The organism is Luteibacter sp. UNCMF331Sha3.1, from assembly GCF_900109915.1.
Taxonomy (GTDB): domain Bacteria; phylum Pseudomonadota; class Gammaproteobacteria; order Xanthomonadales; family Rhodanobacteraceae; genus Luteibacter.
Window position 1 is genome coordinate 48,443 of record NZ_FOBU01000002.1, and the last position, 115,343, is coordinate 163,785.

Consider the following 115,343-nt stretch of genomic DNA (forward strand, 5'->3'; position numbering starts at 1 on the left):
TCCCGCGAAGCGGGCACTCTCGCGATGACATGCATCCCGAAGGGTGGGAGCCAGCCTGCTGGCGAAACCAGCTCACAGCACCGCGTAATACACCGCCCCGTCCCGCACCACCGTCAACAACAACTGCCTCACCCCCAACGACCCCTTCGTCGGCAGGCTCTTCACCCCCGCCACCCGCTGCTGCGCCACCGCCACGACGATATCGCCGTCTTCGAGCCCGGCCGACGCCGCCCGCGAGCCGCGCTTCACCCCGCTCAGCGCCACGCCGTACAAGCCCTGCGCCTTCTGCTCCGGCGTCAGATCGCTCAGCGTCACCCCCGCGAGCCGCGCATCCACCTTCGCGCCATCCACCGTGGCGATGGCGACCGCGGCGATCGTGGCCTCGACATCCCGCGATGCCCCATCACGCTTCACCCCGAGCTTCACCTTCGCGCCCAACGGCAGCAGACCCTCCGCATTGCGGACATCCTGCGCCCCGCGCACCGGCTTGCCATCCACGGCCGTCAGCACATCGCCCGTCTGCAGCCCCGCGCCATCCGCCGGCGAGCCCTCGTTCACGCGCGTCACCACCGCGCCGACGCTGTCCTTCAACCCCAGTGCCTGCGCGATACGCGGCGTGATGTCCTGCACCTCCACGCCGAGATTCCCGCGCCGCACCTTTCCATACGCCAGCAACTGCTTCATCACGCCCGTGGCCAGATCGGTCGGAATGGCGAACCCGATACCCACGTTGCCGCCCGACGGCGTGAAGATCATCGAGTTGATACCCACCAGCTCGCCGCGCAGGTTCACCAGCGCGCCGCCGGAGTTACCGGGATTGATCGACGCATCCGTCTGGATGAAATTCTGGAAGCCCTTGCCGAGCCCCGAACGCCCCAGCGCCGACACCATGCCCGACGTGGCCGTCTGCCCCAGACCGAACGGATCGCCCACCGCCACCACGAAATCGCCCACGCGCAGCTGCGTGGAATCCGCCACCGGCAGCGCCTGCAGGCGCTCCGCCGGAATCTGCAGCAACGCCACGTCCGTATCCGGATCGCTGCCGATCAGCTTCGCTTTCAGATCGCGCCCATCCTGCAGCGTGACCGTGATATCGTCCGCGCCCCCCACGACATGGTGGTTGGTCAGCACGTAGCCCTTGGCCGCGTCGACGACCACGCCCGAACCCAGGCTCTGCTCCACGCGCTCGCGCGGCACGCCCTGGTTTCCGAAGAGCTGGCGGAACAACGGGTCGTCGAAATACGGATCGCGTGCCCGCACGCGCGTCTTCGTCGAGATGTTGACCACCGCCGGCGTCACCTTCGCCAGCATCGGTGCCAGCGAGGGCAGGGGCTGGCCGTCGACGGATGCGGGCAGCGACGCGAATGCCGGTGTCGCGAGGCACAGGGCAAGCGCGACGCCGAGCGCCGCGAAAGGGGTTCGCCGGTAAGTGCTGGCGGGCATGGAAAAGCTCCTTGAGTGGTGTGATCCGGACGCCATTCGACCACGCCACCGCCCCCCAGTTTCAACCCTTGAGACTTGCGTCTCAGACACTTTACATCGACCCCTCCCGGGCTTAAGGTACACACCGGCCGCAACCACAACATCTTGTGTTCCTTCGTTCGCTATTTACCAAGTGCTGGTGCTGCGGATACTCAGGTTCATGCTTCAACCCATCGTCGGCAAAGCGTTTTCCGGCAGGCGAAGGGAGATCAGGGATGGTCGACGTGGCTTCGTGGGGGAGGCCGTCGACGGGTTGCGCCGACGCATACCAATAAAAGGCCCGACAAGGGCCGATTTTCGAGGACGACACTTCAATGAGCACAGCACGTGCGCAAGCCATCGGGCTTGAGACCGCCGCGATTCCGCTTCAGCCCGCCTCGTACGACATCTGGGACAAGAAGTACCGCCTGAAGGCCAAGTCGGGCGAGCCCGTTGATGCCTCCGTCGACGGCACCTACGAGCGTGTCGCGCGTGCGCTGAGCGCGGTGGAAGCCACCGACGAGCTGCGCACCCACTGGTTCGAGCGTTTCCTCTGGGCCCTGCGCCGCGGTGCGATCCCCGCTGGCCGCATCACGTCCAACGCTGGCGCGCTGGCGCACAAGCCGGCCACCTCGACCATCAACTGCACCGTGTCGGGCACCATCCACGACTCGATGGACGACATCCTCGAGAAGGTGCACGAGGCGGGCCTCACGCTGAAGGCCGGTTGCGGCATCGGCTATGAATTCTCCACGCTGCGTCCGCGCGGCGCGTACGTGTCCGGCGCCGGTGCCCACACCTCGGGCCCGCTGTCGTTCATGGATATCTACGACAAGATGTGCTTCACCGTCTCGTCGGCCGGCGGCCGTCGCGGCGCGCAGATGGGCACGTTCGACATCAGCCACCCCGATGCCAAGGAATTCATCCGCGCCAAGCGCGAAGACGGTCGCCTGCGCCAGTTCAACCTGTCGCTGCTGATTACCGACGGCTTCATGGACGCCGTGGAAAACGACCAGGACTGGCCCACCGTCTTCCCCGTGCACGTGAAAGAGCAGGGCGAGATCGACCTCAACGACACCAGCAAGGTCGTGTGGCGCGAGTGGCCCACCCGCGAGAACTACGTCACCCGCGACGACGGCCTGGTGGCCTGCAAGATCTACGGCCACATCCGCGCCCGCCATCTGTGGGACATGATCATGGTCTCGACGTACGACTACGCCGAGCCGGGCTTCATCCTCATCGACCGCGTCAACGAGATGAACAACAACTGGTGGTGCGAGCACATCCGCGCCACCAACCCCTGCGGCGAGCAGCCGCTGCCGCCGTACGGCTCGTGCCTGCTGGGCTCGGTGAACCTCACCACCTTCGTGCGCGACCCGTTCGGCCCGAAGGCCCGTTTCGACTGGGAGGAATACCGCGAGGTCGTGCGCGTGTTCACCCGCATGCTCGATAACGTGGTCGAGATCAACGGCCTGCCGCTGCCGCAGCAGCGCGAAGAGATCCTCTCCAAGCGCCGCCACGGCATGGGCTTCCTCGGCCTGGGCTCCACGCTCACCATGCTGAAGATGCGCTACGGCTCGTCCGACGCCGTGGGCTTCACCGAAGAAGTCTCCCGCGAGATGGCGGTGGCCGGCTGGGAAGTGGCCCTCGAACTCGCGAAGGAAAAGGGCCCGGCGCCCGTCCTGGCACGCGACTACGAAGTGACCGGCGACATGCTGCGCAAGCGCCCGGAGATGGTGAAGGACGGCTGGAAGATCGGCCAGACCATCAAGGGCAGCATGCTGCACGCGAAGTACTCGCGTTACATGCAGCGCGTGGCCGAGGTCGCTCCCGAGCTGGTCGCGCAGCTGGCCGAAACCGGCGCGCGCTTCACGCACCACTCGTCGATCGCGCCCACCGGCACCATCTCCTTGAGCCTCGCCAACAATGCCTCCAACGGCATCGAGCCGAGCTTCGCGCACCACTACTCGCGCAACGTCATCCGCGAAGGCAAGAAGTCGAAGGAAAAGATCGAGGTCTACAGCTACGAGCTGCTGGCCTACCGCGCCCTGATCAACGGCGACGCCATGCCGTACTCCGATGACCCGAAGGCCCGCCTGCCGGATTACTTCGTGGCGGCCGACGACATCAGCCCCAAGGAGCACGTCGACATCCAGGCGGCATCGCAGAAGTGGATCGACAGCTCCATCTCCAAGACGGCCAACGTCCCCACCGACTACCCGTACGAAGACTTCAAGGACATCTATTTCTACGCGTACAAGCAGGGTCTGAAGGGATGCACCACGTTCCGTTTCAACCCCGCCGCGTTCCAGGGTGTGCTGGTCAAGGAAACGGATCTCGAGAACACCCTCTATCGCTTCGAATTGGAAGACGGTAGCGTTGTCGAACTGAAGGGTAACGAAGAAGTGGAATACGACGGTGAAATGCACACCGCCGCGAACCTTTTCGATGCCCTGAAGGAAGGCTACTACGGCAAGTTCTGACCCCGCGGAGAGGGAAAAAAGTATGTCGATCGAAAACCAGGTCGTCGAGGGTGAGCTGCCCTTGGACGACGCCAAAGACAGCGACACCACCCCGGTAGCGGAGACGGAAGTCGCCGCGGAAACGCCGGCGCCGGTCGTCGCGAAGAAGGTCGTCAAGCGTAAGCCGGTTGCCCGCAAGGTGATCGACACCACGCCGGCACCGACCAGCGATACGGCAGCGGACTACGACACCAACGACCTCGAGCCCGACTTCGTGTCCGGCCCGGAAGCCAAGGCCAAGCCCGCTCGCAAGGCTCCGGTGAAGAAGGCCGCGAAGAGCGCCGGCTCCGCCGAGTCCACCGAGACCACGGCCGTCGCCGCCCCGGCAGCGAAGAAGGCTGCCAAGCGCGCACCGGCGAAGAAGGCCGCCGTGGCCGAAGCCGCGCCGAAGAAGGCGGCTGGCAAGAAGGCTGCCGCGAAGAAGGCCGCGCCGAAGAAGGCCGCTGGCAAGAAGGCTGCCGCGAAGAAGGCTGCGCCGAAGAAGGCTGCCGCCAAGAAGGCGGCACCGAAGAAGACCGCTGCGAAGAAGGCCGTCAAGAAGGCTGCCGTGAAGAAGACGGCCGCCAAGAAGGCCGTGAAGAAGACGGCCGTCAAGAAGGCCGCCGTCAAGAAGGCACCGGCGAAGAAGTCGGCAGCCAAGAAGGGCGCGGTCAAGAAGTCGGCCGGCCGCAAGGCAGCCGTCAAGAAGGTAGCGCGCAAGGCCGCCGGTCGCGTCGCGAAGAAGGCCGCACCGGCCCGCAAGTCGACGAAGAAGGCCGCCGGCAAGGTCGCTCGCAAGAGCACCGGCCGCGCCGCGGTAAAGAAGGCGGTCCGCAAGGCCGCCGGCAAGACGACCGCCCGCAAGGCTGTCGGTAAGAAAGTCGCCAAGGCGACGAAGAGGTCCACTGCCAGCAAGACCGGCCGCACGTCCGCTCGCAAGAGCCCGGGTCGTGGCCGTCGTAAGTAAGTAGCACCCATCCGGCCCGGCGTACGCGCCGGGCCGGATATCCAAGAGAGAAGACCATGGCGATCAAGATCGAAAAGAAGATCAAGGGCTACAACGTCGTTAAGCCCGAGGACAAGGCCGCACCGGCTCCCGCACCCGTCGCGGTGAAGGAAGTCGCGCCCGTCGCCGAAGTCATCCAGATGCACGAGAGCCTCGAGCGTCCGGAAACCCTCGTCGGCAACACGTACAAGATCAAGTCGCCGCTCTTCGAGCACGCGCTGTACGTGACCATCAACGACATCGTCCTGAACGCCGGCACCCAGCACGAACAGCGCCGCCCCTTCGAGCTCTTCATCAACTCGAAGAACATGGACCACTTCCAGTGGATCGTGGCGCTCACCCGAATCCTGTCCGCCGTCTTCCGCAAGGGTGGCGACGTGACGTTCATCGTCGAAGAGCTCAAGGCCGTCTTCGACCCGCGCGGCGGCTACTTCAAGGCCGGCGGCGTGTACATGCCCAGCATCGTCGCGGAAATCGGCGGCGTGATCGAACAGCACATGAAGTCGATCGGCCTGATCCACGATCCGGAAATGAGCGACGCGACCCGTCAGCTCATCGCCGAAAAGCGCGCGGCCTACGAAAACCAGTCGAAGCCGGCAGCCCAGGCCGCCGCGCCGGCCGCTTCCCCGGTGGCAGCCAGCCCTGCTGGCGATAGCCCGTCCGCCGATAGCCACACCAACGCCTCAGGCTTCCCCGCCGGCGCCACCCTCTGCGCGAAGTGCAACACGCAGGCCCTGGTGCTGATGGATGGGTGCCAGACTTGTTTGAATTGTGGGTATTCGAAGTGCGGGTGAGCTCGCTTGCCGCGAACGATGCATAAAAAGCGGTGTGGGGATGTCCATAAGGTGCTATTCGCGGCCCCATAAGTGCTAGTGCCGCCCCCATAAAGCGCTCGGAGCAAGACGGTCTCCAGGGCAGACCCTGCATTCGACTACTCGCTCGATAAAACCCTGATGCAAAACTGCTACGGATGAACTCGCGCGCTCTGGGAGAGCGGCACCCGGAGATATGCGTGCAGATCGTGGAGGAGCTGTCCAAGGGCGAACCGCTAAGGGCTTAGGCGTTGCGCGGTGGTTCAGGTGCCCCAATCTGCGCAACCTGATCGAGCACTATGGGTGGGAGAGCCACTGCCCGCTCTAGTGCAGGCGGAAGTGCACGTATCTCTTCGAAATTCTTGACCACCGCGTCCGCATCGGACCTCGCGTCAGCCCGGATCATGGCAGGATGTCTGAGATAGGCCATCCACGCTCTATCGAAAGCGGCACGAGGACCTTCATCGAGATAGAGTGCGTTCCGCATCCACCACTCCCTGATGTCGTTTCCTGTTCGCCTGTGCTCTTCGTCGGAGCCGTAAAGGTTGCGAAACATCATGAATGCCATACGGTACGCGTCTTGGTGTACCTCAAGCCTCTTCTCAAGCGCGGCAGATCGCATGGAGTGGTGGGCGCGTAGCGATTCAGTAAGTTCGGCGAGTCCGCGCTGATTCGTGTCCCGGATATCCTCAACGATCTTGGTCAGATCACCGAGGTCTTCCTTAGACGCTCGGTTCTTACCTTTTTCCGTCGTGTATCCCCGAAGGAAGCCGCCGGCTAGGCCACCAAGGAAAGATAGGGCCGCGATCGCAAGCGCATATGCGAGGTTCATGACTGCTTCTATGCCCCCATCTTGAATAAGATCCGCATCTGCTTTCGAGCTTGGGTCGTTGCTTCGATCATTGAACGGAAGAGCAATGCGCACACTACCTTAGTTGCCTGAATTTATGTCTTCTTCTGCGTAGTTGCCCGCGACGAATGCTCGAGTCTTGGGCGTATTCGCGACTAGGCGAGTGTGCACGTATGCGAGCTTCTGCATCGCTTATCACCGAACTCCCTTAGATTATCCAAGCGCTCGGTGATCGTAGATGGCATAGCGGTGTGCTGGGGGAACTCTTCGACACCAAAAATAGCCATAGTGAGTCCGTCCTCAGGGGTGTCCATGATCTCCACCACGCCATCGCACACCGCTGTCACTCTTCGATCTGAAGTGGGTACCCAACGCGTTATTGCGTGCCCTCGCGGCGCGGTCGCTTGAGCGCATCCGATCATTTAACGAGCGCGCTGTAGCTCGTTCCCACACTCGTTGGCCTTGCTGCCGATTATTGCGCCAAAGCACACCCAGTTCTGTATATCGGCGGGGCTGCATGATCCATGAGGAGCTATCCCGTATTGCCTCATGACGATTACAGCGGGATAGCATTCTCGCGTCGCTACGGAAACTATGAAGGATGAGGGCACGATCGACAAACACCTTGACGATGCCCCTTAGTCGGTATCCTCTAGGGCATTGATCTAGGGCGAGAGGAACGATTGTTTCTCGTTCAAGCTCTCGCGGTCCCTGCGCTATCGGAGCTGGTGCTAAGCTTTCCGACTGAACTAACTTTAACGTGGACCTTCCGGACGATTGATCGACATATATGGACACTGTCTCGGCAAAGACGCGATCGAAGATGATGTCAGGCATCAAAGGCTCGAACACAAAGCCCGAGTTAAAGGTGCGTCGATACCTTCACGGGCTAGGATTTCGCTACAAGCTCCATGTCCGGAAATTGCCTGGTAGTCCCGACCTCGTCCTTCCGCGATGGAATGCAGTAGTTCAAGTCCACGGATGCTTCTGGCACGGTCATCATGAATGTCCCTTCGCGACCACGCCGGCCACAAGGGAGGATTTCTGGGTGAAGAAGATCAATGACAACGCCAGAAGGGATGCGCGGACAAACGCTGAGCTGAGGTCCCTTGGCTGGCGTGTTGGGGTGATCTGGGAGTGCGCGCTAAGAAAGACGGAAGCCGTATCGCTGCACGCACTGGCTAAGTTCATTGAATCCGATCAATCCGACATAGATATTGGTATGGGTGGCATTCGGACACATCCATTACACAGTACAAATCCAGATGGGGGTTGAGGTTTTCAAGCACTCATACTTCTCTAGTGCGCTCCAACGCCGGGTGATTGGCGAGGATTTCGATAAGTTACGTACAAATGCCAGCCTATCAGGATCGGCGATATGAAGCGCCCGTGTCATACGAATCCCTCTTCGAGGCCGCGTCGGAACGCTTCTTCTAGTTTCTTGAGGCGGAAGGCTTTCGGCGCGAACGTTCCCGTCAGTGCTGCCCACTCAACGACTTCCTTCTCCCCGTCAGTGAGCTGATCCTCCACGTCGTTCCAATCGCGGAGTCGCCGCCACGTACCATCGCTCCAAAGTTGTTGGGCGCGTTCTCGCCAAGAAATCCGACTTCCTGCCTGTCGATCTCCGTCCGATACTACGTTCGCAAGGAATGCGTCCGAAAGACGTATGCTGCTTTCCTTTATGCGAATCCAGCACGCCTCACGCTTCACCCATTCCGTCACAAGACGGTTGCGTACAAGTTCTTCGGGAATCTCCATCAACAGGGGGAGGACCTGCTGCGCGACGCGTGTGGCCTCAGCCATAAAGTATTTGGGCGCCCGCTGAAGCTTCCAGATTTCTCCATAGTTCGGTTGAACGTCAAGGTCACGCATCCGATCGCTCATGATTGCCAACGTATAGGTAGTCAATGGGCGGACAATTGAGCCCGGATACCACGTTTGCGCCGGGATGGCGGCGTCAACAGATCGGGTCAAAATTGCGCGACAAGCCAGCCGCTGGAAATAGTCGGTGTCAAATCGCGCAGGATCGTTTGCCCAGGCCTGAATCACGTATTTGCCGAACGCAGCAATGTTCTTCTGCGCGCCCGAACTAACCACGTTGGGCAGGCCGTCGAACGTCGATTCATACCGAGCGACGTCTGTCTTTGTCAGGACCTGCTTTTTAGGGTTTAGCACCTGCCAGAACTTTCCCGCGACACCCTTTTTTCTCTTGAGCTCAACCTTGTAACCTCCGGCTGTTCTCTCAAAATACCAATACGTGTTTCCTTCGCCTAGAGCTCCGGGTGGAGCCAATGTCTGACGGGAAATCGATTCAAGTCTTTTGAAATAGGGGTGCCCGGCGAAAAGATCAGATGCAGACACCGCATTTTGAGCATTCGCATAGCGCGCGATGTTGTGCACCGCATCTTCGAATCCGTCTTCCTGCAATCGCGAGAGCTTCATCTGAACCCTGACTTTCGATAGGTCAGCTCCCGCCTTACTCGCCCAGTATAGGGATGCCGTTGTCTGTCCCCCGTTGACGATCTGCAGTCCTTGGGCCTTCACGATCTCCGTGTATCCCGAGCTTGTAGTGCTTACCTCAAGATCCGAGACGGTGACGGTCAACCCATTGTTGAATGCAAAGAACATGCCCGGCTCGGTGCGAATGGTGTCTCGTATTCCCTTGTTTACCTTTCGATTATCGCCTAGAAACGCACGTACGTTCTGCTCAAGTATACGACCGCCAAAACTGTCGTAGAGCGAGGCAAGGATCTTTCCTGGCATAATGCATAGGTAGGACTCGTACTGTGACGCTTCATCGAGCCCCGCGGCCAAAGCGGGAATGCCCTCACCGTAGTCGCCAATGAAATCAATCGCGATCTCTTCCCGGCCTCGAGCGGACGCGTCCATTCGCGCCAAGCGCGCGATATCCCAAAGATGGGCCTCGACCGAAAGCGGCCCCAGCGCCATTTCCGGAATCTTTCCAATTGAACCGCCTAGCGGCCGATCTGATATGAGATAGATGCATGCCTTCGTCATTTCACCACTTGTGGCGAATGAAAAGATCTCTCTGCAGACTGCGTGAGCATCGTGGCTCTCGTCCCAGGAAGACGCGAGCGAATCGTGCACGCTACCGATAAGGAAACGGAATGCGGCTTGAACGGTACGCCTTGCTTCTTCCGTAAGGATGGGATCAGGGTCATCGGACCCGGAAAATATTGAAACGATGAGGTTGAGCACGCCGTCGCTGGGAGAAAACCCGTAAGCGTCGAGCTGAACAACCCAGCCTTGCGAAGTTCGCCCGATTAACCTGCAGATATTGTACTCAGTAAATTCTTCTCCTGCCTCGAGAGTCGCGCAAGCGCGATCCACAAATCGAGTTGCGGTATAGCCCAAGCCAGCAGCTTGCTCCGCGTCAATTTCGCTGAGTAGTGAGTGTCTGTAGAACGTTACTTCTTCGTCCATGGGCATAGGCCATCCCTCTGATTCAGATTTGAAAAATAAAGCTTGACGGTGCAGCGAAACCGCCAAGTTGGCACAGGTCGAGCGTGTAGCGTGCGCCGGTAATGGCGGGTGCGACGAGAGCTCGCGAGATTCTGGGGAACAGCTCGTTGACTTCATATGCCTGCTCACCAGTCACGACGTAGCTATACTCATCGTATGCCTTGTGCCGAACGTAGCCACGCTTCAGTAGTGCGGTCTCTAATACATCTTCCTGGTGCGCACTCGAATGCCTGGCTACGGCAAGAAGGCGATCGCAAATCTGATTGAGCGAAAAGCCGTCCCCTGCCGTCGCGTGGACAAGCTCGACTACCAGCAGGAAGAGGGGCAGGTGAGCGGAATCGAGCTGATGAAGCGATGAGATCTGAACCTCGTGCTTTGATCCTGCTGATCTTGTTTTGACCTCAACGATCTTGTCCGCAAGTGCAAAATCTTGAGGGTGTTCGTCCGGTGCCACCCACGCAGGCAGGGCGGTCTCAATGCCCAGAGAAGCAATCAGCCTCTCTAGAACGTGTAGCTCTCCCATCAGGCCCCTGATTTCGTGCCCTTCCATAATTGACGTCCTTGCCTTGCTCATCAAGGAATGCCAGTGATCCATCCGGCGGAACACTCGTCTCGTCGCAGCCGCGGCCGTCGGCTCTTGCGATGAATAGTGAATGACATCGCGGCAAAGTGTTAAGAATACCTCGCGGTCTTCTGCTGTCCGAAGAAAGATTCGTACCTCGGAGGTATCTGCGTCAGCCTCAGTCTCTAAGGCGATCCCTCGAAGGTTCGGGAGCCTCGCGGGAACTGACTCGGTGACGACGTCCCGCAGGAGAAGACCTGGAGCGCCATCACTCCTTCGCACCCAATAAAGATCGAGGGCGTGCTGTTCGTCTATGCGGCGTCCGACTAATCGTTCCCCGTTTCTACCGATCTCTGACCATGGGTCATCAATCGCCATACACTTCATCCTCGTCATCGGTCTCCTCGTCTAGTGCCCCATACAGTTCGCGATACGCGATCACGTTTGCCGTGTAGGAAACCAGCTTCTCCTTTGCACCCGCACTTAGTCCCGGAAAACTCAGACCATACGCCGCATGAACGCCCCTGTCCTCGTGCGGTTCACTCTGTGTGTGCGTTTGGAGGACGTGAAGCATCAGCAGTGGCCGTGTCCGATGACTCCGATATACGTGGTCGGGAATGTTCTTTGTGCTCCCGCCATGAGAGGCGATCGCCGCGGCCTGTTCTTGGTCACTTAGGCCAATGCGTTCAATGCCGCGTGATGCGACTCGCCTCTTGGTTCCAGAGACCAAGAGCGCGTTGTCAAAGCGCCCCGAACTGCTCGGCTTTACCGCGCGAGTCTGCTTTCCGATCTCAAGCCCGTGGATTTGAGTGGTTTTGGCGTCTGTGTCCGAGCTTGAGACCAGCACCACATCCCAGCCATCGAAGCTCCGTTCACGAATAAACGTAGACAAAGGGGCAGCCTGAACGTCCAGCTGGCCGGGGTGAGTTCCGAACGAGGAGACGAAATCCAGAATCAGATCGGAACTCACGCCGCTGAAAAGGTGGTTTGGTAGCCGTCCCTTTCCAACTTTTGTGTGCGATGCATCGGTAGAGAGCAGCATCTTTGCGACCAAGTCCTCGACCGCGGAAATGTTTCTCGTCCTCGCAGCCTCGGACGCGATCAGAACCGATGTCTCGACTAGTTTGCCGGACAGTGAAATCGCGCGGACTATTTGCTCCGCGTTGCGCATCTTGTCACGGGCGGTTACAAGGAGTGTCCCTGGATGGCTTCGTACTGCTAAGCCGAAATCCATTGGAGTGAGCCCATTGAGCTCCATCCTGCGAATCTCGTCACGTAGCTCCTCAGTGGCGTCAGCAATAAAGCCGTACCAATCGCTGGCCTCGGGACGAAGAAACAGTCTGCAAAGGTCCCGATACCCGTCCCTGTATCCGAACCAGCGACCCATCTGTAGCAGTGTGTCGTACATCTGCGTGTTGCGCAGGAAATAGCTAACGGTTAGCCCCTCTAGGGTGAATCCGCGCGACAATGAGTTTCCGCCAACTGCGATGACGTTCAGGCCAGTGTCGGCGTACTTACCGTAGTCAAGCTTTCCGGAGTTCCTTGACGCATTAACCTCTACCACGGACATTCCCGCCGCAGCGCGATGGAGCATCGCTTGGATCTCTTCCCAACTCTCCTTGCCGGCAGAATAGTGCTTAGTCCAAGTGGTGTGCAGTGCGCCAAGTATTGGATCGCGAAGTGCCATATCAACCGGTAAGGCATGCCGGTTTTCAATTGCCAACTGCATTGCCATTAGATGTTGCGATATGGCACGAGCGACATCCCCTTGAATCTTCGTGAATCGCGAGACGTTCACGAGCATCGAGTGGTGTCTGTTCCCTTGTCCCCGAAGAGTGCGAATCGCTTTCGACAAGACGAAGCAGTCAACTGCCTCGGCCAGACTGGGATGAAGCTTGTCGACAACCCAATCTATCTTGTGCGTCACCGGAAGCCACTCGTCGGTCTCCGTTAGATCAACGGTAAGACCATCTTCGTCAGACAGAAAGAACTCGCGCGCTCCGACATAATTGGAGGGAGGCTCCAACCCGACGATGAAGTCGCGGGGAAAAAGATCTTTCCCTTGCCCCTCATTTTCCACGTCGGGATCGATGAATATGTTTGCGAATGGCGTGGCTGTGTAGCCAATATATGCATTGCGGGTCGAGAGACTGAGCAGCTCTCTGATGAGTCGATTGATCGTTCGCGGCGCCTCTGGATCCTTTGATGTATCAACCGAAGCGTTGTCTGCTTCGTCATCGATGACGAGCATGGGTAAGGTGAGGCCGCCCTTTGACGCGCTAGTGCCACGTATCCAATCGATTAAATTGTTAAGAATCGATGGATTCTTCTTTATGACGAGGATGACGGGTTCGAGGTTGTTTTGTAGAGGATTTCCCAAGCTCTCGGCCCTTGCTCGGCTGAAGTCATGCGCCCGGCTCGTATATGCGGTTGCCGTAAAGCCAGGGTTTATTTCGCCGACGCCTACTCGATCGACGTTCGTCTGTCGACTGAGGATCTGATCACTGTCGCGCCCGACAAAGCCGTAATCGACTCGCTCCTGTGTTTGTGAGCGAAGATTACTATGCACACCCGCAATCAAGATGATTACGCGGTAACCGACGTCTGAAGCTTTATTGATCACGCCTAGGTAGTTGGCGGTCTTTCCGCTCTGAACATGGCCAACAGCTAAGCCACGCCGCGACCAACTGCCCTCTGTACTCGGATCACCCGCAAGGTCGACGATGGTATCCGTAACTGCCGCTACAGCATTTACCACGTGTTCGCTCATGCCGCCTGCTATCAGAAAGTCACGATAGCGGCGCCAATAGCGAAAGTTGATCTCATGCGCTCGAGCTTTGAGCCACGGCTTGTGCCCGCTTGCTTGAATGGTGTGTGCCGGGCCAAGCACAACCTCGAATTCGCGTTCGATCTGCTTGGCGGCCTCCACGATTTCTGAATCTGTGGGTTTGGTAGGCAGAAACGGAAGCGCCGCTAGATCACGAACCACCTTGATTATCTCGTCAGGCGTCTGCGCAGCCCTTTGAGCCATGGCCATTCGCGCGAGACCTAGCAACTGTTCGGTTGACATACGGGTTCCCTATTCCTCAATCTTGCGCATAGTTGCAAGGACGGCGCGTGCGGATGGCTGACTGGCAAACACCGGGGTTGCCAGGATGGTTTCTGCTATGGCGCTTGGGAGAGTTTGTTTGCCTGGCGCCATCGCCTCGACGAAAGCTGCCAGAAGCAGCCTAAGCTCGCCTTCTTCCACTTGCTGCTGATGAACCGACTTCGGTGTCGAGGCGATATCGGAGAACAGCGTCTCGAGGGGAAGTGTGGCTTCGATGGCGAGCAGAATCGATGCCACGTCTTTTCGGCTCCCCACGGCATCTTGGAGTGCGGCTATCATCGGATGATCCCGGCGAATCTCGTATCTAACCGAGCCGCGCTCTTCAACTCGTACCCATAGAGACAGCCCTGTGCCTGATCCATGTCGACTGCCTCGATACGTATAGGGCCTGCGGGCGGCCTCAGTCATTCGCTGGACGAGCGGCCGAAGCCTCGCTCGTATCGCAGTGGGAATGTTGATGCGCGATTTCCTGACATCGATGCTCCATTCCGAATCTAGCGATGTCGGTACATCAACGCGCACGCGCAATAGCTTCGTCAGTTCGGAGCGGCGAGAAAGTCCCAGCCAATTACCTCCGGACACCAAACGCCGGGCGCGGTAAATGTACAGACCCTGTGTTTCGACGAGGGTGGCACCGAGCTCAAGCGCGGCCATCTGGGCGGTAGAAAGATTCTGGTGATGCGGAAGCGTAAAGCCTTGTACTGCGATCTCGCCCTTGCCCATCCTAAGGAGCTCAACCTCATGAGCATCGGCAAACGGAGTACATGCTTGAGCAAAAGGGTCAGCCGCCTCGAGCTCCGCACCATTAATGCGCAAGGTTAGCTTTGCTTTTGGATCGTCGTGTTCAGGCGCCAAGAATCTGTGGAATGTCAGTGCCAGATGAGCCCGTGCTCTGCCGAACAGCTCATTGAACGCGGCGTACTTATGATCGGGTTCATCACCAAGGGCGTCTAGGCGATCTAGCTTTTGCCAGAGGACTAGTGTCCCCGAGGGGCCAATACTGTCGACGAGCGGGAGGTGTTGAATCTCCCCCTCGTCTAGAACCTCCAAGACCCATTCGTCCTCGCTTATTACGAGATCGAGGTCCCAGCAACGTGCCTCGAGGGCGCCGCCTGCCCGAGACACAACGGTCAGTCTCCTACATTGACTGAATGATGCCGTCTTCATACCTAGGCCGAATCGGCCTAGGTCGCCGGCATCCCTAATGTCCCGGGGACTGCGACTTCCGTGTTGCATCGCACGGGTAAGCTCGTCGGAATTCATGCCTCGACCGTTATCCAGCACCGCCAGATAAGGTCCATTGCCGGGCGAAATATCGTTGACGATGTCAATCGACGACGCGGAGGCTGAGATGGAGTTGTCCACGATATCGGCGAGTGCGCTCTCGAACGAGTAGCCGATATCTCGCATCGACTCTAGAAGTCGCGCGGCACTCGGCCGCAACGTCAGCTTTCCTTGGCTGTCTTTAAGCACGCTTGTAGTCCCTATCCCCATGTACCGCGTTGAGCAGCACGGTCCAAGGAATATGATCGGTCCGGACGGTGCTCTAATGGCCTTGCGAAATATACTTAAGTCTGGGGGCGCGATCAAAGATATGTCGATCGCTTCATAATCCCCAGTGCCCCGCCAAGCAAGCCTCGCGACGTCAAATAAATGGCGCTGATCACGTCCGGGCGCTTTGGTATCGCAATCGCGCCGCGGAAGGAAACGTGGGCATTGAACGTCCGTTCCCGTTGCGCACCGTGCAGCGCGAGAGCTGGGCCGTCGTTGACAATTTCTCGCCAGGTGAGATCCTGGGATTCTATAATTCGGCCGTTCAGAAGCTCAATTGACTATGCACATCCCTGTCGTCGACATTTTTGCCGGCCCTGGCGGCCTCGGTGAGGGCTTTTCTGCGTACGCTCCCGGCGCAGAGGCTGGCTCACGGCCATTTCGTATCGCCATTTCTGCTGAGATGGAGGTAAACGCCGCCAAAACGCTTCGACTTCGTGCTTTCTTCAGGCGTTTTGCTCCGGGGCACGCACCTAGGAGCTACTACGACTATGTGGCGGGGCGAAGGGAGCTCCCGTGGACGGAAGCGACGAAATCAGATTGGGAGGAGGCGGGGCGGGAAGCTCGACAGTTGACACTAGGCGTCCGCGACGACGATCTCTATCTGCATGGTCGTATTCGTGAGGTCGCAAAGCACGAGCGGCCTTGGGTCTTGATTGGTGGCCCACCATGCCAAGCCTATTCTCTGGTCGGTCGCGCACGCAACGCAGGCACAGCTGGATACAGGGCTGAAGACGATCACCGTCATTTCCTATACACGCATTACTTGAAGATCGTGCGCGAATTCCGTCCCGCTGCTTTCGTCATGGAGAACGTCAAAGGCATTCTTTCGTCGAAGGTAGGTGGTAGTCTGATGTTTCCACGCATTCTTGACGACCTTCATATGCCTGGAGGAGCGAAAGGTCCGAGGTATCGGATCGTTCCGATGGTGGTGCCGAGTTCCCGCGCTAAGGAACCAAGCTTCTTGCTAAGGGCAGAGGAGCTCGGTGTTCCGCAGGCCAGACATCGAGTTGTGCTCCTTGGAATTCGCGATGATTTAGACGCATCCGGACTTAGATACCTTCGAACCAGCGAGGCTCGTTTTGGTGTTCTAGACGCAATTGGTGGTCTGCCTCGCCTTCGCAGTGGGACGACCGATGTGGACATCAGCTCGTGGTCGGACTTCGCGTACGCCTTGCTTTCCGGGACGGGCGGGATGGTCAAGGATCACAAGGTTTCGGAGCGACTTTACAGTCTTGCTGCAAGGGTGAAGCGAGCCGATCCCGGAAGGGGGGGGCGGTGGATGCCGAAGTCCGCCGGCTGTGATGTAGTTCCTAGCCATCTCAGCAAGTGGATTGTCGACGGGAAGCTTGATGGAATCCTTAATCACGAAGTTCGCGATCACATGTCGGCGGACATGGCGCGGTACGCGTTCGCGGCCGCTTTTGGAGAGATTCATAAGCGATCTCCGCGCGGCGCGGAAGAGTTCCCAGGCGCACTCCACCCACTCCACGCAAACTGGAGTAGCGGAAAATTTGTTGATCGTTTCAAAGTTCAGATCGGAAGCAAGCCTAGCTCGACAGTAACCAGTCATTTATCAAAAGATGGCCATTACTTCATCCACCCTGATGCCAGCCAGATGCGTAGTCTGTCTGTGCGAGAGGCTGCGCGACTCCAAACGTTTCCGGATAACTACTTTTTTGAAGGATCAAGAGGCGCTCAGTATCGTCAAGTTGGGAACGCAGTTCCGCCGTGGATGGCTACGCAAATTGCAGATGTCGTCTACTCCGTCTTGAAGAATTAGGCTCGACCCGGTATCGAAGATCGCGCATATGGAGCCATGTTGGAGCCGGATTTCGACGGCTGCGAACATTCAATGCAGCAAGCTAAAGTTTTGTCGGTGGCCCCAAGCTCAAGGCGCAAGTTGCGTCGCGCTCGTCGTGCTCGTCGCGGCCGAACGCGCGAATTCAGTGCGGTCTATTGGCTGGGGACGGTGAGGCTGAGCTCATCATCAGGACTACAGACAAGGTGGCCGCATTTTGCTACGGTCCGATTGTTGTTCTCCACCTCATGCGTGGAGCGCAGCGGCCGCGCGTCGGCAAAAGCGCGAGCCAGGAGCGTTGCAGCGCCCCTGACCCGCTAACCACAACCAACTGTTCTGGAGTCGATAGTGGCTACCCACGATCATACGGCACCCGCTCGCCCGCCGAATCCCCCCGGCGACACCCCACCCGGTTACCGGGCTGTCTGCATCCGTCGCAGACGCGGTTGATCGACCGGGCGTCAGCGCTTTTTTCTGAGGTTTTTCTCGGCCGTGTGACCCGGCGCGTGCTCTCGCGGGCCGCTTCCACGAGCTGACGCCTCTCCACGTCGTCAATCAAGCTGTCCGGCGCCCGGTCACGGGCAGCCGGTGAACCGCGAGTCCTATGGTCCGCGGCACGTCGCTGTGTGGGCGTGCCGCGTCAGGACGGCGGTGATTTCTTCCAGGGAGGTTTCTTATGTCTTTACCCGGTCGTTCGTCGACGCTTCGTGCCGTCTATCCGCTTGATCCCGAGGCCACCACACACGATCTGTTGAACGGCGCGGTGGAGTGGCTCGGTTACGCGCGCACCCTTAGCGAATTCCTTGCCGACCTCATCCACGAGTCCGATGCCGTTGAGTGCGGGCGTGTGGCGTTGTCGCTTGAAGCGATCGCTTCGCTTGTGCAGATCGGTGCGCAGTGCACTGCGCAGGCGCATGCGCGGATGACGTGGGAGAGGGCAGAGAAGAACTGAGGCAATTTTTCAGAATTGTCCTATGTACCGCAACCTAATTTTGCGGTGAACTACACATCGAAGTTTCCATTACGGAAGCTTCGACGCGAGCTGTGGACGTCCGGACGCCGCCTTTTGATCGCGCCCGCTGTTCCGCCAACCAGAGAAGTTGCATCAACGCTGCGCTATCGAGTGCGGTGTCAGGAGAGTTTTGCTTATGGATTGGAAGATCAAGACGGCCCTTGCGCTCACGCTGCTCGCGGCAGCAGCTATCGGTGGGTGTTTCCTCGCTGGCTACCTCACGCTCACCTTGCTACGAGTTTCACTACCGCTGAGCTGGAACACCTGGCTGCTTTACTGGCAGGCGATAGAGCACCCGCAGGTAGCGCCGTACGCGTGGCGGATCAAGCTGGCCGGAGGCATCGGATTCGGTGCCGCTATCTTCGGCTGGCTCGCCTTCGTCGTGCCCATGCTGCGAAAGCCCGCGCGCTCTCTGCACGGCGAGGCTCGCTTCGCGACCGTGGCCGAGGTCGCTAAGGCGGGACTGTTCAACAATCGTTCTGACGGTATTGTCGTAGGCAAGCTGGCTGGGCGATTCATCCGTCTTGTCGGGCAGCAGTTCGCCTTACTTGCCGCGCCGACCCGTTCAGGCAAAGGCGTGTCGAATGTGACGCCTAACCTGATGCTTTACGGCGAGTCTGTGGTTGTCCTGGACATCAAGCAGGAAAACCATGCTCAGACCAGTGGGTGCAGGCTGGCGATGGGGCAGGATGTCTACATGTTCAACCCGTTCGCAGAAGACCGGCGGACCCACCGCTGGAACCCGTTGAGCTACGTTACAGATGACAAGGACTTCCGTATTTCGGATGTGATGTCGATCGGCGAGTCGCTCTATCCCGATACGACACCCGACAACAAGTTCTGGGTCAGCCAGGCACGCAACGCCTTCGTTGCCTTCGCGTTGTATCTGTTCGAGAAGCGCGACAAGGAACGAAATGACTTTGCGCCAATTATCAGTACTCCGACGCTCGGTCATGTGTTTCGCCTTTCGAGCGGCACGGGTGGCGACCTGAAAGGCACACTGCGCGACCTCTCGCGCCACGACCACCTAGGTTCCGACGCAAGGCAGGCTTTCGCGAATCTCACGTCGCAGGAAGGACCTACCTTCTCGTCGATCATGGGCATGTTCCGCGAGCCCCTGAACGCCTTCCTGAACCCGGTTCTCGACGCCGCGACCAGCGGCGACGACTTCCTGCTCACGGATGTACGCCGGAAGAAGATGACTGTTTACGTATGCGTTCTGCCTAACAAGCTGGCGGAGAGCCGGGTCATCCTCAACCTGTTCTTCAGTCAATTGATCAAGGTCAATACAAAGGAAATGCCATCCAAGGAAAACGGGCTCAAGCATCAGTGCCTTCTTCTCATGGACGAGTTCACGTCGATCGGAAAGATCGACATCCTCGCGGACTCAGTAGCCTATATCGCCGGCTATAACCTTCGCTTGCTAACGATCATCCAGAGCCTTTCACAGCTCGATGCGGTCTATGGTCAAGACGTGGCGCGCTCCTTCGTAACCAATCACGCACTGCAAATCATCTTCACGCCACGGGAGCAGCGCGACGCCAACGAGTACTCCGAGATGCTCGGGCATTCGACCGTTCGAACTGAATCGCTGTCGAGGGGGCGCGACGTCAGTAAGAGCTACAGCGACCAGCGTCGCGCCTTGATGCTTCCCCAAGAACTTAAGGCAATGAGCCCGGAGAAAGAAATCATCATGTTTGAAGGGATCGGGCGGCCCGTGATGTGCAAGAAAATCAGGTATTACAAGGACCGGAAGTTGAAGAAGCTGGTCAGGCCACCCGCAGAGGTTCCGCGGATGAAGCTTTGAAGATGTTCAGCGCTGAGCGGCTGAGCGGCTGAGCGGCTGAGCCGTTATCCATCTACCAGACAGCGTGTTGTGATCGGAGCTGGCGCCGAACGCAGAGCGACCCACCGAATTAAGGAGGCGTGCACATGAAGAGAAAGGCGCTGACAAGCCAATGTCCGGCGAACGGCTTTGTCGGATTCAAGACAGCCTCCGTAGCCATAGCGTTGGTCGTTGGCTTGGCCGTTGATGTCGCCGCCCCGCTGTACGGCCGCGATGTAGTGGCCGAGGGTCGACGCCTCGGGTTGCGCCCGACCTATAAGGGTTGCCTTGATGCATCAGGGGGCGTCATACCCGACATGCGGGACTGCATCAGCGAGGAGATGGGCTACCAGGATGAGCGACTTAATCGTGTTTACAAACAAGTGATGGCGAAGCTCGATCCAACAGCTAAGAGGGCATTGCGAGATGAAGAGCGTGCGTGGATTCTCCAGCGCGACATCGATTGTGATCCCGGTCCTGAGCCTGGGCAGGGCATGGAGCTGGATGCGTATGGATGCGCGGTCAGATCAACGGCATCACGGGCTCGTGAGCTAGAACAGATGCTGCAGAAGTAGAAAACGTCACCGAAGGAGATCGATTAGATGGAAGCTGGAAGGGGTTGGACTATCGGTCAGACATCGCGCCGATATGAAGCAGGCGGTCGAGGGGCGGGAACCATCTCGACCGGAAAGGGCGATAAGGGCGGTGTGTCGTATGGACAGTATCAGTTGTCCAGCAAGGCGAAGACAGTAGACGAGTATTTGAAGTGGTCAAAGTACCGCGACGAGTTCGCCGGGTTGGAAGTCAATAGCCCTGCGTTCAAGCAGAAGTGGAAGGAACTGGCCTCAGTTGACTCTGGTTTCGGTGTAGATCAGCACGAGTTCATCAAAGCCCATCATTACGCGCCACAGATGCGGGCGCTCGCGGGCCAAAGCATTGACCTCACTACACGTGGCCCAGCCGTGCAAGATGCGATCTGGAGTACCTCGGTTCAATACCGCGGTCTGACGCAATCGGTTTTCAAAAATGGACTTACAGAAAAATTCGGTCCTAATTTCAAGCTGTCGGACCTGAGCGATCAACAGATTGTCGAGGCAGTGCAAGATTACAAAGCCGCTCACGTGGAATCAAATTTCAGAGGCTCTCCCGAAAACTGGGAGGGGATACGAAACCGCATTCGCGACGAAAGGCGAGACCTCGTTGAATTTGCCAGAACTGGTGTGCACCCCTCCCTGACTGAGGACTCTCCTGAGATTGCACGGTCCTCGAACACTCTGAAGCTCGGAATGCGTGGGGATCGCGTCTCGAAGTTGCAGAGCTCGCTTCGGGACCTAGGGTACTTGGGATCTGACGGGAATCAACTCGTGTCCGATGGCCATTTCGGGCCGAACACGCGAGATGCTGTCCAAGCGTTCCAGCGATCGTCCGGGCTCACGGCAGATGGTCAGGTTGGGGCGAAGACGATGTCGGCTCTGGAGGACAAGATCGAGGCAGCGAAGAGTCTCGATGTTGACGGCATGGCTCACGAAACACCTTCACAGAATCACGAGCCATCGAGGGCTCCCATCGACTTGACCGATCCCCGTCACCCCGACCATACCCTTTCTAGCAGCATCCGGGCTGGCGTCGTCGAGCTGCATGAGAGGGAGCAAATTTTGCTGTCCAGCGACCAAGTGGACAGAGTAACGGCTGCGTTGACTGCTGAGGTAAAGGGGGCTGGCCTGACGCACGTGGACGAGATTCGGTTCGGCAGGCTGCCTACGGGCGAGCTACATCCCTCGATTCATGCTTATCAGGTGCTCGACGGACGGTTGGATCATCCATACACCATGCGGGCCTCGGTTTATGGTCCGGATGCGGTCAACGTTCCGGTCGAGACGTCCCAGGAAAAGCTGCAGCAGGTAAATCAGCAGATTGATAACCAGCAGCAGATGGACTTGCAGGTTCAACAGGGTATGCAGCAGCAACAGAGCTCGCCGGAGCCTTCGATCGGCGGCTCCTGATGTTGTGAGGCGCCAAGAGTCGCCGCTGTATCAGTTCGCTCAGCGGCGACCGCTTGGTCTCAGGCAACGGATTGCTCGGACTTTGCCCCGCCGCTCTCGATCAATCAACGCGGAGAAGTCCGGCCGGTCTATCGTTCGTAATGCACTCAAGTTGCCCGAGCGCAGACCTGCTCGGGTACCAGAGAGACGCGGTCGCGCCACGCCTCGCGTAGTTGACGTACACCTGTTGATAGAGCGTCGTGATGTCACCGAAGATGTTCTTGTATCGAATGCGAATCAAGACGCCTTTCTGGATGGTGTTGGCAGTCTTCACTGGCCATATGACGCGATCGCTGTGTTCTTGGACCGACGCCAGAAGATCTTGCAGTGACTCGTTTTCTCGGGCCTTCGTTTCGTCGGGCGACGTACCTAGGGTAACGTCCGCATCGTACGGACAGAAGTCGGCAGGAATGTCTGGGTGAACCGTCCCGACAAGATCGTCAAGCGACAGCACGGGATAAGTGAATGAGTTAGTGGCCTCAATCGTTATTCCGCGCGTACTGATCCTCTGAAAGATGTTGCTCTTCTTTACTCGAAAGGGCTTCAGGGCGTCGATGCGCGACGACGTGCCTGGCGCGATCGTATCTACCGTCAAGCCTATGGCCGGGAGATCTGAATCTGCTTTCAGCGCGACGGAGAGAAACGGCCTCGAGCTGTCTTCGAGCCAGCGTGTGAAGCGGGCCCCCGTAATAGCGACCTTCGTCGGATGCGTCGCCTTTAGATACGCATCCTGAACCGTCGATGCGTTGAAGTAGCAATGAATCTCGATTTTTGCGTTGCCGGCCTGATTGCCAGCAGTAGGGCTGCAATTGCCAGATGTTGACTGATCAGCGCTTACGATTGGGGAGGCAAGGATCAATGCTGCGAAGATCATGCGATTCATGGCTAACGTCCAATGTTTATGGTGCCGCCGTTCATCGTCTCGATAACGGGACTATTCCTGCCACTCGTCTTTTGGATCACCCGTGCCTGCGGTGGGAAAAAATAGGCAGAAAGTACGTCAAATACGTGCTTGCGACAGTCGTTTCCCTCCTTCGCAGCATCCAGGACCTGGTGTGCGAGGACGCCATCGTGCGCTTCTGATTCGTACCCAATCTTTCCGTCCACGCCTGCCTTGGCGAGTTTGCGGAAGAGCCTGCTGAGCGAAACCTCGACCTCGGCAGAGCCTTTGAAAGACGAGCTTGAGCCGCCGGTAGCTACTTTCGTGCAAATGTAGTCGGCCTCAGCGTTGATGTAGCCTAGTGCTTGCTCTGGCCTTTGTCTCTGGGCGCTGGCGTGGGCGGCCACGCCGGCCACTATGAGGGCGACAAAAGCTTTCACTGCGACGTGCATATGTTCATCCTTGTGTGGCGCGTGCACTCACCTGTTGCCCGCTCGATCGCCGATGGCGATACGACTAGAGATCGGCTACACGGAGAAGATCTTTAGCCCAACGCTGATGCGTCGGTCGAGTGGAAGGCCGTTGACGGGTGGCTCGGCCGACTCATTTGGCGCTCCGCCAATGCCTTGCCGGTGGTGATCGAGCGGGTAGGATTCATCGGTACCGTGGCGCGATGACGCCCCGCCTCCCAGCCTCCTCCCTGAGCTCAGTAAACGCCGCAGCAGCCCTCTCATAAGACCCAACATCCTGCAACGTCGGCACCGTCACGTCCTCACCGTTGTCGAGCCCAACCAGCGCCGCATCCACAAGCTGCTCCGCCGTAATGAACGACTCATCCGGAAACACCGAATCGTCGGCACCCGCTGCCGTCAGAAATTCCGTGCGCACCGGCCCCGGCAGCACGCACTGCACACGCAGGTTCGTCCCGGCCGCTTCCAGCTGCAACGACCGCGTGAAGTTGAGCACAAACGCCTTCGAAGCGCTGTAGGCCGCGCCATTCTTCAGCGCGCGGAACGCGCTGATGGAGGCGATGTTGACGATGGTGCCGCCGCCGCGTGCTTCGAACGCCTGCACGGCGGCGAGCGTCAGGCGCGCCAGTGCGAGCACGTTGACGTTGATGAGGTTCGAGAGCGCGTCCGCGGACGTCGTGGCGAGAGAACCGATCGTTCCGATACCGGCGTTGTTGACCAGGAAACCGATAGTGGTGTCGTTCGCGATGCTCGCCTCGACTGCGAGGCATCCTTCGGTGGTGGTGAGGTCCGCCGTCAGGGTGCCCACCTCGACGCCGTAGTCGCGTGTGAGCTGAGCGGCAAGCGTTTCGAGGCGGTCGGCGCGTCGGGCGACCAGCATCAGTGCGTGGCCCCGTTTCGCGAGGCGGTCGGCGTAGACGGCGCCGATGCCGGAGGAGGCGCCGGTGATCAGGGCGGTGGTGCGGGATGTCATGGACGGTTCCGGATGGGGGCGCGACGTTCAGTCTAGTGGCCGATGTCGGACGATACTTTTACGCCCATGTCGCATGTCGGCCGTTTCGGCGCACGGCTATGTCGCCCATCGACACTCATCACCCCTCAATAGGCAGGCGGCGCCGCCCCGACGATGCAGCAACTCGCTGCACGCCTCACCGTCGCCCCGGCGCACGCCGGGGCCCACCGCCCCGGTTACCGGCCGTGACGACAGCGCCGCATCGATGTGCGCGACGGTGCACCGCGAAGATCCGATGCCGCGCTCGGCGGAAACCGATTGCATCGCCGTGGATCCCGGTTTGCACCGGGATGACGGTGAGGGTGCCCCGGTATCGCTCGGTATGCGGCAACGCAAGTTGCTCTCGGGGTGCACAGGATGAAGAATGGCGCCGACGCACTTCGTACTCAGGCCGGAGACGTACGCCATGACCATCGTCATCACCGCTTTCGAACGCTCGCCCGACGGCGGCAAGGGACTGGCCCGCGACACGCGCGTGCGCTGGGCGCTGGAAGAGGCCGGCCTGCCTTACGAGGTGCGCCTCGTCTCGTTCACGGCGATGAAAGAGCCCGAGCATCTTTGCGTGCACCCGTTCGGACAGATCCCCACCTTCGAGGAAGACAACCTCGCGCTGTTCGAAACCGGCGCCATCGTGCTCCACATCGCACAGCACTACGGCGGCCTGCTGCCCGAGGAAGACACGGATCAGGCGCGAGCCATCATGTGGATGTTCGCCGCGCTCAACACCGTGGAGCCACCCATCCTCGACGTGTTCGTGGCCAAGGTGCTCGAGGGCGACAAGCCGTGGGCGGAAGAGCGCATGGTGCTCGTGAAGGATCGCGTGCGCGCACGTTTCCGCCAGCTGGCGGCATGTCTCGGCGACGACGAATGGCTCGATGGCGATTTCAGCGCAGGCGACCTGATGATGGTCTCGGTGTTGCTGCGCGCACGGCCGTCGGGCCTGCTGGATGAATTCCCGACGCTGGCGGCATACGTCGCCCGCGGCGAGGCAAGGCCGGCCTACCAGCGCGCGTTCGAAGCTCAGCTAAAGGTCAACACACGCGTGTAGTAGCACAAGCGTGCGCGACGGCTTCTCGCCGAACCTGCGAGCTGTCGCGCAAGGCCGCACACGGAGTCGAAAAGCCATCGCGCCCAGGTACGCTCCGCAAGCATGTGTCTCTCGTCATCTTCGTTGCGCATGGCACCCCGTGCTATATCCATCGAATGACCACGGAGACCGTGTAGTGAGCATCCATCCGACCCTGGCGACCCTCGCCGCACTTGCGCTCGGCGCGCTGCCACTCACCGCTCTCGCCACCGATGACCTCGATGGACGCTACGACGTCGGCGGCCGGTCCATCCACCTGAAGTGCGAAGGCACGGGGGCCCCGGTGGTCGTGATCGATGCGGGACTGGGCACGGCTCCCGCGGGCGATCCGGGTTGGCTCGGCATCGCCGGTAAGATCGCGCCCGTCACGCGGGTTTGCCTTTACGACCGTGCGGGCCTCGGCGGTAGCGATCCCGCGCCATCGCGACCGCGCACGAGCAAGGATGCGGCGACCGACCTGCACGCCGCGCTGAAAGCGGCGCACGTGGACGGGCCTTACCTTCTGGTGGGCCATTCCATCGGCGGTCTGCATGCGCAGGTCTTCGCCAGCCTCTATCCCGACGACACGGCCGGTCTGGTCCTCGTCTCGTCCACGCACCCGGATCAGTCGAAGGCGTGGCTCGCGGCACTTGGCCCGGCCAAGGCAGGCGAAGAGAAGGCCGCGACCGAAGCCCGCACCTTCATCGGCACCGTGCAGACCAATCCGGCGAAGAACGAAGAAGGGCTCGACATCGTGCAAAGCGCCGCGCAGGCGAGGCAGCTGCACACGCTGGGCGCGAAGCCCGTCATCGTCGCCACGCACAGCCCGCGCTTCCGCATGGTGCCGGGTCTGTCGGAGCCGATGTCGATCAAGCTCGAAGGCGAGACGCAACGCCTGCAGAAGCAGTTCCTCTCGCTGTCCACCAACGCGCATCAGAACATCGCGGCCACGGCAGGGCACGGGCTACCGCATGAGGATCCGGCGTTCGTCGTGGCGAATATCCTGCAGGGTGTCGCGGCGGTGCGGGGCATCGCGGCGCCGGCGGAACCGAAGGCGACGAGTGGCGCCAGCACCCCGCGCCCGTCCTACGACGCATGCCTCCAGCAAGCGAACACCACCGCTGACATGGTCGGCTGCGCCAACGACGAATACGCCTTCCAGGACAAGCGCCTCAACGACGTCTACAAGAAACTGATGTCCACGCTGCCCGAGGCGGAGAAGACCACGCTCCGTGCCGAAGAGCGCCAGTGGGTCGATGGCAAGACGCGCCGCTGCAAGCCCCCGCGCGACGGCGGCACCCTGGCGGTGGTCGAGGCCTCGGGCTGTGCCGTCGAGGAAACCGCGAAGCGCGCGGCGGTGCTGGAAAAGAGGCTGCCCAAGGCATCGCAGTAAACGAACCAGCGCATTTCCCGCAGTCCCGATCGCCCTCTCAGGGTGCAGGTCGCTTCGGTGGTTACAGCGCAAATCCGGCAATTCTCGCGTCCCGCCCCGCCCACGGCAGCCATCACCTGACGGAGGCATTTCGACGTGAGAATATGCCGACATGGCTCACACTCCAGCACCCCGGCTTTCGCCCACACGCGAATCCCGGCGCCTCCGGGCGCTGAGGGATTACGCCATCCTCGATACGCCGCAAGAGGCCGTGTTCGACGACATCGTCCAGCTGGCCAGCCTCTTTTGCGAGACACCGATCGCCCTCGTGAGCCTGGTCGACGCGGGGCGGCAGTGGTTCAAGGCGGAGGTCGGGCTGGGGACGCGGGAGACGCCGCTCGAAGCCTCCATCTGCGCGCACGCGATCCTGGAGCAGGATCTCCTGGTGGTGCCCGATACGCTGGGTGACCCGCGCTTTCGCGAGAACCCTCTGGTGGCGGGTGAGCCCGGGTTGCGCTTCTACGCCGGCGCGTTGCTGAAAAGCCCGGACGGCATGCCGGTGGGCACCGTCTGCGTGCTCGACACCCGGCCGCGCGAGCTCACGCCTGCCCAGCTCGACGGCCTGCGCCGGCTGGCTCGTCAGGTGATGAACCAGCTGGAACTACGCCGCATCGTGCGCGATGCCCAGCGCACCGAAGGTCGTCTCATCGGCCTGATCGCTGCCGCCGGTCACGACGTCAAGGCGCCGCTGCGTAGCGCGAATTACGCACTGGAGCGCATCGAGCGCGTGTTCCCCGACGCAGTCGACCTCTGCGCCAAGGGCACCCGCGCGCTCGCCACCGTCGATCGCCAGCTGACGCAGCTGCTGGCGGTGGCGTCCACGGGTGCGCAGATCGATCCCACGGTGACGACGGACCTGGGCGACGTGTTCCTCGTGCTGTCCAGCCAGTGGACGGCCGACGCGCGCCGGCGCGGCATCTCGCTGTCGTTGCCGCCGGTGCTTCTCAAGGTGCGCGGCCCGGACGCCCTCATCGAGACCCTGCTCGGCAACCTGCTGTCCAACGCCATGAAGAACACACCGGGCGGTGGCAGGGTGGACGTCACGGCGAAAGAGGACGCCGACCAGATCGCCATCACCGTCGCCGACAACGGCGTCGGCATCGCGGCCGATCGGCAGGGCGCGATCTTCGACGCGTTCCGGCAGGTGGATCCGGAAGCCGAAGGCCTGGGCCTCGGCCTCTGGATCGTCGGCCAGATCGCCGCCTCGCTGCAGGCCACCGTGCAGGTCGAGTCGGAGCAGGGGAAGGGCAGCCGGTTTACGGTTCGGCTGCCGAAGGCGGATCGCTCGCAACGCGTTGCGTGACGTGCCGGCGTCCCGGCGTCAGAAGGCCATCACCACCCGCGCCGACACGCTCTGTGCCTGATCGCGCTGACCCTTCTGGTAGTCGTAGCCGAAGGTCATCGACGTGCGCTCCGACAGCGTCGCGTCCACGCCCACGTTCAGCACGGCGCGGTAGCGCGACAGGCCGATGCCGGTCAACGGCTGCCACTGCTGCATGCCGACGAAGCTGGCATCGAACACGTCCCCGTGCGAGGCGAGGGTGCGCTGGAACTGCGCGCTGGCGTTGAGCGCGACGGCACGTCCCCCGTCGAGGTTCCACCGATGCGTCGCGCGGAGGCCCAAGCCGGCCTGCCAGCGATCCACGGTCTGTGCCTTGCTGCGCAGGCCGAAGCCACCCGCGCCACGCTCGGCGAAGCCGTTACGGTCGATGCTCGCGTATTCGGCGCTGAAGAAGGGCGTGACGCGGCTGCCCCCGAGATCGAGACGCAGGCCGGTCTCGCCATAGGCGACGTTGTAGTTGCCGCTGTAGCGGGTGGCTACGCCCTCCGCGCTGCGGCCCAGCAACAGCTGGCGATCCACGTCCTGTGTAAAGCGTCCGAAGCCAACACGGCCCTGCGTGTACCAAGGGCCATTGAGCCATCCGGCGTAGAACATGCCGTCCGTGCTGCGGCTGCGGTTGCGATCGGCGCTGCGATCGAGTTGCTGCCGCCCCTGGCTCTGCCCGAATGCGAAGCCCGCCACACCGTTGCCACCGATCTGCCGGTCGCTGCCGACCAGCCAGCCGTTCAACTGGAAGCCGACGCCGCCGTAGCCGCTGCGTCCCATGTCGCCGCCGACGTTCAGGCTCTGCGTCCACATGCCATACCCGGCGCTGTTGCCGAGCAGGCCGTCGAAATGGTCCGACAGCACGCGGTTGGAGGCGTCGATGGCTTCGAAGGTCATCGCCGCGCTCGCGGCATGTAGCTGTCCGGAGAGGCTCTGCAGCGACGCTTGTGCCGCTTCCAGCGTCGGCGCCTGCTGGAACTCGCCGGCCGCGCGGATGAAGTCGGCCGATGCGGCTGGCGATCCGCTCGCCGCGACGGAGGCGTCGTTCGTGGCGAACTGTCGGTTCAGCTGGTCGAAGGCGATCTGTACGCGCTGCGCGCTGCGCATCGTCAACGGCGTGTAGGTCACGCCCTGGCCCGCGGCCGCCGTCGTCACGTCGAGGCCGCGCGTATCGAGCCAGACGCTGTTCGGCGTGTAGTTGATGGTGCTCGACGTGAAGATCACGCCGGTGTCCTTGACCAGCTGTCCGAACGTACCGGAGACGCCGCCCGCGGCCGTCAGCACGTCGGTATGCGCATTAGCCACGTAACCTGCGTCGGCGCCGGTCACGCGTAGCGTGCCACCCGAGAGCGTCGCCGCTCCGCCGACATCGAGCGTGCTGCCGAGGCTAACGGCGAGCGTACCCGTGGAGGCCTGCGCATACGTGCCCGCGACGGTGGTGGGGCCGCCGCGCACCGCGACGATGCCGGCGTTGACGAGATTGCCGTTCACGCCGGGCACGCCGTCGAGCGTGCCTTCCGGGTTCACGGCGACGTTGCCCGCCAGTGCGCGCGTGGCCCGTAGCGAACCCGCGTCGATCGACGTTTCGACGACGTTCTGCAGCTGATCGTTATCGACGACCCAGAGACCGGCACCTGTCTTCACGACCGTGCCGGCGAACGTCGTCGCACCGGACACCGCGGTCGAATACGCCGCCGCCGTGCCGATGCCGCCGTCGAGCCTCAGTACCGATTGCGCGTTGCCGCCGATCTTCAACGCACCCTGGATGGTGCCGCCGGCGAACAGCGTGACGTTGTTGGCCACGCCCGCGTCCATCTGCACGTCGCCACCGATGTAGCCGGCGTTGAACAGGCTCAGCCTCCCGAGCAAGCCGACACTGCCGACACCGGTGTAAACCGGTACGAAGATGGCGCAGCTCAGCGTCACGGCACAGTCGCCCGACGACATCGCCGTTGTTTCGATGGTCGAACCGCTGCCGTTGACGATCACTCCGCCGTCGTTGAGGTAGATACCTGCACGTGTTCCCGTGATGGTGCTTCCACCGGTGTTCGCGATGAAATTCGTGTAACCCTGTGCGCCCGCCAGGTTGATGCCCGTGGCACCCGAGATGAGGCTGCCCCCATCGTTGGTCACCGTCGCGCCGTCATAGGCGCGGACGCCTTCGCGCGTACCTACGATGGCACTGCTGCCGAGGTTGTTGATCGTGACGCCGAATCCCGTCGTGAAAACGCCCGCACCGTCGGGGCCGAACGGCGGCGGGCTGGTGCCGGCGACGATCTGGCCACCCATCGTGTTGTTGATCAGGGTGGCCTTGCCACCGATGCCATCGCGCACGACACCGACGATCGTGCCGCCGGCATTGTTCACGACACCCCACGATTCGACGCCCGTGTAGCCGCGGATCATGCTGCCGACGCCGTTGGTGAGCGTGCTGCCGGTTCGCAACGACACGGCGGGCGTCGTGATGCCATCCGGCACCGGGCCGTCGATGATCCCGCCATCGTGATTGATCAGCGTCACCGTATTGCCGCTCACGACCGGGCCCTGAAGCGACGATCCCATGAAGCCGGCGTTGTCCACGGTGGCGCCGTCGTCGAGCACGGCTCCCGTGGCTTTGCCACCATGATCGACCGTCAGGAAAGCGCTGCCGCCGACGGAGACGATGTTATCGACCGAGGCACCATTCGCGATGCGCAACGTCCCATCCTCCACGGTTGTTCCCCGACCGAAGATGTTGTAACGGCCGAACGTGTTCAGGCCGCCGAGTGTCAGCGTACCGGCGCCCGCCTTCCGCAACGTGCCGTAATCGCCGCTGATGATGCCGTCGAACCGGATGTCGTCGCTTCGGTCGAAGGCGAGGGTCCCGTTCACGATGACGTTGCCGGCGAGCGATCCTGCCGCTCCGCCCGTGCCGACCTGCAACGTTCCGCGGTCGATGACGGTGCCGCCGGTATGCCGGAGGTCGCCGCTTATGATCAGTGTGCCGCTGCCGGACTGCCGTACGATGCCGGCGCCGGTTACCTCGCGGCTGAACGTGACATTGTCCTGTCGGGCGAATTCAACGGTGCCCTGATTGACGATGTCGCCTTCCACCCAGCCCGTGGACCACGACGAGCCGATACGCAGTGTCCCCTCGCTGACGAGCGTGCCGCCGGTGTAGGTGTTGTTGGCCTCGAGGATCGCCAGGCCGGGGCCGCGCTTGATCAGGTTGCCACTGCCCGTTATCGGCGCGCTCGCATACCAACCGCCAGGCGCGCTGTAGTCGAGTATCAGCGTTCCGTTGTTGAGAACGCTGCCCCCGGTATCGGCCACGATACCGGCATCCTTCATGAGCAGCGTTCCCTTCGCGATCACGATGCCGATAGGGGAATAGATCCGGTTGGTGAAGATCAGCGTCCCGGTGCCTGCATGAATCAGCGAACCGTTGCCGCTTACGACACCGGCGTAGGTGTAGGTATCGCTGCGGTTGAACACCAGCGAACCGTTGTTAAGCACGCTACCGCTGCTGATCGAGCCCGTCGTGCCGCCATTTCCGACCTGCAGCGTTCCGCTATTGATGGCGATGGACGGCGCGCTCGGGCTTGGACGGTCGTCGGTGGCGTTACCTGTGAGGGTCACCTTGCCCGCGCCATCCTTCAGCAGGGTACCGACGCCCGAGATGTTGCCGCCGAAGACCACGTCGTCGCTGCGATTGAACCTGAGGTAGCTGTTATTGACGATGTCGCCCGCGACCCAGCCCGCGGTGCCGCCGTCACCGATCTGCAGCACACCATCGCTGACGATCGTACCGCCGGTATGGGTGTTGTTTCCGGTGAGCACGAGGGTGCCTCGCCCGGCCTTCTTCAGTACACCGGAACCGCTGACGTCACCCGCGAAGCCGAAGGTGTCGCTGCGACTGAAAGTCAGCGTGCCGTTGTCGACCACATCGCCCATGATCGTGCCGGTGGTCCCGCCGTTGCCCACCTGCAACGTGCCGCCGACGATCGTGGTGCCGCCCGTATACGTGTTGTCGCCACCGAGTACGAGGGTGCCGGCGTCGGTCTTGACCAGGCCGGTGGATCCCGTGAGCACGCTGTTCACCGTCGCGGTATAGCTCGCGCCCTGCGCGCTACCGTCGCCCACGCGTATCGTCGATTGCGCGGGCTCGCGGACGCTGCCCGCGAGATGGATCGCATCGCCCTGCACGACGTACCCATCGGACGCGAACTGCATGCCGGCGACGTTGATATCGCCGTGCGCAGCATCGACGGTCACCGTGCCGGGTATGCCCTGGAAGACGGCGAAGCTGCCATCGCCGAATGCGGTGTTCGTTGCGCCGCGCGCGTCGGTCCAGTTCGTCTTCGACATGGCGCCGGCGTTCTGCCAGGTGCCGTTGCCGCCATGGATGATGCCGTCGTTTGCCGGGCCCGCGTCGCCGTCCCAGAAGCTGAAAGCCATGCCGCGTGTGTCGATCAGGTTGACCTGGTGTGCCACACCCGTCTGTATGCTCCAGCCAGAAGTGGCGGCGCCATCCAGCAGGAGGCCGTTATCGGAAAGTGTGCCGCCATAGCTCAGCAGCCGGTGTACGCCGGGACCCGCGTTGGTGCCCGACGCGATATCGAGGTCGAGAATGCCGTCGAGGGTGAGATTCCCTTTGACGTCGATCAGGTCGCTGCCGGTGGGGCCAGCGCTCATGGCGAGCCGGGATGCCGACGAAAGGAGCAGGTTGCCGTTGATGGTCAGCGTGCCGAGCGCGCCCTGGCTACCGGGCGCCAGCGTCGCGCCATCGGCCACCGTCAGGTTGCCGCCGACCACGCCCTTGCCGCCGAGCGTCGCGAGTGGCGCGACCGTGGTCGCCCCCGTCGCGGCCGACTGGTTGCCATCGATATAGAGGAATCCGGCGTTGACCTGCGTCGGGCCTGCATACGCATTGGCGCCGGTCAGCGTCAGTGTGCCTGCGCCGGTCTTCGTGACGCCGATCGCGCCCGAAAGGATATCGGGCACCACGATCGAGGTGTTCGCCGCGACATCGAAACGACCGGTGGGCTCCGTCGCGCCACCCGTTCCGCCCGTTCCTCCTGTCCCCGTGCCACCACTTCCACCTGTCGCAGGTGGAGGCGTGGGCCGGACATTGCCGCCGCCACCGCCACCGCCACCGCCGCCGCAGGCGGACAGGCTGAGCGCCATTGCCACGGCCAGCGCGATCGCGCACGGCTTGCCCCAGACGCTCACGGCCGTACGACCGGGTGCGGCGACACCTCGCAGTTCTTCCATGTTTTTCCCCCTGTGGAGCCGGCATCTTGCCGCAAGTTTTCACGGGGTGCCAGTCGGTGACGGCCCCCGGGTGGGAAGAGGGGTTACTCGCACGCGGCGCGGAAAGTGCGTGCGTTCGTCGACCTGGCGAGCCAGGCGGTGCGCGACGATCCCTTGCTTCAACCGGCACGCGGCGTGGATTGAACCGCGGCGCGAAACAGTTCATTGCGCTCCGCATCGTTTACCGGGCTCGCCGCCCCATGGACACTCGCTTCCACACCGATCCGTCGCCTTCCACGCCATCTGGACATCCCATGAAACTCTACTACCACAACCTTTCCGGCCACTCGCATCGTGCCCTGCTGTTTCTCGGCCTTCTCGGTGCTGACTACGAACAGGCGTTCGTCGACCTCAAGAAGGGTGAGCACAAGACGGAGGCGTTCCTCCAGATCAACCCGTTCGGCCAGGTGCCCGTGCTGGTCGACGGCGACGCGGCGGTCAGCGACTCGAATGCGATCCTCGTCTACCTCGCGAAGCGTTTCGATCGTAAGGACTGGCTGCCCGAATCCGCCGCGGAATCCGCGCGCGTGCAGCGCTGGCTTTCGGTCGCTGCCGGTGAATTGGCACACGGACCCGCCGCGGCACGCCTCGTGACGGTGTTCGGCGCGTCGCTGGATGCCCCGCTCGCCATCAAGAAGGCGCACGCGCTGCTCGGTGTGATGAACGCGGAGCTGGCCAACGCGCCGTGGCTTGCGGGAGATCAACCGACCATCGCCGACGTCGCGCTTTATAGCTATGTGTCCGCCGCGCCGGAAGGCAATGTCGATACCTCCGGTTACGCCAACGTGCTTGCATGGTTGCAGCGGATCGAGGCTCTGCCAGGCTTCGTCGCGTTCGACAAGACGCCCGTCGGCCTGGCGGCGTGAGGGGAGTGGCCATGGAGACGTTACTGAGTCCTGTTACCGCGTCTCCGTGGCACGAAGGCGAGCTGACGCTTCAGCGCAGCGTTGGCGTCGAGGAGCGCATGAAGGGTCCGGGCCAGCGTCAGCTGGCTCGGGACTACATGCCGGACCAGCATCGCGACTTCTACGCGCAGCTGCCCTTCGTGGTGCTGGGGGCGGTCGATACGCTTGGCCGTCCCTGGGCCACGTTACGTGCGCGAGAGCCAGGGTTCATGCGTTCGCCCCATCCCCGGAGCCTCCTTCTGGAGCTTCCTCGCGAGCCGGACGACCCGGCCGACGCCGGGATGGAGGACGGCAACGCGATCGGCATGCTGGGCATCGAACTCCATACACGCCGACGCAATCGGCTCAACGGCACGATTCGCCGCGAAGGGCAGGGTGGCTTCGAAATCGTTCCCACGCAGAGCTATGGCAACTGCCCGCAGTACATCCAGCTGCGCAACTATCGTATCGACACACATCCGCCTGGCGAGCCCCGATGGTCGACCGCGCTCGACGAACGAGCGAAGGAGATGATCGGGCAGGCCGATCATTTCTACGTGGCGTCGTACGTCGTGCGCGATGGCGTGACGCAGGTCGACGCATCGCACCGCGGCGGCAAGCCCGGCTTCGTCGACATCGACGAGAACGGCACCCTGACGATCCCCGACTTTTCCGGCAATCTCTTCTTCAACACGCTGGGTAATTTCCTGCTGAATCCCCGCGCGGGACTCGTCTTCGTCGACGCCGAGACCGGTGATCTCCTGCAAATGACCGGCCGGAGCGAGGTCTTCCTCGACGCACCGGAAATTCCGGCGTTCGTGGGTGCGGAACGGATGTGGCGCTTTACGCCGGAACACATCGTTCATCGGCCTGCGGGCCTTCCGCTGCGCTGGACGCGCGTCGAGGAGGGTGCCTCGCCGAACTCGCTGATCACCGGTAGCTGGAGCGACGCCGTGTCGCGCATGCGCGCGGCCGAACTCGCTCGCCAGTGGCGGCCTTATCGCGTCGAATCCATCGTCGACGAGAGCCGGTCCATCCGTTCGTTCCATCTGGCTCCGGCGGACGGTGTCGGCATGCCCGCGATCAAACCGGGGCAGCATCTGCCGATCCGGGTCGCGATTCCCGGGTTCGATGCGCCCGTCCTGCGGACGTATACGTTGTCAAGTGGGCCGGCCGATTCGCAACTTCGTATCAGCGTGAAGCGCGAAGGCATGGTTTCCGCCCATCTGCACGACCACCTGGCGGTGGGCGACATCATCGACGCCCGGGCGCCGGATGGCGCGTTCGTCATCGATGCGTCGACCCGTCGTCCGGCTGTCTTCATCGCCGCGGGCGTCGGCGTTACCCCCCCGTTGGCCATGGTCAGGCACGTCGTCCACGAGGGCCTGCGGACACGTTACCTGCGGCCCATGTGGGTATTCCAGTCGGCCCGTTCGCGCGAGGAGCGGGCGTTCTCGGACGAGTTCGCCTCGCTGGTGGCGGCGGCGAACGGCAAGCTTCACCTCGTCAGCATCCTCGGTCGCGCCGATGGTGCGGAAAGCGGCAAGGATTTCGATGTGGAAGGGCGCTTCAGTGCCGACCTGCTGAAGTCGTACCTGCCATTCGACGATTACGATTTCTATGTATGCGGTCCCGCCGGCTTCATGCAGGACGTGTATGACGGGCTGCGGAAACTGAATGTCGACGATGCGCGCATCCACGCGGAAACCTTCGGACCGTCGCGTCTGGCGCGCGTGCCGGATGCCGCTGCCACGACGAAACCGCTGGTTCCGGTTTCGGCAGACCCTGTGCCGGTCCTCTTCATGCGCTCGGCGAAGGAGGCGCGCTGGTTACCCGATTCGGGCAGCCTGCTCGACCTCGCCGAACAGCGCGGGCTGACCCCGGAATACAGTTGCCGCGGCGGAACCTGCGGCAGCTGCCGGACTAAGCTCGTCAGCGGTCGCGTCGCCTATCCGACGCCGACCGAACTGACGGTGCCCGACGACGAAGTGCTGATCTGTTGCGCGCGGCCGGCGGAGGGCAGCGGTCCCGTCCAGCTCGATATCTGACAGAGCGATCGATTCAACGGCGTCGACGTCGTTTAGTCGAGCGTACCGGGCCTACTCGCCCTGGTAGACCGCCTCGACGTTGATGCCGTCCGGATCGAGCACGAACGCGGCGTAATAGCGGGCGTGGTAGTGGTCACGGATACCGGGAGGGCCGTTGTCCTTGCCACCGGCTGCGAGCGCCGCTTCGTGGAATGCGCGCACCTCCGCGCGACTCGCCGCCGAGAAAGCCACGTGGTTGCCTTGGCTGGGCGGGGCGTGGTCGTGGATCCAGAAGCTCGGATAGCCGTCCCGACCGAAGCCGTGACGATTGCCGCGGTTGTTGGTGTCCTTCGGACCGAACGATTTGATGAGGGTGACCCCCAGCGGTGCGAGCGCCGCTTTATAGAAAGCATGCGATACCTTGGCATCGGTGACGGCAAACTCGATGTGGTCGATGAGCGACATGGCTGTTCCGGCATTCCGTCAGGCAGGTGACGGGTGACGATACAACACCGGCGCGGCGCCAGTCAGCCGCCGAATGAGCCGACCGGCATGCCGGCCACGTCCGTCGCGAGGGCCAACACGCTTCATCGTCGGGCAGCCAGCCAGAACGGCCCTTCGATGACGAGTGTCTGGCCCGGAATGCCGCAGCGTACTTCGTCCACCGGCGTTTGCGTGCTCTGGATCGACAAGGGTCATGCCTTAGGTCGTCCGTCGAAGGAGATGCGTGCGCTCAGGCGCCACGCCACCGCAATGCCTCGAGCACCAGTGTGAATGCGGGAGACGGCTGGCGCCTGCCGGGGTAATAGAGGTAATAGCCGGGAAAGGGCGGGCACCAGTCGTCAAGCACACGCATCAGCTTGCCGTCGGCGAGGTAGGGCATGCACTCGGCCTCGGGAAGGAACGCGATGCCGAGGCCCTCGACTGCGGCGAGCGCGATGTGCGGCGCGGTGTTGAACGTGAGCTGGCCTTCCACGTGCACGTTGATCGGGCGACCCTTGCGCTCGAACTCCCACGCGTACAGGCCGCCGTAAGTCGGTAACCGAAGGTTGATGCAGTTGTGCGCCAACAGATCGGCGGGCTTCTTCGGCGCCGCGCGGCGTGCGAAGTAATCGGGTGATCCCACCGCGGCCATGCGGATGTGTGGCCCGATGGGCACGGCGATCATGTCCTTGTCGATGCTCTCGCCGAGTCGTACGCCGGCATCGAAGCGATCGGCCACGATGTCGCGGAAGCCATAGCTCACGTCGAACTCCACGTGCACATCGGGGTATTCGCGAAGCAAGGGTCCCAGCTTCGGCAGTAGGATGTCCTGTAGCACGTGGTCGCCACAGGTAATGCGCACCGTGCCGCCGGGCTTGTCGCGCATCGCGGTCAGCGCGTCGAGCTCGGATTCGATTTCATCGAAGCGACGGCCGATCGCATGAAGCAGACGTTCGCCTGCTTCGGTCGGCGACACGCTTCGTGTCGTGCGGCTCAGCAGCCGGATATCCAGCCGTGCCTCCAGCGCTCGTACGGACTGACTCAGTGCGGACTGGGTAACGCCGAGTTGAGCTGCGGCGCGCGTGAAGCTGCGCTCCCGGGCAACGGTCACGAACGCCTGGAGTTCATGGAGATTGCGTTTGGCCATGGCCCAGTCTGACACGGCCATTCATTAGTCAATCTAATGGGCTCGTTAAGCATTCATCATCTAGTAGGCATGGTCCGCGTGGGACAGACTCAAGGGTCAGTCCTCCATGGAGATTCCCATGCCCATGCCCATGCGCATTTACCGCAATGGATCCCGCCCCTCGGCGAAAGGCCCGCGCGATTACTTCACCGGGGACGTTCGCATCGACCCGGTGTTCGACACCGCGGAACCCGGCCGCGTCTCGGCGGCACTGGTCACCTTCGAGCCCGGCGCGCGGACCGCGTGGCACACCCATCCGCTGGGTCAACACCTCGTGGTGCTTTCCGGCCGTGGCTGGACGCAGTGCGAAGGCGGCCCGAAGAAGGAGATCCGTGCCGGCGACGTCGTATTTTGCGATTGCGGGCAGAAGCACTGGCACGGCGCCACCGACACCACCGCGATGAGCCACATCGCGGTACAGGAATGGCTCAATGGCTCGCCCGTCGCGTGGATGGAACAGGTTTCCGATGCCGACTACGCCGCGGCCGTCGAGCCGGATTGAGGGCAAGCCATTCATGCCTTCGCATTCTGTAACGACACCGGCGGCCTGGGCCGGCGTGCTCGCGATGTCGCTTGGTGCTTTCGCGCTCGTCGCGTCGGAATTCATGCCGGTCAGCTTGCTGACTCCGATCGCCGCCGACCTGCATATCACCGAAGGGCGTGCGGGTCAGGCGATCGCGATCTCGGGCGCGTTCGCGTTGGTGACGAGTCTGTCGATCGCGACGCTGGCGCGCCGGCTGGACAGAAAACGCCTGCTGCTGGCGTTGACGTCCCTGATGATCGTGTCCGGTGGCATCGTCGGCTTCGCGCCGGACGGTTCGCTGTTCATGCTCGGCCGCGCCTTGATCGGCATCGCGATCGGTGGCTTCTGGTCGATGTCGGCGGCCGCGGCCATGCGCCTCGTTCCTGCCGATGCCGTGCCGCGTGCGATGGCGGTCATCAACGGCGGTAACGCGCTGGCAACGGTCGCCGCCGCACCGGTGGGCAGCTTTCTCGGTGCGACCGTCGGATGGCGATGGGCGTTGTTCTGCGTGGTGCCGATCGCGTTCGTCGCACTGATCTGGCAGTCCATTAGTCTGCCCGCGATGGCGGCATCGGGGCGTGCGCAGCACACCAACGTGCTGAAGCTCTTCCGCCGACCGCAGGTGGCGTGGGGCATGTTCGCGGTCGGCCTGTTTTTCATGGGGCAGTTCGCGATGTTCACTTATCTGCGGCCATTCCTGGAGAAGGTCACGCGCGTGGACGTCGCAACCCTGTCCTACCTGTTGCTGACGGTAGGAGCCGCCGGCTGCGTCGGCACGGTGGTCATCGGGCGATTCCTCGATCGGCGCCTGCACCACACCTTGATCGTCATTCCGCTGCTCATGGCGGTCGTTGTGGCAGCCCTCCTCGCAGGCGGGGCGCACGTCGGTATCACGGCTCTTCTTCTTGCCGCCTGGGGCCTGCTCGGTACATCTGCGCCGGTGGGCTGGTGGACCTGGCTCAGCCGAACGCTGCCCGATGACGCCGAAGCTGGCGGTGGTCTGATGGTCGCGGTGGTCCAGCTCGCAATCACGCTGGGTGCCACGGTGGGGGGTGTGTTGTTCGACACGCTGGGTCACCGCGCGACGTTCGCCGCCAGCGCGGGTCTGCTGGTGATTTCGGCGGTCGTCGCTGCAGGTGCGGCACGGATGCATGCGTGGCGGGCACCCGTGCCCGTCGGCTGATAGCCGGAGTGTCAACCCTCGCGCGACCACTCCACCGCATCCGCGCCTGCGGGGATACGCATCGGGCTCGCCGCGTCCGTCGCCGCGTACCAGATCGCCTCGGACACGTCCTGCGCTGTGGTCACCGGACCGTCGGCGCGCAGGTTCGCGAACGCGTTCTGCGTGAAGTCCGCATAGGCACCCGGTGCGCCTGCCTGCATGCGCGTCATCGCGTTCTCGCCGAAGCGCGTGTCGGGAGCGCGCCCCGGCAGCACCAGTCGCACGCGGATGTCGAAGGGCGCGAGTTCCAGCGCCAGCGATTCGGTGAACGCGTTCACCGCGGCCTTGCTCGCCGTGTAGACGGACAGCAACGGCAGCGAGCGGTAGGTGACGCTCGAGGTGACGTTGATCACCACGCCTGCCTTGCGCTCGCGGAACTGCGGAAGCACCGCCTGCGTCATCGCGATGGTGCCAAGCGTGTTGGCCTCGAAGATGTCGCGCACGGTATCCATCGGCGTGCCTTCCAGCGCGGCCAGCATGCCGATGCCGGCGTTGTTGACCAGCACGTCGACGGGGCCGGCGGCTTCGATCGCTGCGCGGATGCTCGCGGCGTCCGTGACATCGAGCGCGAGCACGCGGAGCCGGTCGGAGACGGGAAATAGGTCGGCGCGCGGCGTGCGCATCGTGGCGACGACGTTCCAGCCCTTGTCGAGGAAATAGCGGGCGGCGTCGAGGCCGAAGCCGGACGAACAGCCGGTGATCAGTACGGTTTGCACGGGGACTCCTTGAGAAGGGGTGGGGCGTGCCGACCAAGATAGGTGCCCTCGGCCGGACTTGCTACAATCCAGAGTCCGCGTTTCATTTGCGAGAGTCCGGCGATGATCGATCCGCTATCCGAGGTAGTCACGCTGCTGCAGCCCGGCTTGCGGCGCTCCAAGATCGTCGCCGCCGCCGGTCGCTGGGGTGTGCGGCACGCGGTGGTGGGCGAGTCGGTCTACTGCGTGATCCTCGAAGGGCAGTGCATGCTCGACGTGGAGGGCGAGGAACCGACCGTCCTGCAACCAGGCGATTTCGTGCTGCTGCCGGTGTGGCGCGAGACACTGCTGCGCGGCATGGAGCCGCCGCTCCCGGACGACATCGATCGCGAGCCGACGCGGATGGCCGACGGCACGTATCGGCAGGGTCGTCAGGACGGCCCGCACGAACTGCGCATGCTGGCGGGCCTCTGCTCGTTCGACTCGCCCGATGCGACGTTGCTGGTTTCACTGCTTCCGCGACGCGTGCTCGTGCGCGGCGATCCGCGGCTGTCGACGCTGGTGCAGCTGGTGAGCGACGAAGCGCGACAGGAACGCCCCGCACGCGACGTCGTGCTGGCGCGTTTGCTGGAAGTACTCTTCATCGAAGCGCTTCGTTCGACGGCGGGCACGGACGCCTCGCCCGGTCTGTTGCGCGGCCTTGCCGACGCACGCCTCGGCGTCGCCATCCGCCGGATGCACGAAGACCCGACACGCGCATGGACGGTTGTGCAACTCGCGAAGGAAGCCGCACTGTCGCGCTCGTCGTTCTTCGAGCGCTTCAGCCGCGCGGTGGGCGTCGCCCCCATGGAATACCTGCTCGCCTGGCGCATGGCGATCGCGAAGAACCTCCTGCGCCGGAACGAAGGCACGGTGGCCGAGGTGGCCGAGCGCGTGGGCTACAGCTCGGCCAGCACGTTCAGCGTCGCGTTTGCGCGACACGTCGGCATGCCGCCGATGCGCTTCGCTCGAGACGCCGGGGTGACCTGAAGATGAGGCGACGGGACGCGCCGGTGGAAGCCGACCGCCTTGGCGATTGTCGCCCGTAAGGCAACACGGAGCGCACCCGGAACCTCCTAGCCACCGCCTCTTACGACGCCTACATTGGTTTCCCAGCCAGCCATGCCCGGGAGACAGCCATGACCGACGTAGTCGCCGATCCCCTGACCATCGGGCCCGACCTTGCGCTGGGTGTCGAGGTTTCCAGAATCCCTGAAGGTGGCGTGTTCGCCGGGCACGTCGACGGCGAGGCGGTGATGCTGGCGCGTACCAGCGCCGGGCTGACCGCCATCGCGGCCGCATGCAGCCACTACAGCGGCCCGCTGCACGAGGGACTGCGTGTCGGCGACCACATCCACTGCCCGTGGCACCACGCGTGTTTCGACCTGCGGAATGGCCTTGCGACGAAGGCCCCTGCGCTGTCGCCGCTCGCGTGCTGGCGCGTCGAGGAAATCGACGGAAAGGTGTTCGTCCGCGAGAAACTCGATGCACCGGTCTCGCGCGAGCAGGAAGCCGACGCGCTCTTGTGGGAAGCGCGCTCGCGCGCGAATGGGAGCTCGCCGCAAGCACCCGTCGCGCGCCAGCACGCTTCCCACAACGACGCCTCGGATGCCGGCTCCCGTCAAATCGTCATCGTTGGCGGCGGTGCTTCCGGCTTCGCTGCCGCACAGCGTCTGCGCGCGCTCGGCTTCGATGGCACGCTGACCATGCTGAGCGCGGATACCGATGCGCCGTACGACCGGCCGAATGTGTCGAAGGATTACCTCGCGGGCACGGCGGAGCCGGAGTGGATGCCGCTGAAGGACGAGGCTTTCTATGCGGGCCTTGGCATCGACCTTCGCCTGAACGCCAACGTCACCGCGATCGACGCGAAGGCGCGTGCTGTGACGTTTTTATCGGGTGCAGGCTCGCCGCGAGCGCCCGATCGCCAGCAGGCTGGCTCCCACATGGCGAGCGAGACGCTCGAGTACGACAAACTGTTGCTCGCCACGGGTGCCGAGCCCATTCGGCCACAGGCACCGGGTTTCGATCACGCGCACGTGCACACGGTGCGCCGCATGAAGGACGCCGAAGCGATCATCGCCGATATCGATCCGTCGCAGACCGTCGCCGTGATCGGCAGCAGTTTCATCGGCATGGAGGTGGCGGGTTCGTTGCGGCAACGGAACGTTGCCGTGCACGTGATCGGCCCCGAGCCCGTGCCGCTCGCGAGCAAGCTCGGCCCTCGGATCGGTGCGCTGATCCAGCGCCTGCACGAGGAAAACGGCGTGACGTTCCACCTCGGGCGGCGTGCCGTGGCCTACGAGGATGGGCAGGTGACGCTCGACGACGGATCCACCGTCGCGGCGTCGCGCGTGGTGCTCGGCATCGGCGTCACACCACGCCTGGCGCTGGCGCAGATGGCAGGCCTCGACGTGGATCGCGGCGTCATCGTCGATCGCTCGATGCGCACGTCCGATCCCGACATCTTTGCCGCGGGCGACATCGCCAGGTATCCGGGGCCGATGGGCGAGTCTGTGCGCATCGAGCATTGGGTGGTCGCCGAACGCCTCGGCCAGATCGCCGCCGCCGCGATGCTCGGTCGGGGCGACGCCTACGACGAGGCGCCGTATTTCTGGAGCGTGCATTACGACGTCACGGTACGTTATGTCGGGCACGCGGATGCATGGGACGACATCCAGGTGTTCGGCTCGGTCGAGGCGAAAGACGCCGAAGTGCGCTACGTGAAGAATGGCCACGTGGTAGCGGTCGCCACCATCAATCGTGATCTGGACTGCCTGAGAGCCGGCCAACGCGTACCGTTCGACGCAGCTGGGCCATAGACGCTCCGGTGGGATCCCGTTGGCTCGCGGCAAGTCCCCTTCGCCAGCAGGCTGGCTCCCACCACAACAGGATCGGTCTGGCGTTGTGGCACGCTGTTACCAGAGCTCGCCGCTATAGCGGCTCCTACAAGAGCGCATCGCGGCGTGGTTATTCGTGTGGGAGCGGCCTTGGCCGCGATGGGTCTGCGACATGACCCCATTCGCCAGCAGGCTGGCTCCCACCACAACAGGATCGGTCTGGCGTTGTGGCACGCTGTTACCAGAGCTCGCCGCTATAGCGGCTCCTACAAGAGCGCATCGCGGCGTCGCTATTCGTGTGGGAGCGGCCTTGGCCGCGATGGGTCTGCGACATGACCCCATTCGCCAGCAGGCTGGGTCCCACCGTGATTTCTCCAGATCGTAGGCGGGTTACGGCACCGACGGCGTCGTCTTTTCCAGGATGCGCATCGACTCGGCGTTCTTCGCTTCCCAATCCGCGATCTCGGCCTTGGTCGTCGGCGTGTCGTGCACGATGACGGGGTGGCCGTTGAGCGTGGACGCCTCACGCTGCTGCGTGGCGCGGATGAACGGGGCGGATGGCCTTGCCGCGACCGCCGCGATCTGACGCGTGGCCTGCGACGTCGCCGCGCGCATGATGTCGAGCTCCGCTTTCTGGAACGACGCCATGTAATAGGTGTAGAGCACACCCAGTGCCAGCAGCATCGTCAGGAACGCGCCCGCGATGGCCAGTGCCGGCGTGCGCGTCGGGGCGCCGCGATGCCTCGCCCGGGAAACCCATGAGGGCATGGCGTCGAGGGTCAGGTGCGGCATGGCCGGCTCCTCGATGGGGCCGAGCATGGCGCGCACCACCTTGCCATCGATCAGACGGATGTGCCGGAACTTCGCGGCTGCCTCGATGGCGGCGTTGGTGAATTCACCCGAGGTGATCACGATCGCGCCGGTCGCCGCCGCGGTGTGCATCACGCCGATGAGCTGGTGCACATCGTTGTGCGGCACCTTCCAGCAGTTCCAGTGCTTGCACTGCACGACGATGGTCTCGAGCCCCTGGCGCAGGATCATGTCGATCCCGCCATCGGTGCGGCGGCCGCCGGCGCCCGTGCCCACATGGTCCACGTCGAACCCCTGGCCGCGGTAATACGCGGCGATCAGTCGCTCGAACTCGTCCCACGAGACGCGCGTCAGCGCGTCGTCGTGACGGAAATCCACGGGCTTGAAGCCCGTGCTCATCGGTCGTTCCTTACGCGGCGCACATGGGCGTGTCGACGGACTGCCATGGTTCTCCCCCTGTCTCCCTGCGACGCCGCCCCCTGCGGCCGGTCGCCCGGTAGCGCCGGACTATACCCAATTTTCGGGTGGCGTCCTGTAGGCGAAGGACTACAACGAATCCGGCGTCAGGCCTTGCCACGACGCAGCGCGTACCCCACGCCGAGGATCGCGAACCATACCGGGCTGGCGATCAGCGCCTTGCGCGTGTCGGCCTCCAGTGCGAGCAGTACCAGCACGAACGCGAAGAACACCAGGCACGCCCAGCACATCGCCACGCCACCGGGCATCTTGTACGCCGACACCGCGTGGAGCTCGGGACGCTTCTTCCGGTATGCCATGTAGGCCACGAGGATCAGCGACCACACGAACATGAAGAGGATCGCCGCCAGCGTGGTCACCAGCGTGAACGCGTTGACGAGGTCGGCGTCCAGATACACGAGCATCGCGCCGCCCAGCAGGCAGATGCACGAGAAGAGCAGGCCGCGCGACGGCACGGCCGCCTTCGACAGGCGCTTGAACGCCGACGGTGCATGGTCTTCTTCGGCCAGGCCGTAGAGCATGCGGCTGGTGGAGAAAATGCCGCTGTTGGCCGACGACGTCGCCGACGTCAGCACCACGAAGTTGATGAGGCTGGCGGCGGCGGGGATGCCGGCGAGCACGAAGAGTTCCACGAACGGGCTCTTGCCGGGCAGCACCTGGCGCCACGGCGTCACCGACATGATCACGACCAGCGACAGCACGTAGAACAGGATGATGCGTACCGGAATCGAGTTGATCGCCTTGGGCAGGTTGCGCTCCGGATCCGCGGTCTCGGCGGCGGTGGTGCCGACCAGTTCGATGCCGACGAAGGCGAACACGGCGATCTGGAACCCGGCGAAGAACCCGGTGATGCCCATCGGGAACATGCCGCCGTCGCTCCATAGGTTCGACAGCGCCGCCACGTGGCCATCGGGCGAGCGGAAGGCCCACGCCACCATGCCGAAGCCGGTGACGATCAACACGCAGATGGCGACGATCTTGATGAGCGCGAACCAGAATTCCAGCTCGCCGAAGAGGCGCACGGTGGTGAGGTTGAGGCCCAGCAGCAACAGCACGCAGAGCAAGGCGGGTATCCATGGCGCGAGGCCGGGGAACCAGAACTGCGCGTACGACGCGATGGCGATCACATCCGCGATGGCGGTGATGATCCAGCAGAACCAGTAGGTCCAGCCGCAGAAGAACCCGGCCCAGGGGCCGAGCAGATCCGTCGAGAAGTCGATGAACGACTTGTACTCGAGGTTGGAGAGCAACAGCTCGCCCATGGCGCGCATGACGAAGAACAGCATCACGCCGATGATGAGATACACCAGCAGGATCGACGGCCCGGCGAGGCTGATCGTCTTGCCCGAGCCCATGAAGAGTCCGGTTCCGATGGCGCCGCCGATGGCGATCAGCTGCAGGTGGCGGTTCGACAGGCTTCGCCTGAGGTGCTCGGAAGAGGAATCCTGCGGATGCGACATCGGGCGGCTCGGGGTTGGGACGGAACGGGCACCATACGGTCATGCGGCGGGCGGGGCAATCGGTCCAGGCCGCCGCCTAGGTTCCGGTGGAGACGAGGGTCGGCGAGGGCGGGGCCTCGCACCCCGCCTTCGCGAACACATGCTGTGTCTGCCAGCCGGACCAGTCCGCCACGGTGCCCACGCTGAAGCACGCGCCGTACGCATTCCGCGGCAGCTGCAGCAGTTCGCCGTCCACGATGTAGCGACGATAGACCGGCCCGATATCGCCACCGCCGACCGCGGTGACGGCCTGCATCAGGGCCGCGCCCGGATCGTCCGGGTCGTCGGGCATGCGCGCCAGCGCATCCTGCAGCGACGCGGTACCCGAGGTCGCCTCGCGGATCCGGGCATCGAGGAGCGATGCGAAAAGCTCGCCGCGCGCCGCCGCCATGCGGCGAAGGTCTGGCGAGGTGCCGAACTCGGCGGCGACGCGGGCATTCGGCACGCGCCGGAACGGCGAATCGCCGTAGCGCACCGTCGTTTCGTCGAGCATGCGCGCGAGATCTGCCGGTTCGATCAGTGGACGGATCATCGTCATCGCACGCCAGGCCGCGAAGCCCTGCGTGTACCACGCCGTGGCGGCGTCGATGTCCGGGTCGTCATCCTGCACGGCGGCGAGGACGAGTCGTGCGCGCTCGACACCCGGCGACATGCTGCGCGTGCGATACGACATGGCGCCCCGCGGCAGCGCGCTCGTCGACAGCGCGGCGAACGCGTCGTTCATGCCGACGAGGTTCACGGTGATGTCGTGTCGGCGTTTCGGCGGCACGATGCGCGTCACCGCGGCGGCGACCGCGTCGGCCGTCGCGGCGGTGTCGCCGCGCGACGTGTCGAGGGACGATACGCGAAGCGTCGCGCCGGTGAGTTCCCGGGTCTCGGTGACGACGCGCGTTCCGGCCATGAAACCGCTCAGCCGCACCTGTCGCATCGACTGCGTGCCCTGTATCAGCGTCGTGGATACCCGCCAGTCCGTCGGGACCGACCAACGTACCGTCGCTTTCCGTGCCTCGACATCCTCCGGCAGCGCGAATATCGACTGGCCGGCCGCGACGACCGCATCGGACCGCACCAGTACCGATTGCCACGTGTCGTATCCGATGGTGTCCGGATGGGTAGACCGGCGGGGTCGCCAGGTGAGTGTCACGACATCGCCGGGTGCCGCGTGCACCACCCAACGCCCCGGCGCGGAGGTGTCGACGCGGCCACGATCCACACGGATGTCGTCGGCACCGGGCCACGGGGCGGCCAGCGCGAGGGAGCCGGTGTCGTCGATGGTTGTGGATGCGCGGACGTCGACCACGCCGTCGGCGTGTACCGCGATGTCGTAGTGGATCGGCGGTGCGTCGCGCGCGGACGCCGGCGCGGCGATGGCGATGGCGATGGCGACGAGGATGGTGCGGATCGAGTGGCCTGCCATAGCGGAGCTCCTTGCGATGGTCCCGCCCGCTGCAATTCGCAGGCCAGCCCGTCACACCGTTCCGTGGGAGCGGCCTTGGCCGCGATGGGTCCGCGGCAAGCATCCATCGCCAGCAGGCTGGCTCCCACCGGGCCCGCCGCTGTGGGAGCGGCTTTGGCCGCGATGGGATTTGCGGCAAGCACCCATCGCCAGCAGGCTGGCTCCCACCGGGGGCGCCGCTGTGGGAGCGGCCTTGGCCGCGATGGGGTCCGCGGCAGGCTCCCATCGCCAGCAACCTGCAGGTTCGGGTGTCCACGGACGGTTCGCGGACATGTCGGACACGGGTAGTATCCGGAGCGACTACCCGACTGGACCATCCACATGATCGACGCCGCCCGTCAGGCCCTCATCGAGCAATATATCGAGGCGTATAACCGCCTCGACATCGAGGGCATGCTCGCCGTGCTCACGGACGACGTTCGCTTCGAGCACCACGCCGGCGGGGATCTGAGCGTGGCGACGGACGGCAAGGCCGAGTTCGAGAAGCTCGCCCGTGTTGGCGCCGCCTTGTTCGCGTCGCGCCGTCAGACGATCGAAGAGCTCCACGAGGAGGGCGACGAGGTCATGGCGATCGTCGCGTTCCACGGTGAAATCGCCGAGGACATCCCGGACGGCCCGGGTGCCGGCACCGTCATCGAAATGGATGGGACGTCGACGTTCCGTTTCGCCGAAAACCGGATCAGCCAGGTAGTCGACCGCGCCTGAAGTCCGTCAGGCGGCGAGCGCGGCGATGGCGTGCAGCAGCGATTTCCGGTCGTACGGCTTGGCCAGATAGCGCATGGGATCCTTCACCCAGTCGTGCTGCTCCTTCGCCTCGCCGGAGGTCACGAGCACCGGCATGTCGCTGTGGCGCGTCGCCAGCTCCTGGCCGGAGATCGTCCCGGGCATGCGGATATCGGTGAACAGCACGTCGGCCTTGCCGGTGGCGAGCCATTTCTCGGCTTCGTCGGCGTTGCGCGCGGTGTGCACGGTATAGCCTTCCATGTCGAGAATCATCTCGGACAGGTCGCGGATCGAATCGTCGTCTTCGACGAGGAGCACGACCTTGTTTTGTGCGGCGGACATGGGCGTGGCTCGGACCTGTGGAGGGTGATATCACGTGACGGATTAGCGGTTTCGGCGTGAACACGATGTCAACGCGTTCGACGACGTACGCACTATTCCATTGTGTGAAGGCAGCCTCCATCATAGCGTTTTCGAGGGGGTAACCATGTCCGCACTGTCGCAACGCACGATCGATGTGATCCGCAAGAACGAAGGACCGCTCCTCGCGAGCTGGCACGCCAACCTCGACGCGAGTGGCGCCGCGCGCGACTCCCGCATCAGCCAGGCCGAGTTCGAATCGCAGACGAAGGAATTCCTCCGCGTGCTCGCCGCAGGCGCCGCCATGGGCGACGTCAACGGCATGGCCGGCAACGAGTGGAGCGAGGCACGCACGTTCCTGGAGCGTCTTTCGCGCAGCCGCGCCCTGCAGGGCTTCGACTCCCAGCACACGGCGAACTTCATCTTTTCGCTGAAGCATCCGCTGTTCGAGCTGCTCCAGGCCGAGTACGGCAAGGATCCAGCGGACTTCGCCAGCCAGGTCTGGGCCGTTTCCGAGCTGCTCGACGGCCTCGGTCTGCACACGGTCCGCACCTTCCAGAAGTCCCGCGAGGAAGTCATCGCCCGCCAGCAGGAAGAACTGCTCGAGCTGTCGACCCCCGTCGTGAAGCTCTGGGATGGCGTGCTGGCGCTGCCGATGATCGGCACACTCGACTCGCAGCGCACCCAGGTGGTGATGGAATCGCTGCTCCAGCGCATCGTCGAGACCGGCGCCGAGATCGCCATCATCGACATCACCGGCGTGCCCACCGTGGATACGCTCGTGGCGCAGCACCTGCTGAAGACGGTCACGGCCATCCGCCTGATGGGCGCCGACGCGATCATCTCGGGCGTGCGTCCGCAGATCGCGCAGACCATCGTCCACCTCGGCCTCGACCTGCAGGGCATCGTCACGAAGGCGAACCTCGCCGACGCGCTCGCGGTGGCGCTGAAGCGTTCGGGTTTCGTCGTCACCAAGGGCGCCTGACGCCCATGGAGCGCATTCCCATTCTCCGGATGGGCGAGTTCCTGCTCGTCACCATCCAGGTCGACATGCACGACCAGCTCGCCATGACGCTGCAGGACGACCTCTCCGAGCGCATCAGCGGCACGGGCGCGCGCGGCGTGCTGATCGACATCTCGGCGCTCGACATCGTCGACTCCTTCATCGGCCGGATGATCGCCACGATCTCCGGGCTCTCCAAGATCATGGATGCCGAAACCGTCGTGGTCGGCATGCAGCCCGCCGTGGCCATCACGCTGGTGGAGCTGGGTCTGACCTTGCCCGGCGTGATCACGGCGCTCGACGTGGAGCGCGGCATGCGGTTGCTGCGCGACCGCCTGCAATCGCGATGAGTACGCTCCGGCAAGGCAGCCAGGCGGTGGCGATCGAGCAGGACGTCGTGCTCGCCCGCCAGACCGCGCGCAAGCTGTCGATCGAGTGCGGCCTGCGCCTCGTCGACCAGACCAAGCTGATCACCGCCGCGAGCGAACTCGCGCGCAACGCGGTCATCTACGGCGGCGGCGGGCACATGGACTGGGAGCTACTGGAAGACGGTGCGCGGCGTGGCCTGCGCCTGATTTTCCGTGACGACGGTCCGGGCATCCCCGATGTGAAACTCGCCATGACCGATGGCTGGACCTCCGGCGGTGGCCTCGGCCTCGGCCTGACGGGTGCGCGGCGCCTCGTGGACGAGTTCTCGCTGGAGAGCGCGCCAGGCGCCGGTACGCGCGTGACGATCTGCAAATGGACGTGACCTACCTCGGCGAACCGACCCGCATCGTCGCCATCGAAGACGCCACGCAGATCGGCCACGCACGTCGCCTCGCACAGCTCGCCGCCACCGGCGCCGGCTTCGATGTCACGGACGCGGGCCGCGTGGCACTGGTCGCGACGGAGCTCTCCACGAACGTGCTGAAACATGCGCGTAGCGGCGAGATCCACATCGCCGTGGTACAGGGCAAGGGTGCCTTCGGTGTCGAAGTCACCGCGGTCGATCGCGGCCCCGGCTTCAATCTCGCGGATTGCCTGCCCGACGGATTCTCCACCGGCGGCACCCGCGGCGAAGGCCTCGGCGCGGTGAAGCGACAGAGCGACGTGATGGACATCTATTCCGACCATCGCGGGTCGGTCGTGATGTCGCGCGTGTATCCGAAGGGTTCCGGCCGCGTCGACATCCGCTTCGGCGCGACGCAGCAGCGGATGCGCGACGAGACGGTCTGTGGCGATGGCTGGGGCCTCGGACTCAGCGGCGACAAGGCGTCGTTGCTGCTGATCGATGGCCTCGGTCACGGCGTTCCGGCCCATGAAGCCGCGGCCGCCGGCCTTGCCGTATTCCGCGATCATGCGTTCGAGGAACCGGTGACGCTCATGGCATCGCTCAACGCGGGGATGACGGGAACGCGGGGCGGCGCCGCCGCCGTGGCGCAGTACGACGGCGCCACGGGCGTCCTTCGTTATTCGGGCATCGGCAACATCGCCGGTGGCCTGATCACGCTCGAGGGCTCGCGTGGTCTCGCCTCGCATCCCGGCATCGTCGGTCTGCAGGCGCGTCGTGCGCAGTCGTTCGATTTCCCGGCGTCGCGCGACAAGCTGCTCGTGATGTACAGCGACGGCCTGCAATCGCGGTGGAACCTCAAGGAATACCCCGGCCTCGCCATTCGCCATCCGGCGGTCGTCACCGCGCTGCTGTTCCGCGATTTCAACCGCGAACGCGACGACATCACCCTTCTCGCCATGACCCTCGGAAGCGGCCTATGAGCGGCAACGACGACATCGCACGGATCGCCGCGGAGAACGAGGCGCTGCGGGCCGAGCTGGAAGAGACCAATCAGGGCGTGCTCGCCCTGTACGCCGAGCTCGACAAGCAGGCGGAGCAGCTGCGCCAGGCATCCGAGCTGAAGAGCCGTTTCCTCTCGTACATGAGCCACGAATTCCGCACGCCGCTCGGGTCCATCCTCAGCATCGCGCGGCTCATGAGCGACGGGATGGACGGCCCGCTGAACCCCGAGCAGCAGCGGCAGGTGTCGTTCGTGGCGACCGCCGCGCGCGAGCTGAGCGACATGGTGGACGACCTGCTCGATCTCGCGAAGATCGAGGCGGGACGCATCACCATCTCGCCCGCGTGGTTCGAGCTGATGGATCTCTTCACCGCGCTTCGCGGTACGTTCCGGCCGATCGTGGATGCCACGGAAGCCGACCTGATCTTCGAAGATCCGGAGAACATGCCGAAGCTGTATACCGACGACAAGAAGCTTTCGCAGATCCTGCGCAACTTCATTTCGAACGCGCTGAAGTTCACGCCGCGCGGCGAAGTGCGGGTGTCGGCCCACCTCGAAGGCGACGGACGCGTGCGCTTCGCCGTCAGCGATACGGGGATCGGCATCCCCGACGACATGCTGCCCTCGCTGTTCGAGGATTTCACGCAGGTAGATTCGCCGTTGCAGAAGCGGCTGCGTGGCACGGGCCTCGGCCTGTCGATCTGCCGCCAGTTCGCCCACCTCCTCGGGGGCGAGGTCGGCGTCACCAGCGTTCCCGGCAAGGGTTCCGTCTTCCACGTGGTGCTGCCCCTCACCTTGACGGCCGAGGTGCCCGATGCCACGCCATAACCGCCTGCTGATCGTCGACGACAACGCCGCGACGCGTTACGCGATGCGCCGTGTCGTGGAGCGTGCGGGTTACGACGCGCGCGAGGCGGGTACTGGTGCGGAAGGCGAAGCCTTGCTCGCCGACATCGATTTCGCGGCGGTGATCCTCGATGTGAACCTGCCCGACATGAGCGGCTTCGACATCGTGCGCAAGCTGCGCGCGGCGCCGGAGACGATGCTGCTCCCCGTGATCCACGTGTCCGCCGCGTCGATCGACACCGGCGATCTGATCACCGGCCTCGACAACGGCGCGGATGCCTACCTGATCCACCCGGTGGATCCGGACGTGCTGCTGGCGACGCTGCGCACGCTGATGCGCGTGCGCGATACGGAAGACGAACTCCGTGCGGCCGAGGCGCGCTTCCGCGAGATCTTCACCAACATCGCGGCACCGATCGCCGTGGTCGACGGTGGGCTCGACATCCTCGACTCCAACGAAGCATTCGATCGCATGCTGCGCGACGCGGGTTGCGAAGGCCAGCTGAAGGCATGCTTCGAGCCAGGGCAGGGCGAAGCGCTGGCGCAGATGCGCGCGCACCTGGAAGCCAACCAGCGCTGGCGCGGCGTGCTGTGCATGCGCTCGCGCTCCGGCGTGCGCGAAACGGAGTGGCGCGTATCGCCTTACCGCGCGGAAGGCGGGCTCGTGTTCGTGGAGGACGTCACCGAGCAGCGGCGCCGCGAGCGCGAGCAGCTGCAGCGCATCGACACCGCGCACAGCCGCCTCGCGATCGAGATCGCCGAGCGCGAACGCACGGAGTCGCAGCTCTTGCAGGCGCAGAAGATGGACGCGCTCGGCAAGCTCACGGGTGGCATCGCGCACGATTTCAACAACCTGCTCACCAGCATCATCACCGGCATCGACCTGATCAACCGCCAGGTGGAAGCCGGTCGGCTCGACAAGGTCCAGCGCTTCGGCGACGCCGTGCTCGGTTCGGCGCGCCGGGCCGCGGCGCTCACGCATCGCCTGCTCGCGTTCGCGCGGCAGCAGCCGCTCGATACGAAGGCGACCGACGTCAACGCCACGGTGCACTCGCTGGAAGACATGCTGCGTCGCACGCTGAGCGAGCGCATCCTGCTGGAACTCGAACTGTCGACATCGCCGGTCGTCGCGCAGGTGGACATGAACCAGCTCGAGAACGCGGTGATCAACCTCGTCATCAACGCGCGCGATGCGATGCCCGACGGCGGCACCATCCGCGTCACGACGGGCTTGCAGCGACTGGCCGGCGACGTGTCGCTGCCCGACGGCGATTACGTGCATGTCACGGTCACCGATTCCGGGTCGGGTATCGCGCCGGAGATCCTGGAGAAAGTGTTCGAGCCGTTCTTCACCACCAAGCCGCTCGGCCAGGGCACCGGCCTGGGGTTGTCGATGATCTACGGCTTCGCCCGACAGTCCGGTGGCGAAGCACGCATCCGCAGCACGGTCGGCCAGGGCACGTCGGTGTCGCTGGTGCTGCCGGCCAGCGAAGGCGAGATCGCGATGACGGCGGTGAAGGAGGGTCCGATCGCCGGTGGTCGCGGCGAACGTATCCTCGTCGTGGAAGACACCGAATCCCTGCGCCTGTTCGTCGTGGAGATGCTCCGCGGGTCGGGTTACGTCTGCGTCGATACGGGCGACACGGATCTCGCCCTGTCGATGCTGCGGGGCGACGATGAGTTCGACCTTCTGCTGACCGACATCGGCATGCCCGGGCTCGACGGCCGCGAGCTGGCCGAGGCGGCGCGTGCGTGGCGTCCGGCGCTGCCGGTGCTGTTCATGACAGGCTATGCGGAAAACGCGACCGAGCGGTCGCGTTTCCTGAGTCGTGACATGGATCTGATCGCTAAGCCATTCGAGGTCGACGATCTTCTCGCGCGCGTGCGCCAGATGCTCGATTAGAAGCCTTCGAGCACGATCTTGCCCTTCGCCTTGTGGCTCTCGATGAGCTGATGGGCGCGGCGCAGGTTGTCGGCCGTGATGCGGCCGAAGTGCTCGCCGAGGATGGTGCGCAGCGTGCCGTCGTCGATGAGCGCCGCGACGCGCTCGAGGATCTCGTGCTGGCGGACGATGTCCGGGGTCTCGTAGGTCGAGCGCGTGAACATCGATTCCCAGTGCAGCGAGACGGCCTTGCTCTTCAGCTTCGTCACGTCGATGGCCTTCGGATCGTCGATGAGGCCGAACCGGCCCTGCGGCTTCACGATGGCCGCGATCTGGTCGAAGTAGTCGTCGGTGTGGGTGAGGCTGGCGATGTGATCGACGTTCGCGATACCCAGCGCCTGCAGTTGCGGTTCCAGCGGCTTCGAGTGGTCGATGACGTGGTGCGCGCCGAGTTCGCGGACCCAGCTGGCCGTTTCGTCACGCGAGGCCGTGCCGATCACCTTGAGCTTCGTCAAGCGACGGGCGAGCTGCACGAGGATGGAGCCCACGCCACCGCCCGCGCCGATGACCAGCAGCGTCTCGCCGTCGTGGCCGCCTTCCTCGATGTTCATCCGGTCGAAGAGCATTTCCCAGGCGGTGAGTGCCGTCAGGGGCAGGGCGGCGGCGTGCGCGTCGTCGAGAGTGCGCGGCTTGTGGCCCACGATGCGCTCGTCGACCAGCTGGAATTCGGCGTTGCTGCCCGGGCGGACGATGGAGCCGGCGTAGTAGACCTCGTCGCCCGCCTTGAACAGCGTGACGTCGCTGCCCACCGCCGCGACGGTTCCGACGGCGTCGAATCCCAGCACGCGCGGCGCCGTGACCGCCATCTTGTTGCGGACCTTGGTGTCCACGGGATTCACGGACACGGCGCGCACGGCGACGAGCAGGTCGCGCGGGCCAGGGGACGGCTTCGGCAGGTCCATCTCGACCAGCGCGTTGGCGTCGTCGATGGGCAGGCCGGCATGGGTGTAGACGATGGCTTTCATGGGATGGCTCCGTTGAGGATGGCTCATGGTCCGCTTCCACGACGGGCCGAAAAAGACGCGCGCCGCGGGATCACTTTCACTGCTACGCGGAAAATCGCGCGGGGGTCGCGCCACGGCGACGGGCCGCGCACCGGACGTTCGTGACGCTGGGGCGTACCCCGCTCGCCGCACCACGGAACATCGGCACCCTCGGAAACCGAGGCCGTGGATACCGGCGTACGCCGGTATGACGGTGGGGCGAACGGGACACGACGCGGTGCCCTCACACGCCTCCACGCACGCCCCTCACCGCGTGCACCCCCCTCCTCGTCATGCGCCCCCTCACCGTCATGCACCCCCTCACCGTCATACCGGCGCACGCCGGTATCCACCGCGGAGCGATCGGTTGTCGCGACCACGTAACATCGGCTCTGGAACGTCCAGCACACCCCCGGAAGCCGAGACCGCGGAGACCGGCCTGTGGCGGCGTGACGGTGACGACGCACCACACCCGACAGCCGGGGAAAAAACCCCATATCTTTCAACCCGCTTCCCCACTATGATCCGCCCCGTCACGACGGACGTTTTCAGGGGAACGGGATGTCGGAGGGGAAATCGGGCGTACTCGTCGATCGGCGCTTCACGGCCGAGATGGACGCCTTGCAGCGATTCGGCCGTCTCGAGAAGGAGGCGCAGCTCGGCGACGCCGTGGCGCAGTATCGCGTGGGGCTCATGTACGCCGCGGGCGAGCATGTCACGCAGAACCACGCGCGCGCCGTGCAGTGGTTCCGTCGTGCGGCCGAGCAGGGCCATGTGGAAAGCCAATGCCGTCTGGCCACGCATTTCGCGGACGGCCTCGGCGTGTCGCGCGATCCGTTCGAAGCGGCCGGCTGGTACCGTCGCGCGGCGGAAACCGGCTCGCCGGAAGCGCAGTGCGCACTCGGCATGCTGCACGCGCGGGGGCACGGCGTGGTGGCCGATCGGCAGGAGGCGCTGCGCTGGTGGGGCCTGGCCGCCGACCAGGGGCACGTGCAGGCCTGTGTGAACCTCGGCGTGTCGCACTATTTCGGGCGTGGCGTGCCGCGCGACGCGGAGCTCGCGTTCGCGTTCTACACGAAGGCGGTGGAGCGCGGCGATCCGGAATCGCGTGGCTACGCGGACGCGCTGTGCAGCCTCGCGCACATGTACTGCGACGGCATCGGCGTGCCCCGCGACACGGCGATGGGCGCACACCATTACCGCCGCGCGGCGGAGATGGGTAACGGCACGGCGCAGTTCGCGCTGGGCAAGCTCTACGCCGAAGCCAGCGCGCAGCCCGAGGATCGCGAGCAGGCGCGCCACTGGTTCGGCCGCGCGGCCGCGCAGGGCGACAGCGAAGCGCGCCGCCTGCTGGACGAACTCGAGGCCGCGGCGGCGACGGCGGACGACGAGCCCGATCGCCTGGCGCAGATCGGTCCGCAGGATGCTTCCGCGCAGTTCCTTCTCGGCCAGCGCCTCGCCGCCGGCGACGGCGTGGCCCGCAACGATCGCGAGGCGGTCCGCTGGCTGGCACTCGCCGCCGAGCGCCACCATGTGCCCGCCCAGTACGCACTGGCGACGATGATCGACGCCGGCCGCGGCGTGCCCCGGCGGGTCGACGAGGTGGTGCGCCTGCTGCGCAGCGCGGCGGGCAGCGGTCACGCCGACGCCCAGTTCGACCTCGGCCTGCTCCACGAGCGCGGCGACGGCGTGCCACGCAATCCGTCCATCGCTCGGGCCTGGTATCGCAAGGCGGCCACGCGGGGGCACCTGAAGGCGCTGCGCAAGCTGGAAAAGCGGAGCTGGTGGCGGTTCTGGTAACCCATCCTGGGTGGGAGCCAGCCTGCTGGCGCTAGCACGTCCGCGGCAAGACCCGTTCGCCAGCAGGCTGGCTCCCACCAGAGCGACCTTGCTGGTGTCCCGGCGCAGGAACTTGCGTCCGTGACTTCCGGCGCTTCCCGGCGCCGTGCGCCAGCGAGGAACATCGGCGGAGCGACCGCCGCCGGATGTTCCGTCGGGGTCCGTACATAGGGCAAACCCGCATGCGTAATCCCCTCGTCAGCGCGATCGCTTTCGCGCTCGCCGGTCTCTCCTTCTCGGCCGTCGCCGCGCCCGTGGCCGATGCCGCGCAGCTCGCCACCACCCAGCTGCCGCGCACCGTGCGTCCCACGCACTACGACGTGGCCGTGGTGCCGCATGCCGACAAGCTCGCCTTCGACGGCAAGGTGTCGATCAGCATCGACGTGCTGCAGCCCACGCCGTCGATCGTGCTCAACGCGATGAACATGACGTTCGCGAACGTCGCGCTCGCCGCGGCGAAGGGCAAGGCGACGTTCGCGGCGCCGAAGGTCGCGGTGGACGAGGACGCGCAGACCGCGACCTTCACGTTCGATCACGCGATTCCCGCCGGCAGCTACGTGCTGACGATGGACTACACCGGCAAGATCGGCACGCAGGCCAACGGTCTGTTCGCGATCGACTACGACACCAAGGCCGACGGCAAGAAGCGTGCGCTGTACACGCAGTTCGAAAACTCCGACGCGCGCCGTTTCATCCCGTCGTGGGACGAGCCGAACTACAAGGCGACCTTCACGCTGACCGCCACGGTGCCGTCCAGCCAGATGGCCGTGAGCAACATGCCGGTCGCATCGAAGAAGGACATCGGCAACGGCCTGGCGAAGGTCACCTTCCAGCCGTCGCCGAAGATGTCGACGTACCTGCTGTTCTTCGGTCTCGGCGAGTTCGATCGCGCCACGACGAAGGGCGACGGCGTCGAGATCGGCGTCATCACGCAGAAGGGCCTCACGTCGCAGGCGCAGTTCACGCTCGACTCGGGCAAGGCCGTGCTGCAGGAATACAACGCGTACTTCGGCGTGCCGTACCCGCTGCCGAAGCTCGACAACATCGCCTCGCCCGGCCAGAGCCAGTTCTTCTCCGCGATGGAGAACTGGGGTGCGATCTACACGTTCGAGTACGCGCTGCTGCTCGACCCGAGCATCTCCACGCAGTCGGACAAGCAGGAAGTGTTCAACACCGCCGCGCATGAAATGGCGCACCAGTGGTTCGGCGACCTGGTGACCATGCGCTGGTGGGACGACCTCTGGCTCAACGAAGGCTTCGCCTCGTGGCTCGCCTCGCGCACCACCGAGCGCCTGCATCCGGAATGGCACACCAACCTCGAAGCCGTGTTCACGCGCGAAGGCGCGATGGCGCGCGACGCGGTAGCCACCACGCACCCGGTGGTGCAGCACGTGGCGACCGTGGAACAGGCCAGCCAGGCGTTCGACTCGATCACGTACGCGAAGGGCGAGTCGGTGATCCGCATGCTCGAGGCCTATGTCGGTGCCGACACGTGGCAGAAGGGCGTGCAGGCGTACATCAAGGCGCACGCGTATTCGAACACGGTATCCGACGACCTGTGGAAGGCGATCGACGCCGCGGCCGGCAAGCCGGTGAGCACCGTCGCCCACGACTTCACGCTGCAGCCGGGCATTCCGCTCGTGCGCGTCGAGTCGGTGTCGTGCGCCAGCGGGTCCACCACGATCAAGCTGTCGCAGGGCGAGTTCACGCGCGACCGTCCCGAGAAGAAGCCGCTGGCATGGCACGTGCCGGTGATCGCGAAGACCGTCGGCGGCGCGACGTCGTCCACGCTGCTCGAGAACGGCGCGGGTTCGCTGACCGTGGCCGGTTGCGCCCCGGTGCTCGTCAACGCCGGCCAGACCGGCTATTACCGCACGCTCTACGCCCCGGCGCAGATCAAGGCGCTGCAGGGCGCGTTCGCGAAGCTCGATCCGATCGACCAGCTCGGCCTCACCGCCGACGTCTGGGCGCTCGGCATGGGTGGCCTGCAGCCGGCATCGGACGTGCTCGACCTGATCGATGCCACGCCGCTCGACGCCACGCCGTTGCTGTGGGACGGCATCGCGGGCGATCTGTCGACGCTGGACGACTACTACGAGGGCGACGCGAAGCGTCAGGGCGCGCTGCGCAAGTACGCGATCGCGCGCCTGGCGCCGAAGTTCGCGCAGGTCGGCTGGGAAGCGAAGCCGGGCGAAGAGGCCCCGGTGGCGATCCTGCGCACGCACCTGATCGCGACGCTGTCGCACCTGGGCGACGCGAAGGTGATCGCCGAAGCGCGTCGTCGCTACACCACGGACACCATGCCGCCGGAACTGCGCAAGTCGATCCTCGCCGTGGTCGCGTCGCACGCCGACGCCGCCACGTGGGACAAGCTGCACGCCGCGGCGAAGGCCGAGAAGACCCCGCTGGTGAAGGATCGCCTGTACGCGTTGCTCGCGACGCCGCAGGACGAGGCGCTGGCGAAGCGTGCGCTGGAACTCGCGCTCACCGACGAACCGGGCGCCACGAACAGCGCGGCGATGATCTCGGCGGCGGCGCGCATGCATCCGGAAATGGCGTTCGACTTCGCCGTGGCGCATAAGGACAAGGTCGACCAGTTCGTCGACTCGACGTCGGCGGCGCGTTACTACCCGATGCTGGCGGGCGGTTCGCTCGACCTCGCGATGATCGACAGGATCAAGGCGTTCGCGGATAAGTACATCGCCGCCACGTCGCGTCGCGACGCGGAGACGAGCATCGCGAACATCCGTTACCGCGCGATGGTCCGCAAGGAGCGTCTGCCGGCCGTGGATGCGTGGTTGCAGAAGAACGGTTGATCGTCGCCTGAAAAAAAGCCGCCGGTCGCGGGACCGGCGGCTTTCGTTTGTCCGGCCGCGCTGCGCGCGGATCGCCAGCAGGCTGGCTCCCACCATTCGCACCGACGATGGCGGGAGCCAGCCTGCTGGCGATCCCGCGATAGCGGGGTCGCTCCACCATTGGCATCGACGATACCGGGAGCCAGGTGGGAGCCAGCCTGCTGGCGATCCCGCGATAGCGGGGTGGCTCCACCATTGGCACCGACGATGGCGGGAGCCAGGTGGGAGCCAGCCTGCTGGCGACCCCGCGACAGCGGGGTGGCTCCACCATTCGCACCGACGATAGCGGGAGCCAGGTGGGAGCCAGCCTGCTGGCGATCCCGCGATAGCGGGGTGGCTCCACCATTGGCACCGACGATAGCGGGAGCCAGGTGGGAGCCAGCCTGCTGGCGATCCCGCGATAGCGGGCCTGCTTGCCTCAACCCGCCGCGGCGCACGCCGCCGTCAGCGCGTCGCGGAAGCACGGCGCGTCCACCAGCCTCGCGGCCAGCGTTCCCTTGAACACGTCGCCCGATCCACACGTCGGCACGCGGTAGAGGTCCGACTCGTCGCCATGGCGGTCCGGCCCGTGCGACACGAGGCAGCTCTTGTCCAGCGATACCACGACCGTCCCCGCGCACAGGCGGCGGGCGAGGGCGTTGATGGTCGTGTCGTCCATGCTCGTCACCGCCTGCGCGGTGATGTCGATATTGAGAAAGCGCCCCGACGCACGCGCGAACTCGTAGACGTCGAGCAGCAGCACGTCGGTGCTGCTGAACTCGCGCACCGATAACCCGGGCGGCAACGGGCCGGGATCCAGCACGCGGAGGATGCGCCGCTCGCCAGCGCGTTCCAGCGTGGCGGCAACGGCGTCGATGTTCGCCTCGGTGGACACCAGCAGCACTTTCGCCCCATCGAAGAGGTCGGACTGCGCGCCGATGAAGGCGTCGTCGAGATGGTCGTTGGCACCCGACGAGAGCACCGAGATCGTCTGGCCCTTCGGATCTTCGATCAGCGCGGTACGTCCCGTGCGCACGCCCGACACCATCTGCCAGCGCGCCACGACGTTCGAGGGCAAGCCGGCAGGATCGATCGTGTCGTCGCCGATGGCGGCGATCAGGCCCGTGGCGACACCCGCGCGCGCCGCGGCCACGGCCTGGTGAAAGGCCTTTCCGCCGGGACGGCGCTCGAACTCGCTCGCGTGGACGGGTTCGCCAGCGCGAGGAAGGCGTGGCGTACGCCACCGCTCTTCCTCGCTGTAACCGCCGACGACAAGCAGGCGCGTGGCGGTCATCCGGTCAGAAGCGCTCGAGCACGCCGGCGATGGTCGCCGTCATGAACGTGGCGATGGAGCCACCGAGCACGGCCCGCAGGCCGAGGCGGGCCAGGTCGGCGCGACGGTTGGGCGCGAGGCCGCCGATGCCGCCGATCTGGATCGCAATGGACGAGAAGTTGGCGAAGCCGCACAGCGCGTACGTGGCGATGAGGCGGCTTTCCGGCAGAAGGTCGGGCAGGTGGCGGGCGAGGTCGGCGTACGCGACGAACTCGTTGATGACCACCTTCTGGCCGATGAAGCTGCCGACGAGGGTGGCGTCCTGCCAGGGCACGCCGATCAGCCAGGCGATGGGCGAGAGCACCCAGCCGAAGATCGTCTCGAGGCTGAGGGCCACCGGATGACCGGCGCTGGCGCTCAGCCAGGCGTTGAGGCTGTGCTCGCCGCCGATCGTGCCGGCCCACTGCACCGGGCCGTTGATCAGCGCGATCAGCGCGATGAAGGCCAGCAGCATGGCACCGACGTTCATGGCCAGCTTCAGGCCATCGCCCGCGCCCGTGGCGGCGGCGTCGATGACGTTGGCGGTCGTCTTCTCGACGTCGATCTTCACGGTGCCGCGCGTGAGCGGCTCCTGCGTTTCGGGGACGAGGATCTTGGCCAGCACCATCGTGGCCGGCGCGGCCATGACGCTCGCGGTGAGCAGGTGCTTGGCGTAGAACATGCGCTGCGCCGGATCGTCGCCGCCGAGCATGGCCACGTAGGCGGCCATGACGGAACCCGCGATGTGGGCCATGCCGCCGATCATGACGGTCATGAGTTCGGCCTGCGTCATGCGCTCGATGTACGGCTTGATGGTCAGCGGCGCTTCGGTCTGGCCGATGAACACGCTGGCGCAGACGCTGGTGGTTTCCGCACCCGACACGCGCATCACCTTGGTGATGACCCACGCCATGCCCTTGACGATCTGCTGCATCACGCCGAGGTGATAGAGCACGCCGGTGAGGGCGGCGAAGAAGACGATGGTCGGCAGCACCTTCACGGCGAAGATCACGCCGAACTTCGAGCTGTCGAGCAGGCTGCCGAAGATGAAGCGCGAACCGACGTCGACGTAGTCGAGCAGGCGCACGAAACCGGTGGCGATCGCGTCGAACACGTCGCGACCCAGCGGCACCTTGAGCACGATGGCCGCGAAGGCGATCTGCAGGGCGACACCGGTGGCGACGAGTTTCCAGTCGACCACGCGCTTGTTGTTGGAGAAGCAGAACGCGATGCCGATAAGCACCGCCAGACCGAACAGGCCAAACAGAACGTGGCCCAGCAAACCCAGCATCGTGACGTACCCCATGGGAGGTCGGGGGTAGCCCCGTGACCACTATAAAAAACGCGAGGTTACGGGAGGTGGCCTTGTTGGGCAAGTTCGGGTTTGTACCGGGGTGAAAGAGGCGGTCCGGGTTGTTCACCCCCTCACCGTCGCCCCGGCGTACGCCGGGGCCCACGTCGTCGGTTTCCGGATGTGCGACGCGTTGGATGCGTTGCTTCCGGGGAGGCGTGTCGTGCTCAGGTCCACCGAGGACGTAGACCCCGGCGTACGCCGGGGTGACGATAGGCGGGGTCTAGGCATGTCGGGTGACGGGCGGCGAGGTCCGTCATTCCGGGGGTGACGGTACGATAGGCCTCATGAACCTCTTTCTCACCATCGCCCTCGTGCAGATCGTCGCCCTCGTCACACCGGGGCCGGATTTCTTCTTCGTGTCGCAGCTGGCGGCCAGCCGCTCGCGTCGCGAGGCTATGGCGGGTGTCGTGGGCATTGCGCTGGGTGTGGCGGTCTGGGCGGCCCTCGCGCTGCTGGGCCTGCAACTGCTGTTGCACCGGCTGGCGTGGCTGGAGCGCGGGATCGCCATCGCCGGCGGCGCCTACCTGTGCTGGATGGGCTTTCAGATGCTGCGCGCGTCGTGGAAAGCGAAAGCCGATGCCGCCGCCCCGGTGGTGGACGTGCGCGGGTCCAGCCCCGGGCGGGCGCTGGTGCGGGGCCTGGCCACGAACCTGGCCAACCCGAAGGCCGCGATCTATTTCGCGTCGATCTTTTCCGCCTTCGTGGGCGAGGGCATGGGGCAGGGCGTGCGCTGGGGTCTCTGGGCCATGGTGACCGTCGAGACGTTCCTGTGGTTCGCCGTGGTGGCGGGCATCTTCGCCCTGCCGGCCATGCGTCGCGGCTACGTGCGCGCCAGCCGCTGGATCGACGGTGGCGCGGGGGCGATCTTCGTGCTCTTCGGCCTGCACCTCGTCTTCGGGCGCCGGGCCGTCTAACCCTTGTCGAGGTTCCGCGTGACCTGGGCCAGGCTGGCGGCGAGCACCGCCGGCTGATCCACACCTTCCAGTGCGGACCGGGCGAGGTCCGCCACCAGGGCGCGAACCCTTTCGGCCATGCGCTTGCCGGCGGCGGTCAGGGCGATGTCGACGAGCCGGCGGTCCGCCTCGTTGCGCTCCCGGCGCATCAGGCCGCGCTCGATGCCGGCGTCCACCGCATGCGTGACGGTGCTGGCGTTGACGCCGCAGGTGACGGCCAGCTCGGTCGAAATCATGCTTCCACGCAGGGCGAGCAGGAGCAGCATGTCGCTCTGCAGGGCCGTGAGCCCGAACTCGCGCTGGGCGCGCTTGCCCACGGTATCGCGCAGCCGGGAGCCGGCCAGCATCAGGTCGCGGCCCAGTCCCAGCGCCGCGGCGGCGTTCTCGTCGGATGCCATGTCAGTCGGCCGCTCGGCGCCATGCACCCGGCGGCATGCCGACGGTGCGGGTGAAAACACGGGTGAAGTGGCTCTGCTCGGCGAAGCCGCAGGCCAGGGCGATGTCCGCCAGCGACAGCGACGTGTCGCGCAACAGCTCGCGGGCCTTTTCGATGCGGCGATCGAGCAGCCAGCGGTGCGGCGGCTTGCCCATGCTGCGGCGGAACGCGCGCGAGAAATGGTTCACCGACAGGCCGCAGGCGTCGGCCACGTCGGACACCGGGAACGACTGGTCGAGCCGCTCGTCCATGAAGGCGGTGGCGCGACGCTCCTGCCAGCTGGCGAGGCCGCCCCTCGGGGCGCCGATGTCTTCGCGGGGGGCAGGACCATTCAGGATCGCCCGCAACGCCAGCGCCACATGGGCGAGCAGCGGCGCGTTGGGGGCATCGGCGCGCAGGCTGTCGAACAGCACCTGGGCGAGGGTCCGGACCGCCGGCGGGTGGTCGGCGTGCATGTGCCCCTCGCTCTGGCGCCGGAACAGGATGGCGCCGGTGCCTTCGTTATCGGAGCAGGCCGCGCGATAGACCAGCAGGAGATCGTCCGCGCTGGCATCCAGCGCGATTTCGGTGAGCTGGGCACGACCGCGCAGGTCGTCGATCAGCCGGGCGCCCCCCTGGCGGTCTCCGCGCTCGATCGCGGCCGAACGCAGCGCAAGGTCGACGATCACCGTGGGAAGGGCGGGCGGTGCGGCGGTGAGGCAGGCTGATTCGGCGCGGTACATGGCCGATCCTTAGGCTATCGGAGGGCGGGACAAGCATTGCGCATGCAAGTATCGGCACCTACACCCTTAAGAGGTAGGCCATCCTCTGACAACACGATGGTGCCTAAAACGCCCATCGGAGGATGGCCACCACCATGACGACGACCGCCACGCCGATGACGATGTGCCGCAGGTACGGGCCGCCCGACACGCCACCGTCGTAACTGGCGTCGTCGTAATCGTGGGATGCGTCGCGCGGGTGGCGGACGAAGGGCAGGCGAAGGCGGCGTTTCCTGGGCATACCGAATCGTCGCGCAAATGCACGGTGGGAGCCAGGCTGCTGGCGAATGGGTGCTCGTCGCGAGCACCCATTCGCCAGCAGGCTGGCTCCCACCAGGCATCATTCTCACGCCCGGCGCGAGGTGTTTTTCAGTTCCTCGAGAATCTCGGGTCCGCGCACGTCGATGTGGTCGAGGTTGTTGACGTAGAAACGCACGAACGGCTTTTCGGCGTCCTTCGGCATCCACGGCTTCGCCCACACGAACACCACGCAATAGCCGTCCGCTTCCGCGATGAGCTTGTCGAGCCGCGCGCGCAGCAGCCGTCGCACCGGGTAGGCGTCGATGTCCTTCGCGGTGAGCGTGATCGTGGGACGAAGCTCGATGTCGTCGTGCCGGAACGGCCGCGAGAAGCGCAGGTAATAGCCGCCTTCCTTCGTGGCGCGCAGCGATGCGGTGCCCCACCACACGGCGCGCGTGCCGAGATGATCCGCGGCCTTTTGTCTGAAGATATTGCGGAACAGCGCGTCGTACGTGACCGTCTCGCCGCCGATCTCCACGGTGGCGGTATCCAGATCCTTGTCGCGCCGATGTTCCAGGAATTTCTGCACGAGCGACGACAGGCGGTAGTAATGGCTGGCGCGCGGTTTCAGGCCGCTGGTGCCCGCGGAGGCGACGCGTCGGGCGGGTGCCGCGGCGGGATCGGTCGTGGCGGGTGTGGAAGGGGCGCGGAAATGATCGGCGGGGCGCTCGGCTTCGAACACGTCGGCGCGTTTGTCCGGCTTCGACTCGCCCCGGCCATGCGCGACTTCGCAGGATGCCGCGTGGTCTTCGAGGCGATACGAACGGAAATACGGACGGATGCGCAGGTTCTGTTCGGGCTTGTCGAGGCAGGCGCAGATCAGCGGCGCGCCGCATCCGGTGCCGACGCAGGTGAAGCGCGCGTCGGCGGGGAGCAGGTCGGCCCAGTGCAGCTCGTAGGCGCGCTCGGCCGTGAGGCGTTCGTCGTGGTGGGCGGTGAAGGCTTCTTCGATCGACACGCGTTGACCCGGCATCCGGCGATGGACGCCACTCTACCGCGATCAGAAGCTGCCGAAACCCCGTGCCGGTTCCAGGCCCATGTCGAGCTTCACGCCGCGCAGGAAAGCGAGCACCTCTTCGTAGCGACCCGAGGCGACCAGGGACTCGGCGGTGCGCATGTCGAGCGCGCAGATCGGGTCGTCGCGGTACCACGCGATTCGCGCGGCCTCGTTGGGTTCGACGCGCGCGGCCTCGCGCAGTACGTGCCAGGCGTGCGACTTGCGCGCGGTGTTTTCGTCGGAAGACCGGATATCGACAATCTGTGCGTATGACATGCAACTAACCTCGAGTGACGGCGATGGAGCGCCCACACGTGCTCTAGACGATAACGTGCCTAACCTTCCTGTCCCGACCCTTTCCGCAATGGAGTAAACGTTCCATGGCCAGAGTCCTCGTCCTCTATTACTCGTCGTACGGTCATATCGAAAAAATGGCCGAAGCCGTCGCCGCCGGTGCCCTTGACGCGGGTGCCACCGTCGACCTCAAACGTGTTCCCGAAACCGCGCCCGAAGACGTCGTGCGCAGCGCTCACTTCAAGACCGATCAGGCCGCGCCCATCGCACGTCCGGAAGAGCTCGAGAACTACGACGCCATCATCGTCGGCACCGGTACCCGCTATGGACGCATCACCTCGCAGATGGCGGCGTTTCTCGACCAGACCGGTCCGCTGTGGGCCCGTGGCGCCCTCAACGGCAAGATCGGCGGTGCGTTCTCGTCGACGGCGACGCAGCACGGCGGTCAGGAAACCACTCTGTTCTCCATCATCACGAACCTGATGCATCTGGGCATGATCCCGGTGGGCCTGCCTTACAGTTTCACGGGCCTCACCCGGCTCGACGAGGTGACCGGTGGCACGCCTTACGGCGCGACGACGCTTGCCGGGACGGACGGCTCCCGTCAGCCCAGCGAGAACGAGCTCGCCGGTGCCAGGTTTCAGGGCAAGTACACCGCCGAAATAGCGACGAAGCTCTTCGGCTGACCTATCAGGCTTCCTGCCAGCGCGACCGCCGCCAGTGGCTGGGGCTCTGCCCCACCAGGCGGCGGAACAGGTTGCACAGATGCGCCTGGTCGGAAAGGCCGCAGGCCAGCGCGATCTGGCTGAGCGGTTCGCGGGTCTGCAGCATGAGCGTCTGTGCGCGTTCCACCCGGCGACGCATGATGTACGCATGCGGGGGATCGCCGAACGAATCCTTGAACGCGCGGCAGAAGTAGCTGCTCGACAGGCCGGCGATCGCGGCCAGCTGGTCGATGGTGATCGAGAAGCCGAGGTTCTCGTCCACGTGGGCGGCGACACGACGTGCCTGCCACGGGGCGAGACCCGCACCGACGCGACGACGCGGGGCGGCGGGCGCCATGGTCGGGGACACCGGCTCGCGTTCCAGCAGCGCGGCCGCACGGGCGACGCAGGCACGGGTAGTGGCGAGGTCGGATTCGGCCGCGGTCAGGGCCTGTTCGAGCAGGCGCGTGACGCTGGACTCGTCGTCGACGGTGGGGAGGGGGAACGAGGCCAGGCCATGCATGGCGTCGGAGGCGCGAGCGCTCCCCGTTCCGGCGAAAGCATTGGTTTCGTATCGCATCGCGTCTGCTCCACGGCGGTGACTCATGGGCGGGAATGCCCATGTCGGCAGACTATTCGCGATAGGGGGGTGGGCTGAATTCTACATACGGTCAGGGGGCTGCATACCAAAGGGTTAGTCGACGCTACGACAATTTCTTGTATCGATCGTGCCGTAACGGTCAAAAACCATCACCGGCGTGCAAGACTGTCCAACGACAATCAGAAACACTTCGGGCCGCATCCTTACAAGACACTCGAGACCGGGCGAAACCACACGATGTCCCGATTCCGACCCCTACAGAGCCAGGCCTATGCACCCGCCGCGCGGCCGCGGCGGCTGGTAGCCGGCTTGCTGATGGGCATCGGCGGATTACTTGCCTTGGCGGTATTCCTCGTGGACACCTTCACGCCGTTGCAGAGCGCGGTGGCCGTGGTCTACGTGGTGGTGGTGCTGCTGGTGGCGGCGAGCGGCAGCCGCCGCGCGATCGTCGGCGCCACCGTGCTGTGCATGCTGCTGACCGCCGTGGCGTACGTCCGGGGCCATGGCATGCTGGCCGTCGACGCCTCGATGCTGCGCTGCGCCGTGAGCCTGGGCGCCATCGGCATCACGGGCGTGCTGTCCCTGCGCAACCGCGAACGCCTGATCACCATCGCCGGCCAGGCCCGCCTGATCGAGCTGACTCACGATTCGATCTTCGTCCGCGACATGGACGACGTCATCGTGTTGTGGAATGGCGGCGCAGAAGAACTCTACGGGTGGACGTCCGCCGAGGCCCTGGGCCGTCGCGCCAACGACCTGCTGGGCACCGCGTTTCCCGGCGACCGGGTGGTCGCCGACGCGGCGCTGTTCGGCGCCGGGCGCTGGGAGGGCGAAGTGTTCCAGCGCCACCGCGACGGCCGCATCGTCATCGTCGAGGCCCGTTGCGCCCTGCTGCGCGACGAGCGCGGCAAGCCGCGAGTGATCCTCGAAGCCGGTACGGACGTCACCGAGCGCCGGGCCGCCGCCGCCGCGCTTGCAGAAAGCGAGCGTCGCTACCGCGCGATGTTCGAAACGGCGCGGTTCTCGTTCTGGGAGGAAGATTATTCAAAGGTCATGGACCGCGTGGAGGAACTGCGCGCGCAGGGCGTCACCGACATGGCGCGCTATATCCAGAGCCACCCGGAGTTCGTGGCCGAGGCCTGTTCGCTCACCTACGTGACCGACGTGAACGCCACCACCGTGCGCATGCTCGGTGCGCGGAGCCGCGAAGACCTGATCGGCCCGCTGGACCGGATCCTGCCGGCCTCGGAGCGCACGTTCGCGGGCGTGCTGCTGAAGATCCTGGAAGGGGGTGGCATCGCCGAAGGCGAAACGCACATGATCAACCTGCGGGGCGAGCGGCTCACCGTGCTTTTCGCCCTGAACATGCCGCTGGGCCCCACGCGCTACGACCGCGTGCTGGTCAGCGTCGTCGACATCACCGATCGCAAGCGCACCGAGCGCGCGCTGATCGCCATGCAGGCCGAGCTGGCGCAGGCGGCGCGCGTGACGGCGCTCGGCGAAATGAGCGCGTCCATCGCGCACGAAGTGAACCAGCCGCTGTCCGCCATCGTCACGCACGGCGAGGCCAGCCTTCGCTGGCTGCGTCGCCCGGAGCCGGATCTCGACGAGGCCTGCGAGGCCATCGAACGTGTGGTGCGCGACGCGCGCCGGGCCAGCGAGGTAGTGCACCGCGTGCGCAGCCTGGCCAGCAAGGAGCCGCGCCAGCACGCGCGTTTCGACCTGCCGGCGCTGGTCGAAGAGTGCGCGCAGCTGCTCGACGGCGACATCGCCCTGCATCGCATCGTGCTGCGTGTGGACATCGCCCGCGACGCACCCTGGCCGCACGGCGACCGCGTGCAGCTGCAGCAGGTGGTGGTGAACCTGATGGCCAACGCGATCCGCGCCATGTCCGAGGTGTCGGGCAAGCGGCTGCTGTCGGTGCGGGCCCGGGCCGACGCGAGCGACGGCCTGCTCATCGAAGTGGAAGACAGCGGCACGGGTATCCCGGAGCACATCGCGCCACATCTGTTCGACGCCTTCGTCACCACGCGTGGCGACGGCATGGGGATGGGTCTTGCGATCTGTCGTTCCACGGTAGAATCCCACGGCGGTCGCCTCTGGGCGACCAATCGTCCGGGGGGTGGGGCCACGTTCCACTTCACATTGCCATCGATGCAGTCTGAGGAGGCCCGAGCATGACCCGCGCACCCGTAGTCAACGCCTCACGCGCACCGATCGTGTGCATCGTGGACGACGACGCTTCCGTGCGCGAAGCGCTGGCTTCGCTGTTCCGCTCGGTCGGCCTCACTGTCGCGTCGTTCGGCAGCACGGCGGATTTCCTTGCGCGCGACAACGCCGACGCGCCGGGTTGCCTGGTGCTGGACGTCCGACTGCCCGGCGTCAGTGGCCTCGACTTCCAGGCGCAGCTCGCCGCGATGGAAAACCGCCTGCCGGTGATCTTCATGACCGGCCATGGCGACATCCCGATGTCGGTGCGCGCGATGAAGGCCGGCGCGCTGGATTTCCTCGCCAAACCCTTCCGCGATCAGGACATGCTCGATGCGGTGGCGAACGCCATCGATCGCGATGCCGCCGATCGGCGCGGCGCCGACGCGCTGGCGACGCTGCGTGCCGCGCACGCCTCGCTGACCCCGCGCGAGCGCGAGGTCATGACCCACGTCACGGCCGGCCTCATGAACAAACAGGTAGGCGGCCTGCTGGGCCTGTCTGAGATTACGGTCAAAATCCATCGCGGCAACGTGATGCGGAAAATGGGCGCGAAATCCCTCGCCGAGCTGGTCAAGCAGGCCGAGGCGCTGGCCGCGAACCCTTGATACACGGGCCCTCCGGCCTACAGCAAACCTCCGTATGATTCCCATCCCCCGGTCGGGGGAGCACTGTATCGACGGCAGGTCGGGCACGAACCCGGCGAGGACTTCAGTTTGGCCGCTAACAGGATCGTGGCGATCGTGGACGATGACGAGGCCGTGCGCACCGCGACGGTCAGCCTCGTCCGGTCGCTGGGACACAAGGTTCGGAGTTTCGCGTCGGCCGAGGAGTTCCTCCGCCACGACGCCGACGAAGGGATCGACTGTCTCGTCACCGACGTTCATATGCCCGGCATGGACGGCATCGTGCTGTACGACCGGCTGATGGAACGCGGGCGCACCTTTCCCGTGGTCTTCGTCACCGGCTTCCTCGACGAGAGCACCCGCCAGAGCATCCTGGCCGCGGGTGCCTTCTGCTATCTGGGCAAACCCTATAGTGGCGACCAGCTGGTCGAGTGCCTGCAGCGGGCGCTCGGCGAGAAAAACTGACAGGCACGGGGTCGTCGCGGTTTGCTACGCTCCGCGACCATGACACTCACACTCTTCCTGATCCTCTTCCTCATCGGCCTCGTGTGCTTCGCGCGTCGGCGGATGAAGGGCGGCATGGTGTTCGCGATCCTCGCGCTGGCATGGTTGTTCTTCGCCGGATGCGGCCCGTTGACCGGCATGCTGCTCGGTCGACTGCAGTCGGGTTTCGCGCCGGACGTCACCCACTGGGGCCAGCGCAACGCGATCATCCTGCTCGGCGCCGGCACGGTGCGCAGCGGGGCGGGGGCGATCGAGCCGAGCCTGTATGCCAACGGACGAATCATCCGCGCCGCCGAACTCTATCGCGCGTGCAAGGCGACGGGTGCCGACTGCAAGGTGGAGGTGAGCGGCGGCGATGCGATGAAACTCAAGCAGGCCGAAGCCGATGTGTATGCCGTCACGCTCGACCGGCTGGGCCTGCCCCGAGAGGATCTGATCCTGGAAGCGAACAGCATGAACACCTTCCAGAACGCGCAGAACAGCAAGCCGTTGCTGATCTCGTACGGCGCGGACAAGGTGGTGATCGTGTCGTCCGCCGTGCACCTGAAACGCGCGGTGCTGTACTTCGCCCACTTCGGTATCCGCGGCGAACCGGTCCGCGGCGATTACGTCACGGCCCGTTACGACTGGCTGCCGACGTCGGAGAACCTGTCGTTCGCCGACTTCGCGATCCACGAATACGTGGGCGTCGCGCGCTACCACTTCTACAACGCCATGGGCTGGAACGCGCCAAAGCTTCCTGAAGAAACCCCAACGACGCAGACGCCTACGTAACAATTGGCGATCTAAGCTGTTCTACCGTCCGGCACGGACCCGTCAGAACCCAGGAGTTGCCCGTGAAGCATCGTTACATCCTCGCCGCCCTGCTGGCCGCCGCGTCCGTCGCGCCTGTCGCGTCCTTCGCGCAGGAGGCCGCTCCGGCGCCCGCCGCCAACCCGGCCGCGCAGATTCCGGCCGCCGATAAGCAGGCGATCCAGAACTACAACCTCAACGAAGACGTCTTCACCCGTCTGGTCGCCGTGTCGAAGGACGCCAAGGCGCAGGGCATCCGTCCGAAGGACGCCAAGACCGACTTCTCGAAGATCCATTCCCTCGACGATCTGGCCGCCCAGGTCACGACCGCCGACCCGCGCATCGCTCCCCTGATCAAGAAGCACGGCTTCACCCCGCGCGACTTCCTGCTCGCCAACCTCGCCGTCACCAATGCCGCCATCGCCTCGGAAGCCAAGAGCAACCCGCAGATGGCCGCCTACGTCGACCAGTCGAAGGTCAATCAGAAGAACGTCGCCTTCTACGAAGCGCACAAGGCGCAGATCAACGCCCTGATGAACGAAGACGCGCAAGCCGGCGCGCAGTAATTCGAAACCCCATGTGGGAGCGGCCAAGGCCGCTCCCACAAATGCTTCTGCCGCGCTGAAGCCAGCACCTCGCACCGGCATCCACCCTCCGGCACTGGGGCTACCGGGGTCGCAGTCGCTAAAGTGCGACGCATGACCACCGCCCGCACCCCCTGGCTCCCCGCACTCGCCGTCCTCGGCTCCGTCACGTCGCTCTGCATCGGCACGTCGTTCGCGAAGAAACTCTTCCCGCTCATCGGCGCGGAAGGTACGTCCGCCCTGCGCGTCGGATTCTCCGCACTCGTGCTGCTCGCCTTCTGGCGCCCCTGGCGCTGGCCGCTGACCCGTCGCGACGCAGGCGCCGTGATCCGCTACGGCCTGACGCTCGGCGCGATGAACCTGCTGTTCTACCTGGCGCTGCGCACCATCCCGTTCGGCATCGCCGTGGCCATCGAATTCAGCGGCCCGCTCGCCGTGGCGATGTGGTCGTCCCGACGACCCGTCGACTTCGTCTGGCTCGCCTCGGCCGTCACCGGCCTCGCGATGCTGCTGCCGCTAGGCCACGGCAGTACGCTCGACCCGACTGGCGTCGCCTTCGCGCTCGGCGCCGCCTTCTGTTGGGCGCTCTACATCCTCTTCGGCAAGCAGGCAGGCCACCTGCACGCGGGCCATTCCGTGTCGCTGGGCCTCGTCGCCGCCAGCCTCGTCGTGGTTCCCTACGGCGTGGCGCACGCCGGCGCAAGCCTGCTCGACCCCTACATCCTCGCCGCCGGCCTCGGTGTCGCCATCGTCTCGAGCGCCATCCCCATGTCGCTCGAAATGATGGCCCTCAAGCGCCTGCCCAGCGAAACCTTCGGCATCATGGTCAGCCTCGAACCCGCGGTGGCCTCGTTTCTCGCGATGCTCCTCCTCGGCGAACATCTCACCCCGTTCCAGTGGCTGGCGATCGGCTTCATCGTGCTGGCGTCGATCGGCAGCACGGTGACGGCGAGGCGAGCGGCGCCGGTGGCGCCGGAACTCGCGGGCTGACGCGTGTGAGAGCTCAGTCATCGGAGCGCCGAGAGTGGCGCTCCGATGACGGGCGGCTTACCAGTTGCGACGAATGCCTATCGTGCCTGCGACACGCCGGTAGTTGCGCGCACCAAAGCGCGTTTCGACATCGCCCCACAGGCGCCAGCCGCTTTGCCGGAGGAAGGTGACGCCAAGCTTCAGCGCGTACGCGTTGCGCGGTACGCCGCCGTCGATGGCGGTGTTGTCGAACTGCGTCGCGTCGAGGCGGCCGAGGCGGCGTAGCCAGTTGGTCGTGATGTAGGGCGATGCGATGTGGCCACCGGGGGTCTGCCAGCGTGCGGCGGCGCGCAGGCCGAGGCGTGCGGTCGCGCCGCTGGCGTGTATGGGCGCTACGCGGGTGCCGTTGGCCTCCGTGTGCGTGCCGCCCCTGAGTCGTGTCGCGATGATCTGCGCTTGCGGTTCGAGATAGGCATCGGTGTGCCTGGTGATGGCGGAACGCCAGCGATGACCGCCTTCGATGCTGCCGCTTACCGTATGGCTGCCGTAGCGCTCGGTTGGCAGGCCATTGCCTTCCACGCGCTCGTTGAAGCGGGCAAAGCGCGTCCAGCCGCGCAGATAGGTGCCGGCGTCGGAACGCATGCCGGCGTAGAGGCCGGCTGCGGCGCCGCGGACGCGGCCTTTCGCGGCATAGCGGGTCAACAGCGAGCGTCCGGCGGTGTCTGCCTGGCCGACAGCCGCCATGACGCCGACGTGGGTTTCGATGGCCGTGCCGCCGCGCCAGAGGTCGGAACCCAGTGTGAGTTCGTTCGCCGAGGTGGTGGTAGTGATCTGATCGCGGAAGTCGAACGTCGTGTGGTGGCGTTCGAAGCGTGCCCATCCCGCGCCTTGCGAGGCGTCGGGCTCGTCGTCTTCGCCTGCGCCCGGGCCGCCCTGAAACATCTCGAGCACCGCAGTCTGGTTCGCGCGGTACGTACCGGTTTCGGGGCGGAGCACGGGCGCCCTCGGGACGTCTGGCGGTGCGACGGGTTCGTCGATCGGATCATCGGCGGACTCGTCGCCTTGCTCGGGATCGAGCGTCGGCTCGGGAACCATGCTGCGCAGATACCAGTCACCATCGTCCGGCTGGCTAACGGAGCCCTGATGGAGGAAGTACTCGTTGGCGCCGGCGACCGCGCGGCCTGCCAGGACGAACTGCGCCTTCGATTCGCCATCGACCTGCACGAGACGAATGCCGTCGCGGTTGTAGTCGCCATGGCCCCCAAGCGATGCGACTTCAATGCGGCCGTCGCCTGACGTGTTGCCCATGACATGAAGGCCGTCGGTGGGGGAGGCGTCGTCGCCGAGATAGGTGCGCATCCGGATCAGGCCATTGCTCCCGATGTAGTCGCCGGTGATGGTCAGGGTGGCTGTCTTGCTGGCGTCCGACGGCGCAAAGGCGACGACACCCTTGTCGTTGCGCATCGCGCCGATGGTGCTGTCGCCGGTGATGCGCCATGTGCCGCCGTTCTGCAGGTCGACGTTCCGGACGATCGTTGTCGCGCCAGACCATGTCGCCCCGTGGCGCACGGAAACGAGCGTCTTCGTTGCATCCGGGGGCTGCGGCCCGGGTTCGTCCGAAAGCCGGATATCGCCAATGGCTTGCGCCGTGTCGTCGAGAACGATGGTGAATGGCCTGGTCGACGTGGGATCGACTTCGGCGAACGCGCCATTGCCGCTGAGGACCGCGTTGCCTCCAATACGGATGGTTCCGGGGTCGTGCAGACCGAGCGCCGCGGCTTGCGCACTGATGATGCCGCCGCCTTTCATGGACAACTTGCCGCCATCGCTGACGAGCGCGCCATACGCCACACTGCCGGAGGTTTCGATGCGAGTATCCGTCACGGAGATGTCGCCTGCCGAGTCGTAGAGGCCGTGTGCGTTGGGCCCGCTGGTCTCGATGCCGGATTTTGCGAGCGATACGCGCCCGCCGTCCGTTGCGGCGGCACCGTAAGCGAAACGTCCTTCCGTGGTGATGATCAGGTTGGTTCCTGAAAAACCCGCTTGATGATCGGTGTACGTACCTCCTTTCGCCACGATGCCGTAGGCCGATCGTCCTTTTGTCGAGATGTCGACGTCGCTGAGCTCGACGAAGGCGCCGCGGTTTTCGACGCCTATGGAGCCGCTTCCCTCGGTGACGATGTGCGATTTCGTCAGGTGTACGACCAGGCCGTCGAAGATGCTGACAGCCGATGCGGCGGCGCCCGTCGTGACCAGGGTGGTGTCGAAGAGGTTGGCCTGCCCCGCCTTGGTGTTGACGTTGACTGCATTCGCCCCGTCGCCTTCGGTGCGCACCTTCGAGGCGTTGAGCACGACGAATGCCTCTGCTTCGGTGAATACGCCGTGGCTCTGCTCGCCTGTCGTCTTCAGGTCGACGTTCTCGGCGGATATGCCCGCGCCATCGCCACTGGCCAGCAAGCCTGCTGCTGACTTGCCCGAGGTTTCGAGGCGAGTGTCCTTCACGTACGCGCCGGCGCCTCGAAGCGCCTCGATGGCGTTCGCCGCATAACCCGTCGTGACGATGCCGCCGGCGGTGAACGTCGCGCCGGTCTGGGCACCGGTGACGTGCATGCCGGCTGCACTGGCTTCCTTCGTGAGAATCGTCACGCCTTGCAGGACGGCGGAGGTGGTTCCCGTGTCGGCGATCGAAAGGCCATGGGCGCCGACGCCGGAGGTGGTGAGCGACGATGCCGTGAGGTCCAGCTGGCTACCGGTGCCGGAAACCTTGACGGCGTGGGCGTGCTTGCCACCGGTGGTGAAGTGCACGTCATCAGCGGTGGCCTTGCCGTTCTTCAGGACGCTCAGCACGGACTCGGAATCACCGAACGTCGCGTAATCGCCGGGGTCGACGGTCAGCTCGTCGCCATCCGCGACGAAGGGTGGGTCTGCCGCGACCGCGGCGGAGGAAAAGAGAGCGGCCACGAGGGCGGCCACCAAACGGCGGGGTGGGGGGAGAGGGGTGTTCACTGGGTGTCGCTCCTTGGCTGGCGGCAGGGGCGGGGATGCCCGACTGCAACTTCCGGCTGACAGCCTAGGGACTGGCTTCGGGTGGGGGAACGCGATTATTCTGAAAATGTCTGCGAACGCCGTCTGCGCTGCGCCGTCGGACATCCGGTTACACCAGCACGTCGCAGCCCGGGAGGGGTCCGTCCACGGAGGGGCTCTTGAAGGGGGTGCGTGTTCGATCTGCCCGAAAAAGCGGCGATTGCCGTGGAAGCTCCGCCGTTTCGGCGGTATGCTCCGCTGCGCTTGCCCAATACATAACGAATGAGGAGCTCACCATGAAGATTGTTTCGATTACTGCCCTGGCCTTTGTCGCTGCCGCCCTGCTGTCGGGCTGCAACAAGTCGGAAGACGCTGCTTCGGCTCCGTCGAGCGCCTCGACCGCCGCTTCGGCTCCGGCCGACACGGCTGCGCCGGCTTCGACCGCCGCCGCCGCCCCGATGGAAGCGCCGGCCGCCACGACGACCGCTCCGGCTGCTGCCGGCACGGCCGCTCCGGCTCCGGCTTCGACGGCCGCTTCGGGCCAGTAAGCCGTCGCCACGCCGGCCCTTCGCGGGCCGGCATGCGACACGGAAACACCGCTGCTCCGGCAGCGGTGTTTTTTTATGCCCGGCGAAGGGGTCCGACGGCCCATGGTCCTCGCCGCGAGGATGCGGCACGCTAGGGCGGTTCGTCCGTCCCACTGCCACAGGATCCTCCATGACGCATCGCCCGTTGTTGCCCATGCTCGCGCTCGCCCTGGCCGTCGCCTCCACCGTCGCGGCCGCGCAGACCGCGCCGATGACGCCCGACATTCCCGCGACCTTCGACGCTCCCCTCACCGCGAACGACTACGTCAAGCGCGTGGTCGAGATCCCGATGCGCGACGGGGTGAAGCTGCACACCGTCATCGTCGTGCCGAAGAACGCGAAGAAGGCGCCCATCCTGCTCACCCGCACGCCCTATAACGCCGACGGTCGCGCGGCGCGCGCCGATGCGTCCACGATGCGCGATCTGCTTCCGCAGGGCGACGAGGTCTTCGTCGATGCCGGCTACATCCGTGTGTTCCAGGACGTGCGCGGCAAGTACGGCTCCGAGGGCGACTACGTCATGACCCGGCCGTTGCGCGGCCCGCTCAACGATTCGAAGACGGATCACTCCACCGACGCCTGGGACACGATCGACTGGCTGGTGAAGAACGTGCCGGAGTCCAACGGCAAGGTCGGCATGATCGGGTCGTCGTACGAGGGCTTCACCGTCGTCATGGCGCTGATCGATCCGCACCCGGCCCTCAAGGTGGCCGCGCCGGAAAGTCCGATGGTGGACGGCTGGATGGGCGACGACTGGTTCCATTACGGCGCCTTCCGCCAGACCAACTTCGACTACATCGCCGGACAGAATGCGAAGCGCGGCAAGGGCGCCACGCTCGCGCGCGCCGGCTACGACGATTACACCAACTTCCTCGCGGCGGGTTCGGCGGGCGACTACGCCCGTGCCGCCGGCCTCGACCAGCTGCCTTACTGGCGCAAGCTCAGCGAGCACCCCGCTTACGACAAGTACTGGGAAGAGCAGGCCCTCGACAGGGAGATGGCCAAGCATCCCCTCAAGGTGCCCACCATGTGGCTGCAGGGCCTGTGGGACCAGGAAGACATGTGGGGCGCCATCCATAGCTACGAGGCCGTGGAGCCGAAGGACAAGGGCAACGACAAGAACTACCTCGTCATGGGCCCGTGGCGGCATAGCGGGGTGAACTACGGCGGCGCCTCGCTGGGCGCGCTCAACTTCGACGGGGACACCGCGTTGCAGTTCCGGCGCGACGTCCTGTTGCCGTTCTTCAACCAGTATCTGGTCGACGGCGCGCCGAGGGCGAACACCCCGCCCGTGCTGATCTACGACACCGGCGGCAACCATTGGGACCGCTACAAGGCGTGGCCCCAGGCCAAAGGGAGCCGTCCGCTGTACCTTAGTGCCAATGGCAAGTTGTCGTTTGAAGCCCCCGCCGAGGGTGCTGCGACGTTTGACGAGTACGTCTCGGACCCGGCGAAGCCGGTGCCGTACGTGCCCCGCCCGGTGCACTTCGGCGACCGCCAGTCGTGGACGACGTGGCTGGTGCAGGACCAGCGCTTCGTCGACGGGCGGCCGGACGTGCTGACCTATGTCACCGAGCCGCTCACCGCGCCCCTGAAGCTCGCCGGCGCTCCGCAGGTGAACCTCTACGCGTCCACGAGCGGCACGGACAGCGACTGGGTGGTGAAGCTGATCGACGTCTATCCGGCCATGAACGCGAGCAACCCGACCATGGGTGGCTACGAGCTCGCGGTGTCGATGGACATCTTCCGCGGCCGCTACCGCGAAAGCTTCTCCGACCCGAAGGCGCTGACCCCTGACACCCCGTTGCAGTACCGCTTCGGCCTGCCGACGGTGAATCACACGTTCGAGCCCGGGCATCGCGTGATGGTGCAGGTGCAGTCGTCGTGGTTCCCGTTGTACGACCGCAACCCGCAGACGTTCGTGCCGAACATCTTCTTCGCGAAGCCGTCGGATTACCGGAAGGCGACGCAGCAGGTGTGGCACGCGCCGGGCAAGGCCAGCAGCATCGAGCTGCCGGTGGTAGAGGGTAAGTAACGCCCATGTGGGAGTGGCCCTGGCCGCGATGGGTGCTTGCCGCGAGCACCCATCGCGGCCAAGGCCGCTCCCACGATCGGCGGGCTGAGGCGTAACGCGGGTTTTGCCAATCCCTCCACGCGGGCGTCCGTATCCTCGCGACACACCCCGCGTCGAGGACCACCCCATGGCCCGCCCCATCTGGACCGGAACGCTGTCGTTCGGTCTGCTCAACGTACCGATCCGCCTGATGTCCGGCGAGCGCCGTAACGACATCCACTTCCGCATGCTCGATCAGCGCAGCAACACGCCGGTGCGCTACGAGCGCGTCAACGCGGACACGGGTGAAGAAGTGCCCTGGAAGGACATCGTCAAGGCGTTCGAGTACCAGAAAGGCAGCTACGTGGTGCTCGAGGAAGAGGACATCCGCAACGCGGCCAGCGACGCGCACGAAACCGTGGAGATCGACGCCTTCGTCGATGGCGCCGACATCGCGCCGGCCTATTACGAGAAACCGTACGTGCTGCTGCCGGCGAAGAAGGCCGAAAAAGGCTACGTGCTGCTGCGCGAAACGTTGAAGAAGACCGGCAAGGTGGGCATCGCGCGCGTCGTGATCCGCACGAAGGAATACCTCGCCGCGGTGATGCCGCAGGGCAACGCGCTGATGATGAACATCCTGCGGTATCAGGCGGAAGTCGTCGATGCCGACGAATACGAGCTGCCTGAAAAGGCGGCCGGCGACTACCGCATCACCTCGCGCGAAATGGAGATGGCGAAGGAACTGATCGAGTCGATGTCCGGCAAGTGGAAGCCCGAGGCGTACCACGACGAGTTTCGCGCCAAACTGCGGGCGGCGATCGAGAAGCGCCTCAAGAGCAAGGGCGTCACGACCACGGTCGAGGAAGAAGAGCGGACACCGGAGAATGCGACGACCAACGTCGTGGATTTCATGGCGCTGCTGAAGAAGAGCATCGGCGCGAAGACGCGCACGCCCGCGATCAAGGAAGTCGCGACGAAGAAGTCCGCCGCGAAGAAAGCGCCTGCGAAGACCGCACCCGCGAAGAAGACCGCGGCAAAGAAGGCGCCCGGCAACAAAGCGGCGGCGCGCAAGGCGCCCGCCAGACGCCGGGCGAGCTGACCGATGTCGGCGACCGTCGTCGGTGGCGTCACCATCACGCATCCCGAGCGCGAGGTCTTCGGCGAGGGCGGCCCCACCAAGGGCGAGGTGGCCGCTTACTACGAGGCAGTGGCGCCGTGGATGCTTCCCGAGCTCCGCGACCGCCCGCTTTCCGTGGTGCGCTGCCCGCAGGGCGCCACAGGGCAGTGCTTCTTCCAGAAGCACCATGCCGACTCGCTGGGCCCGGACGTGAAAGCCGTGACGCTGGAAGAGAAGGACGGCGAGGCCGCCGAATACATCTACGTGGACGATGTGCGCGGCGTGCTGGAACTCGTGCAGATGAATACGCTGGAGTTCCATCCGTGGGGTTCCCGCATCGACGCGCCCGACCAGCCGGATCGCCTGATCTTCGATCTCGACCCTGCCAGCGGCGTGGCGTGGAAGGCGGTGGTGGCCGGCGCGAGGGAGATCCGCGAACGCCTCGCGGCGCACGGACTCGAGAGCTTCGTACGCAGCTCGGGCGGCAAGGGCCTGCACGTGGTCGCGCCGATCCGGCGCGGGCCGTCGTGGGTCCAGGTGAAGGCGTTCTGCGAAACGCTCGCCGACGAACTCGTCGCCGACAAGCCCAGGGCCTATATCGCGGAGGCGAGCAAGGCGAAACGCGAAGGCATGATCTTCATCGACTGGTTGCGCAACACACGCGGTGCCACGAGCGTCACCGGCTGGTCGTTGCGCGCGCGCCCGGGAGCACCCGTGGCCATGCCGTTGCACTGGGACGAGATCGCGCGGCTGAAGACCGGTGGGGCTTTCGATCTGAAGCGGGCGCTGAAGCGGGCCAAGGGGCTGGAAGCGGATCCGTGGGAAGGGGTTGCAACGCTTAAGCAGAAGCTGCCGTAGCTTACCGGTCTTACCTCACGTCACACCGGCGTACGCCGGTATCCACCGCGACGCGATCGGTCCATGCGTGAAGTTGGCATCGGCCTTATGCGCACGAGCTCGACGCACCCTCGGGGACCGACGCCGTGGATCCCGGCGTACGCCGGGATGACGGTGACGGGACGGGACAGGGTGACGCTGTCACCGGTTGGTCGCTGCGCGCGCTTCCGGGAGCACTTGGGGCCATGCCGTTGCACTGGGACGAGATTGCGCGGCCTAAGACGGGGGGACCTTCGATCTGAAGCGGGCGAAGACGCTGGGGGCCGATCCGTGGGAAGGGGTTGCAACGCTGAAGCAGAAGCTGCCGTAGCTTACCGGTCTTACCTCACGTCATACCGGCGTACGCCGGTATCCACCGCGATGCGATCGGTCCATGCGTGGAGTTGGCATCGGCTTTAGGCGCACGAAGTCGACGCACCCTCGGGGACCGACGCCTGGATCCCGGCGTACGCCGGGATGACGGTGACGGGGCGCGCTGTCACCGGCTGGTCGCTGCGCGCGCGGTGGCTATTCCGTTGCGCTGGGACGAGATCGCGCGGCTGGGGAGCGCGGGTTCGGTCGATCTGAGGAGGCACTGAAACGCGCGAACGGTCTCGAGGATGATCCATGGACTGGCATTGCCTCGTTGAAACAGGTGCTGCCGAGTCGCCTGGCGTCCGAAGTGAGTATCGCAAAGCGTTTTCGGCACGCCGCGATGCTGATGTTTGATTCAGGTGAGCCGCATCCATTTTTGGACTTGCGCAGGGTGGCCGCGCCGCGCACGATGGTTTCACAATCGGGATAACACAAGGAGCGTGTGATGAGTTCTGGACGATGGCACATCGTGCTCGCGGCGGCGACGCTTGCGTTTGCGGGCCTCACCATGGCGGCTACGCCGACCTTCAGGTGCCCCGATGCGGGCAAGATAAAGTCGGTGGTAGAGGATGACTGCGCTACGCGAGCGGACAGTCGAGGCGTTATCTACAGTGCGGACGACGGCGGCATCGACTGGGAGGGTGAAGACCCGTCGACCTGCGAAAATAAACTCCACTTCAAGATGACCTTTGCGGCCGCGAACATTCTGGCCAGCGGCCAGGTCACTTGCGACTACAAACCCACGACCGAGCAGGCGGCGGCAGAGGCTGACGGGAAGCCCAAGATCTTTCTGCGCATGAGTTCGAAAGGCGATACGCGATACGAGCCGGTAGCCGAAGGAAGCGACGGATGGTCTGCGCAGGAAAGCAACGGAACGTCGGCGCAGAGGTGCACGGGCGGCAGCTCGCCCGCGTGCTTGTTCCGGGAAGCCAGATGAGACGCACGACGTACTGCGCCCGGCGAGGCCCGGCGCAGTACGCACGGTGACTAGCCCTGCATGCGGCGCAGCGACGCCATCACTTCGTAGCAGGCGCCCATCGTGTGGTAGTCGGTCTTGCCGGCGGGGCTCTTTTCGTCGTCGTACTTTTCGTTGGTGCGCTTGAGGATGCGATACCACGCGCCGTACTTGTGATCGACGAAGTGCTCCCAGCTGTACGCCCAGATCTTCTCGTACCACTCGTCGTACTTCGCTTCGCCGGTGGTCTCGAACAGGAGCTGGGCCGCGCCGAGCGATTCGGCCTGCACCCAGAAATACTTGTCGTCGTCGCACACGTCGCCTTCCGGCGAGAAGCCATACGCGATGCCGCCGTATTCCTTGTCCCAGGCCTTGTCGAGCGCTTCGTCGAAGAGGTGCTTCGCCGTGGGAACGAGCCATGCCTTATGGCGCGACGTGCCCTTGGTGTAGCGCTCGAGCATCATCAGCAGCTTGGCCCATTCGGTCTGGTGCCCCGGCTGGAAGCCCCACGGACGGAACAGGTGCTTCGGATTGTCGAGGTTGTATTCCCAGTCGATCGTCCAGTTCTCGTGGTAGTGCTCCCACACGAGCTTCTGCGGCGTGAGGCCCGCCTGGCGCTGGGTCATGTTCTCGGCGAGCACGAGCGCGCGGTCGAGGTAGCGATCGTCCTTCGTGGCTTCCCACGCGGCGATCATGGCCTCGGTCATGTGCATGTTCGCGTTCTGGCCGCGGTAACCGGTGAAGTTCCAGTCCTTGTCCGCCTCGTCGCGGTACAGGCCGTACGCCGGTTCCCAGTAGCGCTTCTCGAGCAGGTCCCAGATCTCGCCCTGCCACGCGCGCGCTTCGTCGAAGCCCACTTTCACGCCGCAGGAGTACGCCAGCAGCATGAAGGCCAGGCCGTAGCAGTGGTTCATCTGGTCGTCGCGCTTGCCGTCGGCGATCGTCCAGGCGTAACCGCCCGTTTCCGGGTTCAGATGCACTTCGCGCAGGTACTTCAGGCCGTGCATCGTGAGTTCCTTGTCTTCGGGCTTGCCGAATTCGAGGAACGCCATCGCGTGGTTGAATACGAAGCGCGTGCTGGACACGAGGTGACGGTGGGTGCGGTCGTACACCGAACCATCGTCCTTGTAGTACTGGAAGAAGCCGCCGGCCTTGTCGACCTCGTTCGGTTGGTAAAACTTCATCGTCGTCGCGACGTGGTCGCGCAGGACGTCGACGTTGTGGAAATCGGGGAGGGGAACGGTCGTCATGCGTGCGTCTCCATGAAGGCCTTCACTTCGGCCTGGTCGGGGATAGCGGTGAACGAGCCCTTGCGCGTGGCCGTGATGGCACCACACGCGGCGGCGAAGCGGATCAGGTCGACGAGGCGCGCTTCGTCGTCGATCAGCGTGTCGAAACGGTCGGGGGTGATGCCCTCGGCGGACAGGCGCGCGAGCAGGCCGCCTACGAAGGCGTCGCCCGCGGCGGTGGTGTCCACGGCCTCGACGCGATAGCCGGCGAGCGTGCCGCGTGCGCTACGCGAGAACCAGCGCATCGGCTCCGCACCGTCGGTCACCAGCAGGAGACGGGCATTGCCCTTCCACAGGCGATCGAGCACCGCGTCGTCGGAACCCGCACCCGCGTGGATGAAAGCGAACTCTTCCGCGCTGAGCTTGATCACGTCCGCTTCGTGCAGGGTTTCCCACAGGCGCGGCAACGGTGCCTCGTCCTTCGGCCACAGGGCCGGGCGCAGGTTCATGTCGAAGCTGACCAGCGCACCCGCCTTGCGGGCGCGACGCATGCCCTCGACCGTGGTCTCGGCGATGGCGGCCTCGGTCAGCGAGTTGGAGCAGACGTGGAAGATCGCCAGGTCGTCGAACGCCTCGGCGCGGAAGTGTTCCGGGCGGAACAGCAGGTCGGCCGCGGGCGGACGGTAGAAGCTGAAGCTGCGGTCGCCCTTGTCGTCGTGCGCCACGAAGGCCAGCGCGGTACGCGCCTCGTCCGTGCGTGCGACGTCCTCGGTGCCGACCTTGAGGTCGGTGAGGCTCTTGAGCAGGAAGTCGCCGAACATGTCGCGTGCGAGCATGCCGGCGAATCGGGCGTTGCCACCCAGGCGGGCCGCGGCGACCGCGACGTTGGCCGGCGCACCGCCGGCAAAAGGGACGAAGGCGGGAGGCTGATCAGCGCCGCCCTGGGGCTGTGCGTGGAAATCGATCAGCGCCTCGCCGAAGCAGAGGATGGAAGACATGCGTACGGCCTGTCCTTGGGGGCGAGGTGGAAGGGAAACACGACGGCCGGCCATGCGATGGCCGGCCGTCGGGGGACGAAGGTCAGCGCGAGGCGACCGGGAGGTTGCGGATCTTCGAGCCGCTGAGGCCGTAGAACACGATGTACGCGTAGCAGATCAGCGGGATGAAGAACGCGTGCTGCAGGCCGATCTGGTCGGCGATGATGCCCTGGATCCAGGGGATCAGCGCGCCACCGACGATGGCCATGATCAGCAGCGAGGACGCCTTGCCGGTCAGCGGGCCCATGCGCTCGATGCCCAGCGAGAAGATCGTCGGGAACATGATCGAGTTGAACAGGCCGATGACGACGATGCTGTAGACGGCGACGGTGCCCGTGGTCAGCATGGTGGTGATGACCAGCAGCATGTTGATGACGGCGAACGCGGCGAGCAGCTTGCGCGGCGAGAACTTGGCGAGCAGTGCGGAGCCGATGAAGCGGCCGACCATCGCGCCGCCCCAGTAGAACGCCACGTGGCTGGCGGCCACTTCACCCGACATGTTGCCGATCTCCGGCAGCTGCAGGTAGTTGATCATGAAGCTGCCGATCGACACTTCGCCGCCGACGTAGAAGAAGATGCCCAGCACGCCGAACAACACGTGCGGCGTCTTCAGGGCGTCCATCAGCGAATGCTGGCTGTCGTCCGCCTTTTCCGTGGTTTCTTCCAGCGCCGGCAGGTTGAACAGGTAGACGCCGATCGCGAGCAGCACGAGCACGACGGCCAGGCCGATGTACGGGCCCTGCACCGACGCGGCTTCGTGCGCGCGGTAGGTCACCTGTTCGGCGGCCGACAGCTTGTCGATGTCCGCACCCGACTTCACGGCGTTGGACAGGATCAGCACGCCGCCGAAGAACGGGGCGAGGAAGGTGCCGAACGAGTTCAGGGCCTGGGCGAGCGTGAGGCGGCTGGAGGCCGTTTTCTCGGGGCCGAGCAGCGCGACGTACGGGTTGGCGGCCACCTGCAGCACCGTGATGCCCGTCGCGAGGACGAACAGCGCGCCGAGGAAGAAGCCGTAGACGCGCATGCCGGCGGCGGGCCAGAACAGCGCGGCGCCGATGCCGGTGATGATCAGGCCGGCCACGATGCCCTTCTTGTAGCCGAGGGCGGCAACGAGCTTGCCGGCGGGCAGCGACATGATGAAGTACGCGCCGAAGAACGTGAGCTGGATCAGCAGGGCCTGCGCATAGTTGAGTTCGAACACCGCCTTCAGGTGCGGGATCAGGATGTCGTTAAGACACGTGATGAAGCCCCACATGAAGAAGATGGTGGACATCACGCCAAGGGCGAGCGGGAAGAAGGTGTAACGGGTGTCACCCGAGTTCGTCGACGACGAGCCGGGCGCTGGCGTATATCCGGTGGCCATGTGGGCGCTCCTTTGTCAGTTCAGGGGGAGGACGGCGGGCAGCTGCTTTCGCGAACGACGAGCCGAACCGGCGCGATCGTATAAGCAGTGTCCGTCTCGGGATTGGAAAGTCTGTCGAGGATCAGTTCGGCGCTACGCCGTCCGAGTCCACGCGGGTCCACCGCGATGGTGGTGAGGGGCGGTACGCACACCGAGGCTTCGGCGACGTCATCGAAGCCGGTCAGGGCGAAATCCTCGCCCGGACGGCGGCCTCGTTTGGTCAGACCAAGCATAAGCCCGAGGGCCACGGCGTCGTTGTAGCAAACCGCCGCCGTCGGCGCAGGGTCGCGCGCGAACAGGGCGCCGGTCTGGCGTGCGGCCTCGAGGCGCGTGGGCGCGCTTTCGATGAGCCATGCGGGGTCGACGGGCAGGCCCGCGTCGCGCATCGCGCCGGCGTAGCCGCGGCGGCGCTGCTCCACGGAGCTGGAATCGCGATGGCCGCCGAAGAACGCGATGCGCTGGTGCCCGAGGGCGATGAGATGCTCCGTCGCCAGGCGGGCGCCGTGCTCGTTGTCCATCTCCAGCGTGTCCCAGCGATGGGTGCCGTCGTCGTCCGGGAGCTCGCGGTTGAACACCAGAAGCGGCGTGTGCATGCCCACCGCGGCGAGCACCTGCTCGCCCTCGCTGCCTTCCGCCGGCGAGAGGATGATGCCGGCCGGACCGTGCTCGATCAGGGAATTGAGCACCGCCTGCTGGCGATCGGGCGATTCGCCCGTGTTGCCGAGGAGGGTGACGTAGCCGGCGCGGGCCAGGGCCTCGTCGGCTCCGGCGGCGAATTCGGCGAAGAAGGGGTTGCCCAGGTCGTTGATGACGAGCCCGATGCTGGACGAGGTGCGCCGGCGCAGATTCGCGGCCGCCCGGTTATAAACATAGCCCTGGCGCTTCAGCTCGGCTTCGACGCGGGCCCGGGTGGCGGAGTTCACGAGCGGGCTGCCTCGCAGCACCAGCGAGACGGTCGCCCGCGATACGTCGCAACCCTGGGCGATATCGGCCAGGGTCACCTTGCGGCGTTGCGGGGTATTCCTCGTCATCTGAACTCCTTCAAACGATCTAAACCGGGCGATCATCGCGCGGTGGGCGGAGGGATGCATCACGCACTGCAACATGCGCTTGGCTGCTATCTTTGCTACGTTCGACGTGTTTGTCACGATCCAAATGATCGGGACCGCCCGAATCGCGAAAATCCGAGGGGAACCTGAGATGCCGAGAACCACCCGCCTGCGCCGCAGCCTGCTGGCCGCCGCCCTCACTCTCGCCCTGCCGGCGCTGGCCATCGCGGCCGCGAGCGGCAAGGCCGGCAGCGCCTACTCGGCCGTCGATCCGATGATCGGCACCGGCGGCGACGGCCATACCTTCCCGGGCGCCACGGTGCCCTTCGGCATGGTGCAGCTGTCGCCCGACACGGCGATGCCGGACTTCAAGCACGCCTACAAGTGGGCCGCCGGCTATCAGTACGGCGACTCGAGCATCCTCGGTTTTTCCCATACCCATTTCTCCGGCAGCGGCCATTCCGACCTGGGCGACGTGCTCGTCATGCCCATCGCCGGCGACGTGAAGCTGGACCCCGGTTCCCCCGAGCAGCCCGGTAGCGGCTATCGCTCGCGCTTCGATCACAAGACCGAGAAAGCCGAGGCAGGTTACTACGCCGTCACGCTGGCCGACTACGACGTGCGTGCCGAGCTGACGGCCGGCACCCGCGTGGGCTGGCACCGCTACACCTTCCCGAAGGGCAAGCCGGCCCACCTGCTGCTCGACCTGCGCCCCAGCATCTACGACTACGACGGCAAGGTGCTGTGGTCGACGCTGCGCGTGCGCGACGACGCCACCGTGACCGGCGGCCGCACCGTGCGCGGCTGGGCCCCGGGCCGCCAGCTGTACTTCGCCATGCGCTTCAACCAGCCGCTGGCCTCGCGCATCCTGAAGAACCGCGAGGAAAACGTGCCGTACAAGGGCTTCTCGGGCCCGGGCAACCGCGCCGAGGACGTCGACGCCATCAGTGGCCGCGCGCTCGAAGGCGTGTTCGACTTCGGTAACCTGGCCAAGCCGCTGGTGGTCAAGGTCGCCATCTCGACCGTGAGCGAAGACAACGCCATCGCCAACCTCGACAAGGACGGTGCCGGCTTCGACTTCGACGCCCGCCGCGGCGAAGCCCGTCAGGCGTGGGAGAAGAACCTCTCGGTCGTCGACGTGCAGGCCCCGGAAAAGACCCGCAAGACCTTCTACACCGCGCTGTACCACGCGATGCTCTCGCCGACGCTGTCGATGGACGTCAACGGCCAGTACCGCGGCCCGGACAACCAGGTGCACACCGCGAAGGGCTTCGACTTCTACTCCACGTGGTCGCTGTGGGACGTGTACCGCGCCCAGCAGCCGCTGATGACGTTGCTCGAACCGGAAAAGAGCAACGATTTCGTGAGCTCCCTGATCGCGGCGCAGCAGTCGAGCCCGTTCGGCATCCTGCCGATCTGGGCCTACGGCGGCATGGAAACCTGGTGCATGGTCGGCTATCACGCCGTCCCCGTCATCGCCGACGCCTATATGAAGGGCATCCGCGGCTACGACGCCGACGCCGCGCTCAACGCGATGGTGAAGAGCGCCACCTATGGTCCGTACGGCGGCATCGACGACTACATGAAGCTGGGCTACGTCGCGATCGACCGCACGCCCGAAGCCGCGTCCAAGACCGTGGAATACGCGTTCGACGACTGGTCGCTGGCGCAGATGGCCAAGGCCATGGGCAAGGACGATGTGGCCGCCACCTTCATGAAGCGCGCCGGCAACTGGAAGAACAGCTTCGACACGAAGACCGGCTTCCTGCGCGCGCGCAAGAGCGACGGCAACTACCGCGAGCCGTTCGATCCGTCGTCGGCTGGCTACGGCAGCGACTACACCGAAGGCAACGCGTGGCAGTACTCGTGGTATGTGCCGCAGGACGTGGCCGGCCTGATCGAGGCGCTGGGCGGCAAGGACGCGTTCGTCAAGAAGCTCGACTCGGTCTTCGACGCCAAGGTGGATCCGAAGTCGTTCGCGCACGTCGAGGACATCACGGGCCTGATCGGCTGGTATGCGCACGGCAACGAGCCGAGCCACCAGGTGGCTTATATGTATGACTACGCCGGTCAGCCCTGGAAGACCCAGGAGCGTCTGGCGAACATCATGGCGACCCAGTACACCCCGACGCCCACGGGTCTCGTCGGCAACGACGACCTCGGCCAGATGTCGGCCTGGTACATCTTCACCTCGCTGGGTTTCTATCCGGTGGCCCCGGGCAGCAACCAGTACGTGATCGGCCGCCCCTTCGTGGAGAAGGCCACCCTGAACCTCGCCGGCGGCAAGCGTTTCACGGTCTCGGCCGACCACCTCGATGCGAAGCATCCCTACGTCGGCTCGGTCACGCTCAACGGCAAGCCGCTGGATCGCGCCTTCATCCGCCACGAAGAGATCGTGGCGGGTGGCGAGCTGCACTTCGCTATGCAGGAAAAACCGTCGACCTGGGCCGCCGGTGCGAACGCGGCACCCTACTCGATGAGCGACAAGGCGAACTGACCACTCCACCGCCGTCACGGGTCCTTCACGGGGCGTTCGGCATTAAGCACGGCTCCTGAGCGGACGGGTACGTCGCTCTTCTCCCTGGAAACAGGCGGAAGAGGGGCGTGCCCGTCCTCGTATCCGAAGGCCGTGCCGTGTCCCGAAAGCGAAAAGTCGCCCGCGCGTTTACAATGAATGCCTTAAGCGGGCAGGGTCCGTCGCGGGGATGACGAAGGCATGATTGAACGGATCGGATTCCGCTGGCGACTCGTCGGCCTGCTGGCCGCCGTGCTCGTCATCGTCGCGCTGCCGTACCTGGCGACGCGCTCGAGTGCCGAGGACGCCCTCAACTCCCGCGACTGGGTCACCCACACGGCCGACGTGAAGGGGTCGGTCTACCGGATGGCCGCGTCGCTGCGCAGCAGCGAGGCGGCGGTCTATGCCCGCCTGGCCGGCGCGCCGAACAATGCCGACCTCGACGAACGCGCCGTCGCGCCGCGGAAGCTCGTGCCGGGGTTGCTGGCCTCGCTGCGCGAGATGACGCGTGACAACCCGGAGCAGGTCGCGCGCATCGGTGCGCTGGAATCCCTCGCCAACGGGCGCATGGCCCTTACGGACCAGGCCCTGCAGCGCCTTCGCGCCAACGACCGCGACGGTGCGTTCGCGTCGATGGAAGACGCCCGCAACCTGTTCCCGATCCGCGAGCAGATCAAGGAAGTGCTGGACGAGGAGACGCGCCTGCTCGACAACCGTCGCTCGCAGGCGCGCAATCTGGCGACGAACAATCGTGCGGTGCTGCTGGTGGCCGCGCTGGCGCAGATCACCCTGCTCGCGATCGTGGTCGTGGTGTCCGAGCGCCAGATCGCCAGCCGTCTGCGCGCGGAATCGCGCGTGGCGGACGCGGTGCAGCGCTCGCAGCTGATCGTGCAGGCCGTGCGCGAGCCCATCGCGATGCTGGACAGGAACCTGCAGACGCTGCTGGTCAATACCGCTTTCGCGGAGCTTTACGGATTCGATCCCGAGCGCGACCAGAAGATTCCGCTGGGGAAGATCGGCAATGGCGCCTGGACGGACACCGCGCTGCTGCAGCGCCTCACCGATGTCATCGTCCGCGATCGCGAACTGTGGGACTACGAGCTCACGCAGCGCACCGTCGATGGCATCGACCGCTTCGTGGTGATCAACGCGCGCCGCATCGAGCAGCCGGACAGCGTGGATCCCGCGCTGCTGCTGACCGTCAGCGACATCACCGCCCGTGCGCTGGTGGAGCAGAAGGTCAACGAACTGAACCGCCAGCTCGAGGGCAAGTTCGAGCAGCTTTCGGACGTGAACCGCGAGCTGGAAGCCTTCAGCTATTCGGTGTCGCACGACCTGCGCGCCCCGTTGCGTCACATCTCGGGTTTCGCTGGCAAGCTCGAGAGCCAGCTGGGCGACAAGGTCGACGACCGTTCGCGCCATTACATCGATGTGATTCGCAGCTCGTCGCGCCGCATGGCGCAGCTCATCGACGACCTGCTGGTGTTCTCGCGCCTTGGCCGTGGCGCCTTGCGCCTGCAGCCGGTCGACATGCAGTCGCTGGTGGACGAAGCGCGTGCCCTCGTTGAAACCGACGCCAGCGGCCGCCATATCGAGTGGCGGATCGCGCCGATGCCCATCGTGGTCGGCGACGAGAACATGCTGCGCACCGTCTGGCAGAACCTGCTGGGCAACGCGGTGAAGTACACGTCGAACCGCGACAGGGCGCTGATCGAAGTGCTGCTGGCGCGGTCGCCCGCCGGCGACTACGAGTTCACCGTGCGCGACAACGGCGCGGGTTTCGACATGCAGTACGCGGGCAAGCTGTTCGGCGTGTTTCAGCGACTGCATCGTGCTTCGGAGTTCCCCGGCAACGGCATCGGCCTTGCCAATGTACGACGCATCATCGCCCGTCATGGCGGGCGCACGTGGGCCGAAGGCGAGACCGACGTCGGCGCGACTTTCCACTTTTCTCTACCGGCGTCGGATCTCACCGCCGCCCGAACGGGTGACACATGAACAAGCGCGACCTGCGCACGATCCTTCTCGTCGAAGACTCGATGGCCGATGCGGAAATGGCCATCGACGCCCTGCGCGAAGCGAACCTCGCCAATCCCGTGGTGCACGTCGAAGACGGCGTGGACTGCCTCGACTGGCTGCACCGCCGCGGCGCCTATGCGTCGCGCGAGGAAGGCGATCCGGCGGTGATCCTTCTCGACATCAAGATGCCGCGCATGGACGGGCTCGAAGTGCTCAGGAACCTGCGCAGCGAGGAGAAGTGGCGCCGCGTGCCGGTGGTCATCCTTTCGTCGTCGCGCGAAGAGAGCGACCTCGCGCGCAGCTGGGATCTCGGCGTGAACGCCTACGTGCTCAAGCCGGTGGACGTGCAGCAGTTCTTCACGGCCGTGCAGACGCTCGGCCATTTCTGGGCGGTCCTGAACCAGCGTCCCGAAGGCGAATAAGCGGAGCGACGACGAGGCATGGCTGGAATGGGCGGGCAAGGCCACAAGGTCAGGATTCTCCAGGTCGAGGACAACCCCCTCGACGCCGAGCTCGTGCTCGGTGAGCTGGACGACGACGGTATCGAATACGAGGTTCGCCTCGTCGACGACGAAGACGCGTACACGGCCGCGCTCGACACGTTCGAGCCGGAGATCGTGCTGTCCGACCTGAGCCTGCCCGCGTTCAGTGGCGAGCGCGCGCTGCAGCTCCTGCGTGAGCGCCGCTCCGACATTCCCTTCATCTTCATCTCCGCCACGTTGGGCGAAGAGGCCGCGATCGAAGCGCTGCGCAACGGCGCCACCGATTACATCCTCAAGCAGAACACGGTGCGCCTCGCGAGCGCGGTACGCCGTGCGTTGCGCGAAGCCGATGAACAACGCGCCCGCCAGCGCGCCGAACTCGAACTGATCCGCGCGCAGCGGTTCGAAAGCCTTGCCTTGCTGGCCGGCGGTCTGAGCCACGACCTGCGCAATCTCCTGCAGCCGCTGCTTCTCGCCGGCGACACGCTGGAAGACTACGCCGACGACCCGCGCCTCGCGCGCCTCGGCACGCTCGTGCGCGACTGCGGTCGCCGCGGTCTTGAAATGGTGTCGTCCATGCTGTCGTTCGCCCGCGGCGCCCGTCGCGCGGAGCGCGTGAAGCTCGGCGCGCTGCTCGAGGCGCTCAACCTGCTGTTGCAAGGGAGCGTGCCGCGTGCCGTGAAAATGGAGGTCGACGTCTTCGATCCCGAGGTCGCGTTCGAAGGCAACCACACCGAACTGCAGCAGTGCCTGCTCAACCTCAGCCTCAATGCGATGCAGGCGATGCCGGAAGGCGGCGTGCTGCGCATCGAGACCGACGTGGTGAGCCTCCCCGACGATTTCTTCGCCGAGGACGAAGCGAGCCTGCCCGGTCGCTACCTGCGCCTGTCCGTGATCGACACGGGGCAGGGCATGCCGCCGGACGTGTTGCAGCGCCTGTTCGAGCCGTTCTTCACCACGAAGGAGGCCGGTACCGGCCTGGGCCTGCTGTCGTGCAAGCGCATCGTCGCCAGCCACGGCGGCCTGATGCGCGTGCGCAGCCAGGTCGGCGTCGGTACCGAGTTCCACCTTTACCTGCCGCTGAAGACGGAAGAAGGCGAGCACGTGGATCCGCAGGTGATGGACGCCAGCCTGCAGGGCGAAGCCGAGCGCGTGCTCGTGGTCGTCGAAGAAGCCGTGCAGCTGTCGCTGCTGGTCGACACGCTCGACGCCTACGGCTACCAGGCCGGTGCGAGCCAGAGCGGCACCGCCGCGCTGCAATGGATCGAAGCGCACGGCGTGCCCGATCTCGTCGTCATGGATGCCGACATGAATCTCTTCACCGGCGTGCGCACGCTCGCGGCACTGCTCGAACACGGCTACAGCGGCGCGGTGCTCCTGCTCGCGCGGCCGGACTCGCCGCCGAATCTCGACGAACTGCCGCAGCTGGATCACCTGTACGTGATCGACAAGCCGGTGCAGTCGCGTGCGCTCCTGCGCAAGGTGCGCGAAGCGCTCGACGCGAGCGATAGCCAGGGCGGCTGACGGTAACCGGACGAAAGTCCGGTTTTTCAGATTTCTTCCATAGCCTGACCTCCGGTGCCCATTTAGCGTTGCGGGTAACGCAATGGGAGATCGGCATGGACCTCGAAACCTACGAACGTCGTCACCGACGCTTCGTCTATGGCTGCCTCATCGGACTCGGCACCCTCCTGCACCTGATGGTCGCGCTGCTGACCCTTGGCGCGCGCACGTCGTGCGCGTGGCCGCCGTGTCATACGTCGATGTGGTTCCATGCGTGGGCGTGGTTCTGGAGTGCCCCGGTATTCGTCACGCCATGGGTGCGGTTGCCGATCGAGGAGATGGGCTTTGGGTGGACGCCCGAGCTGGTGGCTTTCATGGTTCTCAATTCGATCGCGGCCGTCGCGTTGTTGCTTGTGGGTCTACTCGTAACGTTGCGCTTTGTGCATCGTATCAGGCGTCGTCATACCGATTCATCTTCGGTTTGAAGCTTTGCCATGGGTCAGTTGTCACCGCTACCTTTTCGCGTCGGTGCGTCGCCAGGCGTGGCTGCGATGTAGTGACGACCATCCCACGAACATGGCGGCATCCATGCTCATCACAGAGCTCCAGGTGTTCGTCGCCGTCGCGAGATACCGAAACCACCGGACGTGCGCGGGTACCCTGCTCGAGCACTTTCGTTATCTTGTGCGCGCCGATCTCATAAACAACTACCCAGTATGATGATCCAGAGGTCCACACGGTGATGAAGCGAGGCCTTTCGTCGATCGACGTCATTACGTAGAGAGGCGAAAAGCCGGAGCTGGCGCGATAAGTAGGGGCGTTAGCTGGGCACTCATCGACATAATGGACCTCAATGCTTGCAGCGGATTGCTGGTCGCGTTTGATGTCCAACTGAAACGTACATATAGGCTGTGCCTGCCTAGGGTGGGGGGTCCGCCATATCGCTGTGCTTGGATCCGAGTTGCTTTGCGCTACGGTCGTAAGTCGCGTCTGGTTACCGTCGAGGACGCACTTGTCGGCGACGGGCGCTCTGCGACTTGCCCGAAGCAGCCGCGACGCGATATAGGAATTGTTCCCGATTGACTTCAGGATTTCACGTTCGCTAGATTTTGCGAATGCCGGCGTGCGCCGGTGCACAGGGGAAACATGGAATGAGTTTGGACGTGCATGGCGCGGCGTTTTGCTGCGCGCGTTTTCGCGGGCGGGTGCCTCGCTCGCTCCTGAGGGTCACTGCTTCCTTGCTTCTCGTGCACGCAGCCGCCGTCGTCGCGCAGACGCAGCCCAACTCGACGCCGGAAGACGAATACAAGCGGTTGATCAAGGTCAACGAGGACATCCAGCCCTTGGGCGACACGCCGTTTGGCGAGCGCATCAGCCTCTACGATGGCAGCCTGTCCTTCGAACAGACCGATATCTCCGTTCCGGGGGCGCGGGCCGACGATTACTATCGGGCGCGTCTACCGCCAGCGCAGTGCAGACGAGCGCATCGACTTTGAGAAGCGGGCATTCGGCGACTGGGATATCGATATCCCGATGATCACCACGATCACGCCGTTGAAGTCGGGTCTGAGGGTTGGCTGGCTGGTCAACTCGACCAACAAGAAAGCCATCTGCACCTCGTTCCGGGAGCCGCCCAGCGTTCTGGGCATCAACGGAAATGCGACGTGGGAGCCAGCGAACTGGTGGTCCGGCTACCAGATGCGAATCCCCGGACAGGGCTCGCAGGAGCTGCTGTCCCGAGCTTCTGGCAACCTCGCTCAACCTAGCGGCACGTTCCCTGTCGTGACCAAGCAGAACTGGACCCTAGGGTGCATCCAGGAGTCCCGCGACGCGACTACGCAAGGCTTCCTCGCGTATGCACCGGACGGCACGAAATATTTCCTCAACCGACTGACCTATCGGTCTATGCCGGGCGTGAGCCGACCCTCGGGATCGGGACCCGCAGCACGTAGCAACGGAATGATGAGCCCGATGGGCTTCGTCGAGGATCTTCTGAATCGCGAAGAAGGCCGGATGCTCGTGACCCGCACCGAGGATCGCTTCGGCAGCGCGATCAGTTACAGCTACGACGCGGCCGACCATCTCACCAACATCGATAGCGATGACGGCCGTCATGTCGTTCTGGCTTACGACGGTGATCGGGTTTCGACGATTACGGTGCAGGGCGGTGCAGCGGGTAACAGGGTCTGGCGCTACGGCTATGTGCCCAACGGAACGGTGACCCAGCTCGCATCGGTGACGCAGCCGGACCAGTCGTCTTGGTAGTTCAATCTCAAGCCGTTCAACGACAGCTACGTGAATATGGAGGATCAGCCCAGCTCTTGCGACATGCTTGGCACGCCGGTCAACGCTTTGCAGTCCTATACGGCGTCCATGACGCATCCGTCCGGCCTTGCCGCTAGTTTCACGGTCCACCCGACGAGGCGTGGACGCTCGGCAGTGTCGAGGGTTTGCCGAGCCGCGCCCGGCGCGCCGTCAAATCCGACTGCGGCTGGCACCTACGCGTATACGCCCAATGCCTACTACTCGATGGCGATCACCCAGAAACAGTTTTCGGGTGCGGGCATCGGGACACAGACCTGGCAATACAGCTATTCGCCGTCGAACGAAAGCTGGAGTGTCAACTGCGCCGGCGGATGCGTCAATACCGTCTGGACTAAGGTCGTCTATCCGGACGGGCACGCAGAGCGAAGCAGCTTCAGCAACAGGTACGACTACAGCGAGAGCCTGCTGCTTTCCGAGGAAGTCTTCGAGGGTGAGGTCGACGTCAGTCGTCGTCGGCAACTTACGGAGTATGGGTACGTTAGCCCGGTCGCAGGGGCCGATGCACGTAACTCGAAGTATCCGTCACCTTGGGGGACTACACCGGGATCGCGCATGAACGATGCGCAGATACAGAATCACATCCCCATGGGTTCACGTGTCGTCACCATCGATGACGATCCGAACCCGGCCGACCCACGTGGTGATGACCAATTCGTATGGAACGTGCTGGAATTCGACGGGTTTGCCAGGCCATACGATGTACAGCGCTATAACAACTTCGGGTATGGCGTACGCGAGCGGACGGACTTCCTGGATGACAATGCGCGGTGGGTGCTTGGGATGCCGCTGCAGAGTACGAACGTGACCACCGATGAAGTGGTGAGTCGGAACGTCTACGACGGCAACAGTATGCTCGCGGAGCGGTACCGTTTCGGCCGGAAAGTCATGGGGTACTCGTTCGATGCGGCAGGCCAGTTGGCCAGCTTTACGGACGGCAACGGCAAGACGACGTTTCTAGGCAATTACAAGCGTGGCATCCCTCAGTCGATCAATTACCCTGATTCGCGTACGCAGTCCATCGGCGTGGATGACCTGGGCCAGATCGCTTCGATTACGAATCAGGCAGGTGCCACCACATCGTACGGCTATGATCCCATTGGCAGGCTCGCGGGCATCGACTATCCGGGCGGCGATTCCGTGGCTTGGGCGCCCAGGATATTTCAGTACAGTTTCGTTGGTGCCGCCCGCGGTGTGAACGGCGCGCACTGGGTACGCACAGTCACCCAAGGCAACAAGTTCCAGCGCACCGATTTCGACGCCATGCTGCGCCCTGTCATGTCGGGTACGGCTCGGGCGAGTGACCAGGCTTTCTATGTCTCGGCTCGCACCGATTTCGACTGGAACGGTCGCAAGACCTTCGCATCCTATCCGGTCGATGGCTATGTCGATCTTCAGAACATTGGCGCCGGCGTTGGAACGACGTACGACGTACTGGGCCGCGTGGTCCGCACGGTTCAGGCGTCGGAGCTGGGCAACCTCACCACGACAACGGATTACCTCTCGGGTGGGGCGAAGCGCGTAACGGATCCAAAGGGCAATCCGACGACCAGCTGGTTCCAGACGTTTGACCAGGCCTCGTTCGACCACGTCGTCAAAGTCATCGCGCCCGAGGGAGTCGTGCAGACGATTTCCCGCGACATCTTCGGTAAACCTACGGAGATCACGCAGGGGGGCGGTGGTACTTCACTGACGAAGACGATGAAGTACGACGGCGAGCATCGCCTCTGCCGTACGTGGGAACCGGAGTCCGGCAGCGAGATCATGGCCTACGACGGTGCCGACAATCTCGCGTGGAGCGTATCTGGCGCCTCGTTCAATGGAGCGGGCTGCGGTCAGGACCAGGTGGCTGAAGCCGCGAAGACTTCGCGTGGTTATGACGCTATGAATCGCGTGACCTCGGTGGTGTATCCGACCGGTACGCAGCCGAGCACCTTCACGTATGATCCTCTCGGCAATCCGGCGACCGCGACCTCGGGACTGGTCAGCTGGACCTTCGGCCGCAACAAGCTCGGTTTGATGACGGCCGAAGTGCTTGCCGTCGACGGATGGAGTTGGGCCTTGGGCTACGGCTACGATCCGAACGGAGCGCTGAGTACCGTGCTGTATCCGGACGGAGAGATCGTTTCCTACAATCCCGATGCACTTGGGCGGCCGACGACCGCAGGTGCCTATGCCGGAGGCGTGGGCTACTTCCCCGACGGTGACGTCAAGTCGTTCGGGCTCGGTAATGGCACGCTTTACAGTGCGGAAAAGAACCCGCGCAATCTGCTGAAGAGCTTCACTTATGCACGGAACACCGTACGTGTCGTGAGCGAAGGCTTTGCTTACGACGCCAACGGGAACGTGAGCGGGATCTGCGACGATTTCGTCTACGACGCTAACGGGAATGTAGACAGCACGTGCGGACTTACCGGTCACGGTCAGCGATCGAAGACCATGACCTACGATGGCCTCAATCGCCTCCTCAGTGCGACAGCGATCAACCTGTGGGGCACGGAGTCATACACTTACGACACGCTGAACAATATTCGGTCCCTTACCAGTGGCGGCGTCACCAACAACTACGGGTACGACGGATCCAATCTCCTCAGGTCTATTAGCGTAGCGGCGAATCCGATTCACACGTTCGACTACGATGCGCGCGGGAATACGATCAACAAGGACGGCCAGCAGCTCAACTTCGACATGGCAAACCGCCTGACGTCGATCCCGACCAAGGGTGAATACACGTACGACGCCGCGGGTCGCCGTGTGAAGAAGGTTGCGGCCGGCGCGACGACGTACTACGCGTACAACAGCGCCGGTCAGTTGATGTGGGAATACGACGCTGCCACGACGAACGGAACGAATTACGTCTATCTAGGCAAGAAACTCGTCGCCAACGTCAAGGGGCCAACCTCGAAGATCATGGGTGTCTTCGATGGGGTGACGTTCGATGGCAATACAGCCTACCTTGGAGGTTGGGTCTGTTCGTCCGGCCTGGATCGATCGGTAGACGTGCATGTCTACGTAGGCGATGTGGGTGCCGCTGCGACATTCGTGCAGGCGGCGACGGCGAACCTGGCCAGCGAGCCCGCCCTCCGCACGCTGTGCCATGCGAACGGAAACGCCTATCGCTTCAGGATCCCGCTTTCCGAAGAAGTTCGCACTGCTCGTGTCGATCAGGCCATCTCGATCTACGGTATCTCGCCTGTCGGCAACAACAACAACGCACTCGATAACTCCGGGAACGTATTCTTGCCGGCGGCGACGGCGGCGCCGAGTTCACCAGCTTCCGTCAGCGCGACCGCTCCTGGCGACCAATCGACCATCAGCGTTACATGGGCGGCATCGACCAACGTAAGCAGCTACGCTGTCGAGCGTTCCTACAACGGCCAGCCGTGGGTAACGCTCTGGACCGGCGCGGCGACCTCCGCGGCGTTCGGCGGAGCAGTAGACGGTGCGTATGTCTTTCGCGTCAGAGCATGCAATGCGCAAGCTTGCGCTGCCCGCGTGAAATCGAACACGGTCACCGTCGCTCACATCCCCCCTGCACCCCCGGGCCTCACTGTTCCCGGGACCTCGTCAGGAAGCGTTGGAATCAGCTGGGGAGCGGCAAGCTGGGCCACGTCGTATCAGGTCGAGCATACCTACGACGGTAACTGGTCGCAGATCTACAACGGCACCTCTACGTCCTTCACCATGAATGAAGCGATCACCGCTGGCTGGTATTACCGGGTTCGCGGCTGCAACGTGAATGGCTGCGGTCCATATTCCACCAGTGCAGGCGTGTCGGTGACGATTCCCCCGCAGGTTGCTCCTCCCATTTTCGGCGGCGGCGCGAATCACTCGGGGTCGTACACGATCTCGTGGAATGGCGTAGCAGGGGCGACCGTTTACAACCTTGTCGAGTCGGCGAATGGTGGCGGTTGGCAGCAGGTTGCGTACGGATCAGGCGGTGCCTGGTCGACGGGCGGCAGGCCGAACGGTACTTACGCTTATATGGTTCAGGCTTGCAACGCGGGTGGATGCAGTAGCTGGAGCGCTCAAGCGGTGGTCGTGGTGACCTTGCCGCCGACGACTCCTGGCATGCCTTCGGTAACTCAGTCAGGCCCATCCAATAAGCCTGTTGTTAGAGTGGCCTGGACCGCTCAGACCTACGCAACCCGATATGAAGTAATGGAAACGCTGCCCTCGGGATACTCCGAGATCATCCAAGGCACGACGGGAACGTTCATTACGTTCGTTAGGTTCTTTACGGGATCGCTGTCGTACAAGGTGCGTGCGTGTAACGACGTGGGGTGCTCGCCGTGGGGTCCGAGCAGAAGCATCGGTCTGGTTTCGGGAGGGTGATATGAAGGCGAAGGCGAAAGTGAAACCTCGACAGCTCGTGCGACTTAGTGTTCATCGCAGAAATCGATTCTTGGCGCTGTGCACTCTCGGTGCTGCTTGCCTTTTCATTGGTCCGCAAGCGTTCGCAGAACGCCGAGTCACATACTATTACGTCGATGCTCAAGGCTCGCCTTTGGCAGAGGCGGACAGTGCCGGAGTTGTGACGGATGTACTTGACTATCATCCATACGGCGCATCTGCAATTGGCAACGAGACCGATTCGCCTCGATATACGGGCCATCTGTTCGATTCCGGTACGGGGCTTCTTTATATGCAGCAGCGCTACTACGACGCGATAGTAGGAAGATTTCTCAGCGTGGATCCCATACGACAGGGTTCACGGCGCATGAGGAGGTCCTCGAGATACGGATACGCTGACGGCAACCCCTTCAGTTTCACCGATCCGGACGGGAGAGATACATACGCGCTCGGCGTTGGCGGCGCCGCCTCTTGGCTAGGAGGTGTCTCGGCGCAAGGTCAGTTGACAGTCAGTATACCGAGCTCCAATCCTGTAACGTGGCGAATGGGGATTCTCGGTTCCATCGGAGGTACCGCAGGCACTCAGTTGGGCGTTGGGCTTAGCGCTGTGGCTAGTTGGTCGGAAGCAAATTCGGCAGAGGAGATGGCCGAGGATGGAGGTGATGCTTCGGCAGGAGGGTCCGTAAATATTGGTCCGGTGGCGTTCGGCTATGAGCAAAGTATGTGTAGCGAATGTTTGACAACTAGATCGGTCAGTCTCGGCGGGAGGCTTACCCCGCTTCCATTTGAAATTCACACCACGGTTGCAAAGTCGGCTGGCATTACCTTGATCGGGACCACGCCAGCCCCCCGACTGTCACAGTTGGACCACTTCAGGACGTTACTCCTAAATCCGTTCCACCCGATCCTGTAGAGCAACCAGTCGATTGAAACAACGACGTTTAAGGGGGGGCATAACTCGTGAGTGCAGGTGAATGGGGCTTCTTTATCGGACTGACGCCGGGGGCGATCTTGGCGATAAAGAACATGGTTTACTTTCAGAAAGTCATCAATCGCGCGGAGTCAATTGCTAGGGCTAGCGGGCAGCTCCTCGACTTCAACCTATCGAGTGAACTCAAAAGTGACTTTCTCTTGCGCCCCAGTCGCCTTATTAAGGCCAATGACAGCCCGGCGATTGTGGAGGCGAAAACGTGTCTCTTGGAGGCGAGACGCGGCGTCTTACGCAGGCATGCCCTCGCATTTGCTTACATCGCGATCGGAGCATTCGTCGGCATGGTGAGCGCCATTGCTCTGAGTGAGCACCTCTAGGTGCATCAGTTGCGATTGATCATGTCCCTATCTTAAGGACGATAAGTCCATCATGTGCCTTCTGCGCAAGGTGCGGGAAGCGCTCGACGCGAGCGACAGTCAGGGCGCCTGTGTAACGACCCACTGAAATCCTGCGCAGGTGTTACTTTCCCAAGAGAGCACACCCATGAGCATCGTGATGGAAGAAGAGATCAAACGCTGGACGGCCCGCCGAAAGTCGGCACTGGTGCTGGAAGTGATCCAGGGCAAGACGTCGATATCGGAAGCCAGTCGCCAGTTCGACCTGCCGCCCTCTGAGATCGAAGGCTGGGTCGAAGACGCCAAGCGCGGCATGGAGAACGCCCTGCGCGCCAAGCCGGAAGATGTTCGCGAGCAGTACGAGCGGCAGCTGAAAGACCTCCAGGAAGCCTACGGTGAGGCCATGCTGGAACTGCGCGCACGAAAAAAATTGAACTCCCTGCTGGGCAAGGACGAGACCTGATGGTTTCACTTCAGCAGGGACTGCGTGCCGATGGCTTCGATGTCTCGATGGCCCAGCTGCGCCGCTGGTTTGGCGTGGCGCGTCGGACGGTCTATTACCGTCCCACCAAGGCGCCCCCGAAGGTACAGGAGGCTCTCGCTGCGCCGGTCAAGACCTTGATCGAGGCCGAGCCCTCGTTCGGCTACCGGACGGTCGCCGGACTCCTGGGCATGAACAAGAACACGGTCCAACGCATCTTCCAGCTCAAGGGCTGGCAGGTGCGCAAACGTCCCGTCGGCCAACGGCCGCGTATCCAGGCATTGCCGTCGGTCGCTACTCAGCCGGACGAGCGTTGGTCGACGGACCTGTGTCGCGTGTGGGGCGGTAAGGATGGATGGCTGAGTCTGGCCTTGGTGATGGACTGCCACACTCGCGCACTATTGGGCTGGCACCTGTCACGCAGTGGCAAGGCAAGCACGGCGGCGGGTGCCTTGGAACAAGCCCTGATCCGTCGGTTCGGCACGCTGGGAAGGGTCGACAAGCCGTTCCTGCTTCGATCGGACAACGGCCTGGTCTTCACCAGCCGGAAGTACACAAGTCTGGTCCGCAGCTATGGCTTGCAACAAGAGTTCATCACGCCGCACTGCCCGCAGCAGAACGGCATGGTCGAGCGGGTCATGCGCACGCTGAAGGAGCAATGCGTACACCGCCATCGATTCGAAAGTCTGACTCACGCGATGCATACGATCGGTGACTGGATCCACTTCTACAACCACCGGCGACCGCATCAGGCGCTGAAAATGAAAACACCCGCCGAGGCTTATGCTTTAGCGGCCTGACCTGTGCAGGAAGTGCTGGGTCATTACAGACTTGCCATCAAAATAGCGAAGCGATTTTCTCTCTCGGCATTATTCTATGTCAGACGCCTGTGACGACCTGATTAGATTTGGACGAGTAGCCTATGCTACGGCTCCGGCTATTCGAAAAATGCTCGACGGCGGATTCAATCTGGTGGGCGAGGCTTTCGGCGGCGCGGATTTGCGCGTTGATGAACGGATGCCGTCGTGGCTCGAATTCATGAACGAGATCTCCGAATGGACTTTCGGATCCGCTTACGTCAGGAGTGGTGGCAGCTTGAAGGGATTCGGTCGGTCTAGAGCTAGGATCGATGAGCGTCTCGCTTCCGTCGGCGTGACCTATGACGATGTCATGTCGGGGGCACGAAGCGAGCGCGTTGAGGACGTGATCAACGGGACGCCGTGGCTTTGGGGGTTCAGCGAGGCGAGGCGCGCCAAAACCTCTTGGGGACGTGATGCCGAAGAAGAGCGTCACAGACAAGCTTCGATAATGGGTGTCGTCCGGGAATCGTTGATCCCCGATGTCAAAAGCGTCTACAAGCGCTTCGCTTCGTTTTGCAAGGCATGGGGGTTCGTGCCCAAAGGCGCGGTATTGAACATGCCGTTTGTGCTTCATCGGCCAGCGACGACTGGGATAGGCGTGTTCTTGGCGATCACGTTTCGGTCGAATCGTATGGTTCCGTTCCCGGCGTGGTTTGAGCTGCATGTCATGCCCGACATCGACTATATGCAGTTGGATCCTGCGTTCGCCGCTCCGTACAGGCTTGGTCTGCAGTTTCACTCGCTCACGCGTCTTGGTACGTGGGGCGCTTACGCAACCACCGAAAACTCTGCCGAGCTTGAGGTGTGCCTCCGGGCGCACGAGACATTCCTGGAGGGTGCTATGCCAACGATAATCGGGGTTTGCGATGGTCGAATCTAACCTCTTTCAACAATGAGGCCGAAGACATGTCGATGATTGGGCGCTTCCTGTGCGTCGACGCCGTCCGCGGTAGGAAGCTTGCATCCGACGAAGCCGAGCGAGCAGACTTGCTGGCCGAGATGGAGGGTAGTGGCGAGCATGCATTTGATGCCAATAAAGCCTGGCACGGTATGCATTACGCGCTTGTCGGTTCCGCAATGCCGAATGAGAACGTTCTGTCGCTCGTGATCTTCGGCGGCGACGAGTTTGGTGACGATCTCGGCTATGGGCCACCTCGATATATGGATCCCGAGACGGTGCGCGCGTTGTCGTCCGCGCTCGACGGAGTCGATGTGGCGCGCATCGTGGAAGAGCTCGACCTCGAGGCGATGGATGCCGCGGACGTCTATCCCGGGAAGTGGGCCGAGAACGCGGAGTGGAGCCGGGGCTACATCGGCGAATACTTGACCCCGCTCCGCGATTTCTACCGTGTCGCCGCGATACGTGGTGACGGAGTCGTACTCTGGCTGATCTGAGCCCATATAGCCAAGCGATTTCAAGGGCGACCACGAGGATGGTGCTTGGTGACCGCGTTAACGCCGGAAGAGAGGTCGCTGCTCGTTCACCTGATGCGGAAAGCGGAGCTTCCTTACTCGGACGATGCGTGGCTGGACGGCCTTCTCAAGGTTCCCGTCGGACCCGGACGTAGCAGCTTCATACTGGTGCGCATGGCGGACCGTGACTACGACCAGTTGGCCTCGGACGTCGACTTTATCGACGCGGACGGGGTGCACGTGCTGGCGTCGCTGTTCATCGATCGTGAGCGCGTGCAGTACGAGGTCGAGATATGGAAGGCGGACGATACGCCGTTGATTCGTTTGCCGATGTTCCCTGACGGCATCGAACTGTCATCAGGAAGCGTGGAAAGCGTATCGAGAGGCGATTACCGGCGTCTCTCCGTCCTCTTCCTCGCTCTTGGTCTCATCGCAGCGGGAGCGTTCGTTTGGGCAATGGGCTTCCTTGGATGAGCGAAGATGATGAAGGGGGTGGATGGTGAGTGCGGGTGAGTGGGGGTTCTTTCTAGGCGCTGCGCCGGGTGTGTACTTCACCGTCAGGAATATGATCCGTTTTCAGCGCGTCATCAGTGCGTCGGAGGCGCTTGCCTGGAAGCACGGGGAGCTGCTGGACTTCAATCTGTCCTTTTCGCTGAAGGCTGACTTTCTGCTCCGTCCTGCGCGTTTCATAAAGCCGGATGACAGTGCTGCGCTAAGGGAGGCGAAGCAAAACCTGCTTGCCGCGCGGCGTCGGGTTCTTGTGAGGCACGCTCTGGGGGCGGTCTTCATCGTGATCGGTGCGTTCATTGGTAGCTTTTCGGCTGTTGCTATCGCGCGGGACTACTGACGGGGCGTGAGGGGTGCGGGGCTTCGTCGGGCGCGCTGTCGCGAGCCCCTTCGCGCGCGAGCGCGCTCCCACACCATCGTTCTGGCTTTTGGCTGCGGGCTCGTCTTAGTCTGCTGGAGGCAGTCGTGTACGCGTTTCGACGGTCGATCTATGTGTGCCTGATCGGCTCGCTCTTCGCGGGAGGTCTTTACGCTCTCGACGAAGGAATGGCGGTGGGGCTCAAGATCTTTCTTGCGTACGCCCTGGTGTTCTTGCTGGCGACCATGTGGGAGTTTCGGCGCGCCTTGGCGAAGGCGTGGCGTCGGCGTGGCGGGAGGTTGTGAGGCCTCCGCGGGAGGCGCTTTCGCGAACACCCATCGCGCGCGAGCGCGCTCCCACAAAATCAGGCGATGGGCGCTCGTGTCGAGCGCCGTCGATCAGTCGATGCCCAGCTTCTTCAGCTTGTAGCGCAGGGCGCGGAAGGTGATGCCGAGTTTCTTGGCTGTCGCGGTCTTGTTGTAGCGGGACTCTTCCAGCGCCTTGATGATCGTGTCGCGTTCGATGTTGGAGATGTAGTCTTCCAGCGAATCGGTAGCGGCGACGCGTGCGGCCTGCGGTGCCTGCGCGGCGTCGGCGAGCACGGCCTGCACCGCCGGTGCGGTGGTTGCGGTCGGGGCGCGCTGCGGCAGCATCAGGTCGTCGGCTTCGATGGTGTCACCTTCGCACATCGCCATCGCGCGTTCGAGGATGTTTTCCAGTTCGCGGACGTTGCCGGGGAAGTGATACGCCTCGAGCGCGGCGAGCGCGTCGGGTTGCAGCTTGCCGACGGGGCCGCCCGATTCCGTGGCGAGCTGGCGCAGCACGAACTCGGCCAGACGCGGGACATCGCCGCGGCGCTCGCGCAGCGGCGGCACGCGGAGTTCGATGACATTGATGCGGTAGAAGAGATCCTGACGAAACAGGCCCTGCTCGACGAGCGCGGCGAGGTTCTTGTGCGTGGCCGAGAGGATGCGCACGTCGACGGGGATCTCGTCGCGGCCGCCGATGGGGCGCACGGCTTTTTCCTGGATCGCGCGCAGCAGTTTCACCTGCATGTGCAGCGGCAGTTCGGCGACCTCGTCGAGGAAGAGCGTGCCGCCCTGCGCGGCCTGGAACAGGCCTTCCTTGTCCGCGTGGGCGCCGGTGAAGCTGCCCTTGCGGTGGCCGAAGAACTCGCTTTCCATCAGCTCGGACGGAATGGCGCCGCAGTTCACCGGCACGAACGCGCCGGCGGAGCGCGGGCCCAGTTCGTGGATGAGGCGGGCGACCAGTTCCTTGCCCACGCCGGACTCGCCGCCGATGTAGACCGGCGCCTGGTTGCGGGCGAGCTTGGCGATCTTGCCGCGCACTTCGGTCATGGCGGCGGAATCGCCGATGAGGCGGTCCGCGCCTGGCACCGTCTTGCTGCCCGCATCGGCCTTGCGTTCCTCGGAGAGGCGCAGCGCGGTGCGGACGAGGCGGCGGAGCAGGTGGATGTCGACCGGCTTCGACACGAAGTCGAACGCGCCGGCCTTCAGGGCGTTCACGGCGGCGTCGACGTTGCCATAGGCGGTGATCATCGCGACCGGCATGTCCGGGAAGCTGCCGGCGATCAGTTCGATGATCTCCTGGCCGCTGCCGTCGGGCAGGCGCATGTCGGTGAAGCACAGGTCGTAACGACGTGCTGCCAGTGCGCTCCGCGCTTCGTTGACGCTCCCCACGGCGTCGACGTCGAGTTCCATTCGACCGAGAGTGATGGTCAGCAACTCGCGGATGTCCCGTTCGTCGTCGATGACCAGTACGGTCTGCTTGCTCATTGGGTCCGAATGCTTCGGTTAGTGGTGCAAATGTAACCGCCCTGCGGACGGACGCATAGGGCGCCCGTCACGCGGTGGCGGCCACGGGGGCCGTCGCGGCGGTGCGCGCGGGCGGGGTGAGGCTGATGCGGAAGCAGCTGCCGCCACCCGCCACGCGCACGTATTCGAGGGCCGCCTGGTTGGCCTCGGCCATCTGCCGCGCGAGGTAAAGGCCGAGGCCCGTGCCGTATTCGTGCGTGGTGAAGAAGGGTTCGAAGATCTGCGCGGCCACCTTCGGCGGGATGCCCGGGCCGCGATCGATCACTTCGAGGATGGGGATGCCGGCGTCGGAATGGCGCGCCACCAGCATCACGCGCGCCGGCTCGCCGGGCATGCGACCGTAGCGCAGCGCGTTCTGCACGAGGTTCCAGATCACCTGTTGAAGGTGCTGCGGGTCGGCGACCGCGGCGACGGGCTCGCTGCCGGACACGGCGCGGAGGATGTCGGAACCGAGATCGTTGCCCTGCCGGTATTCGGTCACGAAGTGGTGCACCCAGCGACCGAGGTCGAGCGTCTCGGGCCGCGAGCGCTCGCGGCGGGACAGCTGCAGGATGTTTTCGATGATCTCGTTGAGACGGGAGCAATGGTTGTTGATGATCTCGACCATGCGCAGGTCGGCGTCGTTGAGATCGGTGGATTCCGCGAGCAGCTGCGCCGAATAATGGATGGCGGCCAGCGGGTTGCGGATTTCATGGGCGATGGAGGCGGAGAGGCGGCCCAGCGAACTCAGCGTCAGTTCTTCCGCGCGGCGAGACACGAGCGAGGTGTCGTCGAGGAAGATCAGCACGTGCGAATCGTCGTTGGGGGCCAGTCGCGAGAAGCGCGGAATCACCTCGGGCGTGCCGTCGGCCAGCATCGTCGCGCTCTCGTCGAGCTTGCCCGAGGTGCGCCAGTGATACAGGCGGCGGGACAGCTCGGGCGCGAGCGAGCCGAGGTCGCGCTGGTCGGCCGAGGGGTTGCCCATCAGCATCCATGCCGATTCGTTGAGCTGGTGGATACGGTTGCCCTCGTCCACCAGCAGCACGCCGGTCTTCATGCGGCGGATGATCAGTTCGTTGACCTGCGACAGGTTCGCCAGGTCGATGCCGCGCTGTTCGGCCAGCGCTTCGGAGGCCCGGATATTGCGCCCCAGCACGTAGCACAGCGATGCGCACGCGAAATACGCCGCGCCGAACAACCCGTATTCGGCGTACTCGCGGTCGGTCGTGTCGAAGGTGGCGAAGTCGAAGACGGAATGGCCGAGCATCGCCAGCGTCGCTAGCGCGGCGAAGAACATCGATAGCCGGAAGGGCAGCAGCAGCGCCCCCGTGGCGATGTTCACCGCGAGCATCATCGCCACGCCCATCCGCACGTCGTGCATGAGGATCAGGGCGAGCAGCGCCGCGGCCACGTCCAGGGCCAGGCCCACCGATACCATCAGCACCGGGCGATGCAGGGTCTGCCGTGTACGGGCCACCATGACGAGGGCGGCCAGCAGGTAGGCCATGGCGAATACCCGGGCGATCACCGGCTCCGGCAGGGCCGGCCAGTTCATGTGCTCGGGGCGGAACGCCAGCGCCGTGTAGACCGCCGCCTGCCCCAGCCGGAAGTAATTGAAAAAGAAGAGTTCGTGGCGGGACGAGCCGTGGCTCGCGTTGGCGCGGGTGCCGATGGTCGACGCGGGCGTGGACACCTTGATGCTTCTCCGCCAGGGGCCCCCCGGGGCCGTGGATGACCGCCAGTATAGGGGGCCCGACCGCCCCGGCAACCCGTCCGGCGGAGATGTCCGGGGGCGCCGTGCGTGGGCGTATGCGGCACCGCCCCTTTCCATCCGGGGCGCCTTCCGGGAAAATACGCGGCCGTATTGCGTGATTTACGCGCATTCGACCGTTCCCCCTCCCCGTGCAGGCCTCACGGCCGGCACGCTTCCACACGTTTCTCCGTTCGCTCGAGGTATCGAATGAATTTCCACGAGTACCAGGCCAAAGAACTGTTCGCTAAGTACGGCATCGCCGTGCCGCCGGGCAAGGTTGCCAACTCTCCCGACGCCGCCGTCGATGCCGCCAAGCACCTGGGCGGTACGCAGTGGATGGTCAAGGCCCAGATCCATGCCGGTGGCCGCGGCAAGGCTGGCGGCGTCAAGTTCTGCCGCAGCCTCGACGACGTCCGCGCCGCCGCCAAGGGCATGCTCGGCACGAACATGGAAACCTACCAGTCGGCCGGCCGCGCGCTGCCCGTGAACCTGGTGCTGGTCACCGACGCGACCGATATCGCGAAGGAACTGTATCTTTCGATCCTCACCGATCGCGACACCAAGTCGATCTCGTTCATCGCCTCGAAGCACGGCGGCGTCGACATCGAGCAGGTGGCCGCCGAAACGCCGGAAGACATCCATACCTTCCAGGTGGATTTCGTCGAAGGCCTGCAGCCGTACCAGTGCCGTGACCTCGGGTTCAAGATGGACCTGAATCCGAAGCAGGTCGGCCAGCTCGTCAAGATCATGATGGGCCTCTACAAGCTGTTCAACGAGAAGGACCTCGCGCTGGTCGAGCTCAACCCGCTCGCCATCCTCGAAGACGGCAACCTCGCCGCCCTCGACGGCAAGGTCAACTCCGACGACAACGCCGAGTTCCGTCACGCTGACCTCGCCGCCATGCGCGACCTCACGCAGGAAGACGCCGCCGAAGCGGCCGCCGTCCAGCACAACCTCAACTACGTCACGATGGACGGCACGATCGGCTGCATGGTCAACGGCGCCGGTCTCGCGATGGCCACGATGGACGTCATCAAGCTGGCAGGCGGCGAGCCGGCCAACTTCCTCGACGTCGGCGGCGGCGCCACGAAGGAGCGCGTCACCGAGGCCTTCAAGCTCATCCTCTCGTCCGACAAGGTCAAGGCCATCCTGGTCAACATCTTCGGCGGCATCGTGCGTTGCGACCTGATCGCCGAGGGCATCATCGCCGCGGTGAAGGAAGTGGGCCTGAAGATTCCGGTGGTCGTGCGTCTGCAGGGCACCAATGTCGAGAAGGGTCGCGAACTGCTGGCCAACTCGGGCCTGGCGATCACGCCGGCCGACGATCTCAACGATGCGGCCCGCAAGGCCGTGGCCGCAGCGGCCTGAGGAGCGTATTTAAATGAGCGTCCTGATCAACAAGAACACCAAGGTCCTCGTCCAGGGTTTCACCGGACAGCAGGGCACTTTCCACGCCGAACAGGCGATCGACTACGGCACCAAGATCGTCGGTGGCGTGACCCCGGGCAAGGGCGGCACCGAGCACGTCGGCAAGCCGGTCTTCAACACGGTGCGTGACGCGGTCGACCAGACCGGCGCCGACGCCTCGGTCATCTTCGTGCCGCCGCCGTTCGCGGCCGACTCGATCCTCGAAGCCATCCACGGTGGCATCAAGGTCATCGTCGCGATCACGGAAGGCATCCCCGTGCTCGACATGATGCGCGTGAAGAACGTGCTCAAGTCGCACCCGGACGTCGTCCTTGTCGGCCCGAACTGCCCCGGCGTCATCACCCCGGGCGAGTGCAAGATCGGCATCATGCCGGGTCACATCCACAAGCCGGGCAAGGTCGGCATCGTTTCGCGCTCGGGCACGCTCACGTATGAAGCGGTGTTCCAGACCACGAACGAAGGCCTCGGCCAGTCCACCTGCATCGGCATTGGTGGCGATCCGATCAACGGCCTGAACTTCATCGACTGCCTGAAGCTCTTCCAGGACGATCCGCAGACCGAAGGCATCATCATGGTCGGCGAGATCGGCGGCAGCGCGGAAGAAGACGCGGCCGAGTTCATCTCGCAGTACGTCAAGAAGCCGGTCGTGTCGTTCATCGCCGGTGCGTCGGCCCCTCCGGGCAAGCGCATGGGCCATGCCGGCGCCATCATCTCGGGCGGCAAGGGCACGGCGGAAGCCAAGTTCGCCGCGCTGGAGAAGGCGGGCGTGACCACGGTCAAGTCCCCGGCCGACCTCGGCAAGACCCTCGCGGGTCTGATGAAGTAATTCGCCTTCCGCTTCGGCGGGTGGGTTGAAACGAAAAGCCGCGGCCTTCGGGTCGCGGCTTTTTTTTGTTTTGTTTGTGGTGGGAGCCAGCCTGCTGGCGAAGGGTGCTTGCCGCGAGCAACCTTCGCCAGCAGACTGGCTCTTGCCGCGCAGTCAGTTCATCTCGATACGCTGCTGTCGACGCGCATTGAGACCTCCAGCTTGTAGGCGTGAGATGAGATCGCTGGCACCGACTTCCGACGATTGGCGTGGGCGACGACGAATACTTCGCCGCTGAAATTCCCGCGAGCATGTGATTGCCAATTCGGCACAGCCACGAGCGGGAACATCTATGAAGCGAATTCGTACATCAGGCAATACGGTCTATCGGCGCGTGCTTTCTACGTTGGTCATGATCGGCCTCGGCGGCCCAGCATTCGGTGACACGGAGCGTCCTCTTCCGATGCCTCCGGTGGTGGTCGTAAAAGTCTCGGCCATGAGCATTACCCAGCGAGAGGCGCTGGAACGCCGTATTGACGAAATCGCCAACAGGGCGGCGAACGCAAAGCCCTTCATCTACGAGGACAGCCTTCCGATCCATATCAAGTCCTCCTTCGATCCCGTCAACGAGTCCCTGATCATGAACACCGACGAGCGACTCGGTCCTTCAGCAGGCTCTCCGGATGTCGAAGATATGCAGTCGGCAGTACGACAGGCCATCTCGCCATTTATCGAAGGCATTCCTTCGTTCTGGGGCGTCGACTGGCGATACGGGGGTAAGGATATTTACTTCTGGTTTCCACAGGATCGGGTTCGGGTGCCTGCCGCGAGCACCCCTCGCCAGCAGGCTGGCTCCCACTAGAGCGCGAGACCAAAGTCGCGCCTCACTGTGTAGGCAAAAGCCGAGATCGATGCTGCCGAATTCCACTTGCTTGCGTGGGCGACGGCGAATACCCCGATTCAATACCTCTCGCGAACATGTGGCCGCCAATCAGGCGAAATCACGGGCGGTGAACCCTCATGAAAAGACCACGTGCGATGGGAAGCTCAGCGATTCGAGGCGTCCTTGCCAGTTTCATTCTGATCGGTTGTGCTTCGGCGAATGGCGCGGAGCTGCGTGTTGCCACCGAGAAGGTGTCGGCCATGAGTGTTTCGCAAAGGGAAGCGCTCGAGCATCGCATCAATGTCATCGCCAACGATGTAGCGAATGCCAGACCGTTCCTCTACGAAGATCGCCTTCCGATTCACATCGAGGCGTCCTTCGATCCGGTGAGCGAGTCGTTGATCATGCACACGGACGGGCGGCTGGGTCCTTCGTCGGGCTCTCCGGACGTCGAGGACATGCGCCACGCCGTGGACCAAACCATCTGGCCATTGCTTGAAAGGATTCCGTCGTTCCGCGGCATTGAGTGGCGATACGGTGGCAAGGACATCTATTTCTGGTATCCACAGGACCGCGTTCATCAGAATCGGCAGAGCAGAAGGGCAAGTCGGCGCGTCTCGGGAACTCGGCAGCCTTCGGCTTGCGGCCTCGTGTCTCTCTGTGGGAGCCGCTATAGCGGCGAGCTCCTGGTCGCCACGTAGCGGGGAGAGCTCGCCGCTGTAGCGGCTCCTACAAAATGGTCGAGCCGACGTGTCGATTTCCGTCTGGCTCGTTCGTCGTCCAGAATGAGGGCTCCTCCTCGCTGAAGGAACATCGCCATGTCCGGTACCGTCCGCCTGCTTCGTGTCTTCACCGCGCCGGCTGAGCGCATCTACCGCGCCTTTCTCGATCCGGCCGCCAACGCCAAGTGGCTGCCGCCGGATGGGTTCACCTGCACGGTGCACGAGCTCGACGCGCGGGAAGGGGGCAAGTTCCGCATGACGTTCACCAACTTCTCCAGCGGCGGTAGTCACAGCTTTGGCGGTACCTACCTCGAGCTCGTGCCGAACGAGCGCATCGTCAACGACGATCGCTTCGACGATCCGAACCTGCCCGGTACGATGACGACCACCGTGACGCTGCGTGCGGTGTCGTGCGGCACCGAGGTGACTATCGTGCAGGAGGGGATTCCCGACATGATTCCGGTGGAGCAGTGCTATCTCGGCTGGCAGGAGTCGCTGACGCTGCTGGAGCGGTTGGTGGAGGTCACGATTCCCGAGTGATCGGGACGTGATCATTGCTAGCTCATCATGGGAAGCCCGCCGGCGCTGCCGTCGGCTTCCGGCTTCAATCGACATCGTCGGAGAGGCTGTATTTCTTGTGAATCATTCGTATCGCTACGAAGGAGTCCAGAAATCGCGAATTGTGCGGCAGAGTGTTCCCCGATAATCGATGTCCTGAATTAGGCAGTAGCGCCGCCAACTGCTGCCTTTACTGCGGCAGTTGATGCGTCTTCTGCGAGAAGTTTTCAGAATCTTCGTATTCTTATTCCCCCTCTTCACTCCTAACCTGCACTTCTTGCGGCAGATCCAGAATCGCATCGACTCTGGCGCACGTGATGGACTTGCAAACCAGGAGGTTAAATGGACATTCGCTACCCACATCCCAGCGCCTTTTACTCTGGGAAGCTTCGCAGCAAACGGAAGAGGTGTGCACTGGCACTCGGCATGACGCTAATGGGCGTCAGTCCAATCGTTGCGAACGCGGCGGGCCGCGTCGAAGTCCTTGTCGATACCAAGGCGGCAAGAGTGATGGAGGGGTGGATCGGTATTACGATAAGAAATGTAGGCGACGCCGCTGTCCCCATCATGACCTTGGACACTCCATTCAGTCGGACCGACGGCCGCCTCCCCGGGAATACTCTTCATGTCGTCGACGAGGCCGGGCATGAAGTGGCGTATCGAGGTGGTTGGGACTATTTTGGGCGCGTCACATTGGATTCGTTCACAAAGATCCATCCCGGCGAGCAATGGCGGGTGGAAATAAATGTCGCACGTGACTATAAGCTAGACGTCGGTAGAACCTATCGAGTCAAATACATTCTGAAGCTGGACCGCGAGCCGGATGCCGATATGGTATCTGCGGAAGAGCGGTCATCATTTACTCGGGCTGAGCAGAGCGCAGCTTTTTCGAACGAGGTGGTCATTAAGCCGACTCGGATCGACCTTGCAGAAAATCACCTTCGGGTCGAAGACGATAGTTGCAGCTTGCAGCAGGAGCTCACGATCGCAAGGGCGGGATATGAGGCTACCCGACGTCTCACGTCTGCTGAAAGTTTCTTGTGGAATAGGTATCAATACCGCCGTGGTGACGACGGTGCCTATCACATCGTGTTCATTCCGCACCCACGATACACGAGGTGGTTCGGTAAACACGACGATACAGGGCCCGAGTTCGACAGCCCGGAGTGGGGTCTGGATGACAACGCTCGTGCATACGAAACGATTTCGGCCTCGCAACTGCGAAGTACTGCACCGCTCGACACGCGCTGCGGTTGTCCCGGAGGCAACCCCGATGTAGCGGCAAGGGCAGAGACTGAGACTACCTACACCATGCGATTCTGTCCGAAGTTTTTCAAGCTTCCTGAGTTCGACGCGTATGCTTCGCGCGTCGGTACGATCATCCATGAGTACACGCACTACAACGCGCACTATCCTGGTACCGGCGATTACGAATATGGGCGAAACGACACGGAGAAGCTGGCGAGGGACGACAGGTCAAAGGCGGTCAGGAACGCGGACAATTTTGAGTTCTTCACTACGGACACTACGCCCTACGACGAGGATTGATTACTAGTCGTATCCCGGTGGGCGCTCTTGGATCAAGATCACAAGCGACTGACGCCGATCGTATAGGTAGGGCAGCTTTCCCTGTACGAGCGCTATGCAGCAGGAGTGCTCCCTCCGAGGTGTCGCCGTCGATGGGGATTCTCGGTGGCACCTTCCTCCCCGGCGCCGTGCGCCCTAACGCGGTGTGGAGCTACGACTTCGTCCACGGTCAAATGGTCGATGGGCGTAGCCTGACGCTGCTTTGCGTGATCGACGAATTCACACGGGAGTGTCTGGCCATCGAGGTTGGCGCCAGCCTTCGAGCGCCGGATGTGATCCTGACCTTGTCACGACTGATGCGCTTGAATGGCAAGCCGGCTTTCGTACGATCGGACAATGGCGCCGAGTTCACCGCGACCAAGGTGATGCGATGGATGCGCGATGCCGCCATCGGCCCGGCCTTCATCGCGCCCGGAAGCTCGTGGCAGAACGGTTTCGTCGAAAGATTCAATGGCAAGCTGCGCGACGAGCTGCTGAATCGTTCGACGTGGGTGGGTTGAACCCGATTACGTCACCATCGGACTCATCGTTTGATTGGCTGCATGTTTCGTAAGCAGGTCAGGACCTCATGCACAAGTTAGCGAGATCCCTCCCGCCAAGGCACCCTACCGTCCA

General features: G+C 64.1%; 94 protein-coding genes and 1 pseudogene. 62 read left to right on the plus strand and 33 right to left on the minus strand.

From position 1 onward, the window contains the following. Positions 1 to 72 precede the first annotated feature (72 nt). Positions 73 to 1,443 carry a Do family serine endopeptidase gene (locus tag BMX32_RS08540; RefSeq protein WP_089977312.1) on the minus strand — a complete coding sequence of 457 codons (1,371 nt, stop codon included), beginning with the start codon at positions 1,441 to 1,443 and terminating at the stop codon, positions 73 to 75. A gap of 353 nt (positions 1,444 to 1,796) precedes the next feature. Here BMX32_RS08540 and BMX32_RS08545 point away from each other — a divergent pair, with 353 nt between their 5' ends. From BMX32_RS08545 to BMX32_RS08555, 3 genes are all read left to right on the plus strand, one after another. Further along, complete coding sequence (locus BMX32_RS08545) at positions 1,797 to 3,944, plus strand: adenosylcobalamin-dependent ribonucleoside-diphosphate reductase (RefSeq protein ID WP_089977316.1); 2,148 nt, start codon at positions 1,797 to 1,799, stop codon at positions 3,942 to 3,944. A gap of 409 nt (positions 3,945 to 4,353) precedes the next feature. Next, entirely contained in the window at positions 4,354 to 4,929 is a 576-nt protein-coding gene (locus BMX32_RS18640; protein WP_211664234.1) for a histone, read from the plus strand. Between the two features lie 56 nt (positions 4,930 to 4,985). Beyond that, positions 4,986 to 5,762 carry a TSCPD domain-containing protein gene (locus BMX32_RS08555; RefSeq protein WP_089977319.1) on the plus strand — a complete coding sequence of 259 codons (777 nt, stop codon included), beginning with the start codon at positions 4,986 to 4,988 and terminating at the stop codon, positions 5,760 to 5,762. Between the two features lie 262 nt (positions 5,763 to 6,024). On the opposite strand, the gene BMX32_RS08560 is transcribed toward BMX32_RS08555, so the two are convergent. Then, complete coding sequence (locus BMX32_RS08560) at positions 6,025 to 6,612, minus strand: hypothetical protein (protein WP_089977322.1); 588 nt, start codon at positions 6,610 to 6,612, stop codon at positions 6,025 to 6,027. 808 nt (positions 6,613 to 7,420) lie between these two features. Between BMX32_RS08560 and BMX32_RS08565 the strand changes: the two genes are divergently transcribed. Next, complete coding sequence (locus tag BMX32_RS08565; RefSeq protein WP_089977325.1) at positions 7,421 to 7,906, plus strand: very short patch repair endonuclease; 486 nt, start codon at positions 7,421 to 7,423, stop codon at positions 7,904 to 7,906. Between the two features lie 116 nt (positions 7,907 to 8,022). Here the strand turns inward: BMX32_RS08565 and BMX32_RS08570 are convergent, their stop codons facing one another. From BMX32_RS08570 to BMX32_RS08585, 4 genes are read right to left on the minus strand one after another with little or no spacing between them, the layout of a single operon-like run. Beyond that, positions 8,023 to 10,074, minus strand: a complete 2,052-nt coding sequence (locus tag BMX32_RS08570; RefSeq protein WP_170843613.1) for an AIPR family protein — start codon at positions 10,072 to 10,074, stop codon at positions 8,023 to 8,025. 22 nt (positions 10,075 to 10,096) lie between these two features. Next, positions 10,097 to 11,071: a PD-(D/E)XK motif protein gene (locus BMX32_RS08575; RefSeq protein WP_089977332.1), complete on the minus strand. Its 975-nt coding sequence runs from the start codon at positions 11,069 to 11,071 to the stop codon at positions 10,097 to 10,099. Then, positions 11,043 to 13,745, minus strand: coding sequence for a Z1 domain-containing protein (locus tag BMX32_RS08580; protein WP_089977335.1), 2,703 nt, complete (start codon positions 13,743 to 13,745; stop codon positions 11,043 to 11,045). The genes BMX32_RS08575 and BMX32_RS08580 overlap by 29 nt, the downstream gene beginning before the upstream one ends. A 9-nt stretch (positions 13,746 to 13,754) precedes the next feature. Then, positions 13,755 to 15,257, minus strand: a complete 1,503-nt coding sequence (locus BMX32_RS08585) for an ATP-binding protein (RefSeq protein ID WP_170843615.1) — start codon at positions 15,255 to 15,257, stop codon at positions 13,755 to 13,757. A gap of 361 nt (positions 15,258 to 15,618) precedes the next feature. Between BMX32_RS08585 and BMX32_RS08590 the strand changes: the two genes are divergently transcribed. The 5 genes from BMX32_RS08590 (at position 15,619) to BMX32_RS08610 (ending at position 21,976) form a co-directional block, all read left to right on the plus strand. After that, on the plus strand, positions 15,619 to 17,118 hold the full coding sequence (locus BMX32_RS08590) for a DNA cytosine methyltransferase (protein ID WP_089977342.1): 1,500 nt from the start codon (positions 15,619 to 15,621) through the stop codon (positions 17,116 to 17,118). Between the two features lie 694 nt (positions 17,119 to 17,812). Further along, a complete protein-coding gene (locus BMX32_RS08595; RefSeq protein WP_089977346.1) occupies positions 17,813 to 18,088 on the plus strand; it encodes a hypothetical protein in 276 nt (91 codons plus the stop codon). Positions 18,089 to 18,284: 196 nt separating this feature from the next. Beyond that, complete coding sequence (locus BMX32_RS08600; protein WP_089977350.1) at positions 18,285 to 19,955, plus strand: type IV secretory system conjugative DNA transfer family protein; 1,671 nt, start codon at positions 18,285 to 18,287, stop codon at positions 19,953 to 19,955. 125 nt (positions 19,956 to 20,080) lie between these two features. Then, positions 20,081 to 20,548 (plus strand): lysozyme inhibitor LprI family protein, encoded by a 468-nt coding sequence (locus BMX32_RS18910; RefSeq protein ID WP_244511478.1) that lies wholly within the window; start codon positions 20,081 to 20,083, stop codon positions 20,546 to 20,548. 27 nt (positions 20,549 to 20,575) lie between these two features. Next, the gene (locus BMX32_RS08610; RefSeq protein WP_089977353.1) at positions 20,576 to 21,976 is read left to right on the plus strand and encodes a VgrG-related protein; all 1,401 of its coding nucleotides are present in this window, start codon (positions 20,576 to 20,578) and stop codon (positions 21,974 to 21,976) included. A gap of 100 nt (positions 21,977 to 22,076) precedes the next feature. Here BMX32_RS08610 and BMX32_RS08615 read toward each other — a convergent pair whose 3' ends face one another. The 3 genes from BMX32_RS08615 to BMX32_RS08625 all read right to left on the minus strand — a co-directional run bounded on the left by BMX32_RS08615 (position 22,077) and on the right by BMX32_RS08625 (position 24,338). Further along, positions 22,077 to 22,898 (minus strand): hypothetical protein, encoded by an 822-nt coding sequence (locus BMX32_RS08615; protein ID WP_089977357.1) that lies wholly within the window; start codon positions 22,896 to 22,898, stop codon positions 22,077 to 22,079. Between the two features lie 2 nt (positions 22,899 to 22,900). After that, positions 22,901 to 23,347, minus strand: coding sequence for a hypothetical protein (locus BMX32_RS08620; RefSeq protein ID WP_089977360.1), 447 nt, complete (start codon positions 23,345 to 23,347; stop codon positions 22,901 to 22,903). Between the two features lie 202 nt (positions 23,348 to 23,549). Next, positions 23,550 to 24,338 (minus strand): SDR family NAD(P)-dependent oxidoreductase, encoded by a 789-nt coding sequence (locus tag BMX32_RS08625; protein WP_089977363.1) that lies wholly within the window; start codon positions 24,336 to 24,338, stop codon positions 23,550 to 23,552. Positions 24,339 to 24,783: 445 nt separating this feature from the next. Between BMX32_RS08625 and BMX32_RS08630 the strand changes: the two genes are divergently transcribed. From BMX32_RS08630 to BMX32_RS08640, 3 genes are all read left to right on the plus strand, one after another. Next, positions 24,784 to 25,425: a glutathione S-transferase family protein gene (locus tag BMX32_RS08630; protein ID WP_089980138.1), complete on the plus strand. Its 642-nt coding sequence runs from the start codon at positions 24,784 to 24,786 to the stop codon at positions 25,423 to 25,425. Between the two features lie 175 nt (positions 25,426 to 25,600). Beyond that, a complete protein-coding gene (locus tag BMX32_RS08635) occupies positions 25,601 to 26,836 on the plus strand; it encodes an alpha/beta fold hydrolase (protein ID WP_170843616.1) in 1,236 nt (411 codons plus the stop codon). A 151-nt stretch (positions 26,837 to 26,987) separates the two neighbouring features. Next, entirely contained in the window at positions 26,988 to 28,178 is a 1,191-nt protein-coding gene (locus BMX32_RS08640) for a GAF domain-containing sensor histidine kinase (protein ID WP_089977370.1), read from the plus strand. Between the two features lie 18 nt (positions 28,179 to 28,196). On the opposite strand, the gene BMX32_RS08645 is transcribed toward BMX32_RS08640, so the two are convergent. After that, positions 28,197 to 33,455 carry an autotransporter-associated beta strand repeat-containing protein gene (locus BMX32_RS08645; RefSeq protein ID WP_089977374.1) on the minus strand — a complete coding sequence of 1,753 codons (5,259 nt, stop codon included), beginning with the start codon at positions 33,453 to 33,455 and terminating at the stop codon, positions 28,197 to 28,199. A gap of 293 nt (positions 33,456 to 33,748) precedes the next feature. On the opposite strand from BMX32_RS08645, the gene BMX32_RS08650 reads away from it, so the two are divergent. Both BMX32_RS08650 and BMX32_RS08655 read left to right on the plus strand, forming a co-directional pair. Beyond that, complete coding sequence (locus BMX32_RS08650) at positions 33,749 to 34,360, plus strand: glutathione S-transferase family protein (protein WP_089977377.1); 612 nt, start codon at positions 33,749 to 33,751, stop codon at positions 34,358 to 34,360. Positions 34,361 to 34,371: 11 nt separating this feature from the next. Next, complete coding sequence (locus BMX32_RS08655) at positions 34,372 to 36,426, plus strand: 2Fe-2S iron-sulfur cluster-binding protein (protein ID WP_089977381.1); 2,055 nt, start codon at positions 34,372 to 34,374, stop codon at positions 36,424 to 36,426. A 51-nt stretch (positions 36,427 to 36,477) separates the two neighbouring features. On the opposite strand, the gene BMX32_RS08660 is transcribed toward BMX32_RS08655, so the two are convergent. Continuing rightward, positions 36,478 to 36,870: a VOC family protein gene (locus tag BMX32_RS08660; protein WP_089977385.1), complete on the minus strand. Its 393-nt coding sequence runs from the start codon at positions 36,868 to 36,870 to the stop codon at positions 36,478 to 36,480. A 268-nt stretch (positions 36,871 to 37,138) separates the two neighbouring features. Further along, entirely contained in the window at positions 37,139 to 38,035 is an 897-nt protein-coding gene (locus BMX32_RS08665; RefSeq protein ID WP_089980139.1) for a LysR family transcriptional regulator, read from the minus strand. A gap of 118 nt (positions 38,036 to 38,153) precedes the next feature. On the opposite strand from BMX32_RS08665, the gene BMX32_RS08670 reads away from it, so the two are divergent. Next, positions 38,154 to 38,576 carry a (R)-mandelonitrile lyase gene (locus BMX32_RS08670; protein WP_244511479.1) on the plus strand — a complete coding sequence of 141 codons (423 nt, stop codon included), beginning with the start codon at positions 38,154 to 38,156 and terminating at the stop codon, positions 38,574 to 38,576. Next, positions 38,542 to 39,780 carry an MFS transporter gene (locus BMX32_RS08675; protein WP_343123853.1) on the plus strand — a complete coding sequence of 413 codons (1,239 nt, stop codon included), beginning with the start codon at positions 38,542 to 38,544 and terminating at the stop codon, positions 39,778 to 39,780. The genes BMX32_RS08670 and BMX32_RS08675 overlap by 35 nt, the downstream gene beginning before the upstream one ends. Before the next feature lie 11 nt (positions 39,781 to 39,791). Here BMX32_RS08675 and BMX32_RS08680 read toward each other — a convergent pair whose 3' ends face one another. Further along, positions 39,792 to 40,535, minus strand: a complete 744-nt coding sequence (locus BMX32_RS08680) for an SDR family oxidoreductase (RefSeq protein ID WP_089977391.1) — start codon at positions 40,533 to 40,535, stop codon at positions 39,792 to 39,794. A 102-nt stretch (positions 40,536 to 40,637) separates the two neighbouring features. On the opposite strand from BMX32_RS08680, the gene BMX32_RS08685 reads away from it, so the two are divergent. Both BMX32_RS08685 and BMX32_RS08690 read left to right on the plus strand, forming a co-directional pair. Next, positions 40,638 to 41,543, plus strand: coding sequence for an AraC family transcriptional regulator (locus BMX32_RS08685; RefSeq protein ID WP_089977397.1), 906 nt, complete (start codon positions 40,638 to 40,640; stop codon positions 41,541 to 41,543). A gap of 149 nt (positions 41,544 to 41,692) precedes the next feature. After that, positions 41,693 to 43,375 (plus strand): FAD-dependent oxidoreductase, encoded by a 1,683-nt coding sequence (locus BMX32_RS08690; protein ID WP_089977400.1) that lies wholly within the window; start codon positions 41,693 to 41,695, stop codon positions 43,373 to 43,375. 408 nt (positions 43,376 to 43,783) lie between these two features. Here BMX32_RS08690 and BMX32_RS08695 read toward each other — a convergent pair whose 3' ends face one another. The 3 genes from BMX32_RS08695 to BMX32_RS08705 form a co-directional block, all read right to left on the minus strand. Next, entirely contained in the window at positions 43,784 to 44,602 is an 819-nt protein-coding gene (locus tag BMX32_RS08695; RefSeq protein WP_089977404.1) for a restriction endonuclease, read from the minus strand. Positions 44,603 to 44,766: 164 nt separating this feature from the next. Beyond that, a complete protein-coding gene (gene cycA / locus BMX32_RS08700; RefSeq protein ID WP_089977408.1) occupies positions 44,767 to 46,140 on the minus strand; it encodes a D-serine/D-alanine/glycine transporter in 1,374 nt (457 codons plus the stop codon). 76 nt (positions 46,141 to 46,216) lie between these two features. Then, entirely contained in the window at positions 46,217 to 47,596 is a 1,380-nt protein-coding gene (locus tag BMX32_RS08705; RefSeq protein ID WP_089977412.1) for a hypothetical protein, read from the minus strand. Between the two features lie 360 nt (positions 47,597 to 47,956). Here BMX32_RS08705 and BMX32_RS08710 point away from each other — a divergent pair, with 360 nt between their 5' ends. After that, complete coding sequence (locus tag BMX32_RS08710) at positions 47,957 to 48,340, plus strand: nuclear transport factor 2 family protein (RefSeq protein ID WP_089977416.1); 384 nt, start codon at positions 47,957 to 47,959, stop codon at positions 48,338 to 48,340. Positions 48,341 to 48,346: 6 nt separating this feature from the next. On the opposite strand, the gene BMX32_RS08715 is transcribed toward BMX32_RS08710, so the two are convergent. After that, positions 48,347 to 48,700: a response regulator gene (locus tag BMX32_RS08715; RefSeq protein WP_089977421.1), complete on the minus strand. Its 354-nt coding sequence runs from the start codon at positions 48,698 to 48,700 to the stop codon at positions 48,347 to 48,349. A 145-nt stretch (positions 48,701 to 48,845) separates the two neighbouring features. Between BMX32_RS08715 and BMX32_RS08720 the strand changes: the two genes are divergently transcribed. From BMX32_RS08720 to BMX32_RS08745, 6 genes are read left to right on the plus strand one after another with little or no spacing between them, the layout of a single operon-like run. After that, positions 48,846 to 49,703: an STAS domain-containing protein gene (locus BMX32_RS08720; RefSeq protein WP_089977425.1), complete on the plus strand. Its 858-nt coding sequence runs from the start codon at positions 48,846 to 48,848 to the stop codon at positions 49,701 to 49,703. A 5-nt stretch (positions 49,704 to 49,708) separates the two neighbouring features. Continuing rightward, positions 49,709 to 50,071, plus strand: a complete 363-nt coding sequence (locus BMX32_RS08725) for an STAS domain-containing protein (RefSeq protein WP_089977428.1) — start codon at positions 49,709 to 49,711, stop codon at positions 50,069 to 50,071. Continuing rightward, the gene (locus tag BMX32_RS08730) at positions 50,068 to 50,472 is read left to right on the plus strand and encodes an anti-sigma regulatory factor (RefSeq protein ID WP_089977431.1); all 405 of its coding nucleotides are present in this window, start codon (positions 50,068 to 50,070) and stop codon (positions 50,470 to 50,472) included. Before BMX32_RS08725 ends, BMX32_RS08730 begins: the two co-directional genes overlap by 4 nt. Continuing rightward, positions 50,463 to 51,476, plus strand: coding sequence for an ATP-binding protein (locus BMX32_RS08735; RefSeq protein ID WP_089977435.1), 1,014 nt, complete (start codon positions 50,463 to 50,465; stop codon positions 51,474 to 51,476). The genes BMX32_RS08730 and BMX32_RS08735 overlap by 10 nt, the downstream gene beginning before the upstream one ends. Continuing rightward, the gene (locus BMX32_RS08740; protein WP_089977439.1) at positions 51,473 to 52,324 is read left to right on the plus strand and encodes a sensor histidine kinase; all 852 of its coding nucleotides are present in this window, start codon (positions 51,473 to 51,475) and stop codon (positions 52,322 to 52,324) included. Before BMX32_RS08735 ends, BMX32_RS08740 begins: the two co-directional genes overlap by 4 nt. Further along, positions 52,311 to 54,245, plus strand: a complete 1,935-nt coding sequence (locus BMX32_RS08745) for a response regulator (RefSeq protein ID WP_089977443.1) — start codon at positions 52,311 to 52,313, stop codon at positions 54,243 to 54,245. Before BMX32_RS08740 ends, BMX32_RS08745 begins: the two co-directional genes overlap by 14 nt. Here the strand turns inward: BMX32_RS08745 and BMX32_RS08750 are convergent. Next, the gene (locus tag BMX32_RS08750) at positions 54,242 to 55,249 is read right to left on the minus strand and encodes a zinc-binding alcohol dehydrogenase family protein (protein ID WP_089977445.1); all 1,008 of its coding nucleotides are present in this window, start codon (positions 55,247 to 55,249) and stop codon (positions 54,242 to 54,244) included. The two genes, BMX32_RS08745 and BMX32_RS08750, sit on opposite strands and share 4 nt — an antisense overlap. A 579-nt stretch (positions 55,250 to 55,828) precedes the next feature. Between BMX32_RS08750 and BMX32_RS08755 the strand changes: the two genes are divergently transcribed. Together BMX32_RS08755 and BMX32_RS08760 are read left to right on the plus strand one after the other, a co-directional pair. Further along, positions 55,829 to 57,067, plus strand: coding sequence for a tetratricopeptide repeat protein (locus BMX32_RS08755; RefSeq protein ID WP_089977448.1), 1,239 nt, complete (start codon positions 55,829 to 55,831; stop codon positions 57,065 to 57,067). A 221-nt stretch (positions 57,068 to 57,288) separates the two neighbouring features. Continuing rightward, positions 57,289 to 59,922, plus strand: coding sequence for a M1 family metallopeptidase (locus BMX32_RS08760; protein ID WP_089977452.1), 2,634 nt, complete (start codon positions 57,289 to 57,291; stop codon positions 59,920 to 59,922). Positions 59,923 to 60,379: 457 nt separating this feature from the next. Here the strand turns inward: BMX32_RS08760 and BMX32_RS08765 are convergent, their stop codons facing one another. Together BMX32_RS08765 and BMX32_RS08770 are read right to left on the minus strand one after the other, a co-directional pair. After that, entirely contained in the window at positions 60,380 to 61,234 is an 855-nt protein-coding gene (locus BMX32_RS08765; RefSeq protein WP_089977455.1) for a PfkB family carbohydrate kinase, read from the minus strand. A gap of 4 nt (positions 61,235 to 61,238) precedes the next feature. Then, positions 61,239 to 62,543: a NupC/NupG family nucleoside CNT transporter gene (locus BMX32_RS08770; RefSeq protein ID WP_089980143.1), complete on the minus strand. Its 1,305-nt coding sequence runs from the start codon at positions 62,541 to 62,543 to the stop codon at positions 61,239 to 61,241. A gap of 347 nt (positions 62,544 to 62,890) precedes the next feature. Here BMX32_RS08770 and rhtC point away from each other — a divergent pair, with 347 nt between their 5' ends. After that, on the plus strand, positions 62,891 to 63,520 hold the full coding sequence (rhtC, locus tag BMX32_RS08775) for a threonine export protein RhtC (RefSeq protein WP_089977458.1): 630 nt from the start codon (positions 62,891 to 62,893) through the stop codon (positions 63,518 to 63,520). On the opposite strand, the gene BMX32_RS08780 is transcribed toward rhtC, so the two are convergent. From BMX32_RS08780 to BMX32_RS08795, 5 genes are all read right to left on the minus strand, one after another. Further along, complete coding sequence (locus BMX32_RS08780) at positions 63,517 to 63,957, minus strand: MarR family winged helix-turn-helix transcriptional regulator (protein ID WP_089977462.1); 441 nt, start codon at positions 63,955 to 63,957, stop codon at positions 63,517 to 63,519. The genes rhtC and BMX32_RS08780 overlap by 4 nt on opposite strands. A 1-nt stretch (position 63,958) precedes the next feature. Beyond that, positions 63,959 to 64,717, minus strand: a complete 759-nt coding sequence (locus BMX32_RS08785; RefSeq protein WP_089977466.1) for a helix-turn-helix transcriptional regulator — start codon at positions 64,715 to 64,717, stop codon at positions 63,959 to 63,961. A 103-nt stretch (positions 64,718 to 64,820) separates the two neighbouring features. Beyond that, positions 64,821 to 64,997 (minus strand): hypothetical protein, encoded by a 177-nt coding sequence (locus BMX32_RS18645; protein WP_170843617.1) that lies wholly within the window; start codon positions 64,995 to 64,997, stop codon positions 64,821 to 64,823. Between the two features lie 105 nt (positions 64,998 to 65,102). After that, positions 65,103 to 66,014, minus strand: a complete 912-nt coding sequence (locus tag BMX32_RS08790; protein ID WP_089977470.1) for a hypothetical protein — start codon at positions 66,012 to 66,014, stop codon at positions 65,103 to 65,105. 42 nt (positions 66,015 to 66,056) lie between these two features. Further along, on the minus strand, positions 66,057 to 66,329 hold the full coding sequence (locus BMX32_RS08795; protein ID WP_089977475.1) for a hypothetical protein: 273 nt from the start codon (positions 66,327 to 66,329) through the stop codon (positions 66,057 to 66,059). Between the two features lie 104 nt (positions 66,330 to 66,433). Here BMX32_RS08795 and wrbA point away from each other — a divergent pair, with 104 nt between their 5' ends. Then, entirely contained in the window at positions 66,434 to 67,033 is a 600-nt protein-coding gene (wrbA, locus tag BMX32_RS08800) for an NAD(P)H:quinone oxidoreductase (RefSeq protein WP_089977479.1), read from the plus strand. Positions 67,034 to 67,037: 4 nt separating this feature from the next. On the opposite strand, the gene BMX32_RS08805 is transcribed toward wrbA, so the two are convergent. After that, positions 67,038 to 67,631, minus strand: coding sequence for a helix-turn-helix domain-containing protein (locus BMX32_RS08805; protein WP_089977482.1), 594 nt, complete (start codon positions 67,629 to 67,631; stop codon positions 67,038 to 67,040). Between the two features lie 258 nt (positions 67,632 to 67,889). Here BMX32_RS08805 and BMX32_RS08810 point away from each other — a divergent pair, with 258 nt between their 5' ends. The 6 genes from BMX32_RS08810 to BMX32_RS08835 all read left to right on the plus strand — a co-directional run bounded on the left by BMX32_RS08810 (position 67,890) and on the right by BMX32_RS08835 (position 73,356). Continuing rightward, a complete protein-coding gene (locus BMX32_RS08810) occupies positions 67,890 to 69,833 on the plus strand; it encodes a PAS domain-containing sensor histidine kinase (protein ID WP_089977486.1) in 1,944 nt (647 codons plus the stop codon). Beyond that, positions 69,830 to 70,468 carry a response regulator transcription factor gene (locus tag BMX32_RS08815; protein WP_089977489.1) on the plus strand — a complete coding sequence of 213 codons (639 nt, stop codon included), beginning with the start codon at positions 69,830 to 69,832 and terminating at the stop codon, positions 70,466 to 70,468. Before BMX32_RS08810 ends, BMX32_RS08815 begins: the two co-directional genes overlap by 4 nt. A 126-nt stretch (positions 70,469 to 70,594) precedes the next feature. Further along, a complete protein-coding gene (locus BMX32_RS08820; protein ID WP_211664201.1) occupies positions 70,595 to 70,951 on the plus strand; it encodes a response regulator transcription factor in 357 nt (118 codons plus the stop codon). 39 nt (positions 70,952 to 70,990) lie between these two features. Further along, positions 70,991 to 71,764: a YdcF family protein gene (locus BMX32_RS08825; protein WP_089977496.1), complete on the plus strand. Its 774-nt coding sequence runs from the start codon at positions 70,991 to 70,993 to the stop codon at positions 71,762 to 71,764. A gap of 62 nt (positions 71,765 to 71,826) precedes the next feature. After that, entirely contained in the window at positions 71,827 to 72,348 is a 522-nt protein-coding gene (locus BMX32_RS08830) for a hypothetical protein (RefSeq protein ID WP_089977499.1), read from the plus strand. Between the two features lie 132 nt (positions 72,349 to 72,480). Then, positions 72,481 to 73,356: an EamA family transporter gene (locus tag BMX32_RS08835; RefSeq protein WP_089977503.1), complete on the plus strand. Its 876-nt coding sequence runs from the start codon at positions 72,481 to 72,483 to the stop codon at positions 73,354 to 73,356. A 57-nt stretch (positions 73,357 to 73,413) separates the two neighbouring features. On the opposite strand, the gene BMX32_RS08840 is transcribed toward BMX32_RS08835, so the two are convergent. Then, complete coding sequence (locus tag BMX32_RS08840) at positions 73,414 to 76,485, minus strand: autotransporter outer membrane beta-barrel domain-containing protein (RefSeq protein ID WP_089977506.1); 3,072 nt, start codon at positions 76,483 to 76,485, stop codon at positions 73,414 to 73,416. 170 nt (positions 76,486 to 76,655) lie between these two features. Here BMX32_RS08840 and BMX32_RS08845 point away from each other — a divergent pair, with 170 nt between their 5' ends. The 5 genes from BMX32_RS08845 to BMX32_RS08865 all read left to right on the plus strand — a co-directional run bounded on the left by BMX32_RS08845 (position 76,656) and on the right by BMX32_RS08865 (position 82,304). Beyond that, entirely contained in the window at positions 76,656 to 76,907 is a 252-nt protein-coding gene (locus BMX32_RS08845) for a hypothetical protein (RefSeq protein ID WP_089977510.1), read from the plus strand. Between the two features lie 169 nt (positions 76,908 to 77,076). Next, positions 77,077 to 78,981, plus strand: coding sequence for a CocE/NonD family hydrolase (locus BMX32_RS08850; RefSeq protein ID WP_089977513.1), 1,905 nt, complete (start codon positions 77,077 to 77,079; stop codon positions 78,979 to 78,981). A gap of 166 nt (positions 78,982 to 79,147) precedes the next feature. After that, entirely contained in the window at positions 79,148 to 80,098 is a 951-nt protein-coding gene (locus tag BMX32_RS08855; protein WP_089977517.1) for a non-homologous end joining protein Ku, read from the plus strand. A gap of 3 nt (positions 80,099 to 80,101) precedes the next feature. Beyond that, the gene (gene ligD / locus BMX32_RS08860; RefSeq protein WP_089977520.1) at positions 80,102 to 80,974 is read left to right on the plus strand and encodes a non-homologous end-joining DNA ligase; all 873 of its coding nucleotides are present in this window, start codon (positions 80,102 to 80,104) and stop codon (positions 80,972 to 80,974) included. Between the two features lie 838 nt (positions 80,975 to 81,812). Continuing rightward, positions 81,813 to 82,304, plus strand: coding sequence for a DUF3757 domain-containing protein (locus BMX32_RS08865; protein ID WP_089977524.1), 492 nt, complete (start codon positions 81,813 to 81,815; stop codon positions 82,302 to 82,304). A gap of 50 nt (positions 82,305 to 82,354) precedes the next feature. Here the strand turns inward: BMX32_RS08865 and BMX32_RS08870 are convergent, their stop codons facing one another. From BMX32_RS08870 to BMX32_RS08885, 4 genes are all read right to left on the minus strand, one after another. Further along, positions 82,355 to 83,572: an AGE family epimerase/isomerase gene (locus tag BMX32_RS08870; RefSeq protein WP_029213761.1), complete on the minus strand. Its 1,218-nt coding sequence runs from the start codon at positions 83,570 to 83,572 to the stop codon at positions 82,355 to 82,357. Further along, the gene (locus tag BMX32_RS08875; protein WP_029213760.1) at positions 83,569 to 84,549 is read right to left on the minus strand and encodes a carbohydrate kinase family protein; all 981 of its coding nucleotides are present in this window, start codon (positions 84,547 to 84,549) and stop codon (positions 83,569 to 83,571) included. Before BMX32_RS08875 ends, BMX32_RS08870 begins: the two co-directional genes overlap by 4 nt. A gap of 82 nt (positions 84,550 to 84,631) precedes the next feature. After that, positions 84,632 to 85,861: an L-fucose:H+ symporter permease gene (gene fucP, locus BMX32_RS08880; RefSeq protein WP_244511548.1), complete on the minus strand. Its 1,230-nt coding sequence runs from the start codon at positions 85,859 to 85,861 to the stop codon at positions 84,632 to 84,634. 110 nt (positions 85,862 to 85,971) lie between these two features. After that, complete coding sequence (locus tag BMX32_RS08885; RefSeq protein ID WP_029213758.1) at positions 85,972 to 87,021, minus strand: LacI family DNA-binding transcriptional regulator; 1,050 nt, start codon at positions 87,019 to 87,021, stop codon at positions 85,972 to 85,974. Between the two features lie 169 nt (positions 87,022 to 87,190). Here BMX32_RS08885 and BMX32_RS08890 point away from each other — a divergent pair, with 169 nt between their 5' ends. The 15 genes from BMX32_RS08890 to BMX32_RS08965 all read left to right on the plus strand — a co-directional run bounded on the left by BMX32_RS08890 (position 87,191) and on the right by BMX32_RS08965 (position 105,160). Continuing rightward, a complete protein-coding gene (locus BMX32_RS08890) occupies positions 87,191 to 89,536 on the plus strand; it encodes a GH92 family glycosyl hydrolase (RefSeq protein WP_089977526.1) in 2,346 nt (781 codons plus the stop codon). A gap of 219 nt (positions 89,537 to 89,755) precedes the next feature. Next, positions 89,756 to 91,552, plus strand: a complete 1,797-nt coding sequence (locus BMX32_RS08895; RefSeq protein ID WP_029213756.1) for a sensor histidine kinase — start codon at positions 89,756 to 89,758, stop codon at positions 91,550 to 91,552. Then, the gene (locus BMX32_RS08900; RefSeq protein WP_089977529.1) at positions 91,549 to 91,995 is read left to right on the plus strand and encodes a response regulator; all 447 of its coding nucleotides are present in this window, start codon (positions 91,549 to 91,551) and stop codon (positions 91,993 to 91,995) included. Before BMX32_RS08895 ends, BMX32_RS08900 begins: the two co-directional genes overlap by 4 nt. Before the next feature lie 18 nt (positions 91,996 to 92,013). After that, positions 92,014 to 93,579 carry an ATP-binding response regulator gene (locus BMX32_RS08905; protein WP_244511480.1) on the plus strand — a complete coding sequence of 522 codons (1,566 nt, stop codon included), beginning with the start codon at positions 92,014 to 92,016 and terminating at the stop codon, positions 93,577 to 93,579. A 95-nt stretch (positions 93,580 to 93,674) separates the two neighbouring features. Then, a complete protein-coding gene (locus BMX32_RS08910; RefSeq protein WP_089977533.1) occupies positions 93,675 to 94,043 on the plus strand; it encodes a hypothetical protein in 369 nt (122 codons plus the stop codon). Between the two features lie 666 nt (positions 94,044 to 94,709). Further along, the gene (locus BMX32_RS08915) at positions 94,710 to 95,054 is read left to right on the plus strand and encodes a hypothetical protein (RefSeq protein ID WP_089977539.1); all 345 of its coding nucleotides are present in this window, start codon (positions 94,710 to 94,712) and stop codon (positions 95,052 to 95,054) included. A gap of 37 nt (positions 95,055 to 95,091) precedes the next feature. Then, entirely contained in the window at positions 95,092 to 95,823 is a 732-nt protein-coding gene (locus tag BMX32_RS18440; RefSeq protein ID WP_139206698.1) for a hypothetical protein, read from the plus strand. A gap of 36 nt (positions 95,824 to 95,859) precedes the next feature. Further along, the gene (locus BMX32_RS08925; RefSeq protein WP_089977546.1) at positions 95,860 to 100,215 is read left to right on the plus strand and encodes a hypothetical protein; all 4,356 of its coding nucleotides are present in this window, start codon (positions 95,860 to 95,862) and stop codon (positions 100,213 to 100,215) included. A 978-nt stretch (positions 100,216 to 101,193) separates the two neighbouring features. Continuing rightward, entirely contained in the window at positions 101,194 to 101,541 is a 348-nt protein-coding gene (locus tag BMX32_RS08935; RefSeq protein ID WP_089977554.1) for a hypothetical protein, read from the plus strand. Positions 101,542 to 101,707: 166 nt separating this feature from the next. Next, complete coding sequence (locus BMX32_RS08940; RefSeq protein WP_089977558.1) at positions 101,708 to 102,022, plus strand: DUF1153 domain-containing protein; 315 nt, start codon at positions 101,708 to 101,710, stop codon at positions 102,020 to 102,022. Continuing rightward, on the plus strand, positions 102,022 to 102,840 hold the full coding sequence (locus tag BMX32_RS08945; RefSeq protein WP_170843618.1) for an IS3 family transposase: 819 nt from the start codon (positions 102,022 to 102,024) through the stop codon (positions 102,838 to 102,840). The genes BMX32_RS08940 and BMX32_RS08945 overlap by 1 nt, the downstream gene beginning before the upstream one ends. A 148-nt stretch (positions 102,841 to 102,988) precedes the next feature. Further along, entirely contained in the window at positions 102,989 to 103,780 is a 792-nt protein-coding gene (locus tag BMX32_RS08950; protein ID WP_089977564.1) for a hypothetical protein, read from the plus strand. 26 nt (positions 103,781 to 103,806) lie between these two features. Further along, positions 103,807 to 104,295, plus strand: a complete 489-nt coding sequence (locus BMX32_RS08955; protein WP_089977568.1) for a YfbM family protein — start codon at positions 103,807 to 103,809, stop codon at positions 104,293 to 104,295. Between the two features lie 48 nt (positions 104,296 to 104,343). Beyond that, positions 104,344 to 104,787 carry a DUF6984 family protein gene (locus BMX32_RS08960; RefSeq protein WP_139206700.1) on the plus strand — a complete coding sequence of 148 codons (444 nt, stop codon included), beginning with the start codon at positions 104,344 to 104,346 and terminating at the stop codon, positions 104,785 to 104,787. A gap of 91 nt (positions 104,788 to 104,878) precedes the next feature. Then, positions 104,879 to 105,160 (plus strand): hypothetical protein, encoded by a 282-nt coding sequence (locus BMX32_RS08965; RefSeq protein ID WP_139206701.1) that lies wholly within the window; start codon positions 104,879 to 104,881, stop codon positions 105,158 to 105,160. A 416-nt stretch (positions 105,161 to 105,576) separates the two neighbouring features. Here the strand turns inward: BMX32_RS08965 and BMX32_RS08975 are convergent, their stop codons facing one another. After that, positions 105,577 to 106,974: a sigma-54-dependent transcriptional regulator gene (locus BMX32_RS08975; RefSeq protein WP_029213751.1), complete on the minus strand. Its 1,398-nt coding sequence runs from the start codon at positions 106,972 to 106,974 to the stop codon at positions 105,577 to 105,579. A gap of 67 nt (positions 106,975 to 107,041) precedes the next feature. Next, complete coding sequence (locus BMX32_RS08980) at positions 107,042 to 108,685, minus strand: sensor histidine kinase (RefSeq protein WP_244511481.1); 1,644 nt, start codon at positions 108,683 to 108,685, stop codon at positions 107,042 to 107,044. Between the two features lie 108 nt (positions 108,686 to 108,793). On the opposite strand from BMX32_RS08980, the gene sucC reads away from it, so the two are divergent. The 7 genes and pseudogenes from sucC to BMX32_RS09015 all read left to right on the plus strand — a co-directional run. Continuing rightward, entirely contained in the window at positions 108,794 to 110,113 is a 1,320-nt protein-coding gene (sucC, locus tag BMX32_RS08985; protein WP_280140830.1) for an ADP-forming succinate--CoA ligase subunit beta, read from the plus strand. A gap of 13 nt (positions 110,114 to 110,126) precedes the next feature. Further along, the gene (gene sucD, locus BMX32_RS08990) at positions 110,127 to 110,999 is read left to right on the plus strand and encodes a succinate--CoA ligase subunit alpha (protein ID WP_089977590.1); all 873 of its coding nucleotides are present in this window, start codon (positions 110,127 to 110,129) and stop codon (positions 110,997 to 110,999) included. A 331-nt stretch (positions 111,000 to 111,330) separates the two neighbouring features. Continuing rightward, positions 111,331 to 111,840: a hypothetical protein gene (locus BMX32_RS08995; RefSeq protein WP_139206702.1), complete on the plus strand. Its 510-nt coding sequence runs from the start codon at positions 111,331 to 111,333 to the stop codon at positions 111,838 to 111,840. Between the two features lie 158 nt (positions 111,841 to 111,998). Then, on the plus strand, positions 111,999 to 112,562 hold the full coding sequence (locus BMX32_RS09000) for a hypothetical protein (RefSeq protein WP_139206703.1): 564 nt from the start codon (positions 111,999 to 112,001) through the stop codon (positions 112,560 to 112,562). Between the two features lie 117 nt (positions 112,563 to 112,679). Next, positions 112,680 to 113,123, plus strand: a complete 444-nt coding sequence (locus BMX32_RS09005; RefSeq protein WP_089977602.1) for an SRPBCC family protein — start codon at positions 112,680 to 112,682, stop codon at positions 113,121 to 113,123. Between the two features lie 360 nt (positions 113,124 to 113,483). Beyond that, positions 113,484 to 114,689 carry a M35 family metallo-endopeptidase gene (locus tag BMX32_RS09010; protein ID WP_089977606.1) on the plus strand — a complete coding sequence of 402 codons (1,206 nt, stop codon included), beginning with the start codon at positions 113,484 to 113,486 and terminating at the stop codon, positions 114,687 to 114,689. Between the two features lie 155 nt (positions 114,690 to 114,844). After that, positions 114,845 to 115,210, plus strand: a pseudogene (locus BMX32_RS09015) (DDE-type integrase/transposase/recombinase); the annotation flags it as partial. Positions 115,211 to 115,343 lie beyond the last annotated feature (133 nt).

Bases quoted from the DNA above. Each gene is read 5' to 3' on its own strand.
- BMX32_RS08540 (WP_089977312.1), bottom strand. From the start codon at position 1,443: ATGCCCGCCAGCACTTACCGGCGAACCCCTTTCGCGGCGCTCGGCGTC.
- BMX32_RS08545 (WP_089977316.1), top strand. From the start codon at position 1,797: ATGAGCACAGCACGTGCGCAAGCCATCGGGCTTGAGACCGCCGCGATT.
- BMX32_RS08555 (WP_089977319.1), top strand. From the start codon at position 4,986: ATGGCGATCAAGATCGAAAAGAAGATCAAGGGCTACAACGTCGTTAAG.
- BMX32_RS08560 (WP_089977322.1), bottom strand. From the start codon at position 6,612: ATGAACCTCGCATATGCGCTTGCGATCGCGGCCCTATCTTTCCTTGGT.
- BMX32_RS08565 (WP_089977325.1), top strand. From the start codon at position 7,421: ATGGACACTGTCTCGGCAAAGACGCGATCGAAGATGATGTCAGGCATC.
- BMX32_RS08570 (WP_170843613.1), bottom strand. From the start codon at position 10,074: ATGGACGAAGAAGTAACGTTCTACAGACACTCACTACTCAGCGAAATT.
- BMX32_RS08575 (WP_089977332.1), bottom strand. From the start codon at position 11,071: ATGACGAGGATGAAGTGTATGGCGATTGATGACCCATGGTCAGAGATC.
- BMX32_RS08580 (WP_089977335.1), bottom strand. From the start codon at position 13,745: ATGTCAACCGAACAGTTGCTAGGTCTCGCGCGAATGGCCATGGCTCAA.
- BMX32_RS08590 (WP_089977342.1), top strand. From the start codon at position 15,619: ATGCACATCCCTGTCGTCGACATTTTTGCCGGCCCTGGCGGCCTCGGT.
- BMX32_RS08595 (WP_089977346.1), top strand. From the start codon at position 17,813: ATGTCTTTACCCGGTCGTTCGTCGACGCTTCGTGCCGTCTATCCGCTT.
- BMX32_RS08600 (WP_089977350.1), top strand. From the start codon at position 18,285: ATGGATTGGAAGATCAAGACGGCCCTTGCGCTCACGCTGCTCGCGGCA.
- BMX32_RS18910 (WP_244511478.1), top strand. From the start codon at position 20,081: ATGAAGAGAAAGGCGCTGACAAGCCAATGTCCGGCGAACGGCTTTGTC.
- BMX32_RS08610 (WP_089977353.1), top strand. From the start codon at position 20,576: ATGGAAGCTGGAAGGGGTTGGACTATCGGTCAGACATCGCGCCGATAT.
- BMX32_RS08615 (WP_089977357.1), bottom strand. From the start codon at position 22,898: ATGAATCGCATGATCTTCGCAGCATTGATCCTTGCCTCCCCAATCGTA.
- BMX32_RS08620 (WP_089977360.1), bottom strand. From the start codon at position 23,347: ATGCACGTCGCAGTGAAAGCTTTTGTCGCCCTCATAGTGGCCGGCGTG.
- BMX32_RS08625 (WP_089977363.1), bottom strand. From the start codon at position 24,338: ATGACATCCCGCACCACCGCCCTGATCACCGGCGCCTCCTCCGGCATC.
- BMX32_RS08630 (WP_089980138.1), top strand. From the start codon at position 24,784: ATGACCATCGTCATCACCGCTTTCGAACGCTCGCCCGACGGCGGCAAG.
- BMX32_RS08640 (WP_089977370.1), top strand. From the start codon at position 26,988: ATGGCTCACACTCCAGCACCCCGGCTTTCGCCCACACGCGAATCCCGG.
- BMX32_RS08645 (WP_089977374.1), bottom strand. From the start codon at position 33,455: ATGGAAGAACTGCGAGGTGTCGCCGCACCCGGTCGTACGGCCGTGAGC.
- BMX32_RS08650 (WP_089977377.1), top strand. From the start codon at position 33,749: ATGAAACTCTACTACCACAACCTTTCCGGCCACTCGCATCGTGCCCTG.
- BMX32_RS08655 (WP_089977381.1), top strand. From the start codon at position 34,372: ATGGAGACGTTACTGAGTCCTGTTACCGCGTCTCCGTGGCACGAAGGC.
- BMX32_RS08660 (WP_089977385.1), bottom strand. From the start codon at position 36,870: ATGTCGCTCATCGACCACATCGAGTTTGCCGTCACCGATGCCAAGGTA.
- BMX32_RS08665 (WP_089980139.1), bottom strand. From the start codon at position 38,035: ATGGCCAAACGCAATCTCCATGAACTCCAGGCGTTCGTGACCGTTGCC.
- BMX32_RS08670 (WP_244511479.1), top strand. From the start codon at position 38,154: ATGCCCATGCCCATGCGCATTTACCGCAATGGATCCCGCCCCTCGGCG.
- BMX32_RS08675 (WP_343123853.1), top strand. From the start codon at position 38,542: ATGCCGACTACGCCGCGGCCGTCGAGCCGGATTGAGGGCAAGCCATTC.
- BMX32_RS08685 (WP_089977397.1), top strand. From the start codon at position 40,638: ATGATCGATCCGCTATCCGAGGTAGTCACGCTGCTGCAGCCCGGCTTG.
- BMX32_RS08690 (WP_089977400.1), top strand. From the start codon at position 41,693: ATGACCGACGTAGTCGCCGATCCCCTGACCATCGGGCCCGACCTTGCG.
- BMX32_RS08695 (WP_089977404.1), bottom strand. From the start codon at position 44,602: ATGAGCACGGGCTTCAAGCCCGTGGATTTCCGTCACGACGACGCGCTG.
- cycA (WP_089977408.1), bottom strand. From the start codon at position 46,140: ATGTCGCATCCGCAGGATTCCTCTTCCGAGCACCTCAGGCGAAGCCTG.
- BMX32_RS08705 (WP_089977412.1), bottom strand. From the start codon at position 47,596: ATGGCAGGCCACTCGATCCGCACCATCCTCGTCGCCATCGCCATCGCC.
- BMX32_RS08710 (WP_089977416.1), top strand. From the start codon at position 47,957: ATGATCGACGCCGCCCGTCAGGCCCTCATCGAGCAATATATCGAGGCG.
- BMX32_RS08715 (WP_089977421.1), bottom strand. From the start codon at position 48,700: ATGTCCGCCGCACAAAACAAGGTCGTGCTCCTCGTCGAAGACGACGAT.
- BMX32_RS08720 (WP_089977425.1), top strand. From the start codon at position 48,846: ATGTCCGCACTGTCGCAACGCACGATCGATGTGATCCGCAAGAACGAA.
- BMX32_RS08725 (WP_089977428.1), top strand. From the start codon at position 49,709: ATGGAGCGCATTCCCATTCTCCGGATGGGCGAGTTCCTGCTCGTCACC.
- BMX32_RS08730 (WP_089977431.1), top strand. From the start codon at position 50,068: ATGAGTACGCTCCGGCAAGGCAGCCAGGCGGTGGCGATCGAGCAGGAC.
- BMX32_RS08735 (WP_089977435.1), top strand. From the start codon at position 50,463: ATGGACGTGACCTACCTCGGCGAACCGACCCGCATCGTCGCCATCGAA.
- BMX32_RS08740 (WP_089977439.1), top strand. From the start codon at position 51,473: ATGAGCGGCAACGACGACATCGCACGGATCGCCGCGGAGAACGAGGCG.
- BMX32_RS08745 (WP_089977443.1), top strand. From the start codon at position 52,311: ATGCCACGCCATAACCGCCTGCTGATCGTCGACGACAACGCCGCGACG.
- BMX32_RS08750 (WP_089977445.1), bottom strand. From the start codon at position 55,249: ATGAAAGCCATCGTCTACACCCATGCCGGCCTGCCCATCGACGACGCC.
- BMX32_RS08755 (WP_089977448.1), top strand. From the start codon at position 55,829: ATGTCGGAGGGGAAATCGGGCGTACTCGTCGATCGGCGCTTCACGGCC.
- BMX32_RS08760 (WP_089977452.1), top strand. From the start codon at position 57,289: ATGCGTAATCCCCTCGTCAGCGCGATCGCTTTCGCGCTCGCCGGTCTC.
- BMX32_RS08765 (WP_089977455.1), bottom strand. From the start codon at position 61,234: ATGACCGCCACGCGCCTGCTTGTCGTCGGCGGTTACAGCGAGGAAGAG.
- BMX32_RS08770 (WP_089980143.1), bottom strand. From the start codon at position 62,543: ATGCTGGGTTTGCTGGGCCACGTTCTGTTTGGCCTGTTCGGTCTGGCG.
- rhtC (WP_089977458.1), top strand. From the start codon at position 62,891: ATGAACCTCTTTCTCACCATCGCCCTCGTGCAGATCGTCGCCCTCGTC.
- BMX32_RS08780 (WP_089977462.1), bottom strand. From the start codon at position 63,957: ATGGCATCCGACGAGAACGCCGCCGCGGCGCTGGGACTGGGCCGCGAC.
- BMX32_RS08785 (WP_089977466.1), bottom strand. From the start codon at position 64,717: ATGTACCGCGCCGAATCAGCCTGCCTCACCGCCGCACCGCCCGCCCTT.
- BMX32_RS18645 (WP_170843617.1), bottom strand. From the start codon at position 64,997: ATGCCCAGGAAACGCCGCCTTCGCCTGCCCTTCGTCCGCCACCCGCGC.
- BMX32_RS08795 (WP_089977475.1), bottom strand. From the start codon at position 66,329: ATGTCATACGCACAGATTGTCGATATCCGGTCTTCCGACGAAAACACC.
- wrbA (WP_089977479.1), top strand. From the start codon at position 66,434: ATGGCCAGAGTCCTCGTCCTCTATTACTCGTCGTACGGTCATATCGAA.
- BMX32_RS08805 (WP_089977482.1), bottom strand. From the start codon at position 67,631: ATGCGATACGAAACCAATGCTTTCGCCGGAACGGGGAGCGCTCGCGCC.
- BMX32_RS08810 (WP_089977486.1), top strand. From the start codon at position 67,890: ATGTCCCGATTCCGACCCCTACAGAGCCAGGCCTATGCACCCGCCGCG.
- BMX32_RS08815 (WP_089977489.1), top strand. From the start codon at position 69,830: ATGACCCGCGCACCCGTAGTCAACGCCTCACGCGCACCGATCGTGTGC.
- BMX32_RS08825 (WP_089977496.1), top strand. From the start codon at position 70,991: ATGACACTCACACTCTTCCTGATCCTCTTCCTCATCGGCCTCGTGTGC.
- BMX32_RS08835 (WP_089977503.1), top strand. From the start codon at position 72,481: ATGACCACCGCCCGCACCCCCTGGCTCCCCGCACTCGCCGTCCTCGGC.
- BMX32_RS08840 (WP_089977506.1), bottom strand. From the start codon at position 76,485: ATGTCCGACGGCGCAGCGCAGACGGCGTTCGCAGACATTTTCAGAATA.
- BMX32_RS08845 (WP_089977510.1), top strand. From the start codon at position 76,656: ATGAAGATTGTTTCGATTACTGCCCTGGCCTTTGTCGCTGCCGCCCTG.
- BMX32_RS08850 (WP_089977513.1), top strand. From the start codon at position 77,077: ATGACGCATCGCCCGTTGTTGCCCATGCTCGCGCTCGCCCTGGCCGTC.
- BMX32_RS08855 (WP_089977517.1), top strand. From the start codon at position 79,148: ATGGCCCGCCCCATCTGGACCGGAACGCTGTCGTTCGGTCTGCTCAAC.
- ligD (WP_089977520.1), top strand. From the start codon at position 80,102: ATGTCGGCGACCGTCGTCGGTGGCGTCACCATCACGCATCCCGAGCGC.
- BMX32_RS08865 (WP_089977524.1), top strand. From the start codon at position 81,813: ATGAGTTCTGGACGATGGCACATCGTGCTCGCGGCGGCGACGCTTGCG.
- BMX32_RS08870 (WP_029213761.1), bottom strand. From the start codon at position 83,572: ATGACGACCGTTCCCCTCCCCGATTTCCACAACGTCGACGTCCTGCGC.
- BMX32_RS08875 (WP_029213760.1), bottom strand. From the start codon at position 84,549: ATGTCTTCCATCCTCTGCTTCGGCGAGGCGCTGATCGATTTCCACGCA.
- fucP (WP_244511548.1), bottom strand. From the start codon at position 85,861: ATGTCCACCATCTTCTTCATGTGGGGCTTCATCACGTGTCTTAACGAC.
- BMX32_RS08885 (WP_029213758.1), bottom strand. From the start codon at position 87,021: ATGACGAGGAATACCCCGCAACGCCGCAAGGTGACCCTGGCCGATATC.
- BMX32_RS08890 (WP_089977526.1), top strand. From the start codon at position 87,191: ATGCCGAGAACCACCCGCCTGCGCCGCAGCCTGCTGGCCGCCGCCCTC.
- BMX32_RS08895 (WP_029213756.1), top strand. From the start codon at position 89,756: ATGATTGAACGGATCGGATTCCGCTGGCGACTCGTCGGCCTGCTGGCC.
- BMX32_RS08900 (WP_089977529.1), top strand. From the start codon at position 91,549: ATGAACAAGCGCGACCTGCGCACGATCCTTCTCGTCGAAGACTCGATG.
- BMX32_RS08905 (WP_244511480.1), top strand. From the start codon at position 92,014: ATGGCTGGAATGGGCGGGCAAGGCCACAAGGTCAGGATTCTCCAGGTC.
- BMX32_RS08910 (WP_089977533.1), top strand. From the start codon at position 93,675: ATGGACCTCGAAACCTACGAACGTCGTCACCGACGCTTCGTCTATGGC.
- BMX32_RS08915 (WP_089977539.1), top strand. From the start codon at position 94,710: ATGAGTTTGGACGTGCATGGCGCGGCGTTTTGCTGCGCGCGTTTTCGC.
- BMX32_RS18440 (WP_139206698.1), top strand. From the start codon at position 95,092: ATGATCACCACGATCACGCCGTTGAAGTCGGGTCTGAGGGTTGGCTGG.
- BMX32_RS08925 (WP_089977546.1), top strand. From the start codon at position 95,860: ATGGAGGATCAGCCCAGCTCTTGCGACATGCTTGGCACGCCGGTCAAC.
- BMX32_RS08940 (WP_089977558.1), top strand. From the start codon at position 101,708: ATGAGCATCGTGATGGAAGAAGAGATCAAACGCTGGACGGCCCGCCGA.
- BMX32_RS08945 (WP_170843618.1), top strand. From the start codon at position 102,022: ATGGTTTCACTTCAGCAGGGACTGCGTGCCGATGGCTTCGATGTCTCG.
- BMX32_RS08950 (WP_089977564.1), top strand. From the start codon at position 102,989: ATGCTCGACGGCGGATTCAATCTGGTGGGCGAGGCTTTCGGCGGCGCG.
- BMX32_RS08955 (WP_089977568.1), top strand. From the start codon at position 103,807: ATGTCGATGATTGGGCGCTTCCTGTGCGTCGACGCCGTCCGCGGTAGG.
- BMX32_RS08965 (WP_139206701.1), top strand. From the start codon at position 104,879: ATGATCCGTTTTCAGCGCGTCATCAGTGCGTCGGAGGCGCTTGCCTGG.
- BMX32_RS08975 (WP_029213751.1), bottom strand. From the start codon at position 106,974: ATGAGCAAGCAGACCGTACTGGTCATCGACGACGAACGGGACATCCGC.
- sucD (WP_089977590.1), top strand. From the start codon at position 110,127: ATGAGCGTCCTGATCAACAAGAACACCAAGGTCCTCGTCCAGGGTTTC.
- BMX32_RS08995 (WP_139206702.1), top strand. From the start codon at position 111,331: ATGAAGCGAATTCGTACATCAGGCAATACGGTCTATCGGCGCGTGCTT.
- BMX32_RS09000 (WP_139206703.1), top strand. From the start codon at position 111,999: ATGAAAAGACCACGTGCGATGGGAAGCTCAGCGATTCGAGGCGTCCTT.
- BMX32_RS09005 (WP_089977602.1), top strand. From the start codon at position 112,680: ATGTCCGGTACCGTCCGCCTGCTTCGTGTCTTCACCGCGCCGGCTGAG.
- BMX32_RS09010 (WP_089977606.1), top strand. From the start codon at position 113,484: ATGGACATTCGCTACCCACATCCCAGCGCCTTTTACTCTGGGAAGCTT.